Annotated in this window: 131 protein-coding genes, 1 tRNA gene and 1 riboswitch (1 of these 133 only partly in view); of the genes, 43 read left to right on the top strand and 89 right to left on the bottom strand. The window is 67.3% G+C overall.

Going from position 1 to position 107,789, the window contains the following annotated elements; translation table 11 throughout:
* The 12 genes from hemN to FGL25_RS16840 form a co-directional block, all read right to left on the bottom strand.
* On the bottom strand, window positions 1–75 hold the beginning of the coding sequence (gene hemN, locus FGL25_RS06570) for an oxygen-independent coproporphyrinogen III oxidase (protein ID WP_138141293.1). Its footprint begins 1,281 nt before the window's first position; only the first 75 of its 1,356 coding nucleotides appear in the window; its start codon is at window positions 73–75; the stop codon falls past the left edge of the window.
* Window positions 76–116: 41 nt separating this feature from the next.
* Window positions 117–800, bottom strand: coding sequence for an alternative oxidase (locus FGL25_RS06565; protein ID WP_138141292.1), 684 nt, complete (start codon window positions 798–800; stop codon window positions 117–119).
* On the bottom strand, window positions 797–1,483 hold the full coding sequence (locus tag FGL25_RS06560) for a helix-turn-helix domain-containing protein (protein WP_138141291.1): 687 nt from the start codon (window positions 1,481–1,483) through the stop codon (window positions 797–799). Before FGL25_RS06560 ends, FGL25_RS06565 begins: the two co-directional genes overlap by 4 nt.
* Before the next feature lie 96 nt (window positions 1,484–1,579).
* A complete protein-coding gene (locus FGL25_RS06555; RefSeq protein WP_252970063.1) occupies window positions 1,580–1,981 on the bottom strand; it encodes a pseudoazurin in 402 nt (133 codons plus the stop codon).
* A 57-nt stretch (window positions 1,982–2,038) separates the two neighbouring features.
* Window positions 2,039–2,668, bottom strand: coding sequence for an ATP-binding cassette domain-containing protein (locus FGL25_RS06550; protein WP_252970062.1), 630 nt, complete (start codon window positions 2,666–2,668; stop codon window positions 2,039–2,041).
* A 73-nt stretch (window positions 2,669–2,741) separates the two neighbouring features.
* Window positions 2,742–3,425: a molybdate ABC transporter permease subunit gene (gene modB / locus FGL25_RS06545; protein ID WP_252970061.1), complete on the bottom strand. Its 684-nt coding sequence runs from the start codon at window positions 3,423–3,425 to the stop codon at window positions 2,742–2,744.
* Window positions 3,422–4,228 carry a molybdate ABC transporter substrate-binding protein gene (gene modA / locus FGL25_RS06540; RefSeq protein ID WP_197733809.1) on the bottom strand — a complete coding sequence of 269 codons (807 nt, stop codon included), beginning with the start codon at window positions 4,226–4,228 and terminating at the stop codon, window positions 3,422–3,424. Before modA ends, modB begins: the two co-directional genes overlap by 4 nt.
* Window positions 4,225–4,728, bottom strand: a complete 504-nt coding sequence (locus tag FGL25_RS06535; RefSeq protein WP_138141288.1) for a molybdopterin-binding oxidoreductase — start codon at window positions 4,726–4,728, stop codon at window positions 4,225–4,227. The genes modA and FGL25_RS06535 overlap by 4 nt, the downstream gene beginning before the upstream one ends.
* 1 nt (window position 4,729) lies before the next feature.
* On the bottom strand, window positions 4,730–5,305 hold the full coding sequence (locus tag FGL25_RS06530; RefSeq protein ID WP_138141287.1) for a TOBE domain-containing protein: 576 nt from the start codon (window positions 5,303–5,305) through the stop codon (window positions 4,730–4,732).
* The gene (locus tag FGL25_RS06525) at window positions 5,298–5,531 is read right to left on the bottom strand and encodes a winged helix-turn-helix domain-containing protein (protein WP_138141286.1); all 234 of its coding nucleotides are present in this window, start codon (window positions 5,529–5,531) and stop codon (window positions 5,298–5,300) included. Before FGL25_RS06525 ends, FGL25_RS06530 begins: the two co-directional genes overlap by 8 nt.
* On the bottom strand, window positions 5,531–6,172 hold the full coding sequence (locus FGL25_RS06520) for a TonB-dependent receptor plug domain-containing protein (protein ID WP_167493309.1): 642 nt from the start codon (window positions 6,170–6,172) through the stop codon (window positions 5,531–5,533). Before FGL25_RS06520 ends, FGL25_RS06525 begins: the two co-directional genes overlap by 1 nt.
* The gene (locus FGL25_RS16840; RefSeq protein ID WP_167493308.1) at window positions 6,120–6,413 is read right to left on the bottom strand and encodes a hypothetical protein; all 294 of its coding nucleotides are present in this window, start codon (window positions 6,411–6,413) and stop codon (window positions 6,120–6,122) included. The genes FGL25_RS06520 and FGL25_RS16840 overlap by 53 nt, the downstream gene beginning before the upstream one ends.
* A gap of 232 nt (window positions 6,414–6,645) precedes the next feature.
* Here FGL25_RS16840 and FGL25_RS06515 point away from each other — a divergent pair, with 232 nt between their 5' ends.
* Genes FGL25_RS06515 through FGL25_RS17960 form a run of 3 tightly spaced genes read left to right on the top strand, consistent with a single transcriptional unit; the run spans window position 6,646 to window position 8,687 of the window.
* On the top strand, window positions 6,646–8,091 hold the full coding sequence (locus tag FGL25_RS06515) for a PAS domain-containing sensor histidine kinase (protein WP_197733808.1): 1,446 nt from the start codon (window positions 6,646–6,648) through the stop codon (window positions 8,089–8,091).
* On the top strand, window positions 8,075–8,572 hold the full coding sequence (locus tag FGL25_RS06510; RefSeq protein ID WP_354702797.1) for a response regulator: 498 nt from the start codon (window positions 8,075–8,077) through the stop codon (window positions 8,570–8,572). The genes FGL25_RS06515 and FGL25_RS06510 overlap by 17 nt, the downstream gene beginning before the upstream one ends.
* Window positions 8,547–8,687: a LuxR C-terminal-related transcriptional regulator gene (locus FGL25_RS17960; protein WP_354702796.1), complete on the top strand. Its 141-nt coding sequence runs from the start codon at window positions 8,547–8,549 to the stop codon at window positions 8,685–8,687. The genes FGL25_RS06510 and FGL25_RS17960 overlap by 26 nt, the downstream gene beginning before the upstream one ends.
* Window positions 8,688–8,725: 38 nt before the next feature.
* On the opposite strand, the gene FGL25_RS06505 is transcribed toward FGL25_RS17960, so the two are convergent.
* The 14 genes from FGL25_RS06505 to FGL25_RS16830 all read right to left on the bottom strand — a co-directional run bounded on the left by FGL25_RS06505 (window position 8,726) and on the right by FGL25_RS16830 (window position 21,574).
* Window positions 8,726–9,109 carry a hemerythrin domain-containing protein gene (locus tag FGL25_RS06505; protein WP_167493307.1) on the bottom strand — a complete coding sequence of 128 codons (384 nt, stop codon included), beginning with the start codon at window positions 9,107–9,109 and terminating at the stop codon, window positions 8,726–8,728.
* Between the two features lie 111 nt (window positions 9,110–9,220).
* Window positions 9,221–9,640: a molybdenum cofactor guanylyltransferase gene (mobA, locus tag FGL25_RS06500; RefSeq protein ID WP_167493306.1), complete on the bottom strand. Its 420-nt coding sequence runs from the start codon at window positions 9,638–9,640 to the stop codon at window positions 9,221–9,223.
* Window positions 9,641–9,647: 7 nt separating this feature from the next.
* Window positions 9,648–9,821: an NTP transferase domain-containing protein gene (locus FGL25_RS17955; RefSeq protein WP_138141283.1), complete on the bottom strand. Its 174-nt coding sequence runs from the start codon at window positions 9,819–9,821 to the stop codon at window positions 9,648–9,650.
* Entirely contained in the window at window positions 9,821–10,135 is a 315-nt protein-coding gene (locus tag FGL25_RS17950; protein ID WP_354702795.1) for a carbonic anhydrase, read from the bottom strand. Before FGL25_RS17950 ends, FGL25_RS17955 begins: the two co-directional genes overlap by 1 nt.
* Window positions 10,032–10,439 carry a carbonic anhydrase gene (locus tag FGL25_RS06490; protein ID WP_354702794.1) on the bottom strand — a complete coding sequence of 136 codons (408 nt, stop codon included), beginning with the start codon at window positions 10,437–10,439 and terminating at the stop codon, window positions 10,032–10,034. Before FGL25_RS06490 ends, FGL25_RS17950 begins: the two co-directional genes overlap by 104 nt.
* 15 nt (window positions 10,440–10,454) lie before the next feature.
* Window positions 10,455–11,012, bottom strand: coding sequence for a hemerythrin domain-containing protein (locus FGL25_RS06485; RefSeq protein ID WP_252970060.1), 558 nt, complete (start codon window positions 11,010–11,012; stop codon window positions 10,455–10,457).
* Window positions 11,013–11,025: 13 nt separating this feature from the next.
* Window positions 11,026–11,256 (bottom strand): hypothetical protein, encoded by a 231-nt coding sequence (locus FGL25_RS17395; protein ID WP_252970059.1) that lies wholly within the window; start codon window positions 11,254–11,256, stop codon window positions 11,026–11,028.
* Window positions 11,257–11,293: 37 nt separating this feature from the next.
* Window positions 11,294–12,139, bottom strand: coding sequence for a peptidylprolyl isomerase (locus FGL25_RS06480; RefSeq protein ID WP_252970058.1), 846 nt, complete (start codon window positions 12,137–12,139; stop codon window positions 11,294–11,296).
* Window positions 12,136–12,885, bottom strand: coding sequence for a respiratory nitrate reductase subunit gamma (gene narI / locus FGL25_RS06475; protein ID WP_088409830.1), 750 nt, complete (start codon window positions 12,883–12,885; stop codon window positions 12,136–12,138). Before narI ends, FGL25_RS06480 begins: the two co-directional genes overlap by 4 nt.
* Window positions 12,886–12,898: 13 nt before the next feature.
* Window positions 12,899–13,591 carry a nitrate reductase molybdenum cofactor assembly chaperone gene (gene narJ, locus FGL25_RS06470; protein WP_138141282.1) on the bottom strand — a complete coding sequence of 231 codons (693 nt, stop codon included), beginning with the start codon at window positions 13,589–13,591 and terminating at the stop codon, window positions 12,899–12,901.
* Window positions 13,591–15,114, bottom strand: coding sequence for a nitrate reductase subunit beta (gene narH / locus FGL25_RS06465; RefSeq protein WP_088409831.1), 1,524 nt, complete (start codon window positions 15,112–15,114; stop codon window positions 13,591–13,593). The genes narJ and narH overlap by 1 nt, the downstream gene beginning before the upstream one ends.
* The gene (locus FGL25_RS06460) at window positions 15,114–18,842 is read right to left on the bottom strand and encodes a nitrate reductase subunit alpha (RefSeq protein ID WP_088409832.1); all 3,729 of its coding nucleotides are present in this window, start codon (window positions 18,840–18,842) and stop codon (window positions 15,114–15,116) included. The genes narH and FGL25_RS06460 overlap by 1 nt, the downstream gene beginning before the upstream one ends.
* Before the next feature lie 2 nt (window positions 18,843–18,844).
* On the bottom strand, window positions 18,845–20,242 hold the full coding sequence (locus FGL25_RS16835) for an MFS transporter (protein WP_167493305.1): 1,398 nt from the start codon (window positions 20,240–20,242) through the stop codon (window positions 18,845–18,847).
* 12 nt (window positions 20,243–20,254) lie between these two features.
* A complete protein-coding gene (locus tag FGL25_RS16830; protein ID WP_167493304.1) occupies window positions 20,255–21,574 on the bottom strand; it encodes an MFS transporter in 1,320 nt (439 codons plus the stop codon).
* A gap of 207 nt (window positions 21,575–21,781) precedes the next feature.
* On the opposite strand from FGL25_RS16830, the gene ftrB reads away from it, so the two are divergent.
* The gene (gene ftrB / locus FGL25_RS06450; protein WP_252970057.1) at window positions 21,782–22,654 is read left to right on the top strand and encodes a transcriptional activator FtrB; all 873 of its coding nucleotides are present in this window, start codon (window positions 21,782–21,784) and stop codon (window positions 22,652–22,654) included.
* On the opposite strand, the gene moaA is transcribed toward ftrB, so the two are convergent.
* Together moaA and FGL25_RS06440 are read right to left on the bottom strand one after the other, a co-directional pair.
* A complete protein-coding gene (gene moaA, locus FGL25_RS06445) occupies window positions 22,606–23,598 on the bottom strand; it encodes a GTP 3',8-cyclase MoaA (protein ID WP_138141281.1) in 993 nt (330 codons plus the stop codon). The genes ftrB and moaA overlap by 49 nt on opposite strands.
* Window positions 23,591–23,725, bottom strand: a riboswitch (molybdenum cofactor riboswitch). Its footprint overlaps the gene before it by 8 nt.
* Window positions 23,726–23,773: 48 nt before the next feature.
* On the bottom strand, window positions 23,774–24,949 hold the full coding sequence (locus tag FGL25_RS06440) for an NnrS family protein (RefSeq protein WP_138141280.1): 1,176 nt from the start codon (window positions 24,947–24,949) through the stop codon (window positions 23,774–23,776).
* A 39-nt stretch (window positions 24,950–24,988) separates the two neighbouring features.
* Here FGL25_RS06440 and FGL25_RS06435 point away from each other — a divergent pair, with 39 nt between their 5' ends.
* Together FGL25_RS06435 and FGL25_RS06430 are read left to right on the top strand one after the other, a co-directional pair.
* Window positions 24,989–25,816: a HesA/MoeB/ThiF family protein gene (locus FGL25_RS06435; RefSeq protein WP_354702793.1), complete on the top strand. Its 828-nt coding sequence runs from the start codon at window positions 24,989–24,991 to the stop codon at window positions 25,814–25,816.
* Complete coding sequence (locus tag FGL25_RS06430) at window positions 25,813–26,316, top strand: hemerythrin domain-containing protein (protein ID WP_167493303.1); 504 nt, start codon at window positions 25,813–25,815, stop codon at window positions 26,314–26,316. Before FGL25_RS06435 ends, FGL25_RS06430 begins: the two co-directional genes overlap by 4 nt.
* Before the next feature lie 23 nt (window positions 26,317–26,339).
* Here FGL25_RS06430 and FGL25_RS06425 read toward each other — a convergent pair whose 3' ends face one another.
* From FGL25_RS06425 to FGL25_RS16825, 5 genes are read right to left on the bottom strand one after another with little or no spacing between them, the layout of a single operon-like run.
* Complete coding sequence (locus FGL25_RS06425) at window positions 26,340–27,506, bottom strand: molybdopterin molybdotransferase MoeA (protein WP_138141278.1); 1,167 nt, start codon at window positions 27,504–27,506, stop codon at window positions 26,340–26,342.
* Window positions 27,503–27,985, bottom strand: coding sequence for a cyclic pyranopterin monophosphate synthase MoaC (moaC, locus tag FGL25_RS06420; protein WP_138141277.1), 483 nt, complete (start codon window positions 27,983–27,985; stop codon window positions 27,503–27,505). Before moaC ends, FGL25_RS06425 begins: the two co-directional genes overlap by 4 nt.
* On the bottom strand, window positions 27,982–28,518 hold the full coding sequence (gene moaB / locus FGL25_RS06415) for a molybdenum cofactor biosynthesis protein B (protein WP_138141276.1): 537 nt from the start codon (window positions 28,516–28,518) through the stop codon (window positions 27,982–27,984). The genes moaC and moaB overlap by 4 nt, the downstream gene beginning before the upstream one ends.
* Window position 28,519: 1 nt before the next feature.
* On the bottom strand, window positions 28,520–28,978 hold the full coding sequence (locus tag FGL25_RS06410) for a molybdenum cofactor biosynthesis protein MoaE (protein ID WP_138141275.1): 459 nt from the start codon (window positions 28,976–28,978) through the stop codon (window positions 28,520–28,522).
* A 2-nt stretch (window positions 28,979–28,980) separates the two neighbouring features.
* A complete protein-coding gene (locus FGL25_RS16825) occupies window positions 28,981–29,142 on the bottom strand; it encodes a hypothetical protein (protein WP_167493302.1) in 162 nt (53 codons plus the stop codon).
* Window positions 29,143–29,769: 627 nt separating this feature from the next.
* On the opposite strand from FGL25_RS16825, the gene FGL25_RS06405 reads away from it, so the two are divergent.
* Together FGL25_RS06405 and FGL25_RS17945 are read left to right on the top strand one after the other, a co-directional pair.
* Window positions 29,770–30,801, top strand: a complete 1,032-nt coding sequence (locus FGL25_RS06405) for a lysylphosphatidylglycerol synthase domain-containing protein (RefSeq protein ID WP_138141274.1) — start codon at window positions 29,770–29,772, stop codon at window positions 30,799–30,801.
* The gene (locus FGL25_RS17945; protein WP_138142392.1) at window positions 30,798–31,046 is read left to right on the top strand and encodes a cation-transporting P-type ATPase; all 249 of its coding nucleotides are present in this window, start codon (window positions 30,798–30,800) and stop codon (window positions 31,044–31,046) included. Before FGL25_RS06405 ends, FGL25_RS17945 begins: the two co-directional genes overlap by 4 nt.
* Here the strand turns inward: FGL25_RS17945 and FGL25_RS06395 are convergent.
* Complete coding sequence (locus tag FGL25_RS06395; RefSeq protein WP_252970056.1) at window positions 31,025–31,363, bottom strand: DUF2834 domain-containing protein; 339 nt, start codon at window positions 31,361–31,363, stop codon at window positions 31,025–31,027. The genes FGL25_RS17945 and FGL25_RS06395 overlap by 22 nt on opposite strands.
* A 398-nt stretch (window positions 31,364–31,761) precedes the next feature.
* Between FGL25_RS06395 and FGL25_RS06390 the strand changes: the two genes are divergently transcribed.
* The 7 genes from FGL25_RS06390 (at window position 31,762) to FGL25_RS06360 (ending at window position 39,540) form a co-directional block, all read left to right on the top strand.
* Window positions 31,762–32,790, top strand: a complete 1,029-nt coding sequence (locus FGL25_RS06390; protein ID WP_138141273.1) for a UDP-glucuronic acid decarboxylase family protein — start codon at window positions 31,762–31,764, stop codon at window positions 32,788–32,790.
* 79 nt (window positions 32,791–32,869) lie between these two features.
* Complete coding sequence (locus FGL25_RS06385) at window positions 32,870–34,315, top strand: glycosyltransferase family 2 protein (RefSeq protein WP_252970055.1); 1,446 nt, start codon at window positions 32,870–32,872, stop codon at window positions 34,313–34,315.
* A 10-nt stretch (window positions 34,316–34,325) separates the two neighbouring features.
* The gene (locus FGL25_RS06380) at window positions 34,326–35,462 is read left to right on the top strand and encodes an NAD-dependent epimerase/dehydratase family protein (protein WP_138141271.1); all 1,137 of its coding nucleotides are present in this window, start codon (window positions 34,326–34,328) and stop codon (window positions 35,460–35,462) included.
* 92 nt (window positions 35,463–35,554) lie between these two features.
* Complete coding sequence (gene bcsS, locus FGL25_RS06375; RefSeq protein ID WP_081461886.1) at window positions 35,555–36,280, top strand: cellulose biosynthesis protein BcsS; 726 nt, start codon at window positions 35,555–35,557, stop codon at window positions 36,278–36,280.
* A gap of 158 nt (window positions 36,281–36,438) precedes the next feature.
* Window positions 36,439–37,566 carry an endo-1,4-beta-xylanase gene (locus FGL25_RS06370; protein WP_138141270.1) on the top strand — a complete coding sequence of 376 codons (1,128 nt, stop codon included), beginning with the start codon at window positions 36,439–36,441 and terminating at the stop codon, window positions 37,564–37,566.
* A gap of 94 nt (window positions 37,567–37,660) precedes the next feature.
* Window positions 37,661–39,166, top strand: a complete 1,506-nt coding sequence (locus tag FGL25_RS06365; RefSeq protein WP_252970054.1) for an HWE histidine kinase domain-containing protein — start codon at window positions 37,661–37,663, stop codon at window positions 39,164–39,166.
* Window positions 39,163–39,540, top strand: a complete 378-nt coding sequence (locus tag FGL25_RS06360; RefSeq protein ID WP_040345610.1) for a response regulator — start codon at window positions 39,163–39,165, stop codon at window positions 39,538–39,540. The genes FGL25_RS06365 and FGL25_RS06360 overlap by 4 nt, the downstream gene beginning before the upstream one ends.
* A gap of 21 nt (window positions 39,541–39,561) precedes the next feature.
* Here FGL25_RS06360 and FGL25_RS06355 read toward each other — a convergent pair whose 3' ends face one another.
* From FGL25_RS06355 to kdsA, 4 genes are read right to left on the bottom strand one after another with little or no spacing between them, the layout of a single operon-like run.
* Window positions 39,562–40,671, bottom strand: a complete 1,110-nt coding sequence (locus FGL25_RS06355; protein ID WP_138141268.1) for a DUF3089 domain-containing protein — start codon at window positions 40,669–40,671, stop codon at window positions 39,562–39,564.
* Window positions 40,671–41,672 (bottom strand): ADP-glyceromanno-heptose 6-epimerase, encoded by a 1,002-nt coding sequence (rfaD, locus tag FGL25_RS06350; protein WP_252970053.1) that lies wholly within the window; start codon window positions 41,670–41,672, stop codon window positions 40,671–40,673. The genes FGL25_RS06355 and rfaD overlap by 1 nt, the downstream gene beginning before the upstream one ends.
* A complete protein-coding gene (rfaE2, locus tag FGL25_RS06345; protein ID WP_138141267.1) occupies window positions 41,669–43,129 on the bottom strand; it encodes a D-glycero-beta-D-manno-heptose 1-phosphate adenylyltransferase in 1,461 nt (486 codons plus the stop codon). The genes rfaD and rfaE2 overlap by 4 nt, the downstream gene beginning before the upstream one ends.
* Before the next feature lie 18 nt (window positions 43,130–43,147).
* A complete protein-coding gene (gene kdsA, locus FGL25_RS06340; RefSeq protein WP_436835250.1) occupies window positions 43,148–44,050 on the bottom strand; it encodes a 3-deoxy-8-phosphooctulonate synthase in 903 nt (300 codons plus the stop codon).
* Window positions 44,051–44,174: 124 nt separating this feature from the next.
* Here kdsA and sseA point away from each other — a divergent pair, with 124 nt between their 5' ends.
* Entirely contained in the window at window positions 44,175–45,020 is an 846-nt protein-coding gene (sseA, locus tag FGL25_RS06335) for a 3-mercaptopyruvate sulfurtransferase (RefSeq protein ID WP_138141266.1), read from the top strand.
* On the opposite strand, the gene FGL25_RS06330 is transcribed toward sseA, so the two are convergent.
* Complete coding sequence (locus tag FGL25_RS06330; RefSeq protein WP_232464007.1) at window positions 45,021–45,965, bottom strand: DMT family transporter; 945 nt, start codon at window positions 45,963–45,965, stop codon at window positions 45,021–45,023.
* A 131-nt stretch (window positions 45,966–46,096) separates the two neighbouring features.
* On the opposite strand from FGL25_RS06330, the gene FGL25_RS06325 reads away from it, so the two are divergent.
* The 3 genes from FGL25_RS06325 to FGL25_RS06315 are packed head-to-tail and all read left to right on the top strand — an operon-like array spanning window position 46,097 to window position 47,475.
* A complete protein-coding gene (locus tag FGL25_RS06325; RefSeq protein WP_138141265.1) occupies window positions 46,097–46,507 on the top strand; it encodes a YbaY family lipoprotein in 411 nt (136 codons plus the stop codon).
* A gap of 3 nt (window positions 46,508–46,510) precedes the next feature.
* Window positions 46,511–46,750: a ribbon-helix-helix domain-containing protein gene (locus FGL25_RS06320; RefSeq protein WP_076222665.1), complete on the top strand. Its 240-nt coding sequence runs from the start codon at window positions 46,511–46,513 to the stop codon at window positions 46,748–46,750.
* A complete protein-coding gene (locus FGL25_RS06315) occupies window positions 46,747–47,475 on the top strand; it encodes an SIMPL domain-containing protein (protein ID WP_138141264.1) in 729 nt (242 codons plus the stop codon). The genes FGL25_RS06320 and FGL25_RS06315 overlap by 4 nt, the downstream gene beginning before the upstream one ends.
* A 24-nt stretch (window positions 47,476–47,499) precedes the next feature.
* On the opposite strand, the gene FGL25_RS06310 is transcribed toward FGL25_RS06315, so the two are convergent.
* The 3 genes from FGL25_RS06310 to FGL25_RS06300 are packed head-to-tail and all read right to left on the bottom strand — an operon-like array spanning window position 47,500 to window position 48,357.
* A complete protein-coding gene (locus FGL25_RS06310; RefSeq protein WP_003165314.1) occupies window positions 47,500–47,847 on the bottom strand; it encodes a DUF488 domain-containing protein in 348 nt (115 codons plus the stop codon).
* A gap of 4 nt (window positions 47,848–47,851) precedes the next feature.
* On the bottom strand, window positions 47,852–48,163 hold the full coding sequence (locus FGL25_RS16820; protein ID WP_164917947.1) for a hypothetical protein: 312 nt from the start codon (window positions 48,161–48,163) through the stop codon (window positions 47,852–47,854).
* Window positions 48,160–48,357 (bottom strand): hypothetical protein, encoded by a 198-nt coding sequence (locus FGL25_RS06300; protein WP_138141263.1) that lies wholly within the window; start codon window positions 48,355–48,357, stop codon window positions 48,160–48,162. Before FGL25_RS06300 ends, FGL25_RS16820 begins: the two co-directional genes overlap by 4 nt.
* A gap of 174 nt (window positions 48,358–48,531) precedes the next feature.
* Here FGL25_RS06300 and FGL25_RS06295 point away from each other — a divergent pair, with 174 nt between their 5' ends.
* The 3 genes from FGL25_RS06295 to FGL25_RS06285 all read left to right on the top strand — a co-directional run bounded on the left by FGL25_RS06295 (window position 48,532) and on the right by FGL25_RS06285 (window position 54,300).
* The gene (locus tag FGL25_RS06295; protein WP_138141262.1) at window positions 48,532–50,868 is read left to right on the top strand and encodes an ATP-dependent helicase; all 2,337 of its coding nucleotides are present in this window, start codon (window positions 48,532–48,534) and stop codon (window positions 50,866–50,868) included.
* Entirely contained in the window at window positions 50,865–52,112 is a 1,248-nt protein-coding gene (locus tag FGL25_RS06290) for an O-antigen ligase family protein (protein WP_046654157.1), read from the top strand. The genes FGL25_RS06295 and FGL25_RS06290 overlap by 4 nt, the downstream gene beginning before the upstream one ends.
* 88 nt (window positions 52,113–52,200) lie before the next feature.
* A complete protein-coding gene (locus tag FGL25_RS06285; RefSeq protein ID WP_197733806.1) occupies window positions 52,201–54,300 on the top strand; it encodes a DNA topoisomerase IV subunit B in 2,100 nt (699 codons plus the stop codon).
* A 47-nt stretch (window positions 54,301–54,347) separates the two neighbouring features.
* Here FGL25_RS06285 and FGL25_RS06280 read toward each other — a convergent pair whose 3' ends face one another.
* The 3 genes from FGL25_RS06280 to tig all read right to left on the bottom strand — a co-directional run bounded on the left by FGL25_RS06280 (window position 54,348) and on the right by tig (window position 57,147).
* A complete protein-coding gene (locus FGL25_RS06280; protein WP_138141261.1) occupies window positions 54,348–54,890 on the bottom strand; it encodes a cytochrome b in 543 nt (180 codons plus the stop codon).
* A gap of 104 nt (window positions 54,891–54,994) precedes the next feature.
* Window positions 54,995–55,636, bottom strand: a complete 642-nt coding sequence (locus FGL25_RS06275; protein ID WP_003165321.1) for an ATP-dependent Clp protease proteolytic subunit — start codon at window positions 55,634–55,636, stop codon at window positions 54,995–54,997.
* Between the two features lie 167 nt (window positions 55,637–55,803).
* On the bottom strand, window positions 55,804–57,147 hold the full coding sequence (tig, locus tag FGL25_RS06270) for a trigger factor (RefSeq protein ID WP_138141260.1): 1,344 nt from the start codon (window positions 57,145–57,147) through the stop codon (window positions 55,804–55,806).
* 172 nt (window positions 57,148–57,319) lie between these two features.
* Between tig and FGL25_RS06265 the strand changes: the two genes are divergently transcribed.
* Window positions 57,320–58,021, top strand: coding sequence for an MBL fold metallo-hydrolase (locus FGL25_RS06265; RefSeq protein WP_128720201.1), 702 nt, complete (start codon window positions 57,320–57,322; stop codon window positions 58,019–58,021).
* A gap of 1 nt (window position 58,022) precedes the next feature.
* Here the strand turns inward: FGL25_RS06265 and FGL25_RS06260 are convergent, their stop codons facing one another.
* Complete coding sequence (locus tag FGL25_RS06260) at window positions 58,023–58,319, bottom strand: hypothetical protein (RefSeq protein ID WP_138141259.1); 297 nt, start codon at window positions 58,317–58,319, stop codon at window positions 58,023–58,025.
* Between the two features lie 185 nt (window positions 58,320–58,504).
* Between FGL25_RS06260 and FGL25_RS06255 the strand changes: the two genes are divergently transcribed.
* Window positions 58,505–58,738 carry a general stress protein gene (locus tag FGL25_RS06255; RefSeq protein WP_003165326.1) on the top strand — a complete coding sequence of 78 codons (234 nt, stop codon included), beginning with the start codon at window positions 58,505–58,507 and terminating at the stop codon, window positions 58,736–58,738.
* 77 nt (window positions 58,739–58,815) lie between these two features.
* Here FGL25_RS06255 and egtB read toward each other — a convergent pair whose 3' ends face one another.
* Complete coding sequence (gene egtB / locus FGL25_RS06250) at window positions 58,816–60,978, bottom strand: ergothioneine biosynthesis protein EgtB (protein WP_138141258.1); 2,163 nt, start codon at window positions 60,976–60,978, stop codon at window positions 58,816–58,818.
* 196 nt (window positions 60,979–61,174) lie between these two features.
* On the opposite strand from egtB, the gene FGL25_RS06245 reads away from it, so the two are divergent.
* Together FGL25_RS06245 and FGL25_RS06240 are read left to right on the top strand one after the other, a co-directional pair.
* Window positions 61,175–61,786, top strand: a complete 612-nt coding sequence (locus FGL25_RS06245) for a sigma-70 family RNA polymerase sigma factor (RefSeq protein WP_232464008.1) — start codon at window positions 61,175–61,177, stop codon at window positions 61,784–61,786.
* A 59-nt stretch (window positions 61,787–61,845) separates the two neighbouring features.
* A complete protein-coding gene (locus tag FGL25_RS06240; protein WP_088491462.1) occupies window positions 61,846–62,046 on the top strand; it encodes a hypothetical protein in 201 nt (66 codons plus the stop codon).
* Between the two features lie 13 nt (window positions 62,047–62,059).
* On the opposite strand, the gene FGL25_RS06235 is transcribed toward FGL25_RS06240, so the two are convergent.
* On the bottom strand, window positions 62,060–63,262 hold the full coding sequence (locus FGL25_RS06235) for an acyl-CoA dehydrogenase family protein (RefSeq protein ID WP_138141257.1): 1,203 nt from the start codon (window positions 63,260–63,262) through the stop codon (window positions 62,060–62,062).
* A gap of 76 nt (window positions 63,263–63,338) precedes the next feature.
* Entirely contained in the window at window positions 63,339–63,644 is a 306-nt protein-coding gene (locus FGL25_RS06230) for an SCP2 sterol-binding domain-containing protein (RefSeq protein WP_024354161.1), read from the bottom strand.
* Between the two features lie 188 nt (window positions 63,645–63,832).
* Between FGL25_RS06230 and FGL25_RS06225 the strand changes: the two genes are divergently transcribed.
* Window positions 63,833–64,015: a hypothetical protein gene (locus FGL25_RS06225; RefSeq protein ID WP_128720204.1), complete on the top strand. Its 183-nt coding sequence runs from the start codon at window positions 63,833–63,835 to the stop codon at window positions 64,013–64,015.
* 23 nt (window positions 64,016–64,038) lie between these two features.
* Here the strand turns inward: FGL25_RS06225 and FGL25_RS06220 are convergent.
* Window positions 64,039–64,130 (bottom strand) — tRNA-Ser (locus FGL25_RS06220).
* 252 nt (window positions 64,131–64,382) lie between these two features.
* On the opposite strand from FGL25_RS06220, the gene FGL25_RS06215 reads away from it, so the two are divergent.
* From FGL25_RS06215 to FGL25_RS06200, 4 genes are read left to right on the top strand one after another with little or no spacing between them, the layout of a single operon-like run.
* Window positions 64,383–65,813 carry an exopolysaccharide biosynthesis polyprenyl glycosylphosphotransferase gene (locus tag FGL25_RS06215; RefSeq protein ID WP_233126675.1) on the top strand — a complete coding sequence of 477 codons (1,431 nt, stop codon included), beginning with the start codon at window positions 64,383–64,385 and terminating at the stop codon, window positions 65,811–65,813.
* Window positions 65,813–67,264: a lipopolysaccharide biosynthesis protein gene (locus FGL25_RS06210; RefSeq protein WP_138141255.1), complete on the top strand. Its 1,452-nt coding sequence runs from the start codon at window positions 65,813–65,815 to the stop codon at window positions 67,262–67,264. Before FGL25_RS06215 ends, FGL25_RS06210 begins: the two co-directional genes overlap by 1 nt.
* Window positions 67,261–68,196, top strand: coding sequence for a glycosyltransferase family 2 protein (locus FGL25_RS06205; RefSeq protein ID WP_138141254.1), 936 nt, complete (start codon window positions 67,261–67,263; stop codon window positions 68,194–68,196). Before FGL25_RS06210 ends, FGL25_RS06205 begins: the two co-directional genes overlap by 4 nt.
* Window positions 68,193–69,146, top strand: coding sequence for a glycosyltransferase family 2 protein (locus FGL25_RS06200; RefSeq protein WP_138141253.1), 954 nt, complete (start codon window positions 68,193–68,195; stop codon window positions 69,144–69,146). Before FGL25_RS06205 ends, FGL25_RS06200 begins: the two co-directional genes overlap by 4 nt.
* Window positions 69,147–69,152: 6 nt before the next feature.
* Here FGL25_RS06200 and FGL25_RS06195 read toward each other — a convergent pair whose 3' ends face one another.
* The 38 genes from FGL25_RS06195 to FGL25_RS16810 all read right to left on the bottom strand — a co-directional run bounded on the left by FGL25_RS06195 (window position 69,153) and on the right by FGL25_RS16810 (window position 101,549).
* Window positions 69,153–69,854 carry a hypothetical protein gene (locus FGL25_RS06195; protein WP_003165335.1) on the bottom strand — a complete coding sequence of 234 codons (702 nt, stop codon included), beginning with the start codon at window positions 69,852–69,854 and terminating at the stop codon, window positions 69,153–69,155.
* A gap of 47 nt (window positions 69,855–69,901) precedes the next feature.
* Window positions 69,902–71,344 (bottom strand): GumC family protein, encoded by a 1,443-nt coding sequence (locus FGL25_RS06190; RefSeq protein ID WP_128720210.1) that lies wholly within the window; start codon window positions 71,342–71,344, stop codon window positions 69,902–69,904.
* Window positions 71,345–71,630: 286 nt separating this feature from the next.
* Window positions 71,631–71,933, bottom strand: a complete 303-nt coding sequence (locus tag FGL25_RS06185) for a hypothetical protein (protein WP_138141252.1) — start codon at window positions 71,931–71,933, stop codon at window positions 71,631–71,633.
* A 52-nt stretch (window positions 71,934–71,985) separates the two neighbouring features.
* Window positions 71,986–72,339, bottom strand: coding sequence for a hypothetical protein (locus FGL25_RS06180; protein ID WP_138141251.1), 354 nt, complete (start codon window positions 72,337–72,339; stop codon window positions 71,986–71,988).
* Window positions 72,340–72,343: 4 nt separating this feature from the next.
* Window positions 72,344–72,559: a hypothetical protein gene (locus tag FGL25_RS06175; RefSeq protein ID WP_167493301.1), complete on the bottom strand. Its 216-nt coding sequence runs from the start codon at window positions 72,557–72,559 to the stop codon at window positions 72,344–72,346.
* Between the two features lie 31 nt (window positions 72,560–72,590).
* Window positions 72,591–73,070 carry a hypothetical protein gene (locus tag FGL25_RS06170; protein ID WP_138141249.1) on the bottom strand — a complete coding sequence of 160 codons (480 nt, stop codon included), beginning with the start codon at window positions 73,068–73,070 and terminating at the stop codon, window positions 72,591–72,593.
* Window positions 73,070–73,441 (bottom strand): Gp49 family protein, encoded by a 372-nt coding sequence (locus tag FGL25_RS06165; RefSeq protein WP_138141248.1) that lies wholly within the window; start codon window positions 73,439–73,441, stop codon window positions 73,070–73,072. The genes FGL25_RS06170 and FGL25_RS06165 overlap by 1 nt, the downstream gene beginning before the upstream one ends.
* A gap of 53 nt (window positions 73,442–73,494) precedes the next feature.
* Window positions 73,495–73,941 carry a D-Ala-D-Ala carboxypeptidase family metallohydrolase gene (locus tag FGL25_RS06160; RefSeq protein ID WP_138141247.1) on the bottom strand — a complete coding sequence of 149 codons (447 nt, stop codon included), beginning with the start codon at window positions 73,939–73,941 and terminating at the stop codon, window positions 73,495–73,497.
* Window positions 73,942–74,101: 160 nt separating this feature from the next.
* Window positions 74,102–74,449 (bottom strand): hypothetical protein, encoded by a 348-nt coding sequence (locus FGL25_RS06155; protein ID WP_138141246.1) that lies wholly within the window; start codon window positions 74,447–74,449, stop codon window positions 74,102–74,104.
* A gap of 165 nt (window positions 74,450–74,614) precedes the next feature.
* Entirely contained in the window at window positions 74,615–74,764 is a 150-nt protein-coding gene (locus FGL25_RS16815) for a hypothetical protein (protein WP_167493300.1), read from the bottom strand.
* 161 nt (window positions 74,765–74,925) lie between these two features.
* Window positions 74,926–76,227 (bottom strand): hypothetical protein, encoded by a 1,302-nt coding sequence (locus tag FGL25_RS06150; RefSeq protein WP_138141245.1) that lies wholly within the window; start codon window positions 76,225–76,227, stop codon window positions 74,926–74,928.
* Window positions 76,227–76,760, bottom strand: a complete 534-nt coding sequence (locus FGL25_RS06145; RefSeq protein ID WP_138141244.1) for a hypothetical protein — start codon at window positions 76,758–76,760, stop codon at window positions 76,227–76,229. The genes FGL25_RS06150 and FGL25_RS06145 overlap by 1 nt, the downstream gene beginning before the upstream one ends.
* Window positions 76,761–76,848: 88 nt before the next feature.
* On the bottom strand, window positions 76,849–79,530 hold the full coding sequence (locus FGL25_RS06140) for a hypothetical protein (RefSeq protein ID WP_138141243.1): 2,682 nt from the start codon (window positions 79,528–79,530) through the stop codon (window positions 76,849–76,851).
* Window position 79,531: 1 nt separating this feature from the next.
* Entirely contained in the window at window positions 79,532–80,755 is a 1,224-nt protein-coding gene (locus FGL25_RS06135) for a hypothetical protein (protein WP_138141242.1), read from the bottom strand.
* Window positions 80,700–81,119, bottom strand: a complete 420-nt coding sequence (locus FGL25_RS06130; RefSeq protein ID WP_138141241.1) for a hypothetical protein — start codon at window positions 81,117–81,119, stop codon at window positions 80,700–80,702. The genes FGL25_RS06135 and FGL25_RS06130 overlap by 56 nt, the downstream gene beginning before the upstream one ends.
* A 147-nt stretch (window positions 81,120–81,266) precedes the next feature.
* The gene (locus FGL25_RS06125; RefSeq protein WP_138141240.1) at window positions 81,267–81,866 is read right to left on the bottom strand and encodes a hypothetical protein; all 600 of its coding nucleotides are present in this window, start codon (window positions 81,864–81,866) and stop codon (window positions 81,267–81,269) included.
* Window positions 81,866–84,463, bottom strand: a complete 2,598-nt coding sequence (locus FGL25_RS06120; RefSeq protein ID WP_138141239.1) for a glycosyl hydrolase 108 family protein — start codon at window positions 84,461–84,463, stop codon at window positions 81,866–81,868. The genes FGL25_RS06125 and FGL25_RS06120 overlap by 1 nt, the downstream gene beginning before the upstream one ends.
* A gap of 2 nt (window positions 84,464–84,465) precedes the next feature.
* Window positions 84,466–85,005, bottom strand: a complete 540-nt coding sequence (locus tag FGL25_RS06115; protein WP_138141238.1) for a hypothetical protein — start codon at window positions 85,003–85,005, stop codon at window positions 84,466–84,468.
* Between the two features lie 48 nt (window positions 85,006–85,053).
* On the bottom strand, window positions 85,054–87,186 hold the full coding sequence (locus FGL25_RS06110) for a hypothetical protein (protein ID WP_138141237.1): 2,133 nt from the start codon (window positions 87,184–87,186) through the stop codon (window positions 85,054–85,056).
* Window positions 87,183–87,665: a hypothetical protein gene (locus FGL25_RS06105; protein ID WP_138141236.1), complete on the bottom strand. Its 483-nt coding sequence runs from the start codon at window positions 87,663–87,665 to the stop codon at window positions 87,183–87,185. Before FGL25_RS06105 ends, FGL25_RS06110 begins: the two co-directional genes overlap by 4 nt.
* Window positions 87,666–87,668: 3 nt before the next feature.
* On the bottom strand, window positions 87,669–88,346 hold the full coding sequence (locus tag FGL25_RS06100; protein WP_138141235.1) for a hypothetical protein: 678 nt from the start codon (window positions 88,344–88,346) through the stop codon (window positions 87,669–87,671).
* A 76-nt stretch (window positions 88,347–88,422) separates the two neighbouring features.
* Entirely contained in the window at window positions 88,423–89,313 is an 891-nt protein-coding gene (locus tag FGL25_RS06095; protein WP_138141234.1) for a phage capsid protein, read from the bottom strand.
* An 85-nt stretch (window positions 89,314–89,398) separates the two neighbouring features.
* On the bottom strand, window positions 89,399–90,130 hold the full coding sequence (locus tag FGL25_RS06090; RefSeq protein WP_138141233.1) for a hypothetical protein: 732 nt from the start codon (window positions 90,128–90,130) through the stop codon (window positions 89,399–89,401).
* Entirely contained in the window at window positions 90,057–90,536 is a 480-nt protein-coding gene (locus tag FGL25_RS06085) for a hypothetical protein (RefSeq protein WP_138141232.1), read from the bottom strand. The genes FGL25_RS06090 and FGL25_RS06085 overlap by 74 nt, the downstream gene beginning before the upstream one ends.
* Window positions 90,536–92,101, bottom strand: coding sequence for a portal protein (locus FGL25_RS06080; protein WP_138141231.1), 1,566 nt, complete (start codon window positions 92,099–92,101; stop codon window positions 90,536–90,538). The genes FGL25_RS06085 and FGL25_RS06080 overlap by 1 nt, the downstream gene beginning before the upstream one ends.
* Window positions 92,102–92,107: 6 nt before the next feature.
* A complete protein-coding gene (locus FGL25_RS06075) occupies window positions 92,108–92,323 on the bottom strand; it encodes a hypothetical protein (RefSeq protein WP_252970052.1) in 216 nt (71 codons plus the stop codon).
* 1 nt (window position 92,324) lies between these two features.
* Entirely contained in the window at window positions 92,325–92,789 is a 465-nt protein-coding gene (locus FGL25_RS06070) for a hypothetical protein (RefSeq protein WP_138141229.1), read from the bottom strand.
* On the bottom strand, window positions 92,783–94,396 hold the full coding sequence (locus tag FGL25_RS06065) for a hypothetical protein (RefSeq protein WP_138141228.1): 1,614 nt from the start codon (window positions 94,394–94,396) through the stop codon (window positions 92,783–92,785). Before FGL25_RS06065 ends, FGL25_RS06070 begins: the two co-directional genes overlap by 7 nt.
* Window positions 94,397–94,582: 186 nt before the next feature.
* The gene (locus FGL25_RS06060; protein WP_138141227.1) at window positions 94,583–95,164 is read right to left on the bottom strand and encodes a hypothetical protein; all 582 of its coding nucleotides are present in this window, start codon (window positions 95,162–95,164) and stop codon (window positions 94,583–94,585) included.
* A 707-nt stretch (window positions 95,165–95,871) separates the two neighbouring features.
* A complete protein-coding gene (locus FGL25_RS06055) occupies window positions 95,872–96,099 on the bottom strand; it encodes a hypothetical protein (protein ID WP_138141226.1) in 228 nt (75 codons plus the stop codon).
* 59 nt (window positions 96,100–96,158) lie between these two features.
* Entirely contained in the window at window positions 96,159–98,258 is a 2,100-nt protein-coding gene (locus tag FGL25_RS06050) for a hypothetical protein (RefSeq protein ID WP_138141225.1), read from the bottom strand.
* The gene (locus FGL25_RS06045) at window positions 98,255–98,524 is read right to left on the bottom strand and encodes a hypothetical protein (RefSeq protein WP_138141224.1); all 270 of its coding nucleotides are present in this window, start codon (window positions 98,522–98,524) and stop codon (window positions 98,255–98,257) included. Before FGL25_RS06045 ends, FGL25_RS06050 begins: the two co-directional genes overlap by 4 nt.
* Window positions 98,521–99,666: a DUF7146 domain-containing protein gene (locus FGL25_RS06040; RefSeq protein ID WP_138141223.1), complete on the bottom strand. Its 1,146-nt coding sequence runs from the start codon at window positions 99,664–99,666 to the stop codon at window positions 98,521–98,523. Before FGL25_RS06040 ends, FGL25_RS06045 begins: the two co-directional genes overlap by 4 nt.
* Complete coding sequence (locus tag FGL25_RS06035; RefSeq protein WP_167493298.1) at window positions 99,663–99,980, bottom strand: helix-turn-helix domain-containing protein; 318 nt, start codon at window positions 99,978–99,980, stop codon at window positions 99,663–99,665. Before FGL25_RS06035 ends, FGL25_RS06040 begins: the two co-directional genes overlap by 4 nt.
* Window positions 99,980–100,231, bottom strand: a complete 252-nt coding sequence (locus tag FGL25_RS06030) for a hypothetical protein (RefSeq protein ID WP_138141221.1) — start codon at window positions 100,229–100,231, stop codon at window positions 99,980–99,982. Before FGL25_RS06030 ends, FGL25_RS06035 begins: the two co-directional genes overlap by 1 nt.
* Window positions 100,231–100,935: a helix-turn-helix domain-containing protein gene (locus FGL25_RS06025; RefSeq protein ID WP_138141220.1), complete on the bottom strand. Its 705-nt coding sequence runs from the start codon at window positions 100,933–100,935 to the stop codon at window positions 100,231–100,233. Before FGL25_RS06025 ends, FGL25_RS06030 begins: the two co-directional genes overlap by 1 nt.
* A gap of 3 nt (window positions 100,936–100,938) precedes the next feature.
* Window positions 100,939–101,304: a hypothetical protein gene (locus tag FGL25_RS06020; protein WP_167493297.1), complete on the bottom strand. Its 366-nt coding sequence runs from the start codon at window positions 101,302–101,304 to the stop codon at window positions 100,939–100,941.
* Complete coding sequence (locus FGL25_RS16810; RefSeq protein ID WP_167493296.1) at window positions 101,301–101,549, bottom strand: hypothetical protein; 249 nt, start codon at window positions 101,547–101,549, stop codon at window positions 101,301–101,303. The genes FGL25_RS06020 and FGL25_RS16810 overlap by 4 nt, the downstream gene beginning before the upstream one ends.
* A gap of 99 nt (window positions 101,550–101,648) precedes the next feature.
* Here FGL25_RS16810 and FGL25_RS16805 point away from each other — a divergent pair, with 99 nt between their 5' ends.
* Window positions 101,649–102,269 carry a S24 family peptidase gene (locus FGL25_RS16805; protein ID WP_167493295.1) on the top strand — a complete coding sequence of 207 codons (621 nt, stop codon included), beginning with the start codon at window positions 101,649–101,651 and terminating at the stop codon, window positions 102,267–102,269.
* A 6-nt stretch (window positions 102,270–102,275) separates the two neighbouring features.
* Here FGL25_RS16805 and FGL25_RS06010 read toward each other — a convergent pair whose 3' ends face one another.
* Window positions 102,276–102,734, bottom strand: coding sequence for a hypothetical protein (locus tag FGL25_RS06010; protein ID WP_138141217.1), 459 nt, complete (start codon window positions 102,732–102,734; stop codon window positions 102,276–102,278).
* A gap of 132 nt (window positions 102,735–102,866) precedes the next feature.
* On the opposite strand from FGL25_RS06010, the gene FGL25_RS06005 reads away from it, so the two are divergent.
* The 11 genes from FGL25_RS06005 to FGL25_RS05955 all read left to right on the top strand — a co-directional run bounded on the left by FGL25_RS06005 (window position 102,867) and on the right by FGL25_RS05955 (window position 107,736).
* Window positions 102,867–103,067: a hypothetical protein gene (locus FGL25_RS06005; protein ID WP_138141216.1), complete on the top strand. Its 201-nt coding sequence runs from the start codon at window positions 102,867–102,869 to the stop codon at window positions 103,065–103,067.
* Window positions 103,064–103,270 carry a hypothetical protein gene (locus tag FGL25_RS06000; protein WP_138141215.1) on the top strand — a complete coding sequence of 69 codons (207 nt, stop codon included), beginning with the start codon at window positions 103,064–103,066 and terminating at the stop codon, window positions 103,268–103,270. Before FGL25_RS06005 ends, FGL25_RS06000 begins: the two co-directional genes overlap by 4 nt.
* Window positions 103,267–103,491, top strand: coding sequence for a hypothetical protein (locus FGL25_RS05995; protein WP_138141214.1), 225 nt, complete (start codon window positions 103,267–103,269; stop codon window positions 103,489–103,491). The genes FGL25_RS06000 and FGL25_RS05995 overlap by 4 nt, the downstream gene beginning before the upstream one ends.
* A complete protein-coding gene (locus FGL25_RS05990; protein WP_138141213.1) occupies window positions 103,488–103,796 on the top strand; it encodes a hypothetical protein in 309 nt (102 codons plus the stop codon). Before FGL25_RS05995 ends, FGL25_RS05990 begins: the two co-directional genes overlap by 4 nt.
* Window positions 103,793–104,617, top strand: a complete 825-nt coding sequence (locus tag FGL25_RS05985; RefSeq protein ID WP_138141212.1) for a hypothetical protein — start codon at window positions 103,793–103,795, stop codon at window positions 104,615–104,617. The genes FGL25_RS05990 and FGL25_RS05985 overlap by 4 nt, the downstream gene beginning before the upstream one ends.
* Window positions 104,607–104,795 carry a hypothetical protein gene (locus FGL25_RS05980; RefSeq protein ID WP_138141211.1) on the top strand — a complete coding sequence of 63 codons (189 nt, stop codon included), beginning with the start codon at window positions 104,607–104,609 and terminating at the stop codon, window positions 104,793–104,795. Before FGL25_RS05985 ends, FGL25_RS05980 begins: the two co-directional genes overlap by 11 nt.
* Window positions 104,795–105,097, top strand: coding sequence for a hypothetical protein (locus FGL25_RS05975; RefSeq protein ID WP_138141210.1), 303 nt, complete (start codon window positions 104,795–104,797; stop codon window positions 105,095–105,097). The genes FGL25_RS05980 and FGL25_RS05975 overlap by 1 nt, the downstream gene beginning before the upstream one ends.
* Window positions 105,098–105,181: 84 nt before the next feature.
* Window positions 105,182–105,457, top strand: coding sequence for a hypothetical protein (locus tag FGL25_RS05970; RefSeq protein ID WP_138141209.1), 276 nt, complete (start codon window positions 105,182–105,184; stop codon window positions 105,455–105,457).
* Entirely contained in the window at window positions 105,451–106,149 is a 699-nt protein-coding gene (locus tag FGL25_RS05965) for an SANT/Myb-like DNA-binding domain-containing protein (protein WP_167493294.1), read from the top strand. The genes FGL25_RS05970 and FGL25_RS05965 overlap by 7 nt, the downstream gene beginning before the upstream one ends.
* Complete coding sequence (locus tag FGL25_RS05960) at window positions 106,146–106,376, top strand: hypothetical protein (protein WP_138141207.1); 231 nt, start codon at window positions 106,146–106,148, stop codon at window positions 106,374–106,376. Before FGL25_RS05965 ends, FGL25_RS05960 begins: the two co-directional genes overlap by 4 nt.
* 10 nt (window positions 106,377–106,386) lie before the next feature.
* On the top strand, window positions 106,387–107,736 hold the full coding sequence (locus FGL25_RS05955; RefSeq protein WP_138141206.1) for a hypothetical protein: 1,350 nt from the start codon (window positions 106,387–106,389) through the stop codon (window positions 107,734–107,736).
* Window positions 107,737–107,789: the final 53 nt, after the last annotated feature.

The following is a 107,789-nucleotide window of genomic DNA, read 5'->3' as shown; positions in this document are numbered from 1 at the left end:
CGTGGGATAGCTGGTGTAACGGGGCAGCGATCTGGACGCGAAGGGAAGCCAGGCAGAAGGAAGCGGATCGATCATGAAACGGCTCGGGACATAGGGGACGAGCGCCGGACGCGCGATCAGGAAGCCGTCCAGTGTGGCTTGATCGGGACTGGCTTGCGCTCACGCGCCCGAGTCAATTCGTCTGCGATGGCGTGGTTGACGTCGCGATGCCCCATCTCGTCGGCCCGCACCATAAAGATCACGTCCCAGAGGGTCGCATCCTCCGGCAACCCCCAATAGTCGCGGGCCATCTGCGGCGCATCCGGGTTCGGGCTGCGTCCTTCGTCGATCTCGGCCAGATAATGGGTGTAGCTGGCCACCGCCTCATCCTCGAGATAGGCGGCCAACCGGTGCGCAGTGGGCGCGGAGCAGAGATACAATACGCAGAAGACCAGATAGGCCCCTCCTTGCGCCATCATGATCGCGAGGCGTTCGATCAGACCCGGACGATGAACCTCGACAAAGGTCATCAGATGCATCCGTTCGTTCTCTGCCTCATTCATCAGCATCCGCACCCGACCCCGATCATCCGTCGTGGTCCGCAGCGCACGGAGATGGGTCAGAGTCGCCGCGACCATGGCCGGCACGGCCGCGATGGTTTCCAACACTACAGCGCGATGCCCGTACCGTCTGGCGAAGACGCCGCCTGCGCAGGTGCGCAATCCCCTGACCGCACCCCGCGCCAACCGGTCGGAAAAGGTACGCGGAACATGACGGCCAGCCAGACCCCCCTGCACTCGTTTTTCTTCGAGGGGCGTCATGGGCACAGCGCCATCAGCCGGTCTCTGCGCATCAGTCGGACCTGACGGCTGGAACGCGCCGCGATCAGACCGTCCGCCTCCAGGTGAGTAAGCGTTCGCGAGACAGTGTGGATGGCGAGGCCGAGAAAATCCGCCATATCCTGACGGCTCATGGGCAAGGTCATGTCCCTGACTGCGCCGATGCGCCGTGCGTAGCTGAGAAGGAAGGCGGCCACGCGCTCCGTGGCGCTCTGTCGCGCCAGGATGGCGGCGTGATCCTGGCTGCGCTGATAGGCGCCCACCGTCGCCGACCACAGGTCACGGGTCAGACGGACATCGTCGGCAGCGAGCGTCGCCAGCCGACGCCGTCCCAGGGCGACCACCTTGGCCGGCGTTACGGCCTGGGCGGTAAGGGAATACTCCACCCCCGCCTCCAAGCCCAGGAACTCGCCCGGAAGGTGAAAGTCGACGACCTGGCGTCGGCCGTCGCCAAGCATGCGATAACTCATCAGCACGCCCTCCTCCACACGATAGACGAAATCGGCTTCCTCGCCCTCGAGGAAGACTTCCTCGCCTGCGCCGACCCGCGTCGCCGCCGTCTGGCTTTCAGCGAAAGCCTTGCAAAGGCGGCAACAGGCGTCGGACGCCGAGACAGCCGATCCAGCCGTTGCGGCCGCTGGCGGTAGGGTGAAGGCGGCGTTCATGACAACCTCATCATTCGATGCCGCGAAGCTAGTCGGGGTCTTCACCCGCAGGTATTCGGGTATCTCGCCTAGGGGAAACACCGGAGTTGCGTCCCGTCAGACCACCTGTTGCAGCATGGCCGTCATCCTGCGACGGGACAGGGTCGGCAGGCGCGCCGCGGCCGTCTGGAACGCTGCGACATCCGCCTTCACATTGCCGACGGCAATCAGGGCCACCATTCCCATTCCCAGGTGCGGCGCGCATTTCACGCCGTAGAGACCGGGGCGTCGGATCGGCAGATCAAGGGTTCGGTTCATCAACCCTCGGGCCAGAGGAACGCCGTCCGGCGTCATTCCGCGGATCAGTTCAGCGTTGTGACCAGGATCCGTAGGAAGAAAACGAACGACGTCGCCGACGAGGGCCCGTATCAGGCCGGGCTCGAAAACCATGGAGCCGGCCGCCCCGCGATTAAGCATACGAACCTCGTGGACGACCGGCTTGGCCGCTGCGCCCAGCATGACCAAGCCCGCCCCACCCATGGCCATGCGTCTGGTGATCATCTGCCTTCCTTCGGATCAGGACGTCGCGAAAAACGGCGACGGGAATGCCTCTACGACGCCCGGGGTCAGCCGGACTTGCGCTCGCGCAACGCCGAGATCGTTCACGCAGACCCCAAGATGCGTCCCGCCCAGCCGTCGCGCCTCAGTCGCCTGATGCGTCACATAGAGGACGCCCGTTCCGGTCCGGTCCCGTCGGCGTTCGATCAATTCCAGGGCCGCCTCGCGGCGAGCTAGGTCCAGTCCCGTCAAGGGCTCGTCCAGCAACAGAAGTCGAGCCGGACGCTGCAGTAGGGCTCGCGCCAGCGCCGTCCGCCGCTTTTCGCCGCCCGACAGGCTCGCCGGCTTGCGACGCAGCAGGCCGCGCAGCCCCAACGCATCCACGACCTGATCGAACTCCTCCATTCCGCGCTCGCGCCTGTGATCCGCGCGGCCGAACAGGAGATTGGCCCTTACGTCCATGTGGGGCAGCAGCCGATCGTCCTGAAAGACGCAGGCGATCGCCCGACGTTCGGGCGCCAGGTCCACCCCTGCGGCCGAGTCGAACAGCGTCGTCCCGTTCAGACGGATGATCCCCCTGTCCGGCCGCCGCAGACCAGCGATCATGTGCAGCAGCGTCGTCTTGCCCGCGCCGGAGGCGCCGGTCACGACGCATAGGGGCTCGTCGATCCGGAACCGAGCGGTCAGGGCGCCCTCCCCGTTTCTCAGGCTGACGTCTGCCTCAAGCCGCATGTCGCCGCCCCTTTCGGATCATGGCTTCGGACGCGACCAGGGCAGCGAGGGAGACGAGGATGGACAAAACCGCCAGGCGGGTCGCCGTTCCTTCTCCGCCCGGCGTCTGCAGGGCGCTGTAGATGGCCAACGAAAGGGTCCGGGTCTCGCCGGGAATATTGGAGACGAAGGCGATCGTGGCCCCGAACTCGCCCAGCGCGCGGGCGAAGCCCAGGACCAGGGCGGCGAGGACGCCAGGCGCGGCGAGCGGCGCGCTTACGCTCCAGAAGACGCGAACCGGACCGGCGCCCAGGCTTCGCGCCGCGTCCTCCAGCCGCCGGTCCACGCCGTCGAACGAAAGCCGCATGGACCGCACCATGAGCGGTAGGGCCATGACGCCTGCGGCCAGGGCCGCGCCGGTCCAGCGGAACATCAGCTCCAGCCCCAAGACCTCTTCCAACCATCGCCCGATCGGCGCGGCGGGCCCGAACAGGCTGAGCAGGAGCCAGCCGACCACCACGGGCGGCGTCACCAATGGCAGGTGAACCAGGCCGTCCAGCAACACCTTGCCCGGAAAGCGGACGCGCGACAGCAGCCAGGCCAGGGCGCACGCAGGGGGCAAGGCGCCCAGGACAGCGACCACGGCGACCTTGAGCGACAGGGCCACGATGCTCCAGTCGGCGGCCTGGATCATGATTCCGCTCCCGCCGCGAAGCCGCGCGCCCGGAAGATGGCGGCGGCCTCGTCCGAGAGCAGGAAGCGCCGGAAGGCCTCGGCCTCCCTGTTGTCGGACCTCGTCAACCGGGCGATGGGATAAACGATCGGCGGATGGGTCGTAGCGGGGAAGACCGCGACCACGGTCGCTCTTTCCGACGCACGGGCGTCGGTCGCATAGACCACGCCCAGAGGCGCAGCGCCGCGCTCGACCAGGGCCAGAGCGGCGCGCACGTTCTCTGCCGGAGCCAAGCGCCCCTCGACCCGCGGCCAGAGCTCCAAGGCCGTGAGGGCGGCCTTGCCGTAGCGTCCGGCCGGGACCGCCTCGGGATCGGCGATGGCCAGCCTTCCCTCGCCCAGGGCCGCATCGAAGGCCCCCTGATCGCGCAGGTCCAGCGGCGCCGCCGGCGCGGGCGCCACCAGCACCAGGCGATTCCGGGCCAGGACGGCGCGCGAGGCGACGACCACGCGCCCCTGATCCTGCAACGCGTCCATCCAGGCCTCGTCCGCCGAGATGAAAAGATCGGCGCGCGCCCCCGCGCCGATCTGGCGAGCCAGGGCCGAAGATCCTGCGAAGGAGACCACCGGAGCGCGATGACCACGTCGCACCCAGGCCTCCGACACGTCACCGATGGCCTCCTGCAAACTCGCCGCGGCGAAGACCACGGGCGCCGTTTCAGCCTCGCCAGTAGACGAACCGCAGCCCGCCAGCAGCGAGGCCGCCAGAAACAGGCCGACGAATCCGCGACGGCCGATCGCAAAGGGCCTATCCGCCCAGGTCAATGGTGCGATCCCGAGTGCGGCAAACCCTGACTCAGATTCAGGATCTCGATCCGCGTCACGCCATAGACCGACCGGGCAGGTCGAATCTCATCCTCGACGATCACCCGGAACCCGGCCGGACGGTCCGCATCGACCGTCGCCGACGGCGCGGCGATGATCGTCCGAGCCGCGCGCAGGCCGGGATCGGTCTCGCCAAGACTCAGAACGACCTGATAGCCGTCGGAGGCGGTGATCCGGACCGCTTGGGCCAGCGCGGCGCCGTGCATCTCCGCGCTCTCCGGCGCGCCTGCCAGACCCAGAAGCTCGAACAGGAGGGGACCGGCATAGGTCACGACGGCTCCGTGGCTGTTTAAGTCGACCGTCTCCTGGGGGAAGGCCAAAAGATCGGCCGCCTCAAGCGCGACCGTCTCGCCGCCGGCGCCCTGCAGGACCAGCGATTGCGCCAGGGCCGGGTCGGGCGCGAGGGCCAGCACGGCTGTCAGGATAAGGGCGATGCGCATCTCAAGTCTCCGTCGCGAGGATTACGTGGGGCGCCTTGACCAGGGCGGTCACGGCGGCGCCGGGGGTCAGGTCGAGCGCCCGCGCGCTCTCCAGAGTCACTGTGGCGACCAGGGTCTTCGCGCCGCCGATGTTCAGGCTGATTTCGCTGTTGACCGCGCCGTCCTCGCGGCCGCTCACGCGCCCCGGAAGCCGGTTGCGCGCCGAGGTTCGCAGCCCGTCGCCCTGAACGAGGACGATGTCGCCGGCCTGGATCAGGACGACGACGGCGGCGCCGGGCGTCAGGCCCAGTCCGTCGATATCGCGATGAGCCAGGATGGAGACGATTTGCGCCTCGTCGCTCAGCGCGACGACGACCTCGCCGTTCACCGCCCCGCGCGTGATTTCCGTCACCCGCCCCCGCAGGGCGTTGCGCACGCTGGTCTTCATGCCCAAACTCCAGAAAAGGTCCGCGGCGATGTCGCCGTCGAAGAGGTCGCCGACCCGGGCCACGGCCGCAGTCAGTTCCGCCCGCACCCGCTCCAGCACGTCAATCATGGCCCGACCGCGCGGCGTGAGGACCGCATTGCCCTTACCCAATCGGCCACGCTCCGCGACGATCAGGGGGCTTTCGAAACAGGTTGTTCAGCGCCTGCACCTGATCCCAGGCGCCCCGATAGCTGAGCCCCAGACGCCGTGCAGCGCCGCTGATCGATCCGGTCTCCTCGACCGCGCGCAGCAGCGCCGTCCGGTCCGTACTGACTGGAGAGCGGCCTTCTCTGAAAAGAGAGACGCTCGCCTCCAGTCCCGCCGCGACCTCGCGCATCAGAACCGCGCCTTCAGGTCGAGACGGACGCTTCGGCCCGCCTCCGGATAACCGTCCGTCAGCATGTAGGTCGCGTCGAAGAGATTTCTGGCGCCGAAGATCAGATCCACGGCGGGCGTGAGCGCGACCTCGGCCGTAATCAGATTGATGCGCCAGTCCACCGTATCCGAAAAATCGCGCCGCCCGCCGTCCTCCAGCGTCGTGGCCTCGAAGCCGCGCGGAAGGGACCAGTGGCCGCGCTCGGCGTAGACGCCGCTGATCTGGGCGTAGCCGCGCTGCGAGGCGCCTCCGACCCGGGCGGTCACGGCATGTCGGGCGGTCTGCAGGCGATTGTCGAATTCCACGCCGACGCCGACCTCTCCCTCGAAGGCCTGGGTCGGTCGGCGCGTCACCAGATTGATCGCCCCGCCCATCGCGCCCGGTCCGTCCAGCACCGAGACATAGCCCTTGGCGACCTGCACCTGCGACAGGTCCGCGGTCAGGAAACGGGCCAGGTCGACACGATTGTCGGCCGGCAGGAATACCCTGACCCCGTCGATCGAGAGGGTCGTCTGAAACCGATCAAAGCCCCGGATCGAGGCGTAGCGCTCATTGGCGTGATCCGCCCGTCGAAACGGCGCTGACCCCAGGCAGGAGGTCAAGCGCCTGATCCACGCTGGTCCGGCCGAAACGCTCGATGTCGTCGGCTCGGATCACGGCGCCGCCGGCCGGACGCCCCATCCGATCCCGAGCTGTGACGACCACTTCTCCCAGTCTATAGGCCTCGCCCAGATTTTCACCCGGACAACCGTCAAACTCCTCGCCTTGTGACTGGACCCGGGCGTGAGCCACGCCGCCGGATAGAAGGGCGACAGCAGTGGTGGCGAGCAGGAGACGTTTCATGAAGACGATCCGTTATGAAGTCCCGCTTCATATAATCGCCGCCCAAGGCTCCCTGTTTGACGCTGATCAAACGGCGCATTGATGATTGTCCGTTCCATCGCATGGTCTTGCGGTGCGGAATCCGCCAGACTGATCGTCCCTCGGCGCCGACGGCGCGACGGTCGACATGATGAAGCACCCCCTCGCACCCTCTGCCGCTCCGTCGTCAGGCAGAGCTTCGCGACGATACGTCATGGGCTTCCTCGTGTCCGTGGCGGGCGTCGCGGCGGCCTACGCCGCCCGAACGGCAATGGAACCGGAACTGGGCGATCGCATCGCCTTCCTGTTCTTCGTGCCTGTGGTGGCCGCCGCGGCGGCCGTCGGCGGGGTCGGTCCCGGCCTGCTGGCTACGCTTCTAGGCGTGGGCGGCGGTCTGCTTGTCACCTGGCAGGGAGGGGAACAGACCGAAGGCGACTTCCTGGCCGCCGTGGTCTTTCTTGTCCTGGGCGGGCTCATCAGTTTCGGCGGCGAGCTACTGCATCGCATGCGCGCGCAGGCTACGGCGGTGAACGCCCACCTGCGAGCGCGCGAGGCTCATCTGCAGTCCATTCTCGACACGGTCCCCGACGCTATGGTGGTCATTACCGAGAACGGGATCATAAGATCCTTCAGCCCCACAGCGGAACGCATGTTCGGTTGGTCTCTCGAGGAGGTCGTGGGCGAAAACGTCAAGCGACTCATGCCCGAACCCTACAAGGCGGCCCACGACAGCTATCTCGAACGCTACATGCGAACGGGCGAGAAGCGCATCATAGGCTTGGGCCGCGTCGTGGTGGGACAACGCAAGGACGGATCGACCTTTCCGATGGAGCTCGCAGTCGGCGAAATGCGTTCGGGAGATCAGCGCTTCTTCACAGGGTTCATCCGCGACTTGACGGAGCGCCAAGCAACAGAAGCGCGACTTCAAGATCTTCAGACCGAGCTGATACATATCGGGCGGCTCACCGCCATGGGGGAGATGGCCTCGGCCCTGGCCCACGAACTCAATCAGCCCTTGAGCGCCCTGACCAATTATCTGAACGGCTCAATCCGCCTGCTAGACAAGCCGGACCTGCCGCGCGACCGCTTGGATGATGCGCTCGGCAAGGCGCGAGATCAGGCGCTCCGCGCTGGAGAGATCATTCGCCGCCTACGTGATTTCGTGGCGCGCGGCGAGGTCGAGCGACAGGTCGAAAGTCTCCCCAAGCTGATCGAGGAGGCAGGAGCCCTCGCTCTCGTCGGCGCCAAGGAACACGGTGTCCACGTGGACTTCGTCTTCGATCCGGGGGTGGACCTCGTCCTGGCCGACCGCGTCCAGATCCAGCAGGTAATTCTCAACCTGATCCGGAACGCCATGGAGGCGATGGAGGACCAGCCGGTTCGGCATCTGACTATCTCGCTTCAAAGGGAGCAGGGAGAGGCGCGCGTGACGGTTTCGGACACCGGCTCAGGCCTGGATCCCTTCATGTCGGGAGTGCTGTTCCAGCCCTTCATGACGACCAAGCGTAGCGGAATGGGCATCGGCCTTTCGATCTGCCGCACCATCATCGAGGCGCACGGCGGGCGAATCTGGGCAGAACCCAACCTCCGCGGCGGCACCCGGTTCGCCTTTACCCTGAAAGCGGCCGACCAGGAGAGGTTGAATGACGACGACGCCTGACGCCATGGTGCATGTGGTCGATGACGACTCCGCACTGCGAGACTCTCTCGCGTTCATGCTGGAGACGAACGACATCGCCACCCGTCTCTACGCCGGCGGCGGAGATTTGCTGGACGCAGCGGCGAAGACGACGCTGGAGGGATGCGTACTGACCGATGTCCGCATGCCGGACATGAACGGTATAGAACTAGTCCGTCAGCTTCGTGCTCAGGGCGTGAACCTGCCGGTCGTGGTCATGACCGGGCACGCCGACGTGCCGCTCGCCATCGAGGCTATCCGCGCCGGCGTGCAGGATTTTATAGAGAAGCCCTTCACGGACGAATTGCTGCTGGACGCCCTGGGCCGAGCCCTCGACGGCTCCACGCCCGCCTCAGCGGCGGACCGGCTCGTTCTCGAAAGACTGGAGACCCTGTCAGCGCGTGAGAAACAGGTGCTGGACGGCCTGGTCGCCGGCCATGCGAAACAAGGTCATTGCGTATGATCTGGGCATCAGTCCGCGAACGGTCGAGGTCTATCGCGCTAATGTCATGACCAAGATGCAGGTCAGAAGCCTTTCAGAGCTCGTTCGCGTGACGGTCCTGAGCCACGGAATCTGAAACGACGCCTTTCGCCTCAGGCCCGGAAAGCAGTTTCTTCAGGCGTGCAGGCTTTCCAGGACTTCGTCTTCTTGCTGAATCCTGGTCAGAAGCGATTGGTGAAGACGACCGCATAGGGCATAGAGCCGTTCCCATTCCGCACAGGCTCCTTGCGGCGCGGTGAGACGTCGAGTCGCCTTCTGAACCGCCTGCAAGCCCTCGCCAAGCGCCTGATGATCCGCCGTCAGCACCGGCACGACACTCCCTTCCTGAGCGGCGAACCATCTCGCTTCACGGCCCATGTGATCCTCAAACAGGTCGAGAAGATCCGCCAGTATGTCGCCGAGGCCATGTGGCCAGGCTTCGTGGCAAGCCAGGCTAGGTTCGAGCCGGTCGGCTAGCCCCACCGCGTCGGTCAGCACACGTCGCATCTCGCCCGTCATCGCCTCTCGGCGGACGTGGATGCTTGGCTTCCCAAGGGTCGGCATGACGCTCTACCTCCTGCCCCGCAACCATGCGCTTCGGTCGGTGCGTCTCTTTTGCGCTCTGGCAAATCAGCAGGAAGAAATTTCCTTCAGCCGCGCCTGCGCCAGCAACAGGTCTTGCGGCGTATTGATATTGGCGAATGCGTCCGCCGCCTGAGCCGGCCATTCGACAATCGTGGCCGCTGCTCGCGCGGCGACGCCGCGAAGAGAACCCCTCCCCGCCGCAGCCTCGGACCGGACCGCGGCCAGGCTTTCCACACGCCAGAGGGCGCAGGCGGGATGCAGCCGCCCCGGAGTCGCGGCCAGGGCCGCGCCCGCATCCGGCCGCAGTTCTTCCTCCAGGCGTCGCGCCAGGTCGTTCGGCAGGAAAGGCGTGTCGCAGGCTGCGACCAGAACGCGATCCCGCCCCAGCGACAGGGCCCACTCCAGCGCCGCCGCCAATCCGGCCAACGGCCCCTCCAGGGCTGGGTCGTCTTGGATCAGGCGCACGTCCGGTTCAGGGTTCGGCCATTGGCCCTCGCTGCGCAAACGCGACGGCGACGGGATCGCCCCATTTCCGCGCCTGATCCACCGCGTGGGCGATCAAGGGACGTCCCGCCAGAAGCCGCTCCGGCTTTCGCCCGCCCATGCGTCGGCCCTCCCCTCCCGCCAGGATGACGACCGGCGTCATCACGGCGTTCGGCGGGGCGCGCGAGACGGCGCCGAGACGCTTACCTCAAGATCGCGCAGAAGCCCGTCCTGAATGGAATAAACCCAGCCGTGAACCGTCAGCGACTGGCCCTTGCGCCAGGCGTCGCGCACGAAAGGATTGGCCGCCACCGCCTCGACTTGGGCCACGACATTGCACTCGCAAAGACGGTTGGCCCTCATCTCCGGATCTTCAATCAGGCGCAACTCGCCCGCCCGTTCGTGGGCCAGCCGCCGCACAGGTTGAAGCCAATGGTCGATCAAGCCCTGGCGGCGCCGCGTCAGGGCCGCGCGCACCCCGCCACAGCCCGTAATGGCCGCAAACGATGATATGGCGAACCTTCAGCACTTCGACGGCGTACTGCAGCACCGACAGGAAGTTGATGTCCTGCGGCGAGGCCAGATTGGCGATGTTGCGATGCACGAACAGTTCGCCGGGATCCAGTCCCACAATCTCGTTCGCGGGCACACGGCTGTCCGAACAGCCGACCCAGAGATACTCAGGCTCCTGCAGGCGGGCCAGTCGACGGAAGTAGTCGGCGTCCATGCGGGTCTTCGTCGCCGCCCACCGTAGATTCGCGTCCAGAAGGTTGTCGATCATGAGGTTTTTTCCATTTCAGCCACGCCCGCGCCGCGCAGCCAGACGTCGCGACAGACCGGACAGGTCGCGCGGCGTCAGCCTCAGACGGGCGATCGGCAGCACGACCGCATTCTCTAGAGCGATGTGTCGCCTTTCCCTCTGGGTGAAGTTGCCCATGGACCGCACCAAATCAGGCGTCATCGGTCGGTCGCCGGACGCCCTGAGCACTTCCTCCAGACGATCGGCGAGTCGGGCCGCGCTCGCAGCTTCAGCATGGTGATCGCTGGAAAGCATGCCGAGGACTCCATGGATGTCATCCTCGGGCGGGCAACGTCGCCGCAATAGGGGAAAGAGGTCTTCCTCCTCGTCCAGCACATGCAAGGGCAGATCATGTCTGAGATAGTCAATGATCACAGCCAGCAGCCTCGACGGCCGTTCGGGCATAACGGCCGCCGCGTCGATCGTTCGGCAAAGCTGGCGCTGCCGATAGTGTTCGGCGAACAGCCAGTCGAGCGGCGAGGCGATCAGTTCCATCGGCATGGGCTCGATCGGCACGCCCTGCGTCATACCCGGCGAACTGGCTTTCGGCGTCATGACGCAGGCCGTCCTAGCGTCGCCGCTTCAGCAGGGTGAAGGTGCGGGCCGCCGGTTGCAGTTTTTGCCGCAGCACGGCGCGGGCGCAGGCGAGCGCGGAATCCTCGGCGTCCTTCGCCGCCGACAGCAACCGCGTCCACTCCTCGTCGTCGGCCGCCGAGAGGTGATCGCGCAGCAGGCTCTGGACCCAGGCTCCCGGATCCTCGCCCGAGGCCTCGCAGGCGGCGTAGGCGAGGTCGGCCAAGTCCGGGTCCGACGCCGCAAGCCAAGTGCGGAAACGTTCACTGTCCACGCCAAGCAAGACGCCAAGCGACAGCGGCCCTTCGCTCACCTGGCCTGTCGTCGTCAGGCTGATCGCTACCCCCTTCTTCCCGCGCCGCTTCCCCCAAGGCCGCCACATAGCGCGCAGCCCCGGCGCGCCAGGCTCTTTCCTGCAAGGCGCGTTCGATCCAAGGTCGCACATGTTCGAAAGGAAGACGCGCGCCTTCGACCCGGCGGTCAACCTTCAGCACATGCCAACCGAACCGCGACCTCACCGGCGCTTCGCTGATCTCGCCCGGCTCCAGCCTGTCGAGCGCCTGCTCCACCTCGGGCGCAAGATCGCCCTCGACCAACTGCCCCAGAGCGCCGCCCGATTTGCTGGACGGACAGTCCGAAACGCGACCGGACAGTTCAGCGAAGGCCTGGGGCCGCGCACGCGCCAGCGTCAGATGCGCCTCGGCGGTCAGACGCGCCGCTTCCCAGAGCGCCTCGTCCTCGCCTGTCACCGCCACAAGAATATGAGAGGCCTCGGTCATAGCGGAGGAGCGAAAGTCATCCGGCCGCGCATCATAAACCCTTCGGCATTCGGCCTCCGAGGGCGGATCCGCCCGCACCTCCTGCTCGAGAAGGACGCGAATCCTGGCCTCATCGACCGTCTCTTCACGTCCTTCGTCGTCAAAGAGGGGCGTCGCCTCTATCTCAAGCTCCGAGGCGCGGTTCAGCAACAGCGCCCGAATGGCCAGGGCGTGGGCCGCCAGCTTGCGAGCCTGTTCGATGCTGGGCGCCGGATGGTTCGAAATTTCCTGGGCGATCAGAGCCTCGGGCACCTCCACGCCGCCGACGACGATTGCGGCTTCGCGGCTCATCGTCCATCTCCCTTGCGACCGCGAATCGAAGCGGGCGCCGAAGCGATGCGGCTGACCGGCATCTGGCGACGACTACGGACCAGTTGCCAGCCCCGGCGATTGAGATACCACACCGGCGCAGACAACATGTGGACCAGGCGGGTGAAGGGGAAGACCAGGAAGATGGTCAATCCTAAGACGATATGCGCCTTGAACAACCAGTGAACGTCCGCGATGTAGTCGGCCGTCCCTGCCCGGAAGGTGAAGACGCCCTGGGCCCAGTTCATGAACTTCACCATCTCCTCGCCGTCCATGTGGCGGGCCGAGATGAAGATGGTCGACAGGCCCAGACACAGCTGGATCAGGAGGATGATCAGGATCGCCGTGTCGCCAAAGCTGGAGGTCCGGCGGATGCGCGGGTCGAACAGCCGTCGGTGAAGCAGCAGCAGACCCCCGATCAGCATCATGACGCCAGCGACGCCGCCCGCAACCATGGCGAGCAACTGCTTCGCGGAATGGGCCACGCCGAGGGCGTCCCAGACGGCCACCGGCGTCAGGAGGCCGACCAGGTGCCCGCCGAAGATCATCAGGACGCCGAGGTGGAACAGGATGGATCCCGCGACCAGTTGCCGGCGGCGCAGCAACTGCGAAGAGCCGGTGCGCCAGGTGTAGGGTTCGCGGTCAAAGCGAATGACCGACCCGATCGCAAGGACCGCGAGAGCGATATAGGGATAAACGCCGAAGAAAAACTGGTTCATCACATTCATGACGTGGCCTCCTTCAAGCCGCGCTGGGCCGTTGGGCGGATGGCGTGTTCATCGCCGCAACCAAGGCGTCGGCCTTGGGGCAGCCGACATCGTCCGGGCCGAAGGTGACAGGCGTGTCCTCCCAGGCCTCATCGAGAGCCGTGAGATCATCGGGATCGGGATCGGGCTCGCTGAGCAGGGCGGCGACGGCCGCCGCATCCGCCGCGCCGGCCAGGGCGGCCAGGGCGCCGAACACCGAGCGATAGGAGCTGCCGCGCCTGTGCAGCCTCTCGCCGATCGCCTCCAGCACATGGGCCGCTTCACCCAGGAGGGAAGCCGCGCGATCCGCAGGCAGAAGCGAGAGAAACTCCAGGAAGACCGGCAGGTGATCCGGCAGTTCCGACGTCGCCAGCTCCAGCCCTTCGCTGCGATAGAGCTCCAGCAATCCCGCCATCGCCTCGCCCCGGTCCCGGCTCTCGCCGTGAACATGCTCATAGAGGTTCAGGGACAGGGAGCGAGACCGATCGAACAGATCAACGTACTGCTCCTGCAGACTGTAGATGTCCCCGCCTTTCAGATCCTCGACGAGACGGTTCAGGGCCTTCTGGATGCGGACCGGAACCCGGCCATCGGCGCGGATCACGGCCGCCAGCTCCTCGGCGGACGCCTGCAGGTCCGCGTCGGGATAGGTCAGCAGCCGCCCCAGCGCGCTATAGGTCGCGGACATCATTCCACCTCCATCGGATTGCGGGGACGTGTTTTCTTGACCCGGCCGAACAGGCCGTATTCCGTCGTCCCGCCGGAACAGCCGTTGCCGAAGGTGAAGCCGCAGGAGCCGCGCAGGTCGAAAGCGTCCTCACCCGTCTCGCGGTGGTTGGTCGGGATGACGAAGCGATCCTCGTAATCGGCGATGGCCATGATGCGGTACATGTCGTCGATCTGGGCGGCGCTCAGCCCCACCCGTTCGGCCAGGGCGTGGTCGATCCGGCCGTCGACGGTCTTGCCGCGCATGAAGGCGCGCATCGCCAGCATGCGCTCCAAAGCGGTTACGACGGGTTCCTCGACGCCGGCGGTCAGCATGTTCGCCAAATACCGCACCGGAATCCTCAAGGATCTGACGTCAGGCATCTCCTGGTCGATTTCCAGCGCGCCGGCTGAGGCCGCTGACTGGATCGGGGACAGCGGCGGCACGTACCAGACCATGGGCAGCGTCCGGTATTCGGGGTGCAGCGGGAAGGCGACCTTCCAGTCCATCGCCATCTTCCAGACCGGACTGCGCTGCGCCGCCGCCAGCCAGGCGTCGGGAACGCCGTCGGCCCGTGCTTGGGCGATCACCGCCGGGTCGTTCGGGTCCAGGAAGACATCGAGCTGAGCCTGGTAGAGATCCTTCTCATCGACGCTGGCCGCCGCCTCGATACGGTCGGCGTCATACAGCATCACGCCCAGATATCGGATGCGCCCCACGCAGGTCTCGGAGCAGACCGTGGGCATGCCCGCCTCGATCCGGGGGTAGCAGAAGGTGCACTTCTCCGACTTTCCGGATTCCCAGTTGTAATAGATTTTCTTGTAGGGGCAGGCCGAGACGCACATGCGCCAGCCGCGGCACTTCTCCTGATCGATCAGGACGACCCCGTCCTCCTCACGCTTGTAGATGGCGCCCGAGGGACAGGCGGCCACGCAGGTGGGGTTCAGACAGTGCTCGCACAGCCGGGGCAGATACATCATGAAGGTGTTTTCGAAGGCTCCGTAGATCTCCTTCTCAACGCCCGCGAAGTTGTAGTCCTTGGACCGCTTGGAGAACTCGCCGCCCAGTATTTCTTCCCAGTTCGGTCCCCACTCGATCTTCTCCATCCGCTCGCCGGAAATCTTCGAACGCGGGCGCGCCGTGGGGAAGTGCTTCATCTCAGGAGCTTCCTGAAGATGGGCGTAGTCCATGTCGAACGGTTCGTAGTAGTCGTCGATCTCGGGCAGGTCTGGGTTGGCGAAGATGTTGGCCAGGATTCGCCACTTGGGGCCCATGCGGGGGCGGATGCGACCGTTGCGGGCGCGCTCCCATCCCCCGTTCCAGCGGCCCTGGTTCTCCCAGTCCTTAGGATAGCCGACGCCGGGCTTGGTCTCGACGTTATTGAACCAGGCGTATTCGACGCCGTCGCGGCTGGTCCAGACGTTCTTACAGGTCACCGAACAGGTGTGACACCCGATACATTTGTCGAGGTTCAGCACCATGCCGATCTGGGCGCGGACCTTCATCAGACGTTCTCCTTGTCCGAACGGGGCTCTTCGAGCCAGTCCACCGTTCTCATCTTGCGCAGGACGACGAACTCATCGCGGTTCGAACCGACCGTGCCGTAATAGTTGAAGCCATAGGCAAGCTGGGCGTAGCCGCCGATCATGTGCGTCGGCTTGGGCACGATCCGCGTCACAGAATTGTGGATGCCCCCGCGCCGGCCCGTGATCTCAGACCCCGGCGTGTTCACGATCTTTTCCTGAGCGTGATACATGAAGGTCGTGCCTTCACGGATGCGCTGAGACACCACCGCCCGCGCCGAGATGGCGCCGTTGGCGTTGAACAGCTCGACCCAGTCGTTGTCGACGATTCCCGCCTTTTGAGCGTCGACCTCCGAGATCCAGATCACCGGCCCGCCGCGGTTCAGCGTCAGCATCAGCAGGTTGTCGGAATAGGTCGAGTGGATGCCCCATTTCTGGTGCGGCGTAATGAAGTTCAGCACGACCTCATTCTCGCCGTTGGGCTTCATGCCCTTGACCCAGGTGGTCTTCAGGTCCAGCGGCGGACGATAGACGCACAGGGCCTCGCCAAAGGCGCGCATCCAGGGGTGGTCCTGATACAGCTGCTGACGCCCCGACAGGGTTCGCCACGGCACGCGCTCGTGCACATTGGTGTAGTTGGCGGTGTAGCAGACGTGCTCGGACTCCAGGCCCGACCAGATGGGCGAGGAGATGATCTTGCGCGGCTGGGCCACGATGTCGTGGAAGCGGATCTTCTCGTCTTCCTTGGGCAGAGCCAGGTGGGTGTGGTCGCGCCCCGTGAAGCGCGAGAGCGCCGCCCACGACTTCACCGCCACCTCGCCGTTGGTTTCGGGCGCCATCATCAGCACCGCCTCGGCCGCCTCGATAGCAGTCTCCATGCGGGCCAGGCCATGCGACACCCCCTCTTCCCGCACCTCGCCGTTCAGGGCCTTGAGCGCCGCCACCTCATGATCGGTGTTCCACTTCAGCCCCTTGCCGCCGTTGCCGACCGTATTCATCAGCGGCCCGACCGAGGTGAACTGCTTGTAGAGGTTGGGGTAATCCCGCTCGACCACGGTCATGACGGGCATGGTCCGGCCGGGCACGGGTTCACATTCGCCCTTCCACCAGTCCTTGACCTCGAAGGCCTGGGCCAGCTCGCCAGGGCTGTCGTGCTGGATCGGGGTGAGGACCAGATCCTTCTCGACGCCGAGCACCTCAGGGCAGACCTCGGAGAAGGTCTTGGCCAGGCCTCGGAAGATGTCCCAGTCGGACCGCGCCTCCCAGGCCGGGTCCACCGCCGCCGTCAGGGGGTGGATGAAGGGGTGCATGTCCGACGTGTTGAGATCGTGCTTCTCGTACCAGGTAGCGGTCGGCAGGACGATGTCGGAATAGACGGCGGTGGTGGACATGCGGAAGTCCAGCGTCACCAGCAGGTCCAGCTTGCCTTCCGTCGTGGCGTCGCGCCAGCGCACATCCTGCGGCTTGACCTTGCCGTCCTCGCCCAGATCCTTGCCTTGAACCCCGTGGTCGGCGCCCAGCAGGTGCTTGAGGAAGTACTCGTGGCCCTTGCCTGACGATCCCAGCAGGTTGGAGCGCCAGATGAACATGTTGCGCGGCCAGTTGGCCGGATCCTCGGGGTCCATGCAGGACATCTCAAGCGAGCGATCCTTGAGCGTCCGAACCGCATAGGCGACCGGATCGACGCCCTCGCTCTCGGCTGCGCGGACCACGTCCAGAGAATTGGTCTTCAAGGCCGGCGTCGAAGGCAGCCAGCCCATGCGCTCAGCGCGCACGTTGAAGTCGATCAACGAACCGGACCAGTCGCCGGCCGGCGCGGTGGGCGACAGGATCTCCTGCGGCGACACCGTCTCATAGCGGTACTGGCCGGTGTGGGCGTAGAAGAAGGAGGTCGCGTTCTGCTGGCGCGGCGGCCGGATCCAGTCGAGGGCGAAGGCGACCGGCGCCCAGCCGCTCTGCGGACGCAGCTTCTCCTGGCCGACGTAGTGGGCCCAGCCCCCGCCCGACTGACCGACGCAGCCGCACATCACCAGCATGTTGATGACGGCGCGATAGTTCATGTCCATGTGGAACCAGTGGTTCATGGCCGCGCCGATGATCACCATGGACTTGCCGTTGGTCTTTTCGGCGTTGCCGGCGAAGCCTCTCGCCACGGCCAGGATCTGGTCGCGCGGCACAGAGGTCATCTGTTCCGCCCAGGCTGGGGAATAGGGTTCCGGATCATCATGGTCGCGCGGCATGTGCTCGCCGCCGAAGCCCTGATCGACGCCGTAGTTGGCGAGGAACAGGTCATAGACGCTGGCCACCAGCGTCTCCCCCTCCTTCAGCGCCATCTTCCGCACCGGGACGTTGCGGGTCAGGACGTCGGGGTGATCGCTCGAGGCGAAGCCGTTGGAGGCGGTGTTGGCGAAATAAGGGAAGCGTACGCCCACCACCTCATCATGAACCCCTTTCAGCCCCAGGCGCAGGCGCGTCTCACGCCCCTCGGCCTCGCGCTCCTCCAGATTCCAGCGCCCATCCTCTCCCCAACGGAAGCCGATGGAGCCGTTCGGCGCGACCACGTCTCCGCTGATCTCGTCGAGAGCCACCGTCTTCCAGTCGGGGTTGTTGGCCTGGCCCAGATCGTCGACGAAGTCGGAGGCTCGCAGCATGCGCTCGGCCACATAGCCGCCGTCCTGCGGGACCAGGCGCACCAGCATGGGCAGGTCCGAATACTGACGGACATAATCCTTGAAGTAGGAGGTCTCGCGCTCGACGTAGAACTCCTTGAGGATGACATGGCCGAACGCCATGCCCAGAGCCGCGTCCGTCCCCTGCTTCACCGCCAGCCACAGGTCGGCGAATTTGGACGCCTCGGAATAATCGGGGCAGATGACCACCGACTTGGCGCCGCGATAGCGGGCCTCGGTGTAGAAGTGGGCGTCGGGCGTGCGGGTCTGCGGGACGTTGGAGCCCCACAGCAGCATGAAGCTGGAGTTGTACCAGTCCGCCGATTCCGGCACGTCAGTCTGCTCGCCCCAGGTCTGGGGCGAGGCTGGCGGCAGGTCGCAATACCAGTCGTAGAAGGAGCCGCAGACTCCGCCCAGAAGCTGCAGATAGCGCGCGCCGGCGGCGTAAGAGAGCATGGACATGGCCGGAATGGGCGAGAAGCCGAACACGCGGTCAGGGCCCCAGGCCTTGACGGTGTGGGCGTTGGCCGCCGCGATCAGCTCATTGACCTCGTCCCAGGTCGCGCGGACGAAGCCGCCGGCGCCGCGCATCTTCACATAGTCGGCGCGCTTGGCCGGATCGTTCTGGATCGAGGCCCAGGCGGCCACCGGCGCCAGGGTGCGGCGCGCCTCACGCCATTGGCGCAGCAGGCGACCACGGACCAGCGGATATTTCACGCGGTTGGCTGAATACAGATACCAGCTGTAGCTGGCGCCCCGCGCGCAGCCCCGCGGCTCATGGTTGGGCAGGCCGGCGCGGGTGCGGGGATAATCGGTTTGTTGAGTCTCCCATGTGACGATGCCGCTCTTGACGTGAATCTTCCACGAACAGGAGCCCGTACAGTTCACGCCATGGGTCGACCGCACGATCTTGTCGTGACGCCAGCGGTTCCGATAGGATTCCTCCCACTTGCGGTCGTCATCGGTCATGACGCCGTGCCGACCTGAGAAGAGCTCAGTCTTTCTCTTGAAGAAAGCGAGACGATCGAGGGTATGGCTCATGCTCAGGCCACCTTCTTTTCAAGATTGTTCAGGATCGACCTCGGCCTCGCATAGAAGGCCCAGTTCACGACCAGGCAGGTCGCGTAGAAGGTCATGAAGATATAGAGCGCCACCGTGGGCCCGCCGAAGACGCCCATGGAGGTGGCGAAACCCAGCGGAATGAAGAATCCGCCATAGGCGCCGATGGCCGAGGCGAAGCCGATGATGGCGGCGGATTCCAGCTCAGCGGCCTTCAAACGCTCACTGGCGGCGGCGGTCGGCATCAGACGCGCCATCTCAAGCCGCATGAGGCCTGGGATCATCTGGAAGGTCGAGGCGTTGCCCACCCCCGTCCAGAAGAAGAGCCACAGGAAGCTGGCGAAGAAGGCAGGGAAGCTGGGCGCGCCGCCCCAGGTTCCAAGGCTGTGCAGTAAGCCGATGACCCCCAAGATCAGCGACAGGAAAACCCACTGCGTCACGTGCTGGCCGCCCCAGCGATCCGAGATCCAGCCGGTCAGGGCGCGGGACGCGGCGCCGACCAGCGGCCCCAGGAAGGCGATCTGCAGGATGTTCACATCGGGAAACAGGGTCTTGCCCAGCAGAGGGAAGGCCGCCGAAAAGCCGATGAAGGAGCCGAAGGTGCCGATGTAGAGGTAGCACATCAACCAGTTGTGCTTGCGCTTGAACACCACCGACTGTTCGCGGAAGGAGGCGCGCGCAGAGGCCACGTCGTTCATGCCGAACCAGGCCAGGGCCGCGCCGATCACGATCAGGGGCGCCCACATCAGCGGAGCGTGCTGCAGCCAGATCCGGTGCTCCACGCCATTCTCGACGAAGACCTGGGGCGGGCCGCCGAGCGGACCGAAAAAGGCCACGCCGACCACGATAGGCGCCAGCAACTGCAGAGCGCTGACCCCGAGGTTTCCGAGCCCCGCGTTCAGCGCCAGGGCGTTGCCCTTTTCCGCCTTGGGGAAGAAGAAGGCGATGTTGGACATGGACGAGGCGAAAACCGCCCCACCCAGGCCGCACGACAACGACAGAGCCACGAAGACCCAATAAGGCGTTTCGACGTGCTGCACCGCCACGCCCATTCCCACCACGGGGACGAGCAAGCTCAAGGTCGTCAGAGTGGTCCACAGCCGCCCGCCGAAAATCGGCACCATGAAGCTGTAGAAGATGCGCAGGGTGGCTCCCGACAGGGCTGGCAAGGCGGTCAGCCAGAAACGTTGCTCGGTCGAGAACTCGAACCCGGCCTGGGGCAGCCTTGTCACGGCAGTGGACCAGAGCATCCAGACGGCGAAGCCGATCAGGAGGTTGGGAATCGAGATCCAGAGGTTGCGCCGGGCGATGCGCTTGCCCTTTTCGGCCCAGAAAGCCGGATCTTCCGGGCGCCAGTCGGTCAGAACATGTCGTCGGGACATGAGGGAATGCTCCTATCGCGCCGAGCGGCCATCGAGGCCGTCCAGCTCGGGGAAGGCCGGCAAGCCGGCCAGCTGAGGATTGTGGGCGTGTTCCATTCGCCGCACCGCCAGATGCATCCAGGCCAGGGCTACGGCGACGAGCAGGAAGAGCAGCATGAAGCAGCTTGAGCCGATGGCGGTCCAATCGTTCAGGGCGCCGAAGGCGATCGGCAGGACGAAGCCGCCCAGGCCGCCGATCATCCCCACCAGGCCGCCGACCGAACCGATGTGGTCCGGATAGTAGACGGGGATGTGCTTGTAGACCGCAGCCTTGCCGAGGCTCATGGCGAAGCCCAACAGGAAGACCAGGGCGATGAAGCCTGGAAGGCTCAGCGCCAGGCTGAAACGGATCGGCCCGTTCAGGCCCGCCACCTCATACTGGGTCGGCGGGTAGGACAGGATGAAGGTGCAGATCACGCTGATGACGAAGGTCAGATACATGACCTTGCGGGCGCCCACGCGATCCGACAGCCATCCGCCGAAGATTCGGAACAGCGATCCTGGGATCGAATAGGCCGCCGCGACCATGCCGGCGGTCTTGATGTCCAGACCGTAGGCGCCGGTCAGATAGCGCGGCAGCCACAAGGCCAGGGCGACGAAGCCGCCAAAGACGAAGAAGTAATAGAGTGAGAAGCGCCAAACTCTCGGGCTCTTGAGCGGCGAAAGCTGCAGCCAGGTCGCTGGCGCCTTCTCTCCCGAAGCGCGCCGGGCAACCGTAACAGGGTCGTCGCGAGTCAGAAGGAATACGATCAGGCTGATGATCAGCAGGGCAGCAGCCCAAATCTGGGCCACGGCCTGCCAACCGAAAGCCACCATGACGAAGGGCGCGGCGAACTTGGTGACGGCCGAGCCTACATTGCCCGCCCCGAACACGCCCAGGGCCATGCCCTGGCGCGACGGTCCGAAGAATTTCGAGACATAGGTCACGCCGACCGAGAAGGCGCCCCCCGCGAGGCCCAGCGCCAAGGCCGCAGCCAGGAACTGCGGATAGGTGCTCGCCTGAGCCAGGAGAAAGGTCGCCCCCGCCGCCAGGACGCCGACGATCAGATTGACCTTGCGCCCGCCGAACTGCTCGGCCCAAACTCCCAGCAGAACCCGGCTCAGGGATCCGGTCAGGATCGGCGCGCCGACCAGCAGGCCGAACTGGGTCTCGGACAGGCCCAGGTCCGCCTTTATCTGGATGCCGATGATCGAAAAGATCGTCCAGACGGCGAAACAGGTGGTGAAGCCCAGGGTGCTGAGCCACAGAGTGCGCCACGCTCCGGGCGCCTCGCCCCCGACCGACTTCGTCATTTGCACTGGTCGAACCATCACGCCCTCTGCGAAACCGGAGCAGGACTCCGTGCAGGTGATGTGCGCCAGGAGCGGCGGCCTCGACTTGCTTTTGATCAAGTCGGACCTAGACGCGTGTCGATTCAGCGCAAAAAACCACATCGGCGTCGCGGGTAATCGCGACTGACAATCATTACGCGCAATGCGCACGCCTAGGCGACGTCGCGTTTGATTCTGATCAATCCGACCCGGCGTGCGCCATGGTCTTCTTGCGCCATGCCTATCCGTCCGGCCGACCTAGACCGTATTCGCGCCCTGCCCCTGTTTATGGGAGCGTCGCCAGCCGTCTTTAGAGACGCCACGGCGGGCGCCTTTCTGCAGCGCTTCCCGGCCGGAACCACACTCCTCATGGAAGGCGACCCCGTCGACTTTCTCTATGTCCTGCTCAGCGGTTCAGTAGAACTGCAGGGCAGTTGGAAGGAGAAGGAATCAACCCTGGCCGTGCTGCGGCCCGTTTCGACCTTCATCCTCGCAGCCGTCATGCTTGAGGCTCAGGCCCTGATGTCGGCGCGGACTCTGGAACCTTCTCAAATCCTGATGCTGTCGGGAGAAGCTTTGAGGCGCACCGCGCGCCAAGACGCCGATTTCGGTTTCGCGGTCATTCAGGAACTTGCCGGCTGCTATCGCGGCGTGGTCCGCACGGTGAAGGCCCAGAAGCTGCGCGGCGGGGTTGAACGGCTCGCCAACTATCTTCTGGCTCAGTGCGCGCGCCAGCAGAATGAGGCGCGGATCATCCTTCCTCACGAAAAGCGCGTGCTCGCCTCTCTATTGGGGATGACGCCCGAAAATCTCTCACGCGCCTTCGCACAACTGTCCGACTACGGCGTGCACGTCCGGGGCGCCCAAATCTCCTTTGAACGTCCGCGGGCGCTGAAACGCCTTGCGCGCCCGTCAGCCCTTATCGACAATCATGCGCCTGCCGCCTTGCATCCTGCTGGCAAGGCGGCGTCCGAAACCTGGTCGACCGACACTGAAGAAGAAGGAGGCGGCGCTCAGCCGCCGAAGGCGGCCAGGTTCGGCGTATCGCCGAAATTTCCCTGATGCAGCGCGTGAGCGCGCGGTTTGGCGCCGAGGGCTGAAGCGACCCGCTCGACAAGCGCGTCCATTTCGACCTCCTCCGAAAGATAGGGCCGCAGATCCACCCCCCCCTCTCCGAAGAGACACAGACGCAGCTTTCCCCGGGCTGTCACCCGCAGTCGGTTGCATCCGTCGCAGAAGCCGGCGTCGTAGGGCGCGATCAGGCCGATCAAGCCGCGATGATCCGGACTGACGTATTCGGTGGCGGGACCGGCGTCGGCCTCCCGGATGCGCGGCGTCCATCCGTGCTGCGCCAGCCAGTCCCGCACCACCTGGCCGCCGATGTGATTGCGGGCGAAATAGTCGGCGTTGTCTCCCGTACGCATGAGTTCGATGAAACGCACTGAAAGGGCACGATCAGCGACGTGGTCCGCCCACCGCTCGAGCTCCTGCTCGATGGACCCCCGCAGCAGAACAGCATTTACCTTCACCGACTGGAACCGCGCCTCCATGGCCAGGTCCAGGCCCCGAAGCACGGCGGGGAGCCGGTCATGTCCGGTGATGCGCTGAAAGACATCCCGATCCAGCGAATCCACGCTGACATTCAGGTGAGTTAAGCCTGCGTCGCGCCAGTCCTGCACGCACTTCTCGAGATTCCAGCCGTTGGTCGTGACCGCAACCTTGCGGATTTCCTCCTGGGCGGCGATGGCGGCGACGATTTCGGTAAAATCCCGTCGCACCGTCGGCTCACCGCCCGTCAGGCGGATCTTGGTCAGGCCCAGACGCGCGAAGGCCTGGGTCAGCCGCCTCACCTCCATAAGTGTCAGGAAGGAAGCCCCGGGGGTTTTCCGATAACCGTTGGGCAGGCAGTAGTCGCACCGGAAGTTGCAGACCTCGGTGACCGACAGACGAAGATATCGGAAGCGGCGGCCGAAACCGTCGATAGCTTGAGGCCCGGAAGCGGCCATTGGAGAAGCTCCTTTCCAGAACATGGGAGGCGGGCGGGTTTCCCCGGCCGCCCTCGGCCCCTTTCGGAGCCCGGCCGCGCAACCATGGAAGGGCTTTAGGTCACGCGGCTCGGAGCGGTAGTCGGCAGGCTAAAAGCAAAACGCGCCGGCCGCCTTGATCAAAAGCAAGCGACGCTCAATTCCTGAGGCGGGGCTGCGAAAGCATGGGGCCGTATATAGCCACGAAACCGAGCAGTGCGGCCGCCCAGAGCCCGCTTGAGAGGATGAGAGCCAGCCCATAGATATCGGACCACAATCCGCCCGCGACACGCACGAGCGCCGCAGCGTTAATAAGAACATAGAGAAGCAGGGTTCCCGCGCCCGCCGACAATTCGTGTCCTGTATGGCCGCGAGCCGCGCGGGTCGTCACCGCCAGGATCATCACCCCCATGGCGCCGACCGTCAGCGCATGCAGACCGGCGGACGGGGCGAAGGGCGCCCCCATCACCGCAAGGCCCAGCAAGACAAGCCCCACGCCCAGCCACGCATAACCGAGATGAAGAATCCAAACCAACGGCTGGGTCGCGGTTCTCCATCCCGCCCATCGCGCCAGACGCAAGAGATTCAGCGCTCCGGCGGCCGCCAGGGCGAGGCCGACGCCTGCCAGATCAGGCTTCACGATCCACCCTGCGAGGGCGAGGATAGTGACGCCGATCACCAGTGCGTCGAATCTGGAGGCGGCGGCGGGCAGACGTCCTGGTTTTTGCCGGGCAAGCCAGTTGCGGGTGAAACTCGGCGTCACCCGTCCCCCGATGAGAACGAGCAGCAAAACAACAGCAGTGAAGCCCGTTCTGACGGCGACGTCCAGCCCTATTGCTTCCGGACGCAGGTGGAAGGCGATGTTGCTCGCAGCCAATCCGGTGATCGCAAGGGCGACCACTAGGTTCCGCCAGTTCCGGCCTGCGACGACCTCGCGCCAGATCACAGCCGAAAGCGCGAGGAGATAGGCGCCGTCGATGGCCGCAACCAGCAAGCGATCCAATCCAGGCAGCAGCATGGCCGCCCGTCCCGCCGCCCACAGCGCGAACAGTCCAGCAAGTCGGGCGCCGATCACCGGATAGCGCCCGGTCCAGTTCGGCACGGCCGTCAACAGGAAGCCGCCGACGATCGCCGCCACATAGCCGAACAGCATCTCGTGGATATGCCAATCCAGACCAATGCGGTCGGAGAGATCGCCGCCGTGGGCCAGCACATAGACCCAGAGAGGCGCGACCAGGGCGCCCCACAAAGACCCGAACAGGAAGAAGGGACGGAAACCGAAGCTGAAAAGGGCCGGACCCTTGTAGGCGCGCATGGCGCTGGCGGTGGACATAAGGCAATTCTCCTGAGCCTTCCCTATCCCGCCGCGCCCATGCGTCGTTTGTCTTCGATCAATCTCGCCGAACCGCTGCACGACTATGGTGCCGACATGGCGCCCTCATTCTCAGACCAGGAAGTCGAACGCTACGCCCGCCACCTCATGCTGCGTGACGTAGGAGGCGTCGGCCAACAGGCGCTCAAGAAGGCGCGTGTGCTGATCGTCGGTGTCGGCGGGGTCGGCGCGCCCGCCGCCCTCTATCTCGCTGCGGCCGGCGTCGGCCGTCTCGGCCTGCTGGACTTCGACCAGGTGAGCCTTTCCAACCTCCAACGGCAAGTCCTCTTCACGGAGGACGATATCGGACACGACAAGGCGCCAGCCGCCGCCGAACGGCTCGGCCGGCTGAACAGCAACATTGAGCTCATGCCGATCCATCGTCGTATCGACGAGAACAACGCCGCAGACATTCTCGGCGCCTGGGACATGGTGATCGACGGTTCCGACAATCTCGCCACGCGCCTGGCGGTTTCCGACGCATGCGTGACCCAGGACAAGAGCCTCGTATCGGCCGCCGTAGGCCCTTGGGTCTTACAGGTCGGACTTTTCAGGTCGCGCCCGTGCTGGAGATGCCTCAATCCTGAACCCGATCCCGAAGCCTTCGCCTGCGCCTCCCAAGGCGTGCTGGGCGCCCTGACCGGCGTGGCAGGCGCCCTGGCGGCGGCGGCGGCGGTCAAAGCCCTGACCGAAGCCGGCGAAGACCGAGCGGGATGTCTTCTTATGCTCGACCTCCTGTCCTGGCGGACCGTCCCTGTCACGGTGAGCGCCCGCCCCGACTGCCCTGCCTGCGGTCCTTCTCGAAAAGCAAAAGGAAACCCCTCGTGAGCGTTTCGCCCTTCGTCACTCATGATCCGTCAGACGAAAGCCTCCGGGTTCTGGAGAGCCCCCAATTGATCGAGCATATTCTCGAGCGCTTTCATCAGACCCATCGCCGTCAACTGCCAGTGCTCATCGCCCTGGCCGAAAGAGTGGAACGGACGCACGCAGGACAGAGAGATGCGCCGACCGGTCTATCCGAACTGCTCATGGTCATCGCCGAGGATCTGGAAACCCATCAACAGAAGGAAGAGCGCATTCTCTTTCCGATGATGCTGGCGGGAGGAGCACCGATGATCGGCGGCCCCATCACCCGTATGTTGGCGGAACATGCCGAGGTGGAAGAACAGTTGGCGTCGTTACGACTGCTGACGGGAGGGTTCACGCCTCCCGTCTCTGCCTGCGGAACCTGGCGTCGCCTGTATGAGGAAGCTCTGGTCTTTCATCAGGATCTCCTCGATCACATGCGCATCGAGAATGAGATCCTGTTTCCTCGTTTCCTGCCTTAGCCCTGATCGGCGCCCCTCTAAGGTTACAGCCGCAGGCTCCGGCAACCGTGCCGCGTCCCCTCGCGCGGCAGCCAGACCAGAACCTCCGACTGTCCCAGGGTCTTCTGCGCGCCCGAATCCTGGTTTCCCGCCAGCTGCAGCCGACCGTTACGCCGTGTAGCTCGCAGAAACAGATCCCGCGCGCCCCTTTCCGGCGTCTCGCCATCCAGCACCGCCGCCTGCCAGTCGAGCGCATACCGAGGATCACGCCCGGCCAGGCCCGTAATGAGGGGGGCCAGGAAGAGGCGAGCAGTGACCATGGCGGAGGTGGGATTGCCAGGCAGCCCCACCACAAGAGTGTTGCGAACTCGACCCAGCCACACCGGCTTGCCCGGCTTGATCGCCACCTTGGAGAAGAGGATTTCCATGCCGAGGTCATCAAACATCGACTTCGCGAAATCCCGCTCCCCGACCGAGGCCCCGCCGGTCACCACGATGACGTCGCTCGCCGCAGCGGCCTCCATGGCGGCCTGACGCAGGATGTCGGGGCGATCCGGAAGGCGCGATCGCATGCAGACATCGCCGCCGTAGCGCTGGACCAGCCCCATCACGCCATAGGTCACGCTGTCCGGCACCGATAAAGCGCCGCCCGGCGCGCCGGGCGGACGCAGTTCGTCTCCGGTTCCTAGAATGGCCACTCGAGGTCGACGGACCACCTCCACGCGATCATGATCCGCCGCTGCAGCCGCAACCATGGCTTGGGGGGTGAGCGCAGCGCCTCGAGCCAGCAAAATCTCTCCTGGCGTAAAGTCCGAGCCCGCTCGCCTGATATGATCGCCCCGCGGGCGGGCCAGCGGCATGGCTGCCCCTTCGGGGCGTTTTACGACCATCTCCTGAACCACCACGCGGTCAGCATTGGGAGGCACTGGCGCGCCCGTGAACACTCGCATGCACGTGCCGGCCGTTAACATCGGTGGGATCGACGACCCTGCGAAGCTCTCGCCCGCCACAGACAAGGTCGCCCCAAGATCTTGATCCAGAATGGCGTAACCATCCATGGCGGAGACAGAGGCGGCAGGAGAAGCTCGCAGAGCTTTCAGGTCGGACGCAAGGATTCGCTCGCAAGCCTCATCAAGCGGAACCCTTTCCGCTTCCAGCGGCTGGGCCTGGCTCAAGAGCAGTTTCAGCGCGGTCTCGAACTCCAGCATCATTCTTCATTCCTGATCCAGTCGCCGCTTGCACCGCCGGTCTTGGCCACAAGCCCCACCCCCTCGATCAGCATGGCGCGATCAACCGCCTTGAGCATGTCGTAGAGGGTCAGGGCTGAGACCGACACGGCGGTCAGGGCTTCCATCTCCACGCCTGTCTGACCGACCGTGACTGTTTCGGCCTCAATGCGGAAACCCGGCAGGGAGTCGTCGAGCGTGATGATCACGGCGACCCGAGCAAGCGAAAGGGGATGACAAAGAGGCAGGAGATCGGCGGTCCGCTTCGCCCCCATAACCCCCGCGATCTCCGCCGTGGACACCACCGCCCCCTTGGGCGCGCGTCCTTCGCGCACCAGGGTCAGCGTTTCGGGAGCGCATCTCAGAAGACCCGTGGCGACGGCCCTCCGGCGCGTCAGCGCCTTGTGGGACACATCGACCATGCGCGCGCGCCCTTCCGCATCAAGATGGGTCAGGAGGCTCATGGGCATATTCCCCGGTAGCGGGGTATCTGCCCTACCAGAGAACAAGGTCGGAACCGGCTGTCCAACTCCTCGGCGAGAACGAGATCCCAAGCATCCTTGCAGGCGCCGGTTGATCCGGGCACGCAGAAGACAAAGGTCTCGCCAGCCTGCCCCGCCAAGGCGCGCGACTGTAGGGTCGAGACCCCGACCGTGGTCTGACTGGCCTGGTGAAACACGACGGAAAACCCGTCCATCACGCGATCGAGCAGAGGCCGAACCGCTTCCGGCGTCACATCGCGAGGAGCGAACCCGGTTCCGCCCGTGCTGAGGATAACGTCGACGTCGGGATCGGCGATCCAAGCCCGCATCACCGCTTGGATGTCGGTCACCTCATCCCGGACGATCGCCCGTGCCGCCAGTCTATGCCCTGCTGACGTCAATCTCTGCACCAGAGTGCCGCCTGAGGTGTCGGTATCAAGCGTTCGCGTATCGGAAACCGTCAGCACGGCGATACTGAGCCCGTAGAAGGGAAGATTGTGATCTAGTCCGGCCATGTCAGCTCCAACGGACCAGATCGGCCCGGTCTGCGGCGGAAGGCTCGACCCAGGCCGCCCCCCCAGCCTTGTGTTCTCGTTTCCAGAAGGCCGCCTCGGTTTTAAGCCGGTCCATGAGGTAGTCCGCAGCGAGAAAGGCTTGCCGACGATGCGGCGAAGCGACCGCCACCAGGACGATGGGTTCCTCAGGCGACAGTTCGCCGCAACGATGGCGCACCAGGATATCGCTCACCTCAAAACGTTCCTGCGCCGCTTGGGCGATCACGAGCATCGATCTTTCAGTCATGCCTGGATACCAGTCCAACTGTAGTCGGGACACGGTATCGCCGTCCCTCCCCTGACCTCGCGCCAAACCGATGAAGGAGACCACGGCGCCGTCCGCTGGGCGATCTCTGACAAAGACCTCCAGAAGCTCGGCTGGACTGAAGGGAGCGAGCGCCAGTTCGACGTCGAGCGGCACCTTCAGCCTCCGGAAAAGATAGAAAAGAAGGCGGCCTCCTGACCCGGGCTCACCCAGGTGTCGTCATCGCATTCGACGCCGTCGACCGCGCCCCGGATTGCGGGGTCAAGCAGAATATCGCCTCCGTCCGCAGTTGTGGCGATGCGCCGACGAAGATCGCTCATCCTCAACCCGCCCTGGGGGCCGTCGATCATCCGCTCGCCGCCGAACCGATCCGCCGGCCGCCCGAAGAAGACGATTTTGATGGTAGCAGCCTGTGTCATGGGAAGATCCTCATGCCCCGGCCTTAGCCCGTCTTGGGATCAAGCCGTTTGATCGTAATCAATCGGCAGGATCCAACAGCAGGACAAAGCGAAGCCCATCAGAAGGGCGTCCTGGTCCCGACGCATGCAGAAACCAATCCAGTCGCGCGCGTTCCAGCGCAGAGCAGCGAGAGGCCGCGTGGACCATCCCCGGAACGCGCACCAAGCGTGGACGCCCCACGGTCGTCTCGCTTCGCCAGGAACTGTCGCGGCTATTCGGGAGGCCATCGCGCTGACAGGCGCAGGATACGCCGAGCCCTCGTTCCAGTCTTTCCTGCGCGTTGGGAACACGACCGTCCATTGACGCCTGCGGCCCTCACGCGCGCCCTCTGGCACGCTCGGATCGCGCTTTCGCTTCCCTCGCTCACTTCGCACGACCTCAGACGCATCCCCGCAGACAGGACGCCATCGAGCGGCAAGCGGCCTTGACCGTCGTCAATAGCGTCCGGCAGGGGATGTGCTGTCTGGAGAGGTTGACCAGAAGCCGCCTTGAGCCCAGTCCCCCCTCTACCGAAAGTCGACGCGCCCGCGTCGGCCACGCCGCGCCGTGACGGCGCAGCCGCCTCCCGATGGAAGAGGCTGACGTCGCTCACCCTCAGAAGCGGCTTCGCCCTCGCCGTCCTCGGCGTCGCCGTCTGGGCCATCTGGCGGGCGGTGCGCGACACCTCGCCGGCGCAGATCTTGACGGCCCTGGCCAGCATACCGGCATGGGGCCTGCTTTCGGCCCTGGCGCTTACGGCCGCCAGCTACGCCTGCCTGGCCTCGACCGAGGTCATTCTCGTCAGGGCCATGGGCCTTAAGGTGTCCGGACTTCGCTCGGCCCTGACCTCTGCGGCGTCCTTCGCCGCTTCCAACAGCCTGGGCTTCAGCCTCGCCTCCCAGGGCGCCGTGCGTCTGCGCGGCTATGGGCCTGCCGGCCTCACTCACGGACAGATCGCCCGACTGACCCTTGTCGTCAGCCTGGCTGTGACGCTGAGCGGGATCGTCACGGCAGGGCTGACGCTGGCGATCGCCCCCCTGGTCTTCGCCCACGCTCTCGGGCGTCCCGTCCTCATCATCGGCGCCCTCGCTCTGGCGCTCATGACGCCGGCCGCCCTCTGGTTCCTGGCTTTCCGCCGGAGTCGCCCGGCCTGGCTCGGCGGCGGGACCGCCGCGCCCCCTTCCGGCAAAACCCGAGCCATGGCCCTGGGCGTCGGCCTGGGCGACTGGCTGACGTCAGGCGCCGCACTGTTTGTGCTTGTGCCCCACCCCACGCTCTCGGGCCTGGCGGTCTTCCTCGTGGTCTTCGTGCTCGGCTCCCTGATCAGCGCGGCTTCGGGCGTGCCGGGAGGTATAGGCGTGTTCGAGGCGATCGTGATCAGTCTCACCCCACTGGTGGCGCAGACCCACGAGACCGCCGCCGCCCTTCTGGTCTATCGCCTGATCTACAGCCTGGGCCCCGCCGCCTTGGCGGTCGCCCTCTTCACCGCGCTCAAGACAGCCGCGCGACCGTCCACGTCGCCGCGGGGCGCGGCGCCCTGACTCTTCTGCTCCGCCAGTTCCGCAGCCCCCTCGTCCTCATCCTGGTCATAGCGGCGGCGGTCTCCGGCCTGGTGCAGCAATGGCTGGAAGGCGGGATCATCCTGGCCATCGTCCTAGGCGGCGCCCTTCTGGGCTTCGTCCAGGAATACCGCGCCTCCAACGCCGTCGCGGCCCTTCAGCGGCGATGGGCGCCTTGGCAGCCGATCCGTTCGCATGAACCCGTTCAAGGTCGCTCGCGCAGATAGAGATACAGCGGCAGGGAAAGCGAGAGCCCGACCAGGCAGCTCGCTGGGAGCACAAGCCACCAGCGGCTGACATGGTTTCTGGACGCATCCCGCCAGGACCACACCAGGAAGACCGCTATCGAGATCAGGACGTCCGCGGAAAAGCCGCCGGCGGCGCCGTTCGCGAACAGGGACTTCAAGAACAACGGAACATCCGGCCCGTTCTCGAAAAAGAACGAGCCGAAGAACAGCCAAGGGACGATGGCGCCGATCACAGCCATAGCCAGATAGAAGCGTCTGACGATCAAATCGCTCTCCCTTGCAATCAGAAGCGTCACCTTAGGCGTCAAACGGCCCTTCGGACCAGTCAGCATGTGCGGGAACACAATGCGGGAGGGGCCTAGTATTTCCGCCAAGATGACGCCGCGCCGCGTGAGATGATTACATGACGGCGCCTCAAGACGAGAGGGAAGCCCCAGGCCCGGCGATCCCAACCGCTGCACAGCGTTCGTCGGGCCTGCCACCCCCCCGCGCCACGACGTTTTTGGCGCGTGAACCGATAGATTCGGGCAGAAATTTGGCGCCTATGCAGTGCCGAAATGGAACCCAATTCTTAACAAACGGTTAACGCCAATGCCAACGGACTCGGGGATCATGAAATCTCCCCTGTCACGCGAATACAGTATGCAGGTAGCGTTGTTCAAGCAATTGTAAACAACCATCAAGGCTGAAGGCGATGACAGACGATCGCTTTTCTTATGCGCCGCAGAACGACGCCAAAATCACCAAGCGGATCGCCGTATCAGGCGGCGCCGGTTTTCTGGGATCGCATCTATGCGGGCGACTGGTTGACGCCGGCCATCATGTGACCTGCATTGATAATTTCCATACGGGTCGTCACGCGAACGTCGCTCATCTGATGAGTTCGGATCGCTTCCACCTGGTGGCGCAGGACATCAATGAGCCGCTGGACGACGCGCTGGGCCGCTTCGATCAGATCTACAATCTGGCCTGCCCCGCCTCCCCGGTTCACTACCAATATGATCGGGTGAAGACGGCCATGACCTGCTCGATCGGCACGCTGAACCTGCTGAAGCGTGCGGCGGCGGACGGCGCACGCTTCTTTCAGGCCTCGACTTCGGAAATCTATGGCGACCCGGAAATCCACCCGCAGGTGGAGAGCTATCGCGGCAACGTCAACACAGTGGGCCCTCGCTCCTGCTACGACGAAGGCAAGCGGTTCGCCGAGACCCTGGTGACGGACTTCGGCCAGCAGCACGGCCTGACCACGCGGATCGTGCGCATCTTCAACACCTATGGACCGCGAATGCACCCCGACGACGGGCGGGTGGTGTCGAACTTCATCGTCCAGGCTCTGGTCGGCAACGACATCACCATCTACGGCACGGGCGAGCAGACGCGCTCCTTCTGCTTCGTTGACGACCTGATCGAAGGGTTCGTCCGCCTGATGGACACGGACGAGGATATCGACGGGCCGGTCAACATCGGCAATCCGAGCGAGATCACGGTCAATGAACTGGCCCAGCAGGTCATCGCCCTGTCCGGCTCACGTTCGCGATTGGTCTATCACCCGCTGCCGATCGACGATCCGCGCCGTCGCAAGCCCGACATCTCCAGGGCGCTGACCCACCTGCACTGGTCGCCCCAGGTGCCGCTGCAGGACGGGCTAAAACAGACCATCGCCTATTTCACCGCCGAGCTTCAGGGCGAGAGAGTCGCCCAGCGCGGCGCCGCCGCGTCGTGAGACGGCGGACCGACGAGACACCACGGGACAGAGCAACCACCACCGACTTATTGGGCAAAATAACTGGGCGAGCGGCGTGATGAACACTCAAGATCCGAACTGGGCGACCCTGCTGGTCTGGTTGTTCGCTCTTTCCCAGATTCTCTATCTCGGAAGCTTCCTGCTGGAGATGTACTTCCGCTCGCTGCGCGTCGAGCGCGTGGATATGAGCGAGCCTTTGCCGGCCAGCGAGGCGGACTATCCCTTCATCGTCCTTCTGTATCCTGTGCTGCGGGAGCTGGAGAGCACCATGGAGACGACGTTCACGTCCCTGGCCAAGCTGGACTACCCCGCCGACCGCTATCGCGTCCTGGCCATCCCCAACAGCAACGACGCCGAAACCATCGCCAGCCTGCAGCGGCTGAGCCGGCCCTATCCCTTCGTCGAGATCCTGGCGGTGCCGCCGACCAGCGACGCCAGCTGGGACATGGTGTGGAACGCCTGGGACCGGAATCCGAAGGCCTATTGGTGGCACAGCGGCAAGCGCGCCGGGGTCAAGGATCTGCCGCCCAAGAAGACGCGCCAGCTGATCTACGCCACCTATCATGTGGCCGAGACCTATAAGGACAAGAGCGGGCTGACGATCGACTACATCGACGCCGACAGCTGCCCGCCGGCCGACCACTTCAAGGCGGCGGCCATCGGCCTGCGCCGGTTCGACGTGCTGCAGGCCCGCAATGTGGCGGGCAATCTGAACGCCAGCCTGGCCGCCGCCTTCCACGCCTTCGACCACATGACGTGGGATGGGGCCAAATACGGCCACCTGTCCGATCCGAAGCAACCCTATTGGGTGCTGGGCAAGGGCCTGTTCTTCAAGGTCGACGACCTGATCGAACTGGGCAGCTTCCACCCGTGGATCGCCATCGAAGACCCCGAGGTCGGCCAGCGGTTCTGGAAGAACGGCCGGACGCTGGGCATCATCGAAGGCTCGCTGATCGAAGAGGTGCCCGAGACCTTCCGCGAGGGCGTCACCCAGAGGAAACGCTGGGTCGCCGGCTTCTTCCAGAGCCTGACGACGCCGTTGAAGGAGATGGACTTCAGCTTCGGCGAGCGGGTCCGCGTGTGGATGAACTTCCTGCCCTGCATGTCCATGTGGGTGAACACCCTGGGCATTCCCCTGGGCGTCTGGGCCGCCTGGCGGTTCTTTCAGGGCGACGACTTCCTGCCGCTGTGGCTGGTGATCCTGTCGATCTTCAACATCGTCGCCTTCTCGATCCTGATGATCGGCCTCTACATCAAGACGTGGCGGCGGACCGACCTGGTGCTGGACGGCGCGGGCGCGCGCATCGGCTACATGCTGATGGTCAATCCGATCTTCATCATGGTCTGGTGGTGCGTCTGGATCATCCCGCTGACGCTAGGCTTCGTCATGTATGTGCGGGACAGCGGCCTGGCCTGGCAGCGAACCGAGAAGATCGACGCCAACAACACCCTCGTCCGCACCAAGCTGGATGAGTTCGGCGCCCTTCGTCATCACCAGCACTAAGCAGACGGTCATGGACAAGCACATTCTCATCACCGGCGGGGCGGGCTTCATCGGCTCGCACCTGGTCGACGCCATGCTGGCGCGCGGCTATCGCGTTACGGTCCTGGACAGTCTGTCGCCCCAGGTTCACGGCGACGCCGAAATGGATGCGGACGGGTGGCCCGTCTACCTCGACGCACGGGCGCGCCGCATCAAGGGCGACCTGTTGGAAGACGGGGTGTTCGAGGCGGCGCTGAACGGCGTGACCCACCTGGCCCACCTCGCCGCCTCGGTCGGCGTGGGTCAGAGCATGACCAACATCGTCGACTACACCCGCAACAACGTCATGGCGGCGGCCGTCATGCTGGAGACCCTGTCCCAGCGCCCGCACACGGTCAAGCGGATCGCCGTCGCCTCGTCCATGTCGATCTATGGCGAGGGGGACTACGTCCGCCCCTCGACCGGCGCCCATGTGACCACCGACATTCGCCCGCACGCCCAGCTGGAGGCGCGTCATTGGGATCTGATGGTCGACGGCGAACCGCTGGAGCCCTGCCCCACGCCGGAAGAGAAGCTGCTGCAGCCCAACTCCATCTATGCGGTGAACAAGCGCGACCATGAGGAGATGTTCCTGTCGGTCGGCCGGGCCCTGCGCATCCCCACCGTGGCCCTGCGGCTGTTCAACGCCTATGGCTCTCGCCAGGCCCTGAGCAATCCCTATACGGGCGTGGCGGCCATCTTCATCTCGCGGCTGATGAACGACCAGCCGCCGCTGGTGTTCGAGGACGGACGGCAAATGCGCGACTTCGTCCATGTGCAGGATGTGGCCGAGGCCTTCGCCACCGTGCTGGATGACGACCGCGAGATCTGGGACGTGTTCAACGTCGGCAGCGGCGCGCCTGTCTCCATCAACGAGATCGCAGGCGTCCTGGCCCGGCTGCTGGGCAAGAACATCGCACCGGAAGTGCTGAACCGTTATCGAGTCGGGGACATCCGTCACTGCTTCGGCGACATCTCCAAGATCGAGCGCACCTTCGGCTTCACGCCTCGGCGGTCGATGGACGAGGGCATGGAGGAGTTGATTTCCTGGGTGTCGCACACCCGCGCCCCCATTGACCGAAGCGCAGAAAGTCTGGAACAACTGTCAAGGGGAAGGTTGGTCGTCTGACAGAATTCCCGCCTGTTCTGTATGCGTTTTGTAGTGTCTCCGCCGGCGTCGCCAGCATCTGGCGCGTTCGATACTTCGCAAGGAACTGACCCATGCCTCACCGTCGACGCCCGATGACTTCCCTGGCCGCACCAGCGGCGGCGGCCCTCGTCTGCGCGGGCGTCGCCTGGGTCGGGCCGGCCTCGGCGCAAAGCGATGTGACCGTGTTCGCGGGCGGCCAGTTGGACGTCGCCGACAGCGCCTATGCCGGAGCGACGATCGGCCTGCCCGGCTCGGTCGATTCGAAGGGTTTTGCGGTGCGCGGCTCGGTCTACACCGGCAGCTACGACTACAACTCGGGTCCGAATGAGATCGCCGCCGACTTCACCGGCGCCCAGGCGGAGCTGATCTATCGTTTCGGCAACGGCCCGACCTGGGGCAGCGTCGGCATCGGCTATCGCTATGTCGATACCGACCTCAGCCCCGCCGATCCCGGCAATCGGCGCGACGGCGGCCAGGGCGGCGTCATCGTCTCCCTGGACGGCGGCCATGTCTCCGGCCCCTGGCGGGTCGACTGGTACGGCTCCTACGGTTTCGAACTGGACGATTACAACGCCCTGGCCAGCCTGACCCATCAGGTCGGCTCATCCGGTCGCGTGCGCCTGGGCATGGAGGTCGCGGCCGAAGGCGACACCAACTACAACGCCTATCACATCGGTCCCGTGGCCGGGTTCAAGCTGAACGACAAGTCAGAAATCCAAGTTTCTGTCGGCCTGAGCGACGGCGATCAACGCAGTTCGCAGGCCTATGTTCGGCTCGGTTTCTATCGAAGCTTCTAGAACGAAGAGCCGGAAGGGCGAACGATTACCGGCTCAGCTCATGGAAACACCGTTTTCGCGCCCAACTTCCCGTCCCTGACGCCTCTTAAGATTGCGCCTTAACGAGAAGTTAGGCGTAGTAAGGCAGCCTTCTCGCGTTCCTGAGGAGGTGCAGCCGAATGCTGCCGCGACCCACCAGACGAGCCTTCATCGGCGCCGCCGCGCTTGCGCCCGCCCTTGGACTGGCGGCGTGGCGTCCTGTGCGCGAAGGCCTTCCGCTGGATCCTCCGCCTGTGAAGACCGCCACCCTCGCCGACGCCGCCAGCGCGCAGGGCCGATATTTCGGCGCCGCCGTCCGAGCCGAACAACTGCGTCAGAACGCCGAACTGCGCGGCGCGGTCCTGCGCGACTGTCAGGTGCTGACGCCTGAAATCCATCTGAAGTGGAACTCCCTGGAATGGCGCAAGGGCGAGTTCAACTTCGCCCCGGTCGACGATCTGCTCGACTTCTCGCAAAGCCACGGCATGCAGGTGCGCGGCCACACCCTGCTGTGGGATCAGGGCACGCCCGACTGGGCCAGGCAGGAGATGCTGCGGCGTCGAGACTGGTCGCTGATGTCCGGGCACCTGGAGCGCGTGCTCAAGCGATACGGCGACCGCATCGCCGACTGGGACGTCATCAACGAACCGATCGACACCCAGGGCGGCGCGGGCGGCCTGAGACGCAACGTCTTCCACCGCGCCTTCGGCCCGACCTATATCGAGCGTGTGCTGGAAGAGGCGCGCGCGCTCGCGCCCAAGGCTCATCTGGTCGTCAACGACTACGGTTTTGAATACGACAATCCCGTGGATCAGGCCCGGCGCAAGGCCATCGTCGCCCTGGCGCGACGGCTGCGCGCCTCAGGCACGCCGCTGGACGGCATCGGCGTTCAGGCGCACCTGGACCTGTCCAAGGGACCGCTGGCGGCCGACGGCCTGCGCGACATGACGCAGCAGTTGGTCGATCTGGGGCTGGAGATCACGATCACCGAACTGGACGTGAAGGAATCCAGCTTCCACGGCACGGCGGCCGCGCGCGATCAGAAGGTCGCCGATGAGACGCGCCGCTATCTGGAGACCATGCTGGCCTTCACCCAGGTCCGCGGCGTCGTCACCTGGGGCCTGAGCGACCGCCACTCCTGGCTGTCCGAGCCCCCGCAACGTCAGTATGCGGACGCTCCGCCGAACCGCGGCCTGCCTTATGACGTCGATTACCAGCCCAAACCGATGTACCACGCCCTATCTGAGGCGTTGCGCCTGAGCGCCTAGCTCCCAACCTTTACTTTTGCTGCATTTTCAGGCCAGGAAACGGGCACCCTTTCCGCTTATCCCGCGTTAGGGACGCAGTGATAGGGGGTTGGATTTGCGGAAGCTCGCCAAAACAATCGATCTGGTGGCGGCGTTCGACTCCTCTCCCAACCCCTATATGCTGCTGGATCGCGACTTGCGTTTCGCCGGCATGAACCAGGCCTATCTGGACGTCACTCAACGCCGGCGCGACGACCTGATCGGCCATCACGTCATGGAAATGTTCGCGCCGGGCGACGCTCCCGACAGCGAAGAGGAAAGCCGCCGGCTGCGCGCCTCCTTCGACAAGGTGTTGGCCACGGGCGAACCGGATCATCTGGCGGTCCTGCACTATCCCGTTCTGACGCCCGGCCCCGACGGAGAGCCGGTCTTCGATGATCGGTTCTGGAGCTGCACCCATACGCCGATCAAAAATGAAGACGGTCAGGTCACGCACATCCTGCAGCACACCAGCGATGTGACCGAGCTTCTACGTCTGCGCCAAAAGACGGTCGACGGGGCGGGCCAGTCATCCGCTCTAGACGCCATGGTCGGCGATGAGGTGTTCCGACGGGCCGTGAAGATCGAAGCCAACAACCAGCGCCTCGAAGCCGAACGCAAGCAGCTCACCGACATGCTGATGAATGCGCCGGGCTTCGTGGCGGTGCTGAACGGCCCCGACCACATGATCCAGTTCTGCAATGAAGCCTGCTATCGACTGGTCAGCCATCGCGACATTCTGGGCCAGCCGGTGCGCGACGCCCTGCCCGAACTGAGCGACCAGGGCCATCTGGATTTTCTCAACGACGTCTATGAGACGGGCGAGCCTGTTTATGGCCGCCAGCGCGCCTTCGCCCTGCGGCATGCGCAGGACGGTCCGCTGGACCACCGCTACATCGACTTCGCCTATCAGCCCATTCGCGGCGGCGATGCAAAGATCGTCGGCATCTTCGTCCAGGGGCACGACGTGACCGATGTGGTGCTGGCCGCCGAGCGCCAGAAGCTGATGATCGACGAGTTGAACCACCGGGTGAAGAACACCCTGGCTACGGTCCAGTCCATCGCCATGCAGACCGCGCGCACGCACCAGGATCCCAGCTCCTTCGCCGCCGCCTTCCAGTCTCGCATCCTCGCCCTGTCGCACACCCACGACCTGCTGACCCGGAGCCATTGGGAAGGCGCCGACCTGCGCGCCGTGCTGGAGCACGAGACCCAGGCCCACGGCATCGGGCGACTGACCATGAACGGGCCGCACGTCGCCCTGTCGCCGGCGCGCGCGGTGTCGCTGGGCATGATCTTCCACGAGCTGGCCACCAACGCCGCCAAATACGGCGCCCTGGCCTGCGGCGACGGCCGCGTCATGGTCGACTGGGCCATCAACAACCAGAAGTCTCCGCGCCTGCACATCACCTGGCGCGAAGCCGGCGGCGACCCCATCCCCGAGCCGGAACGGCGCGGCTTCGGCACCCGCCTGATCGAGCGCAACGTGCGCCATGACCTGCATGGGACGGTGCAGCTCTCCTATCCGCCCGAAGGCTTCTGCGCCGAGATCAGCCTGCCCCTAGAAACGGAAACCCTATGACCGACGTGCTTTCAGGCCGCCGCGTGCTGATCGTCGAGGACGAGTCCCTGGTCGCCATGCTGCTGGAGACCATTCTCAGCGACATGGGATGCACCGTCATCGGCCCGGAATCGAATGTCGGCGACGGCCTGCGCGTCGTGACCGGCGAGACCGATCTCGACGCCGCCCTGCTGGACGTCAATGTGGCGGGCCAGGAGGTGTTTCCCATCGCCGAGGCGCTGAAGGCGCGGGGCGTCCCCTTCGTCTTCTCGACCGGCTATGGCGAAAGCGGACTGCCCGAGCACTGGCGCGGCAATCCCACGGTGCAGAAGCCCTTCACCGACGCCGCCATCCGCGACGCCCTGATGGCCGCTTTGAACATGAGCATGGCCTGACAGCGGCCGCCCAAAGCTCCTTCAGACGGCCGCGGCAGCGTGAGCGTCTTCCCAGGCCTTGAGGCGACGCAGCACGTCCGCCTCGATGTCGGCGTAGAACAGGTTGTAGGCCGGGATCCGACGCTGATCGGCCCAGGACACCGGCGTGCGGAAGGATTCCGAGCTCAGGCGCGAGCGCCACAGGATGCCCTCCCGGCATTCGGCCGCGACCAGGCGGCGCTGAAATGCGGGCCGCGCGCCCCATTCCAGATTGGTGGCGTTGGTGGCGCCTCGGCTCTCACGCGCCTCGGACACGGGCGCATCGACCGATCCTGTCACCGGGTTGACGCATGCGATGGGCGCGTCCGCGGCCTCGACCAGGGCGCCGCGATCGTTCCAGGTCAGGGCGCGGCGAATGACCCGCTTGGCCTCGCCCTCGCCGTTCTCCTCGACCGCGCGCCAGGACAAGGCGCAGCCGGTTTCATCGTCTGTGCGGCACAAGGGCGTGTGGGTGAAACGGCTGACCGGCGTCACACCCTCGACCAGATAGGCGGCGACCAGACGCGCCTTGAGCGAAGCGTCCCTGGCCACCCGATCATGCAGCAGACGGTCGACTAGATCAGCGCCCTGCTCCACCCCGACCAGAACGATCGGACCGTCCGGCCGCTGCGCCAGCCAGCGGTCGAAGGCGGCCTCGATGTCGCCATAGGCGAAAGCCCGCGCTTCGCGCGCGTCCTCGCGCAGCGTCAGGCGGCTGTAGAGGCTGGCCTGGCGATACAGGGGAGCGCTGACGTCGCCTGCCGAGGCGAACGGCCCGGCGTAGTTGGGTAGGACGACGGTCCGCAGTTTGGTCAGGGCGCGGCGGTCGTCGATGGCCCCGTTCCAGTCGCTGCCGCCGTCGTAGGTGGTGGAGTGGACGAAGAAGACATGGGCCGCCCCCGCGCCCGGCGCACGGGCGTTCAGCAGCGCCCAGGCGCTCTTGTCGTCATAGTCGGGCGCGGCCGGGGGCTCATAGGTCTGGAACGGAATCTGAGGGTCCAACCCCGCGCGCAAAATGTCGCCGCGCCACACGGCCACCGCCGCCGTCAGCAACAGGACGAGCGCGAAGCCCGTGTAGCCGACCCACTGTCGAAAGGTCAGCTTGGAGCGCATCAGCGGTACGGGTCCGGCTGGGCCAGGAAGTCCTGGACGTAACGGCGCACGCCTTCCTCCAGCGGCGTCGACTGGCCGCCGTAGCCGAGGGCGCGGATGCGATCCATGCTGGCCTCGGTGAAGTACTGATAGCGGTCGCGGATCGCCTCGGGCATGTCGATATAGGCGATGGACGGCTCCTTGCCCGCCGCCGCGAAGGTGGCGCGCGCCAGATCGGCGAAGGAACGCGCCTGACCCGATCCGGCGTTGAATACGCCCGAGACAGCCTCGTTCTCCAGCAGCCACAGGATGATGCCGACCACGTCGTCGACGAAGACGAAGTCGCGCAGCTGGCCGCCGTCGGGATAGTTCGGGTTGTGCGAACGGAACAGGCTGACCGTCTCGCCCGCTTGCACCTTGGGCCAGATCTGGGCGACGACCGACTTCATGCCGCCCTTGTGGCCCTCGTTCGGACCATAGACGTTGAAGAACTTCAGCCCGGCCCATTGGGGCGGCGCCTCATCGCGATCGGCCTGACGCACGGCGTATTGGTCGAACAGGTATTTCGAATATCCATAAGCGTTTAGCGGGCGAAGCGCATTCAGGCTCTCAGGATCGTCGCGATCCTCGAACCCGGTCTCGCCGTCGCCGTAGGTGGCGGCCGAAGAGGCGTAGATCATCCGCACGCCGCGCACCGCGCACCAATCCCAGATGTCGCGCGACAGGGTGAAGTTGGTGCGCAGGATCAGGTCGGCGTCCGGCTCGGTCGTCGAGGAGATGGCGCCCATGTGAATCACCGCCTCGATGCGCTCGGCGTGACGCTCCAGCTGGTCGAACAGCTCTTCGGGCGCCCACAGGTCGGCGATGGGGTGTTTGGCGATGTTCTTCCACTTGGCGAGGTCGGCCGTCTCCAGCCGGTCGCAGACGACCACGTCCCAAGCGCCGCTCTCACACAGGCGGGCGACGATGTTGGAGCCGATGAAGCCCGCGCCGCCCGTGACGACGATCATTCGCGGGGTCATGCTTGCTCTCCAGTCATCTTCTCGATGGTCTTCGTCGTGGAATAGCCGTCGGCGAAGTCGGCCAGACGGACTTCGCCGCCCCAGCTTTCGACCTCGGCGGCGCCGACGACCTTGTCCTTGGTGTAGTCCGAGCCCTTGATCAGCACATCGGGCTTCAGCCGCTCGATCAGGGCGATGGGGGTCGGGTCGTCGAAGGCGGTGACGCGATCGACGCTGGCCAGACCGCCGATGACGGCGGCGCGACTGTCCAGATCATTGACCGGGCGCCCCTCGCCCTTCAGGCGGCGCACCGAGGCGTCGGTGTTCAGCGCCACGACCAGCCGGTCGCACCAGCCGCGCGCCTGGCTCAGATAGGCGACGTGGCCGCGGTGCAGGATGTCGAAGCAGCCGTTGGTGAAGCCGACCTTCAGGCCCTGACGCTTCCACGCCTCGACCTGATCGGCCAGTTCGTCCAGCGGAGTGACCTTGGACTGGGCGAGAGCCGCGTGCTGGCTCATCTCGGCCTCGATCAGTTCGGCGGGCGTGACGACGGCGGTGCCGCTCTTGCCGACCACCACGCCCGACGCGAGGATCGCGAACTGCACCGCCTGCTCCAGCGTCGCGCCGGCGCCCAGCGCCAGCCCAAGGGCCGCGAGGCAGGTGTCGCCGGCGCCCGAGACGTCGAACACTTCACGCGCCCGGCCGGGGAAGTGGGTGACGCCGCCACCACGCCGCGCTAGCGTCATGCCCTTGCCCGCGCGGGTGACGATGACGGCCTTGGCCGTGGTAGCGGCCAGCAGGGCGGCCAGCGCCGCCTCGACCTGTTCGTCGGTCTCGGTCGGCAGGCCGGTGGCGCCCGCTAGTTCGCTGGCGTTCGGCTTGATGACGTCGACCGCGCCATAGCGGGCGAAGTCGCGGCCCTTGGGATCGACGATGACCGGCGCGCCGTATTCGGCCCCGGCCCACAGCGCCGCCTGGATGGCGCCGTCGTCCACCACGCCCTTGGCGTAATCGGACAGCAGGATGGCGCCCGCGCCCTGGAACACGCCTTTGTCGGCATAGCCGGAATGGAGCGCGGCCTCGTCGTCCAGACGCAGCAACTGCTGGCCGGCGGCGACGAAGCGCGTCTTGACGATGGTGGCGGCGCCCTCGGGCCGGATCAGAGCGTCCTCGATCCGGTCTTCAGCCGCGATCAGATCGGCCAGTTCGGCGCCCGCCGCGTCATCGCCCGCGACGGCGCCCAGGCGGGCCTGTCCGCCCAGGGCCGCGACGTTGCGGGCGACATTGCCCACCCCGCCAGGCATGGCCACGGTGCGTCGCGCGCGCAGGACGGGGATCGGCGCCTCGGGCGAGATGCGGCTGACCTCGCCATAGACATAGCGATCCAGCATCAGATCGCCGACGCAGGCGACCTTCAGGTCACGCACGCGCTCCAGCAGGGACTGCAGGGCGCCGAGATCAAGAGAACGTTCAGCCATGACGCCGAACTAGCGGATTCACGCCGTCTTCGCCATCGGCCCCTTGTGACCCAGCTTGATGGCCAGGTCGTCGAAAGCGATCAATTCGGCGGCCAGAGCCTCGAACTGGCTGAGCGGCACCATGTTGGGGCCGTCCGAGGGGGCGTTGTCCGGGTCTTCGTGCGTCTCCATGAAGACGGCGTCGACGCCGACCGAGACGGCGGCGCGGGCCAGCACCGGCACGAACTCGCGCTGACCGCCCGAGGAGGTGCCCTGCCCGCCCGGCTGCTGCACGCTGTGGGTCGCGTCGAACACGACCGGGCAGCCGATCTCGCGCAGGATCGGCAGGGCGCGCATGTCGCTGACAAGGGTGTTGTAGCCGAAGCTGGCGCCGCGCTCGCAGGCCATGACGTTCGGGTTGCCCGCGCCCGTCACCTTGGCGATGACGTTCTTCATGTCCCAGGGGGCCAGGAACTGCCCCTTCTTGATGTTGATCGCCTTGCCCGTGGCGGCGGCGGCCAGCAGCAGGTCGGTCTGGCGCGACAGGAAGGCCGGGATCTGCAGCACGTCCACGGCCTCGGCCACGCCCGCGCACTGGGCTTCAGAGTGAACGTCGGTCAGGGTCGGGAGGCCGGTGACTTCACGGATCTCGGCGAAGATCGGCAGGGCGTCCTTCAGGCCGATGCCGCGCGCGGCGCTGGCGCTGGTGCGGTTCGCCTTGTCGAAGCTGGTCTTGTAGATGATGCCGAGGTTCAGACGCTCGCCGATCTCTTTCAACTGATGAGCGGTCTCCAGCGCGTGCTGGCGGCTTTCCATCTGGCAGGGACCGGCGATGAAGACGATGCGGGCGCCGCCGCCGATGACGACGGGTTTCTTGAGGCCTTCGGACAGGGTGATGACGGCGTTCGGAGAGGTCACGGCGGCGCTTTCGACTGGTTTCAACGGCGGTTCGCGGGCCTATGCCGCGGCTTTCAGGCGGACAGGTGGCGTCGCGGATGCGTTTTCGCAACTTATCCGGCGACTCAGGCCCTGACCACCGGCCGCGCGATCATGATAGTCTGACGAAATGACCCACACCGACACGCCCCTGATCTCAACCGCAGCCCTGGCGTCGCGGCTGGGCGCGCCGGACCTGAGAATCATCGACGCCAGTTGGTGGCTGGACGGGCGCGATGCGCGGGCGGATTTCGAGCGCGAGCGGCTGTCGGGCGCCGTCTTCTTCGATCTGGACGCCGTGTCGGATCGGGAAAGCCCCTATCCGCACATGCTGCCGTCGCCGGACATCTTCGCCGAGACGATGGGCGCGCTGGGCGTCACGGAGAGCGACGACATCGTGGTCTATGACGCGCAAGGGCTGTTCTCGGCGGCGCGGGTCTGGTGGACGCTGCGGACGATGGGGGCCAAGCGGGTGCGCGTGCTGGACGGCGGCCTGCCCAAATGGAAAGCCGAGGGGCGGCCTCTGCAAGGCGGCGCGGCCGAGGCTCCCGTCCCCGCGAAGTTTGAGGCGCGGTTCGACGCCGACGCCGTGACGGACTTCGATCAGGTGCGCGCCGCGCTGGCGGACGGTCTTCAGGTGGTCGATGCACGTGGGGCGCCGCGTTTCCGGGGGGAAGCCGCCGAGCCGCGCCCCGGCGTGCGAGCCGGCCATATGCCGGGGGCGCTGAACCTGCCCTTCTCCAGCCTGCTGAATGCGGACGGGACGCTGAAGCAGGCTCAGGCGCTGGAGGACGCCTTCCGCGCGGCGGGCGTCGATCTGGAGCGGCCCGTCATCACCAGTTGCGGCTCCGGCGTGACGGCGGCCGTCCTGACGCTGGGGCTGGCCGTGCTGGGGCGTCCGTCGCGCCTCTATGACGGATCGTGGGCGGAATGGGGGGCGCGTCCCGACGCGCCGGTCGTAACGGGCGAGGCCTGATCAGGCCGCCGAGCGTTTGGGCGCGCGGATCAGAAACACCTGCCCGGCCAGAACCAGAGCCAGTCCGACGAAGGCCAGCACGCCGAAGCGCGCCCCTTCGAACATCACCGACACCAGCATGGCGATCGGCGGCGTCAGGGCCGAGATATAGCTGGCGGTGGCATACCCCCTCGCCCGCGCGATGGTGAAATAAAGACCGAAGGCGATGACCGAGCCGAACACCGCCAGATACAGCAGCGAGATCACATAGGCCGGGCTCCACGCCACCGACCAGGAGACGCCCGTGACCAGGGCGTAGAGCGCCAGCGTCCCCGTACCGTAGGCCATGGCCCAGGCGGTGGACGGCAGCACCTGCGAACCCGCCTGCTGCCCCTTCCAGGCGAACCAGTTGCCGAAGGCCGAGGCGACGACGGCGATCACGGCGAAGCTGACGCCCGCGACCGCGTGGACGCCCAGGCCTGCGCCCATCACCTCGCCCGCCGACAGGACGCCGACGCCGACCACGCCCAGCCCCGCGCCCAGCCAGGCGGCGGCGGCGGCCTTCTGGCCCGAGGCGACGCGGAACAGGATCAGGTTCAGGAAGGCCAGCGCCGCAAAGATCACCGCCACCACGGCCGAGGCGATCTTCTCCTCCGAGGCGTAGACGAAGGCGTAGCTGATGGCGAAGGAGAACAGCCCCTGCCCCAGCGCCGCCAGATGCTGGCCGCGCGTCAGAGCCAGCCGACCGCCCGTCGCCTTGACGATCAGGGCCAGCAAGGCCGAAGCGATGCCGAAGCGCAGCACCACCGAAATCACCGGATCGACGGCGCCCAGCTGGAAGGTGATGGCGTACCAGGTCGTGCCCCAGATCAGGGCGCAGACCCCGACGCCGCCGATGGCCAACACAGCGGGTGAAGACAGGCGCGACGACGCGGTTTCGGATTGGGGAGCTTCAGACTGTGACACGCCGGCGACTCGGTCGAAACGAAACGGGAACTTCCGATAGCACCGCTTTGTCCCCGCCGTCTCTCTACTGTTGCAGCCTTATGTGACGCTGGCGCGTTCTGCTAAGCTAGACGCGCACAAAGGAGACGCCGATGCGCTCATTCCTCGCCCCCCTCGCCCTGGCCCCGGTCCTTTTGGCCGCCGCCTGCTCCTCCATGCCCGAAGCCTCTATGACTGAAGTCCAGGTCACCGCCACCTATCGCGAACGCATCATGCTGCCGCCCGGCCATGTCCTGACGGTCAAGGTCGAGGACGTCAGCCTGATGGACGCGCCGTCCCGCACCATGGCCGAGGTGCGCCAGCCCCTGAACGGTCGCGCCCCGCCCTACGCCGTCACCCTTTCGGTGCCCAGCGACAAGATCGACGCCCGCCACCGCTATGCCGCACGTGCTGAAATCCGCGACGCCTCCGGCGCCCTGCGCTTCACCACCGACACCAACTACGCTGTGCTGACCAACGGCGCTTCGACCAGCGCCGACATCGTCATGGTGGGCGTGCGCTAAGCTTTGAGCGGCCTCGCCAAACGATCGGTGCTGCTGTCCGGCCACGCCACCTCGGTGGCGCTGGAGCCTGAGTTCTGGGCCGTGCTGGACGCCATCGCGGCCGAACTGACGTTAAGCCGGTCCGGCCTGCTGATCCGCATCGACGCCTGGCGGGGCCGCCGCCCCCTGGCCTCCGCCTGCCGCATCCTGGCCCTGCAATGGGTCGGCGGCGACCGCAGCTTCGCAGAAGAGAAGACCTCATGAGCGCTGACATCGACAGGAACCGCCTCATCCCCGCCGCCGTCTTCGGCGGACTGGTGGCCGTGGGCCTCATCGGCGGCGGCGCCCTGATCGGTCAGGGCGTGGTCAACGCCCGCGCGGGCGACCGCTCCGTCACCGTGCGCGGCCTGGCGGAAAAGGACGTGAAGGCCGATCTGGCCGTCCTGCCGATCCGTTTCACAACCTCAGGCGACGTACTGTCCGAGGTGCAGGCGCGCATCGACGGCGACCTGGCCATCGTGCGCCAGTTTCTGAAGGCGCAGGGCTATCCCGACGACGCCGTGGACCTGGGTCAGCTGGGCGTGGCCGACACCCGATCGCGCGAATACGCCAGCCAGACCGGCGGGCCGCGCTTCATCCTGACCCAGACCCTGATCGTGCGCACCACGGACGTCGACCGGGTGCAGACCACAACCCGCAACCTGAACGATCTGGTGCGGCAGGGCGTGGTGCTGCAGGACTTCAACGGCCCGTCCTATATCTTCACCAAGCTGAACGACGTGCGCCCGGCCATGATCGCCGAGGCCACGGCCGCCGCCCGCAGCGGCGCCGAGCAGTTCGCCAAGGATTCCGGCGCGCCGCTGGGGCCGATCAAGACGGCGGGACAGGGCTCGTTCGAGATCCTGTCGCGCGACGGCACGGGCGACGAAGCCAGCACGCCGAACAAGAAGGTCCGCGTCGTCACGACGATCAGCTATCGACTGAAATAGGCCCGCGCCAATCCGCCCGCCTGGTCAGGGGTCCGTCAGATAGGCCGCCAGCACGACGGCGTCGTTGTGCTCTTCGTCCCTGGCCCCATAGACCAGGGTCGCCGGGCCATCGGCCAGCGCGGCCTTCAGTTCGGATACGACATCGCCATTGGCTTCCAACTCCGCGCGATAGCGGTGCTGGAACTCCGTCCATTTCGCCGGATCATGGCCGAACCACTGCCGCAGTTCCGTCGTCGGCGCGATCTGCTTGAGCCATAGGTCCACGCGGGCCTTGTCCTTGCTGAGACCACGCGGCCAGAGGCGGTCGACCAGGATGCGCGTCCCATCCGCATCGGACGGCGGTTCATAGACGCGCTTCAAGGCGACCTTCACGGCCTCATCCGCCCTGTGGTTCGGGCGCGGCCACCTGGGGCGGTTCAGAGGGGCGCGGCAATTCGGGCGGAGCCGGGCGGTCTGGAACCTCAGGCAGGCGCGGCGTCGGCACATTGATGTCGACGTTCAATTCGGGCGTTGACGGCGCCGGCGCCCTTCCTCCGGCGAAGACGAACCAGGCGATCACCGCCACGGCGACGAGAAGGCCCCCGACGATGAAGGCCAAACCCGCCCCGCCGCCCTTTCGCGGCGCCGGGGCGTTGTTGACGGTAGTCTGATGGACGACGCGCTCAGGCGGGATATTGGGATCGGTCATGACGCGGCCTCAGGACCGCTCGGCGCATCCGGCGCCGAGACTTCAGGCAGCTTGACCTCGACATCGACATTCTTGGTGTCCGACGCCCCGCCTCGGCCCAGAAGGAACCAGGCCAGGACAGCCACAACAACGACCAAACCGCCGACGATGAAGGCGAGACCGGCGTTGCCGCCGCCGCTTGAGTTTTCCGCCATAAGGCATCCCTTCCCTTTGCTGACCCTGTCGTGTGCGAGAACGACGCTCTGACTGCGCGGTTCCGGAAGCGCCGTGTGCGAATAGGCCTGACTTTGGTCGCTGTGCTGCTTATGTTCTCCCATTCAGATTCCGGCGGCTCGCCCGCCTGTCCCGCCGCCTGAGTATCCGCCCCTGTGACTGACCTGCCCGCTCCCCGCATTTCCGACCTCGCCCGCGCCCAAGCTCCGCAAGGCGCGGCGGCCGACTATCTGTCGGGCCTGAACCCCGAGCAGCGCGAGGCGGTGGAGACGACCGAGGGGCCAGTGCTGGTGCTGGCGGGCGCCGGCACAGGCAAGACGCGCGTCCTGACCACGCGCCTGGCGCATATCCTGGCGACGGGCCGGGCCAAGCCGTGGGAGCTGCTGGTCGTCACCTTCACCAACAAGGCCGCGCGCGAGATGCTCGAGCGGATCGGCCATCTGATCGGCCCGTCGTCCGAGGGGTTGCGCTGGCTGGGCACCTTCCACTCGGTCGCGGCGCAGATCCTGCGTCGCCATGCGGAACTGGTCGGGCTGAAGTCCAGCTTCACCATCCTGGATACGGACGATCAGGAACGGCTGCTGAAGCAGCTTCTGGAAGCGGCCAACATCGACACCAAGCGATTCACGCCCAAGTCGCTGGCCCATATGATCGACCACTGGAAGAACCGCGGCTGGACGCCCGACAAGCTGCCGCCGGGCGAGGACTTCGCCAACGGCAAGGGCCCGGCGCTGTACGCCGCCTATCAGGCGCGGCTGGCGACGCTGAACGCCTGCGACTTCGGCGACCTGTTGCTGCACAACATCACCATCCTGTCGAAACATGCTGATCTGGCGGAGGAATATCGCCGCCGGTTCCGCTATATCCTGGTGGACGAATATCAGGACACCAACGTCGCCCAGTATCTGTGGCTGCGGCTGCTGACCTCCTCGACCGGCAATGTCTGCTGCGTCGGCGACGACGATCAGTCGATCTACGGCTGGCGCGGGGCCGAGGTGGACAACATCCTGCGCTTCGAGCGTGACTTCCCCGGCGCCAAGGTCATCCGGCTGGAGCGCAACTATCGCTCGACCAAGCACATTCTGGGGGCGGCCTCGGCCCTGATCGCGGCCAATCAGGACCGGCTGGGCAAGACCCTGTGGACCGAGGACGACAGCGGCGACAAGGTGCGGGTGCGCGGCGTCTGGGACGGCGAGGCCGAGGCCCGCCTGATCGCCGACGAAATCGAAACCGCGCGCAAGCAGGGCATGAATTACAAGGACATGGCTGTTCTTGTTCGCGCGTCATTTCAGATGCGGGCGTTTGAAGAACGCTTCCTGATGCTGGCCATTCCCTATGTCGTCATCGGCGGGCCGCGCTTCTTCGAGCGGGCGGAGATCCGCGACGCCCACGCCTATCTGCGGCTGATCCAGTCCGAGGACGACGACCTGGCGTTCGAGCGCATCGTCAACGTTCCCAAACGCGGCATCGGCGACACCAGCGTCCAGAAGATCCTGCACATCGCGCGCGAGAACGGCGTCTCGGCCATGCGGGCGGTGCGCCACCTGATTACGACGGACGAGCTTCAGGCGCGCACCCGCACGCCGCTGGCCAACTTCGTGCGCGATCTGGACCGCTGGCGCGACCTGATGGCCATGGGCACGCCCCACTGGCAGGTGACGGAGACCCTGCTGGACGAGAGCGGATACACCGCCATGCAGAAGGCCGACCGCACCAGCGGCCAGACGCGCTTGGACAACCTGAAGGAACTGACCCAGTCGATGCAGTCGTTCGAGACGCTGCAGGCCTATCTTGAGCACGTTTCGCTGGTCATGGATCTGGAGCGCCGCGACGAGAACGCCGACGGATCCGGCTCGGTGCAGATCATGACGCTGCACGGCGCCAAGGGGCTGGAATTCCCGCTGGTCTTCCTGCCGGGCTGGGAGGAAGGCGTCTTCCCCAGCCAGCGCAGCATCGACGAGAAGGGCGTGAAGGGCCTCGAGGAGGAACGCCGCCTGGCCTACGTCGGCGTCACCCGCGCCAAGCAGGATGCGCGCATCAGCTTCGCCGCCAACCGCATGGTCTACGGCCGCTGGACCTCTCAGCTGCCCAGCCGCTTCGTCGATGAACTGCCCATCGCCCACGTCGAGCCCCAGTCGGACACCGGCTATTACGGCGCCTCGACCGGGATGAAGGAGGCCAAGAGCCGCTGGGACGACGCCCCCTCCTTCGGCGGCAGCTATTCCAGCCCCGGCTGGAAGCGCGCCCAGACCTATACCGCCGCCCAGACTCCCAAGCCCGCCTATGCCCGCCGCGCCGTGATCGAAGGCGAAGGCCGCCTGATCGCCACCGCCGATCCCAAGGCGGCGTCCGGCTGGTCGCGCGGCGACCGCGTCTTCCACCAGAAGTTCGGCTATGGTCAGGTGCGCGCGGTGGAGGGCAACAAGCTGGTGGTCAGTTTCGACAAGGCGGGCGAGAAGAAGGTCATCGACACCTTCGTGGAGAAGGCGTGAGGGGGGCGATCGCTCCTTCACGTCATGATCCCGACGCTCCCACCCTGTGGGAACAGGCGGCCGCAGGCCTGATCCTGGCCCTGTTGTCCGGCGCCCTGCTCGGCCCGATCTTCGCGCCGAACCAGGAAGAGACCCCAGTGCTGCGGCTGGTCTGGCCGCCGATCTATCTGGTGATCCTAGGGCTGGTCGGGTTTCGCGCGCGGCGAATGGCGGCGGCCTGGCCCGCCTTCATCCCCCTATTGCTGATGGTCGTCTTGGCGCTGGCGTCCAGCCTGTGGTCCCAAGCGCCGGATGTGACCGAGCGGCGGGTGTTGGCCCTCGGGCTGACCGGGATCTTCGCCGTCTATCTGGGCGCGGCCTTTCGCGGGATCGCTCTGCCCCGGATGCTGACCGCGACGTTTCTGGCGTTGGGGCTATGCAGCCTGATCGCCGTCTTCGTCTTTCCAGGGTTCGGCGTCCACCATGCGGCCAACGCCGGCCTGTGGCGGGGCGTCTGGTACGAGAAGAACCAACTGGGCATGGTCATGACGCTCGGCCTGATCGCCGCTTCGGCCCTGCTGGCCGCGCAGACGGACCAGCGTGACCGCCGTCTGGCGCTGGCCGCCCTGGCGGTCTGCACCCTGGCCCTGCTGGGGTCGCAATCCAAGACCGCCCTGATCATGGCCATGCTGGGCGGCGGCCTTGTTCTGCTGTGTCGGCTGATCCGACGCATGGGGCCGGTGTTCGGCGTCGTCGCCGTATGGTGCATGGGCGCGGCCCTGGTCGGCGGCCTGTGGGCATGGAGCGAGTTCTCCGTCGAAATCCTGGCCCTGTTCGGCAAGGATCCCAGCCTGACCGGCCGCACCGAAATCTGGGACGCCATCGCCCGCATGACCGAGCGCAGGCCCTGGCTGGGCTATGGCTACAGCGCCTTCTGGCTGCCGGACTCGGAGCCGATGGAGTGGATCCGGCATGAGACAGGCTGGCGCGTGCCGTCGGCCCACCAAGGCTGGCTGGACCTGCGCGCTGAGTTGGGCTGGGCGGGCGTCGGCCTGGTCGGCGCCGTCGTCGCCGTGACCTCGGCGGCCGTTCTGATCCGCCTGACCGGCCTGGGACGGCGCGAGGGATACTGGAGCCTGGCCTGGCTGGCGGCCTTCCTGCTGCTGAGCCTGTCGGAAAGCGTGCTGATGAGGCACCAGGATTTGCCGTGGACCCTGTTCATGGCGCTGATGGCGCGTAATCTGATCCCGGACCGAGCGCCCTGATCCCTGATCCGCCGAACTGACGCGGGCCTTGCCCCCGCCGTCTTCGAAGCCTACCAGACCCTGCCCCGAATCGCCGCAAAATGCCCTGATGGACGACCTGTTTTCCAACCTCGACGACGCCGAACCGGCCAAGCCCGCTGCCCCCGCGCCCGCACCCGCTGCGGCGACGCCTCCGGTCGCGCCCCAGCCGGCGCCGGCCCCCGTGCATCAGCCCAAGGTCGAGCTGACGTCCCACGCCAGCGCCGCGACGGCGGCCGCCACCGGCTATTCCGCCTCCTCGATCGAGGTGCTGGAGGGACTTGAGCCCGTTCGCAAACGCCCCGGCATGTACATCGGCGGCACCGACGAGCGCGCCCTGCACCACCTGTTCGCCGAAGTGCTGGACAACGCGATGGACGAAGCCGTCGCCAAGCACGCCAAGCTGATCACCGTCGATCTGGACGCCGAGGGGTATCTGTCGGTACGCGACGACGGGCGCGGCATTCCGGTCGACCCCCACCCCAAGCACCCCGGCAAGTCGGCGCTGGAAGTCGTCATGACCGTGCTGCACTCGGGCGGCAAATTCTCGGGCAAGGCCTATGAGACCTCGGGCGGCCTGCACGGCGTCGGCGTCTCGGTCGTCAACGCCCTGTCGGAAAGCCTGGACGTCACCGTCTGGCGCGACGGCTTCGAGTGGCGCCAGTCCTTCAGCCGCGGCCATGTGCAGGCGCCGATCCAGCAGGTCGGCCCCTCGAAGAAGAAGGGCACCCTGATCCGGTTCAAGCCGGACGAGCAGATTTTCGGCGTTGGCGCGACCTTCAAGCCCGCGCGCCTGTTCCGCATGACGCGGGCCAAGGCCTATCTGTTCCGTGGCGTCGAGATCCGCTGGACCTGCGCGCCGGAGCGCATCACCGACCAGACGCCCGCCCAGGCGACGCTGCACTTCCCCGGCGGCCTGGCCGACGCCCTGGCCGAGCGCGTGGGCGAACTGGAGACCGTCACCCCCGTCTTCGCCGGACGTGTAGAGCGCAAGGGCGAAGCCGGCGCGCTGGAATGGGCCGTCACCTGGTCGCCGATCGGCTTCGGCGACGCCGACAGCTTCATCGCCTCCTACTGCAACACCGTCTCGACCCCCGACGGCGGCACGCATGAGGCGGGCTTCCGCGCCGCCCTGGTCAAGGGTCTGAAGGCCTATGGCGAGCTGATCAACGAGAAGCGCGCCGCCCAGATCACGGCCGAAGACGTCATCGCCAATGCGGGCGCCCTGATCTCGGTCTTCATTCGCAACCCGGAATTCCAGGGCCAGACCAAAGACCGCCTGTCCTCGCCCGAGGGACAGCGCCTGACGGAACAGTTGCTGCGCGACCCCTTCGACCACTGGCTGACCGAAAGTCCGAAACAGGCCAACGCCCTGCTCGGCTTCGTCATCGACCGCGCCGAGGACCGCCTGCGTCGCCGCAAGGACAAGGAAGTCCAGCGCGCCGCCGCCACCCGCAAGCTGCGTCTGCCCGGCAAGCTGTCGGACTGCAGCCGGCAAGCCGCCGAGGGCACCGAACTGTTCATCGTCGAGGGCGACTCGGCCGGCGGCTCGGCCAAACAGGCGCGCGACCGCACGACCCAGGCCATCCTGCCCCTGCGCGGCAAGATCCTGAACGTCGCCTCGGCCACGGCGGACAAGCTGCGCGCCAACGTCGAACTGACCGATCTGATGCTGGCGCTGGGCGTGCAGGCGGGCAGCCGCTTCAGCGTGGACGACCTGCGCTATGAGCGCGTGGTCATCATGACCGACGCCGACGTCGACGGCGCCCACATCGCGGCCCTGCTGATCACCTTCTTCTACCGCTCCATGCCGGACCTGATCCGTCAAGGGCGGCTCTACATGGCCCTGCCGCCGCTCTACCGGATTTCGGCGGGTCCGCTGTCGGAATACGCCCGCGACGACGCGCACCGCGACGAACTGCTGGCCACGACCTTCAAGGGCAAGAAGACCGAGATCGGCCGGTTCAAGGGGCTGGGCGAGATGATGGCCTCTCAGCTGAAAGAGACCACCATGGACCCGAAAAAGCGGACCCTGGCCCGCATCGCCCTGCCCGCCAGCGAGGAAGAGATCGAGGATCTGGTGGAGCGCCTGATGGGCCGCAAGGCTGAGGCTCGCTACAACTTCATCCAGGAAAACGCCCGCTTCGCCCAGGCCGACCTGGACGTCTGATGACGTCTTCCGCCGTCGCCCTCTCGGCGACGGCGGACTGAACCACCCTAGCCGACCATCCGACCGACAGTATCGTCCTTCCAGATGAAGCGGTGGACCAGCACCATCAGGATGTGCCCCGCGATGGCCGCCAGCAGCAGCCAGGCCAGCAGGCCGTGGGCGGCGTTGGCGGGCGCGGTCATCCACGGCACCTCGGCCCAGCCGCCCTCGATCAGGCGCACGCCGAACACGTCCAGCGGCTTGCCCGATCCATACTGCCGCAGCAGAGCCAACGCCGGAACGATCAGCATCAAGGCGTAGAGCGCCAGATGTCCGAGCTTGGCGGCCAGGCCCCAGAAGCCGCCGCCGGGCGCCGGGCGCGTCTTCATGTTGTACAGGCCCCACAGGGCGCGCACCACGATCAGGGTCAGCAGGATCACGCCGATCCCCTTGTGAGTCCCGACCCAGAAGGCGGTGATCGGCGCCTTGCCGACGATCTCCTTCACCGCCATGCCGGCGAACTGCCACGCCAGCAGCAGGGCCATGACCCAATGCAGCCCGCGCGTGACGGCGCCATACCGGAAGCCGTCGTCTCTCCACTGCGTCGCCATGAAGCGCCCCCCTTCGCTGGAAACGAATTTCAAACACGATTCGAGGCGGAATCCGTCGCCGAATCCCGCCTCGTAAATTGTCGCAGCCGAAGCGCGTTTAAAGCTTAGGGAGCCTTAACGCCGTCGTCGTCGGCCTGGGTGCGCTTGTCATAGACGTGGTCGACGATGCCCCAGGCCTTTGCTTCCTCGGCCGTCATGAAGTGGTCGCGGTCCAGGGTGCGCTCGACCTCTTCATAGGTACGGCCGGTGTGCTGGACGTAGATCTCGTTCAGGCGGCGCTTGGTGGCGATGATGTCCTCGGCGTGACGCTCGATGTCCGAGGCCGTGCCGCGGAAGCCGCCCGAGGGCTGGTGCACCATGACCCGCGCGTTCGGCAGGGCGATGCGCTGGCCCGCTTCACCGGCCGTCAGGATCAGCGACCCGGCCGAGGCGGCCATGCCCATGACCACGGTCGAGACCGGCGACTTGATGTATTGCATGGTGTCGTAGATCGCGAGCGCCGAAGTCACCTGACCGCCGGGGCTGTTGATGTACATGCTGATCTCCTTCTTCGGGTTCTCCGATTCCAGGAACAGCAGTTGGGCGCAGATCAGCGAGGCCATGCCGTCCTCGAACGGGCCGGTCAGGAAGATGATCCGCTCGCGCAGCAGGCGCGAAAAGATGTCGAACGACCGTTCGCCGCGGCTGGATTGCTCCACCACCATCGGCACCAGGTTGTTGGAGATGTAGTCGATCGGATCGCGCATGAAGGCCTTCTCGAATTCAGGGAGGTCACGCGACTCACACGGCGCGCGCCTGTCCCCTACGATATCGCGTTCATGAGGCCTCGGCGCAAGGCGGCGACGGAAAGCAAAATCCCCGCCCCGGAAATCCGGGACGGGGATCGCAAGGCTCATGGCTTGAAGAAGAGAGCTTAGCCCTCGTCTTCTTCCTTCAGCAGTTCTTCCTTCGAGATGGCTTCGTCCTTCACCTCGGCGACCGAGACGATCAGGTCGACGACCTTCTCTTCATAGATCGGCGCGCGCAGCTGGGCGGCGGCGTTCGGGTTCTGGCGGTAGAAGTCCAGCACCATCCGCTCCTGGCCCGGGTAGTTGCGGGCTTCGGCCATGATGGCGTTCGACAGTTCCTGATCCGAGACGCCGACGTTGTTGGCGCGGCCGATTTCAGCCAGCACCAGACCCAGACGTACGCGGCGCTCGGCGATCTTCTTGTACTCGGCCTTCAGTTCGTCTTCCGACTTCTTGGCGTCTTCTTCCGGCAGCTGGCCGGCGTCCTTGTCGGCCGAAACCTGGGCCCAGATGCCTTCAAACTCGGCGTCGACCATCTTCGGCGGCAGCGGGAAGTCGTGGCCTTCGTCCAGCACGTCCAGCAGGGCGCGCTTCAGCTTGAAGCGGGTGGCGCCGGCGTACTGCTGGTTCAGGTTGGACTTCAGCAATTCCTTCAGCTGGTCCAGCGACTCCAGGCCGATGCGCTTGGCGAACTCGTCGTCGATCTTCGATTCGACCTCAGCCTTGATGGCCTTGACGGTGACGTCGAAGGTCGCGGCCTTACCGGCCAGGTGCTTGGCCTGGTACTCTTCCGGGAAGGTCACTTCGATGGTCTTCTCTTCACCGACCTTGGCGCCCTTCAGCTGCTCTTCGAAGCCGGGGATGAAGCGGCCCGAGCCGATCACCAGGTCCGCGTCGGTGGCGGCGCCGCCGTCGAAGGCCTCGCCGTCGATCTTGCCCAGGAAGTCGATGGTCAGCTGGTCGCCGTCGGCGGCCTTGACCGTCTTGCCCTTCTTGTCCTCGTAGGACTTGGCTTGCGACGCCAGTTCCTTCAGCGCCTCGTCCAGGTCCTCTTCCGAGGCTTCATAGGTCGGGCGGGTCAGCTTCAGGGTCTTGGGGTCGACCGGGGTGAATTCCGGCATGACTTCCAGCGACATTTCGTAGGCCAGGTCTTCCTGACCGGCGATGACCTTATCCATGTCCGAGGTCAGTTTCATCTCGGCCGGCGCGGCCGGGCGGATTTTCAGCTCTTCCAGGGCGCCCTGGCTGGTTTCGTTCAGCGAGGCGTTGATGATTTCGCCCATGAAGTCACGGCCGAAGGTCTTCTTGACGTGCGAGGCCGGCACCTTGCCCGGACGGAAGCCCTTCAGCTTCATCTGGGGAGCCATTTCCTTGATGCGGGCTTCGAGCTTCTCATTCAGCTCGGCGGCGGGAATGGTCACCGCGATCACGCGGCTGAGGCCTTCGTTCGACTTTTCGACGACTTGCATGGTCGGGTATCTGACGCTCTGTGGCGACGCCACGAAGGCGCGCGGTGGATAAAGCAACAGGGCCGCCCCTTTCGGGAGCGGCGCCTCGGAGCCCGCCCTTATGTCGAGAAGGGGCCGAAACGTCAACGCAACGCGGTTCCTTTGTGGGCATCGGCCCGCTATCTGATGGCCCATGAGCCAGCCTTCAGCCCCCATCGGCGTCTTCGTCACGCCCGTTACGCCGCTTCAGCAGAACTGCACGACGGTCTGGTGCACGCAGACGAAGAAGGCCGCCGTCATCGATCCCGGCGGTTCGGTCGACGCCATTCTGGGCGAGGTCGCGCGGCGCGGTCTGACGCTGGACGCCATCTGGATCACGCACGGCCATCTGGACCATGCCGGCGCCGCCGCCGAGATGCAGGAAAAGACCGGCCTCGACATCGTGGGGCCGCACCCTGAGGACCAGTTCTGGATCGATCTGATTCCCACGCAGGGTCAGAAATACGGCCTGCCCGAGGCCCGCAGCTTCACCCCCACGCGTTGGCTGGACGACGGCGACGTGCTGACGCTGGGCGAGACGAGGTGGGAGGTCTTCCACTGTCCCGGCCACACGCCGGGCCATGTGATCTTCTTCAACCGCGAGGCCCGCTTCGCCCAGGTCGGCGACGTGCTGTTTCAAGGCTCGGTCGGGCGCACCGACTTCCCGCGCAGCGATCATCAGGCCCTGCTGACGGCGATCACCACCAAGCTGTGGCCGCTGGGCGATGACGTCACCTTCGTCCCGGGACACGGGCCGCACTCGACCTTCGGGGCCGAGCGAAGGACCAATCCGTTCGTCTCGGATCAGGCGATGAAGGCGGCGCCCATCGCGCGGCCCGCCTCCGGGCCAGCCTAGTTCAACGCGCAGCCAGAAGGCCGATCAGGACGCCGATCCCCAGGGCATAGAGCGTCATGCGGATCGGCTCGTCGCGAATCGCCTCGCAGGCTTCCGAGCCGTGACGGCGCGCCCAGTCGCGCACCTCGGCCGCATCCTCGCGCACCGCCTGACGCAGGGGGCGCGGCCGGGCGCCCGCCGCCAGAATCTCATCGGCGGCCCCTTCAAGGGTGTCGCTGCGCGTCGAGCGGCCCTCGGTGATGTCCTCAGGCGAAGGCGCGTTGTCGGCGCGGGCGATCGGGTCGTTGGAAACCGGCATGAGCTGAACTCCTGAATTCTGCACTCAGAGCCTCGATGAACCCGTCGGAATCGTCGCGGTTCCGCAGCCGGACGACGCACGCAGCCCCCATTTGTCGAACAGGGTTTTAATCCTTTCTCGGAACCTCCGCGCCGGCGCCGGGTTCTCTTGCGCAAGCGCCACCGTCTACGAAAGGAACATCTGAAATGGCCGAAGGTCAGCCCACCCGCGGCTCCGGTGTTTCCAAGCGAGGCTTCGCCTCGATGGACCCGGAACGTCAGCGCGAAATCGCCCGCAAGGGCGGCGCCAGCGTCCCCAGCGAGAAGCGCAGCTTCTCTCAGGATCGCTCCCTCGCGGCCCAGGCCGGACGCAAGGGCGGCGAAGCGTCCCACGGCGCACGGAACAAGTCCGGGCAGGATACGGCGCCGCCGAAACGCTGATCCTCGCGATCGACTTCAGAACTCTTCGACGGCGTGGGAAACCTCGCCGTTTTTCTTTTTCTGACAGAAGGTTGCGCTCAGCAGGCCAGAAGGGCCAAGGCCACGCGCGGAGCGTCGCTGACCTCGAAGGCTTCGACGCGCCAGCCGGCGGCCTCGGCCAGGGCGCGCACGCGAGCCTCGTCATATTTGCGCGAGTTCTCCGTGTGGATCGTCTCGCCCTGCGCCAAACGGAAGACCAGCTTGCCCAGCCGCACCGTCATGGGGCGAAGGGCCTCCAGATGCATCTCCATCCGCGCTTCAGCCTCATTCCAGACGGCGCGATGAGCAAAGGCGTCCAGGTCGAAGTCCGCGCCCAGGTCGCGATTGGCGCGCGTCAGAACATTCAGATTGAAACGGGCCGTCACCTCCTCGGCGTCGTCATAGGCGGCGATCAGGGTCGAGGGCTCCTTGATCAGATCGACGCCCAGAATGAACAGGGCGTCCGGCCCCAGCATGTCGCGCATGCCGCGCAACAGGGCCTCCGCCGTCTCCGGCGCCAGATTGCCGATGGTCGAGCCGGGGAAGAAGCCGACGCGCCGCCCCTGCCCTGCCTCGGACGGCAGCACGCCCAGATGCTCGAAGTCGCCGACGATCGGCAGCACCTTCAGAGCCGGATAGGCCTGCCTTAGGCGGACCGCCGCTTCTTCCAGCGCCGTGGGACTGATGTCGATGGGAACGTAGGCCGCCAGATCGGGAGCGGCGTCCAGTACGATGCGCGTCTTCTCGCTGGCGCCGGAGCCGAGCTCGACCAGCACGGCGTCGGCGCCGAAGCGTTCGACCCAGTACGGGGCGACCCGGCGCAACAGGGCCGCTTCCTGCCGGGTCGGATAGTATTCCGGCAGGCGGGTGATGGCCTCAAACAACTCGGACCCGCGCGCGTCATAGAACCATTTGGGCGGCAGACTCTTCGGCGATGACGCCAGGCCTGCGATCAGGTCGCGGCGGAAGGCCTCGTGTTCGTCGTCGGTCTCGTCGTACCTGGCGCACTCGCCAGCGTCGGCGAGACGGACGCCCGCAAAGGCCCATCGCTGGTCCGGGTAGAAGAAGTTGCGATAGGTCGGCCGCGCATGTCCCGGCGCCGTGGCGAAGGCGCCGCCGCGCAGCACCATCTGATTGGCCATGAACTTGCCGTTGTACTCGGCCGCCGCGCCCTCGGTCGGACGAAAGCCGGGGTAAGGGCCATAGGCGCTGGCGGTCCACTGCCACGCCTCATTGTCCAGGTTGGAGAAGGCGTCGGGACGGCTGCGGGCGGCGTGCTCCCATTCCGCCTCGGTGGGCAGGCGCCGGCCCGACCACCGTGCGAAGGCGTCGGCCTCGTAGAAGCTGACATGGCGCACCGGCGCGGCCGGGTCGACCGGCCGTCGCCCCGTCAGGGTCATGACCGTCCAGCCCTGCCGTTCCGCTCGACGCCAGTAGAGGGGCGCGGTCCACCCGCGCGACTGAACCGTGGCCCAGCCGTCGCTCAGCCACAGGTCAGGCCGCGCGTAGCCGCCGTCATCCATGAAGGCCAGCCAGTCGCCGTTGGTCGTCAGATCGGCGGCCAGGGCGAACGGCTCCAGCCAGACGCGATGCGCGGGCCGTTCATTGTCGAAGGCGAACCCTTCGGCCGAGACCCCCGTCTCGATCAGACCGCCCTCAAACGCCTGCCAGCCGCCGCGCGCTGGTTGCAAGGGCGCCGCGCGCGGCTCGACATCATAGGCCGCCGGGTCCAGCGGCGAGCGGGACATCAGATGCAGCAGGTCCATCAGGAACAGTTCCTGATGTTGCTGTTCGTGGTTGAGACCCAGCTCGAACAGATAGCGCTCCAACCCTTCCAGCGGAGCTGAGACGTCGGCCAGGCGCGCCTCCATCCGCCGGTCGACCTCGGCGCGATAGGCCATGACCTCGGCCAACGAGGGGCGCGTCATCAGACCTCGCTCATCGCGGCCGATGCGTTCGCCGAGCGCCTCATAATAGGAGTTGAAGACCTCCTTCAGCCGAGGATCGAATGGCGCATAGCCCGGCCTATCCAACAGCATGGTCTCGAAGAACCAGCTGACATGACCAAGATGCCACTTGCCTGGACTGGCGTGGGCCATCGACTGGGCCTGCAGGTCTTCGGCCGACAGCGGCGCGGCCAGAGCAGGCATCACCGCGCGCACGCGGCGATAGCGCTCCAGATCCCCGGCGACGCGCGCCGGTCTGCGCTGCGTTCCGGCCATGTTTCCGCCTGCCCCTGGGTGAGTGTTCGCTGTTGTCACCCCGTAGGAATGCGGCCTGAGACGAGGCGGTTCCGCATGGCCAGAACCCGTCTGTGCGCGCCTTCACAGTCCCGTTCCACAGGAACAGTCGCAGCCAGGCGGCGTTCTGATTCGGTCCAACCGCCGACACGGCGCAGGTTTTTCAGGATCCCGACGCATGCCCCAGCTCCGCATGCCCGAGGGGCCGAACGCCATCGAGCCCCCGCCATCATCGCCCCCGATCGATCGGGCGCCGGACCTGGCCGATCCGGCCAATTGGCGCGCCATGCTGGCCTGCCAGATACCGGCGCTGCGGGCCTTCGGCTTTTCACTGGCGCGCAACCGCGCGGACGCCGACGATCTGGTTCAGGAGACCCTGGTCAAGGCCTGGGCCCACCGGGCGCGGTTCGAGACGGGGACCAATCTGCGAGCCTGGCTGTTCACCATTCTGAGGAACAGCTGGTACACCGGCGCCGCTCGCCGTCGACGCGAAGTGGCCGACGAAGAAGGCCGCCACGCCGCCAGCCTGACCTCAGAAGCCAACCAGGAATGGACCGCCGAGTTGACGGCGCTGCAACAGGCGCTGAACACTCTGCCGCCTGAACACCGCGAGGCCATCATCATGGTCGGCGCGGCGGGGCTCTCCTATCAGGAGGCGGCCGACATCGCCGGCTGCGCCGTGGGCACGGTGAAGAGTCGGGTCAACCGGGCCCGCCGCCGCCTGGCCCTGCTTCTGGCGCACGAACTCCCGCTCGACGGCGCAGAAAATAATGAGGGCGACGACAGCTAGGCGGGTGGAACAGAGGAACCCGCAAAGGGGTTCAATTCCCGATCTCAGGAGAGTCCGTCATGATGACTCCGCGACGCCCCCCCGCCCCCGAAGCCACGCGCACAGACAAGCGCGGCCTCATGGATTGGCTGTTCGGCCGCACCCCGCCGCCGCCCAGCAAGGCCAGCTCCAACCTCTATCTGGGCGACATCGTAGACGGCGACTTCAGTTCGCCCTCGGTCCACCATCACCACAAGCGTCCGCCCAGCGACGAGTTATGAGCCTAGCGACAGCCTAGCGTCCTGCACGCGCGGCGTATTCCAGCCGGGCGATGGTGCGGTTGTGCACCTCGTCCGGGCCGTCGGCGATGCGCAGGGTCCGCACCATGGCGTAAAGCTCGGCCAGCGGCGTGTCGCCCGACACCCCCGCCCCGCCGAACGCCTGGATCGCGTCGTCGATCACCTTCAACGCCATGCGCGGCGCGGCGACCTTGATCTGGGCGATCTCGGACTTGGCGCCCTTGGCCCCGACCTCGTCCATCATCCAGGCGGCCTTCAGCACCAGCAGGCGGCACATCTCGATATTGGTGCGCGCCTCGGCCACCCGCTGCTCCCACACCGAATGCTCGGCGATGGTCTTGCGGAAGGCGGTGCGGCTGAGCAGACGGTCGACCATCAGCTCCAGCGCCTTTTCGGCCGCGCCGATGGTCCGCATGCAGTGGTGGATGCGGCCCGGCCCCAGGCGGCCCTGGGCGATCTCGAAGCCGCGCCCCTCGCCCGCGATCAGGTTGGAGGCGGGAACGCGGACGTTCTCCAGCACCACCTCGGCGTGGCCGATCGGCGCCTCGTCATAGCCGAAAACCGACAGCATCCGCTCGACGCGGAAGCCGGGCGTGTCGACCGGGACGATGATCTGGCTCTGCTGCTGATGAACGACGGCGTCGGGATCGGTCTTGCCCATGACGATGGTCACGGCGACGTTCGGGTGCGCCATATTGGTCGACCACCATTTGCGGCCGTTGATGACGTAATGGTCGCCGTCGCGCTCGATCCGGGTCTGGATGTTGGTGGCGTCGGACGAGGCGACCTCGGGCTCGGTCATCAGGAAGGCCGAACGGATTTCGCCGGCCATCAGGGGCTTGAGCCACCGCTCCTGCTGGGCGGCGTCGCCGTACATATGCAGGACTTCCATATTGCCCGTGTCGGGCGCGTTGCAGTTGAACGCCTCGGCCGACCACAGCGCCCGGCCCATCAGCTCGGCGATGGGGGCGTATTCCAGGTTCGAAAGCCCCGCCCCATGCTCGCCCGGCAGGAACATGTTCCACAGGCCCTCGGCCCTGGCCCTGGCCTTCAACGTCTCCATCACCGGCGGCTGGCGCTTGGGATCGGCGCGGACCTGGGCGCGATACTCCGCCTCGCGCGGCAGAACCTCCGCCTCCATGAAACGGCGCACCCGCTCGCGCCAGTGTTCGCCCCGCTCGCTCAGCCGGAAATCCATCTTACGCCTCTCCCGAAATGAAAACGGCGCGGCCCCGTCGGAGCCGCGCCGTCGAACATCAAGCCTCAGCCCGCCGTCAGCCCTTGAGCAGCGGCGCCAGCTTCTGGGCGATCATCATGTCGCCCGCGATCTTCAGCTTGCCCTGCATGAAGGCCATCATCGGGTCCAGACGGCCCTCGGCCAGGGCGACGAAGTCGTCCCACTTGATCGAGACGGTGGCGTCAGCCGGCTTGTCGTCGTTGCTGACGGTGTTCGGAGCCGAGGCGCCGTCGATGAAGATCTTGCCGTCATCGCCGAAGTCCAGCTTCACGGTCTTGCCCAGACCCGAGTTTTCGCCGACGGCGGCGCGGATCTTGTCGGTGGCGAGGGCCAGATCGGCCATGTGCGTCTCTCCCGTTGAGAAGTTGAACCACACGCCTAACCCGCGCGCCGGGCGGCGCCAAGATCACGCAAGGGAAGGCCATGCCAGGAAGTCCCCGATCACGCCGGTTCCCTCAGCTTACATGAGTTTGCGTTCGGCCGTGACGAGATGGCCTAAAAGTTGCGCGTTTGCGTAACAAGGACTCGCCAATGACCCGCCTGCTCACTCCGGAGGAAGTTCGCCTGGACCAGTTGTGGCGCGAGCACTTCGGCCAACCCCTGCCCATGATCGGCGCCCCCGAGGTCGCCCGGCGCATCTTGCGACAGCACGGCGTCGCCGTGCGCCGCCCCAGCGACGCCAAGGCCGCCGCCCCTGAGGAGGGCCGGCGCTGACTTCTGATTTTCGGAAAGAAATCTGGCGGAGACGGAGGGATTCGAACCCTCGGTACCCCTTACAGGGTACGACGATTTAGCAAACCGTTGCCTTCAGCCACTCGGCCACGTCTCCGGCAGGCCGCGTGGATAGCGAGTCGCGCGACGCTTCGCAATGCGGAACTGACGCCCTTTGTGTTAACCCGGCATAAGAGTGGCATGTGACACGGGGTTCGCACCCCATTTTGCTCGATATCGGGAAAAAGACTTGGCCATCACTCCTGCTGACACTCTGGGCTCTGCGACAGAAGGCGCACGCGCGAATCGCGCAGCGCTGGTCGAATCGCGCGCCCCGGCGGGGCGTGCGGGTCGGGCTCGACGCGGCCCCTTGCGGCCGGACGTCTGGCTGAACACCCGACAGCGCGCGGCCGCGCGGCGGCGCGTCTTCTACTTCCGCGGCGTCGACATCGTCGCGTCGAGCTTCCTGTGCCTTGTGGCGATCGGCCGCATGAACGCCGGCGGTCTGGCGCAGGTCACCCTGTTCGAAGCCGCGCCCATTCTGATCGGCGCGCTGATGACCCTGGGCCTGATGCGGTCGCTGGGCCTGTATCGTTTTGACAACAGCCGGGCGCCCGCGCGCCATCTGGCAGGGGTCGCCGCCGTGGCGGGCGTGGGCGGCGCGGTCGCCTGCCTGCTGGGTCTGGCCTTGCCCAATAACGAAACTCCGCTGGCGGAATACGGCTGGTGGGCGATCGCCTCCGCAGTGCTGCTGACCGGCCTGCACACGATCTGGCGGATGCTGGTGGCCCAATGGCGCAGCCGAGGCGATCTGACGCCCAACGTCGTCGTGGTCGGCGCCACCCGCCATGCCGAATCCCTGATCCGCGAGGCGCTGGACCGGCGCGACCTGAATATCCTTGGCGTGTTCGACGATCGGCTGGCCCGCACGCCCGACGCCCTGGCCGGGGTGCCGGTTCTGGGCGGGACGGACGCCCTGCTGGAGCATCGGCTGACGCCCTATATCGACCGCGTCATCCTGGCCATCGACCCCAAGGCCGAGGCGCGCGTCCGCGCCCTGACGCATCGGCTGGAAGTCCTGCCCATCCCCCTGACCCTGCTGGTCGACCCCAAGGGCGCGGCCCAGCGGAACGAGGCGCTGGAAAAGCTGGCCTCGGCGTCCCTGCCCCTGCTGGGCGGCGCGGTGGACGGAGAGCGCCGCGCCTTCAACAAGCGCATTCTCGACATCATCCTGTCCGCGCTGGCCTTGGTCGTGCTCAGCCCTGTGCTGTTCCTGATCGGCCTGGCCGTGCGGATGGACAGCAAGGGGCCGGCCCTGTTCCGCCAGCGCCGCCACGGCTTCAATCAGGAGGAGATCGTGGTGTGGAAATTCCGCACCATGCGTCAGGAAGCCTCTGACGCCACCGCCAGCCGTCAGGTGACCGCCGGCGACGACCGGGTGACGCGCCTGGGCAAATTCCTGCGCGCCACCAGCCTGGACGAACTGCCGCAGTTGGTGAATGTTCTGCGCGGCGAGATGTCGCTGGTCGGGCCGCGCCCGCACGCCATCGGCATGAAGACCGGCGACGCCGAGTCGGCGCGTCTGGTCGCTGAATACGCCCATCGCCACCGCATCAAGCCCGGCATGACCGGCTGGGCCGCCATCAAGGGTTCGCGCGGGCCGCTGCATACGGCGGATGAAGTGCGCGACCGGGTTCAGCTCGACATCGAATACATCGAGCGTCAGTCCTTCTGGCTGGATCTATGGATCATCGCGGTGACCGTTCCCGTGCTTCTGGGCGACCGGATGGCCGTGCGCTGATGTTCTGGAGGGGGGTGTTCGGCTACCTGCCGGCCAATATCGTGCAGGGCGTGGTCGGGTTTCTGACCATCATCATCTTTACGCGCCTGTTGTCGCCCGAGGATTTCGGCCGCTACGCGCTGGCCTATTCGGTGCTGACGCTGGCCCATGTGGCCACGTTCAGCTGGCTGGAAGCCTCCATGGCCCGCTTCTGGGCGGCCCAGTCCGACGAAACGCAGATGGCCGGGCATTTCGCCAGCCTGTATCGCGCCGCCTTCCTGATCACCGCCGTCTTCGTGCCTGTAGCCGGGTTGTTGGTGTGGCTGTGGCCCATGCCGGACAGCTTCCGCCTGCCGCTGGCCGTGGCGCTGGCGGGGATTCCCGTGCGCTGCTTCCTGAAGCTGGCGCAGGAACGGTTCCGCGCAGCGGGCGAGGTCGGTCCCGCCGCCGCCATCGACATCTGGAGCGCGGTCGCAGGCCTGGCCTTTGGCGTCGGCTTGGCCCTGCTGGGGATGGGGGCCGAGGCGCCGCTGGCGGGGATGTTGCTGGCGCCGTTGGCCGCCCTGCCCTTCGTCCTGCCCGCCGAACTGCGCGAGGCGAAGCGGGGACGGCTGGATCGCCAGCGACTGAAGGCCTACGCCGTCTACGGCTATCCGATCGCCGTCGGTCTGGGGCTGACCGTGGTGCTGGCCTCGACCGACCGCTTCCTGCTGGCCCTGTTCATGAACGAGGCGGCGGTCGGCGCCTATCACGCGGCCTACAGCATCGCCAACCGAACGCTGGACGTCATGTTCGTCTGGCTGGGGGCGGCCGGGGCGCCGGCGCTGGTCATGGCGCTGGAGCGCGGCGGACGCGAGGATCTTCAAGTGGCTGCGCGCGAACAGGCCTCGACCCTGGTGCTGATCGGCCTGCCCGCCGCCGTGGGCGTGGCCCTGGTCGCGCGGCCGCTGGCGGAGTTCATGATCGGCGAAGACCTGCGCACGGTCGCCGCCTCGGTCACGCCGTGGGTGGCGCTGGGCGCCTTCCTGTCGGGCATGACCACCTATTATTTCGGACAGGCCTTCACCCTGGGCCGTCGCACCGGCTGGCTGCTGCTGGCCATGAGCATTCCGGCGGGCAGCAACATCATCCTGAACGTCCTGCTGATCCCGCGCTTCGGCGTCATGGGGGCGGCGTGGGCGACGGCGATCAGCTTTGCGCTGGGTCTGGCCGCCTCCATGACCATCGGGCGACGCATCCTGCCCCTGCCCGTGCCGTGGAACGCCCTGGTGCGCTGCGGTCTGGCCGCCGCCGCCATGGCGGGCGTCGTGATAATGCTGCCGCCGATTGGAGGCTTCCTTGAGCTGATGCTGGACGCAGGCGTCGGCATGATCGTCTACGGCGTCGTCGCCTACGCCCTGAACGCGGCCGGGGTGCGCGACCTGAGCGTGCGGCTGAAAGCCTTCCTGCGCGCACGGAGGCAGACAGCATGAGTCTCGCGATTCATCACGACAGCTCAGCGTGGGCCGAGGCGCGACCGATCCTGTCGGTGCTGATTCCCTTCCTGCGCGACGATCCGACCGACCTGTTGCAGCGTCTGGACGCCGAGGCGCCGGCGCTGGCCGGACAGGCCGAACTGATCGTTCTGGACGACGGCACCAAGGACGCCGAACTGACCGCGCGTCTGAGCGCCCTGATCGACGGCATGGCCCTGCCCGTGCGCCTGATCTCGCTCGACGCCAATCAGGGCCGTTCGGAAGGCCGCAACCGCCTGGCCCAGGCCGCGCGCGGTCAGACCTTCCTGTTCCTCGACAGCGACATGAGGCCCGACCATCCGGGCTTCCTGAAGACGTGGGTCGATCTGGCCCGCGACGCGCGCCCGGCGGTGGCCTTCGGCGGCTTCTCCCTGTTGCAGGCGCCGCAGGACGCACGCTTCGCCGTCCATCGCCACATGGCGGCGCGGTCCGACTGCATCCCCGCGGCCCAGCGCGCCGAACAGCCCGAAAAATACGTCTTCACCTCAAACCTGCTGGTCCGCCGCGACGTCTTCGATACGGAGACCTTCGACTCCGGTTTCAGCGGCTGGGGCTGGGAAGACGTCGAGTGGGCCATGCGCGTCTCGCGCAGGTTCGAGGTCGTCCATCTGGACAATCCCGCCACCCACATGGGTCTGGACACGGTCGAGGCCCTGGCCGCCAAATACGAACAGTCGGCGCCGAACTTCGCCCGCGTCGCAGCGCGCCACCCCGACTTCGTGTCGGCCTACCCCAGCTATCGCGTCGCCAAGGCGTTGAAGGCCGTGCCGGGACTGAAGGCGCTGCGCCCCCTGATCAAGGGCGCCGCCCGCGCGCCTGTCCTGCCGACCGGCCTGCGGGCCTTCGCCCTGCGCCTGTATCGCGCGGCCCTCTATGCGGAGGCGATATGAGCGCGCCCGACGTCGCCGTCGTCATCCCCACCATGCGCCGCCTGGACAGCCTGACGCGCGCCCTGCGCTCGGTGTTTGCTCAGAAAGACGTGGCAGGTCGGCTGCGTGAGATCGTCGTCGTCGACAACGACCCCGAGGCCAGTTCGCGCGAAACGGTCGAGGCCCTGCGGCCTGAATCGCCCGTCCCGCTCATATGGACCCATGCGCCGCGCCCCGGCGTCGCCACCGCGCGCAACACGGGACTGGCCGCCACCTCAGCGCCCCTGATCGCCTTCCTCGATGATGACGAGGCCGCCTCGACCGACTGGCTGGCCGCCCTGTTGAGCGCCCAAGCGGCGACCGGCGCCGACGCCGTCTTCGGTCCCATCCGCGGACGCGTGCCCGAGGGCACAGGCTGGACCACGCCCTATCTGGAGCGTTTCTTCGGCCGTCACGGACCGGACCGGGACCGCGTGCTGGATCACGCCCACGGTTGCGGCAACTCCCTGCTGGTTCGGGCCACGGCCCTGCCCGGCGACCAGCCTTTCCATGTCGGGTCGGATCAGATCGGCGGCGAGGACGACGTCCTGTTCGCCGCCCTGCAGGCGCGCGGAGGACGTTTCGCCTGGGCCTCCGACGCCTGGGTGGATGAGTTCGCCCCGCCCCATCGCGCCACCCTGCGTTACGCCCTGACGCGCGCCTTCGCCTATGGCCAGGGGCCCAGCCAGACCGCCGCAGAGGCGAAGAACTGGCCTGGCGTCGCACGCTGGATGGCGGTGGGCGCGGCCCAGACGGCGGTCTGGGGCGCGGCGACGCTAGCGCTCAGCCTGACCCGTCACGCCAGGCGCGCCGACATGGCCGACCGTACGGCGCGTGGACTGGGCAAGATTCTCTGGATGAAGGGCTTCGAGCCGCAGTTCTACGGCCAACGCGAGTTAGACCGACTGAAACGCGCAGCCGAGCAGGGCTAGTTCGGCTTAGCCGATGAACCGCTTGAGCAAGGCGGGCGGCTTCCACCTGGCCCGATTCATCACCACCCCGGCGATGCGTCCGCCCTGGGCGTCGATCTCGTCACGTAGGGCGACGGGCCCGGCCGCGTCGGTCGTCTCGGCCGCGACCACCAGGACGGTGGCGTCGGCCAGCGGCGCCAGGGTCAGGATCATGTCGCTGCGATCCGCCGCAGGGGCGTCGATGACCACGGTGTCGGCGTGTGCGCGCAAGCGGGTCCAGTAGCGGGCGTCGTTGATCGCCTCGGCGCGTTGACCGGCGCGCAGGATTTCGTTGTGGAACCGCGTGACGTAAAGGCGCCCGCCCAAGCAGGTCTTGGCCGTCATCAGCCGCCCCGGCGCCACAGGCCGTCCTTCGCGATCCCGCATCGGCGGCGTCACCGCATAGAAGGCCGATCCGTCCGGCGAGGCCTGAACCGCCGGCCCCAACCGCCCGAAGCGGTCCGGCTGCGCCGCCACCTGCTCCATCTGCGCCTGCTGCGTCAGATCGCCGTCGACCAGCCACGCCGGGCGACGGCCCCGCACGGCGGCCATGCGGGCGAACTCGCGCGCCACGGTCGAAACGCCCTCGCCCGTCTGGGCGGCGGCGAACAGGATCACGCGGCCGCGATGCGCCGGCGCTGGTCCCAGCGCCGCCCACAGTCCCGCCATTTCCGTCGTCAGATCGACCATGCGAATCGCTACGTGCGCCCTTTGACTCAGCCTAGCACGCGCATGGCTCAGGCGCTCTTGGCGGGGGCCACGGCCAGGACCGGAGCCTGAAGCGTGCGGCTGAGGGTCGCCGGCATGACGAAGCCGCGCTGCAGGAAGACCCGCAGCAGGCCGACGCACAGGGCCGTGAACCCGGCGAAGGCCAGGACGGCGATCATAAGCGGGAAGCGCAGGCTCTTGCCCTTCGACGGCGGTTGGGCGCGTTCGATGACGGTGACGTTGTCGGCGCCCGCCTTGACCAGTTCGTTGTCGGCGCGGCTCTGCGTCTCGCGCTGCTGGAACTCACGGATCGAGGCCGTCAGCACTTCACGGTTGCCGGCCAGCGTCGAGTTGCGCGACTCCAGCTCGGTCAGACGCGCCTGACGCGCGCGCAGGTCGCCCAGTTGGCGATCCAGCACCGCCAGGCGGGCGCCCAGGGCGTCCCGTTCGGCCTGGGCGTTGATGCGGGTGGTCTCCAGCTCGACCCAGACGGGGTTCGGCCCCGTGCGGACTTCCTTGGCGCCGACGGCCGTGCCCGAGCCGACATAGGCCTGAAGCTGGGCGATCTTGGAATCGATCTCGCGCACCGGCTGGGCGTCAGGCTGGTAGCGAGCCAGCAGGCTCTCACGCTCGGTGCGCAGTTGCAGGATCAGGTCTTGAGCCGAGACGTTCAGATCCTGATACAGGGCCACCTCGGCCGGGGTGCGCGCCAGTTGCGCCACCAGGGTCGCCAGCCGCTGCGAGGCCTGCTGCAACTGGGCCTGGACGCCCATCCGCTCGGTGAAGACGGACTGATAGCTGTTGGCGACCGTGGACTTGGCCGTGGTGAAGTCGCCGATGGCGTTGGTGCGCAGGAACTCCTCATAGGCGCGATCGGCGTCGGCCAACTCCTGCTCGAAGGTCTGACGCTGGGTGCGGATGGCCGAGGTCGCGCGGTCCTGGAAGACCTCGCGGCGATAGGTCAGATACTGGTCGATCACCGTGTTCAGCACGCGCGCCGACAGAGCCGGATCGCCGCTCTTGTAGCTCAGACCCACGACGGGGCTGAGCGGCGTGACCTCTACGCCCAGACCCGACGCCACCGAACGGATCGCCGCAGCTTCCTGACGCGCCGGGCTTTCGGTCGAAGGCACGCCGCCCTGGAAGCTCTCGACGCCCAGGGCGCGCACCACGCGGCGCTTGACCTCTAGGCTGTTCAGGATGGCGGCCTCGGACTGAGCCACCTCGCTGGCCGATGGCGGCATGGCGCGTTCGCCCATGCCCACGCGCGGCTGATAGACGTATTCCTGACCCACGCCGACAAACAGGCTGGCGCCCGCCGTGTAGGTCTTCTTCATGGTCATGACGACGGCCGCGCCGATGGCGGCGATCACCAGAAAGATCACGATCATCAGCACCAACTCGCGGAACAGCAGGGCCACGACGTCGACGACGCCGTAACGGGGACGAGCTGCTGCGAGGGAGGAACGCATGAAGATCGATTTTCTCGGTCAATGACTATTGTGCGCCACACTGAGGGCCACGCGTTAACCACGCGTTACGAAGCCCCCAGCGTGAAACCCCGCATTTCAAAGGCTTCTAGGGTTAAGGCCGTCCGACTTTATGTTTAACGGTCGGCCCAAGTCGGACGTGATGGGCGATCGCGCGGCCGGATCAATCCAGCCCATCGGAAAGGAAGAACGCCCCGACGGCGGCGGCCGTCGGGGCGCTCTCACAGCGAAAGGGCGGGCGGCGCTCCGCCCTCGCGCCGCAACCGGGTCAGCTGAAGGCGGCGGCCGAGGTCGTGACGTTGCCAGACTTCGGCGCGGCGGTGACGGTCAGGACGCGGAAGGCGGCGCCGTTGGCGGCCACCACGTCGATGCGGTCGCCGACCTTCAGATAGCCGCGCACGTCGTTGAAGTATCCGGCGGCGGTAACGGCGGCCACGGCGTCGGCCCCGGCTTCATAGTGCCACATCTGCTTGCTGCCGGACGCGCCGGCGACGCTGTTCAGGTTCGCGACCTTCGACAGCTGGGTCTTGTTGAGGGCCATGGGGGCGATCTCCATCTGAAGGACCGCCACCACGGCGATCATGACGAGAGACTAAAGGCTGGAGCCAGCCGGCAACGCCCCATCAAACCCACCCCGGCGCGCTGTAGGGGACCGGCCGGGTCATCGCATAGGGATTGTTCATCATCGCCTGGCTGGTCAAGTCGCCTTCATAGAACAGCTCCTGGCCGTTCGGCAGCATCTGGCCGACGGTCGCGGTCGGGTTGGTCCCGTCGTCGCGATAGCGCACGGCGGCCGTGCCGTTGTTCTGCACGATCGCATACTGCGCCCCGGCCGGAACGGTCAGCGCCTTCGCGCCGGCGAGGGCGGCCGACAGGATCTGCTCATAGCCCTTGGGGGCCAGGGACACCGCCTTGACCGGCGTCGGGCCGCCGGCGTTTGTCATGGTCACCGCTACGGGCGGATAGGGTCGGCCCATCGTGTCAATCTCCGTGGGTCGGGCAGGCGCTGCCCGTATGGAACTGGATCAGGCGGACCAACTGGTCCGCGACTTCGGTGCGGCTCTTGGCCAGGCGGATGATCGCCGCGCGCCAGGCGGGCGGGATCTCGGCTTCGCCCTGGGCGGGCAGGCCGGCCGGGGCGACGGGACAGCGCAGCAGCTCGGCGGCCGGCGTTTCCTTCACCGTGCGCACGACCACCAGCGGCTCGGCCGGGGGCGGATCGCCCCGCCTAGCAGCCAGAGGAGCGCAGGCCCCCAAGATCATTGACAGCGCAAGCCCAGCCAGCGCCCACCTTGTTGTCGGTCTCAACAGCCGCATCGGCCGCCTCCATCCTGGCCAGCATGTCGGCCGTGCGTTTCGACATGGCGGCCGCCAGGGCGGCGTCCGCTGCTTCCTTGCCCTCGCGCCGCTCCAGGGCGGCGATCAGGTCGGCGGCCGTGGCCGAGTTCAGGTCCTTTTCGACCTTGGCCAGGCGCCGCACTTCGATCAGGCAGGCCGCGCCCCAAGCGCGCTTCTTCGCCCCATCCGGGCGGAAGGCCGCGCCCGCCGCCTCGCAGGTCTGGTCGCCCCAGCGGACCAGCCCGTCGCGGTCCGCCTGGGCCTGCGTCCACAGCACATAGAAGACCGCCGCCACCCCGCCGACGATCAGCAGGATGGCGAACTTGCGCCCCTCCCAGGCCAGACGCAGCAGTGTGGCGACGGCGCTCATCAGGCCTGCCCCGCCAAGCGGTCGCGCAGGGCGTAGCCTTCCAGCGGCCACAGCTGCTTGATGGCGTCCTCATAGGCGAACAGACGCCCCTTCTCGGCGTCGAAGTTCTCGGGGCTCGCGCGCGCCGACTTGCCGATGACGGTGAAGCCGTTCTGCATGACCAGGATACAGATCGTCAGCAGGCCCAACTCTCGCGCGTGCATACAGCCTTGCGCTTCAGGCCCGCCTCGATAATGACCGTCAACGCCATCAAGGGCGCTGAAGTAATACTGGCCCGCAATCTTAGCCTTCATGTCGTCAAGCGACACGCGAGGGTGGGTCGCTTTCGACGCGCTATAGGCTTCGGTGGCTTTCAGGCTTTCACTGTCCATGTCAGGTCTCCAGTGTCGACTGGCGGGAAAGGGCCCGCCGCCCATCTCTGGCGTCAGGCTTTGATCCCCGGCGAATAGGCCGTCCGGCCGTTCACCTTGCGCGCCGTCAGCTTCTGGCCGCGTCGGCCGGGACCGAAGCCCACATGCACCCACTCGCCGAACTCTTCGATCAGCTGATCGAAGCCGGTCAGGTGCTTGGCCAGATGCGCCGCCACCTGGGCGGGCGGGCCGAACCGGGGGCAGATGAAATCCACCGCGTGGCCCGTCATGTGCGCCGACGACTTCGACCCGCCGACGGCCGCATTCACCGCCGGGCTGCGATAGCCCGACAGGACGATGATCGGCTTGTCGCCCAGCAGGGCGCGCACCTTCTCCATGCGGTCGGCCGTCAGGATCAGGGTGTCGATCACCAGCGGCGGCGGGACGTTGCTGATCCCCCGGCGCGCAGCGGTCGCCGAGACGGTCAGCTCGGCCAGTGAGAAATGGTCGGACAGGCGCATCAGCCTTGCTCCTTTTCACGATGCTCGCCGCACCAGTCCGGCGCGGCGGTCTGAGGCAGGTTCTGGCTTGCGTTCCCGTGCGGCGTGGGCGGGAAGCGTTTGCAAGTCCCGAAGTCGCCGAAGTCACGGAGCCAGTGCCGGCAGGTCGCACACTGGGGCATCAGCCGTTCCCTCCGGGTCGTTTCAGCCAGGTCCGCGCCGCTTCAGGCAGGGCGGCGAACACGCCCTCGATCATCAGCAGCACGGATTTCTCGATCACGGGCGCGGCCTTGATGGCCAGGAAGCCGCCCCAGAAGGCGATCCCGCTGGCCACGGCCACGTGCAGGTTGATCAGCACCGCCAGCGCCCAGGCCGTGTATCCGGCCATCATCGTGCCCAGCAGGGCGCGGAACAGGCGCTGGGGCCACGTCAGCCCCTTCTCCCACAGGGCCACCAGACTGGCGCCAAGCAGGGCGTGGACGAAAAGGTTGTCGCTCAGCAACTTCCACAGGGCGGCCAGCGAGGTCATCAGATGGCCCTGCCCAGCGCGGCCATACGCCTCTTGACGCTCTGACACCTCAGCGCCCGCTGCGCCGCGGACAGAGCGAACGGCCAGGCGGCGACAAAGGCGGCCAGAGGCGCGCCCGAAAAGTCAGCATTCTTGACGATGGTTGTGGTCACAGTCTTGGCTCCGTTAGAAAGCAGCCACGGCGAAGGCCGCATTTCTGATGCGCGCGACGACGCCGGCGGCTTTCAGCAGCGGGAAGTCTGCCGGGAAATCCGTCTGTCCAGCCGTGGCCACGAAAGGCCCGGCCAAGCGATCATTGTCAGGTAAAGCCGCCATGACTGCATCATCGGCCGCGGCCGAACGGCGCAACGCGGCCCAGCGATCAGTCTTTGCGCCCACCCATCAGGGCCAGATCGGGCGCGCGCCCTCTCGTGCAGCGCAACCTTCGCGACTCATGCGGCGTTCAGTTGGCCAGTGCGCTATGCGCCCCAGTCGCATTAGGAACCGATAAGCCCATGCGCCCTCAGGCGCGCCAGGATGGCGTTGATCGTGGTGACCTCCGTCCCCGTCGCGGCGTCTGCAATGGACGCTCCCTGGGGGCCCACAACCTTGGTTCCGCCGATCAGGACTTGACCCGAGGCGTCAGGAATATCGAGGTAGTTTGATCCGACCTTAAGCGCAGATTGACCGCCGATCACCAGCCCAAACTCGTTCATGCTGTGGCTGTACGATAGGTAATCATTGGTCGCGAACTCCATCACGCTTACACGAGAGCCCGACGCCCCAAGAAGCGTCAGGCCAAGGGCGCGTTCGCCGCTGACGTACCACTCAAACGTGTTGGAGGAGTTCACGAAGCGGGTGAAGTCGCCCTCATCATAGCTGATGAGGTTCCGGCCATAGTTTTCGAGAGAGTCGGTTCGCCCGAAGGAAATTGCCGCGTCCGCGATCGTGGCGTCCAGCAAGTCCAGTCCACGAGAAAAATCACTTAGCGGATCAGGGCCTGTATTTCCAAGGGCCGAGGCGGTAGGGGCCTGGCTCGATATAACTTTATAGGCGGCGGTGGCTCTATATCCGACGTTAGTAATCAAACACCCAAAAGACTGATTGTTACCTCCAAGAGATTTATTCTCGTTTCCCCAATATCCGTAAACGATACCTTGGACAGCAGCCATTGAGGCGGCTTGTGCACTACCGCCTCCAGCCGCGCTGGGATTGTTTACCGCGAACTCGTTGGACGCGACGGCGAACCCTCGTTGGATCGCCATCGTGGTGATCCCGGACGCGCCGCGGTCGGGCCACGCGCATTGCGCGTCAGCAACGAAGAGCGCTCCGACGTAGTCCTTGTAACCGGCCCTCCATTCGCTTGATCCATTGTTGGGGCCAATGACATAGGTGCGCTGGCCGTGATTGACGACTTGGCGGCCGAGCGTTTGATAATTAGTGGTATCGGCGTCGAAATACTTGATGTTGAACGCGTCGCGGAAGGACGAGACGGGGATGTTAGTCTCAGCAGCGTTCAAGGTCAGGTTGAGCGAAGATTTACCGATATACTCGGCAAAGAAGCCGCCCGGAACGCCCGCGCCCAACTCAGGCGTCGTCTCGACCGAAGTTTGGTCGGACTGCATATCGGTCGCGGCAGCGAGAACCTCAGACAGCTTGGCCTGAGGCACGCCGCCGGGGGTGACGCCATCGCCGATCACCAGCCGCTTAGAACTGGCGTCAACCGCGATCTCACAATCGTAGAGGACCGCTTTAGAAAGGGTCGCCTGCGAGGCGTAGGGGAGCCTGCGTCGAGCCATTAGGCGAACGCTCCATCGTCATAGGTGAGAGGGTCGGACCCGGTGCCCCAGGCGCCGTCGTCCACAAAGGTCACGCCGATTTCGTTCAGCACCCGCACAACCGGCATGACAATCAGGTCGCCATTGCCGTCGAACACTGGGACCGTCTCGCGGCGTCTGTCCGACAAAGGCAACTCAACCGGCCGCTCGCCGATCGGAAACAGCAGGGCGCGGTTTAGGTCGCGCTGCACCTCCTGATGCTGCGCCTGGGCTTCTACGGCATCATCCTCAAGCGTCATCGTCCGCACCACGCCGTGCGGCGTATGGCGGCGATCTCGCAGACGCGGCAGTTCGGAATAGATCCAGATGCGGTCCCCGGCACTCGCCGGTTCGGCCAGACGACAGGTGAACCCGGTCTCGGACGGGTTCACCGCCGTCACGGAGGAGCCGCGCAGATCGAGCGCTTCACCGTCGCGCTCGATGCGCGCGACGACGCCGGCGGCTTTCAGCAGCGGGAAGTCTGCCGGGAAATCCGTCTGTCCAGCCGTGGCCACGAAAGGCCCGGCCAAGCGATCATTGTCAGGTAAAGCCGCCATAACTGCATCATCAGCCGCGCCAGAACGGCGCAACGCGGCCGGGCGGTCAGTCTTCGCGACCGCCCATCAGGGCCAGATCCGGCGCGCGGCCGGGCGCCGCTTCGCCCTGCTCCCACCACTGCCCCTGGCCGGTTTCCCGCTCCATCCGGCGACGGCGCCGCTCGAACGCGGCCTCCGCCTCGGGATCCAGCGCCCGCTGCACATTGTCCGCCACCAGCCGGTTATAGGCCGCGCGGCTCCACCACAGGCTCGACAGCGGATTATAGTTGCGCAGGATCCCCGTCAGGTCGCGCCCGACGTTGGCGCCCTCGACCGCCTCGCCCAGGCTGTCGCCGTCCGACAGAGCCTCGCCGATCTCCTGCAGATTGCCGCCGGTCAGGTTCCACGCATCGCTGGCCAGCTGCCCCACGGGACCGAACGCCGCGACCGGGGCCGACTTGCCGTTCCGCGCCTGCGCCGCATAGAGGAAGTCGCCGAAGATCCCGAGCCCGCCGCCCTGCGCCAGGGCTGCGCCCCAGAACTTGGCGTCGTCCATGGGGCGCGGATCGTTACCCTTGGCCATCTCGCGCAGTTGGATGTTCACCGCCCCGCCCAGGGTCAGGAAGATCACCGCCTGGGCCGCCATCGACCCGCCCGACAGCCAGGCGTTCCCGCCAGCCGCCCGCGCCTGCAGCGCGATCTCATGGCTGTAGAGCGACCACAGGGTGGCGGTGAACCCCTTGAACATTCCGGTCGAACGCTGCAGCTCGCCCCAGAAGGATCCTGCCCGCTGCGTCGTCCACCACGACCGGCTCTCCAACGTGCTTTCCGGCGTGGCGAACCGCGTCTCCATCTCGATCGCCTCGGCCAGGCGCAGACCCAGCTCAGGATGCGCCACGTCGCGCGGCAAAAGGAAGTCCGCCCCGGCGCGCGGCGAATAGGTCGGCGCCGCCCGGATGATCGCCCAGTCCTTTTCGCCGAAGCCCCGCGCGTCCAGCCAGCGCGCCAACGCCTGGTCGCGGGCGTCGCCACCCTTCAGGTCGGCCAGGGTGCGCCCCTTCACGTCGTGCAGCGCCCCCATCAGCTCGAACCGCAGCGCCCGCTTGCGCGCCGCCACCATACCGGTCAGCCCCTGCAGGCGCATCACCGCCGCCGGCAGGCGGCGGGCGAAGGCGTTCATCCCGCCTTCGGCCTTGGCCCCGACGGTCATCAGCCGCAGGTTGTCATGACTGGCGCGCACGAAGCCGTCTGTGGCGCTCTCGATGATGAAGCCTGTGCGGCGCGCCATGGCCCGCTCGGCCGGATCCGACAGCAGCTTGACCAGCTCGCCCATGTCGCCGTTGCGCGACAGGCCGACGAACCCCCGCGCCATCCGCCCCAGGATGAAGCCAGACCCGACCTCGCCCAGGATGGCGCTGCCCAGCATCGTCCCGGTCAGCACCCCGCGCACCGTCCCGCCCGCTGTCGACAGCCCCGTGTTCAGCGGACTGTTCAGGTCGCCCGTAAAATGCCCCATCATCCGGTCGGCCAGGTCGATCTGCCCCTTGGCGCGATCGACCGCCCCCTTGACGCCGTTCAGTTCTTCCAGCGCCGCCTCGCGCTGGGCGAAGTTTTTCAGCCACTCGAACTGATGCGCCGGGTTCGGCCCCAGGATCTGCATCTGGGCGATGTCGTGGGCCATGTCGTCCAGGTGGCCCATCATGGTCTGGAAGGCGTCGCCTTCCCCCCACTCCGCCTGATAGGCCATCCAGTCGTCAGCCGACTTGAAGGCCAGGAACCGCGCCTCGCTGCGCTGCTTGGCCAGGGCGCCCTTGCCCATGCCCGCGCCGGGCTGGCGGGCGCTGGCGCCGCCGCTGCCGATCGTCTCCCAAATCTCGCCCAGCACGGCCTTCAGGCGGCGCTCGGTGAAGGGCTGGCCCGTCACCTTGTCCAACATCTTGGCCCGGTCCAGACGCGGCAGGATCGACGCCACCCAGGCCTCCCGTCCGGCCTCGCGCACCCGCGCGCCGTCATGGGCCTGCGGCAGGCCCCAGCCGTCCACCTTGCCGATCGACCCGCCGGCGGCGTTGAACATATGCCGCGCCCGTTCAGCCGTTTCGCTCCAGGCGCCGGCCAGCGCCTTGGCCGCCGCGTCGCCGGTGTCCTGGCCGAAGGCCTCGCGCACGATGTTGTCCAGCGTGGCGCGCTTCGCCCCGCCCTTGCCCGGCTGATCCAGCCCCGTGCGCGTCTCGAACTGCTCGATCAGGTCGGCCATGCTGGCGTCGAACGATCCGCGCACCGCCCGATACCGCCCCTCGACCGACGGCCCCGGCGCGCCGCCCAGCCCGGGCCGGTTCTCCACGATCCGCTTCAGGGCCATGGCCGCCATCGCGCCGCGACTGCCCGGCCCCTCTGGCGGCGGCGTGCCGCCCTGAACCCAGCCGTCCTTCGGCGGCCTGCCCGATCCGTCGCCGCCGCCCATGGCCTTTACGCCCTCATAACCGCGGCGCGACTTCAGCCCGGCGATGGTCTCCAGCGCCGCGCGGCGCGTCCGCACCGCCAGCTGGCGTCGTCTCTGCGCCTCGATCGCCTCCGCCTTCAGCCGCGCCATCACCGCGTCCGCCGCAGCCCGATCGGCGTCCACCGGCCCCAGCGTCTCCGAGGCGCTGGCGAAAGCGTCGTCATAGGCGTCTTGCGCGAGCTGCGCCGTCTCGGCGTCGATCTCGCCCTTGGCGGCGTGGTCCACGATGCAGGATCGAAAATCGGCCATCTCAGCCCCTTCCGGGCGCGCAGGCCCTCAACACGTTCAGCGCCCGCTCCTCGGGCATGTCGGTCGGCAGATCGTCGAACAGGCCGGGCGACAAGCCGGCTTCCAGCTCGACGTCTTCAGGCTTGGGCGGGATCTGATCGGCCTGCCCGCGCCCGCCCGGCTGGTCGAACGCCTCGGCCGCCTTCACCGCCTGGGGCGACGGCGCGTCCGGGTCGATCACCGCCTTGCGCTCCAGCTCCAGCAGGTCGCCCGCCTTCACAGCGTTTCGGATGCGCTGGGTCAGCCCCTTGGCCGCGCCCCCCGGCGTCGCCTCCCCCTTGGTCACGGCGGCCGCCGCTTCGGCGAAGGCTTCGCCGATCTCGCCGGATCGCAGCGACAGCCGCGACACCAGCTCCTGCGCCGCCCGGTCCAGCGCCAGCCGCGCCTCGTTGTCGGACCGGGCCAGCACATTGCCGCCCGCCTCGACCGCATCGGCGTTCTTCACCAGGGCCGCGAACGTCCGTTCATCCTTGCGCAGCGACCGCATCACCGCCTCGCGGATCCGGCCGCGCGCGATGACCGTGCTTTCGCGCGGCAGGCCGCCGAACAGATCCATCTGCACGCCTTCGCTGGCGATGAAGTCATCCAGCATGGCCTCATGCACCAGCGCCCGCGCGCCGTCCGCCGAGCCGGGTTCCCCCCGCCGGATCAGATCGACCAGATCGCCGTGCAGCTCGGGCCGGTCGCCCGCCACCTCGCCCAGCACCGCCCCGTATCGTTCGGGGATGACGCCGTTGGCCACGGCCCGGAACGCCGCGTCCGACAGGCTGGCCAGCTGGCGCGCCTGCTGGATGAACTCGCCCGTCACCGGCAGGCTGCGGTCCCTCAGCGCGGCGGGCGCTTCGCGGAACAGCTTGGCCGCGTCCATGATGGCGCCGGACCCTTCGCGGATGTTCTTCAGGGCGGCGACCACGCGCACCTCGCGCGCGCTCCACCCGTCCGAGGCCCGGAACAGATAACCGTCCAGCCGGGCGTCGTCCCAACCCTGTTCGGCCAGCCGCCGCGCCAGCCCGCGCCGCTGGTGGCCGTCCGCCACGAAGGTCCGCCCGTCCGTGTCCTCGAACAGGATGGCCTTGCCGCTGGCCGTGGCGTCCCAGCGCTCGACCCCGCGCAGGCGTCCGGTCACGCCTTCAACGTCGCCGTCCCCCTTGTATTGGAACCGCGCCGCGTCCGCCTCGACCGTCATCGGGTCGAACCGCCCGCTCCAGATCGTTGCGCCCCATGTAGTCGGCGGATTGGAGCGCGCCCGGCGCGGCCGTCGCGGTTTCAGGTTGCGAACCCGCAACACTGCGCAACACCGGCCCGTCCGGCTGATTTGCGAACAGGCTGTCCAGATCGCGTTCCGGCTCCACGACGGGCCGCGCCTCGCCGTTGGCCAGGGCCGCCCGCGCGCCGTCGAAGTCGTCGGCCTGGGCCAAAGCCGTCTCATCGGCCAGCAGGCGTTCAATCTGATCGGCCAGGCCGCGCTCGGCCGGATCGTCCGACCGCGCCAGACGCGACGCCGTGGCGCGCCACGCCGCCTTGCCGCCAGCGGCTGCGCCCTCGAACACCGCGCCGGCGGCCCCGGCGAAGGTCAGATCCAGCGCCGCCTCGCCCGCCGTGTATTCCGGGCCGCCATAGCGGCGTATCGGCGATCCGTCCGCCGATCTCCAGAGCTTCGGCGCCCGCGCCCGCCGCCGCCTGCGCCGCCATCCGCGTCAGCAGCGGGCGCCCGACGCCTGCGCCGCCGTCACCACGGCCACCCCGACCTGGCCGGGATCGCTCAGGAACATCCCTGCCGTCTGGCCGACAAACGCCGCCGTGGCGCCGCTGAAGCCCTGCGACGCCTCGTCGGCGCGGCGACGGATCCCGCGCAGATCTGCGTCGAGGTCCGCCAGGATCTCGTCGCGCGTGCGGATCCGGGCGAAGGCTTCAGGGTTCTGCGCCCTCAGCTGCTCAAGGCGCGCCTCATAGTCGTCGTCGGTCAGCGAGCCGGGACGGCCCAGAATGGCGGCGTTGATCCGGTCGGCCGGGATCACCCGGTCCATGAGGCGCTTCAGCCCGTCGCGCTGATCCGTCGGCTCGCCGTTCAGGGTGTCCGACAGCGGCAGCTTCTGCCCCGACAGCCGCTCCGCCTCCCGGTGCCGCGCCCACATCCGCGCGAAATAGGCCTCTTCGCGCGCGCCGGCCCTCCGCGTCTGGCCGGCGTCGATCATGTTGCGGTTCACCGTATCCCAGAAGGGCACGGGAGCCGTGGGGGCCTTCAGCGGCGCGGACGCCTCGTAATCTCGCTGGTGAGTCCAGGACTGGGGCGGCATCAGCGGCTCCCCAGCACGGCGCCGGGCAAGCGGCGGCGCAGCACGTCGCGGAAGCTGTCGGCCTCGATATTGAACTCGAACGCCTGGCCGCTGCGGGCAGGCAACTCCTCGCCTGCCGTATTGACCAGACGATAGGTTCCGCGCGGCGTCGCCTTCAGCCGATAGCCCCGTAGCACCCGCGCCGGGATCGGCTGCCCGTTGGAATAGACTGGCCCCACGTCCTGCGCCTCCCACAGGTTTGCGGCGATCTCCAGCGCGTCGTCCATGTAGTCAGCCCGCAGCCAGGTCGGGGCGACGGTGGCGGCCCCGTTCACCCGCGCCAGGCCGCCGTAAAGCTTCCCGCCCGCCCGCGTGGCGCCCAGGGCGCTGTTCACATAGGCTTCGGCGCTCTGCAGCTGGCCGCGCGCCTGATCGGCGATGGCCATGTCGCGCGCCGTCGCCTGCGCCACGGCGAACAGATCCGGCTGCATGGCGAAGGCGGGGGCGAACCGCAGCGCCGCCTGGGCGATCGTCTCCTCGCCCCGTCCGAACTCCGCGTCCTTGGCGCCGTCGGCCCGCAAGGCGCGGCCCTGGACCACCTTCGCCGCGATGTTGCGGGTGTGATCGTCGGTCGCCAGCCAGCCCAGGTGCAGGTCCGCCGCCGCCGTGCCCGCCATGCCCAGCTGGCCCAGGATGACACGCACCCCGTCCGACCCCACGCCCGGCGTCTTCACCGCCGTCTGCACCAGGCCGACCACGGCCAGCGGGTCGGCCTCGATCCGATCCTTGATGGTGGCCAGCTCCGCCTTATCGAACACCGCCACCGGCACGCCGCTGCGCGCGTTCAGCTGGCGCCCCACGGCCAGGCGGTCGCGCAGGAAGCCGCCGGCCGACGGGTCGCCGCCGAAGATCCGATTGATGTCGAACTCGGGCAGCTCGACCATGGCGTTGCGCTTGCTGTTGCCGCGCGCGAAGCCGATCGGGTCCGAGGCGTATCCCTCCGCCGCACGCTCGCTGGCCGTGACGCGCCGCGACTGCGCCCGCGACAGGCCGTCGCGACGGCGCCAGCCGTTCAGGGAGGCCCCGTATTTGGCCGGATTGTCCGCCGCCAGCTTCTCGAAATGGGCCAGCTGCAGATCATGAAAGCGCTCGACATCGCCGCCGCTGGCCTGCAGCCAGCGCCGCGCATTACCGGCCCCCGCCACCACGGCGGCCGAGGCGGCGGCGTGCGCCAGGGCGGGCGGCAGGCCGTCGCCGCCCACGTCCGCCCAATATTGCCGATAGATGGCGCGCGCTTCGTTCCGATCGATCTTGCCGTCCGCCCACGCCTCGGGGTGGCTGCGCTCCGTGATGCCCCATTGGGCCCGCCCTGCGCCGTTGTCGTTGCCGACGAAGCCCTCCCCTTCAAGGTCGTCCAACAGGAAGTCCACCCAGCCGTCGAACCCGCCGCCGACAGGCCCGCCGCCGCTGCGCAGCGACGACGGCGTCACGCCGAAACCGTGCCGCTCCCCGAACTCCACCATGGCGACAAGGCCCGGGTCGCCCGAGGCCTGCGCCAGGGCGCGCATCTGGCCGACGTCATAGTCCCCGCCGTACTCGGCCGCCGTCATCAGATCGCGCAACTGCTGCCCCGCCGCCCGCTGGGCCGCCCCTTCGCCGTTGGCCTTGCGATTGACGATCGCCTCATTGCGCGCCTCCACCTGGGCGAAGTCCGCTGCCGACAGGCCGACGAACGCCGGATTGCCCGCCGCCCACTGCTCTTCGATCTGGCCCGCCATGGCCTGCGCGCTGGCGGCGTCCGGCGTCTGATCGACCGCCGTGGTCAGCCAGGTGATGCGCGTGCGCGCCTGCACCTGATCCAGATGCCGCGCCAGCTCCTCGACTGACATGGCGGCCGAGCGGTTCGGATCCGCCGCAAACTCGACGCCGCCGATGCTGAACGCTTCGCGCGGACCGAACCGCGCCATCTTGGCCGTGTATTCCGTCAGGTTCGCCGCGATCAGCGTCGCCCCGGCGTCATCGAAACCAGCGGCCGCCACGGCCTGCCCGATCAGGGTTTCCCCGACCGAGGCCGCCTCCGTCATCGCCCCGCGCGCCATGCTGACGCGCGCCTTTTCCTGCCCGACGCGCACGCGCCGCAGGGCGGCCTGATCGACCAGCGTCGCCTGCCGCTCGAACTCGGCGTCGATCAGCGGATCGCCGGTCGCCTTGTCGCGAAACGCCTGCCGCACCGCCCCGCGCGCTTCGGTGAACCCCGGCTCGCTTTCAGGGCTGGCCAGCTCGGCCTTGTCGATTTCCTCGGCATAGGCGCTGATGCGCCGCGTGGACAGATGCTCGCGGGCGATGGCGTTGAAGGCCTGATCATCCACGCCGAAGCCTTGGCGCAGCTGCACCTCCTGGCCAAACTGACCGGCGGCCGTGATGGCGCGCGCCGCATCCCGCTCGCCCTCGCGCTTCAGGCTGCGGTCGGCCATGGCGCCCAGCTGGCGCGCCACGCCCTTGGCGGCCTCCGCCACGCCCGCCGCCGCGCCGGCGGCGGGGGCGCCGATGTCCATGCCGATCGGCGCATCGCTGACGCGACGCCCGAAGTCGCCGCTTGGGAACGGATTGCGCGCCATGCTCAACGCCCCCCGAAGATGGCCTGGCCGACTTCCATCCCCAGCTTCAGCGTGGCGCCGAACCGGGCGTTCTTGGCCGCCTCGCGCAGGTTCAGGGACCGGGCATAGCGCAGCCGGGCGTTGGTTTCAGCCGAGTTGCGGATGATGTTGCGCTCGCGGTCCGCCTCGGTCTGAGCCGCCTCGCGCGCCGCGATCACGCTGCCGGACCCGGCGTCGATCCCCATGGACGAAGCCGCCACCAATTGCTGGCCCACCAGGGCGTTATATTCGCTGTCGATGGCGCTGACCTTCTCGGACGCCTGGATGTATTCGCCGCGCGCCGCCATGGCCTCGTCGCGCGCGCTCTGGTCCATCGACGCCGCCTGCTGGCGCGCCCCGGCGTATTCCATCAGCGACCCGACCGCCGAAACGCCCCGGCTCATTCCGCCCAGCTGCTTGCCGCTCGGCCCTTCGCCGTCGCCGCCGCCCTTGCTCGCCAGGGCGGCCTTGCCCTTGCTGAACGCCGCCGAGGCGAAGCTCGCCGCCTTGCTGGAAAAGGCCATCACCGCCTTCATGCCGAACCTCCATCAGGCCCCGTTCGCCGGGCGCCGTCAGGACTGGACGGTGACAACCACCTCGCGGATCTCCAGCGGCCCAGGACGCGGCTGCTCCCAGTCGATCTGGGCGTCGTCCTGAAAGCCTGGGATCGGATAAACCCGCGTCCAGCCCTCGAACGCATCCTCGCCCGGCCCGTAGTCCAGCAACGCCGCCTGCGCGCCGACGCCGCCCCGCCGCTTCAGCTTGACCGGCCACAGTTTCTTGCCGGTCATGCCCAGCCTCAGGTTCGCTGTCGGCCCCAACCGCAAGGCCGCCTCGCCGACGCGCGCCTTCATCGACGCCCCGCCACGCGGATCCTGCTCCAGCACCATGGGCAACAGCCGGCCGCGCGGCACGAAGAGCAGACCCGCCTCGGCCGAACGCTCGGCAGGATAAGGCAAAGCCACCCGGCCGCCCTCAACCACGGCGTCGCCTTCATCCGCGCCATCAACGAACAGCGCCACCGTCCGCCCTTCCAGATGATCCAGACCGGAGATTTCGGTCGCAGGGCCGTCAATCCGAACGGAGGCGTCGAGCATATGGCTGTCGGCCAACACCTCCAGCCTGTGCCGCTCCACCCCGTCCGACGCACGGCGCACCCCGACATAGAGTTCTCCGGCCAGTTCGCCGCCCGCCTCCACAAAAGCGCCGTCTGTCGTCCAGGGCGCGAAGCCCAGCACATCCTGCGACAGGATCGCGGTCATGGCGGCCGCCGTGCCGTCTGCGCGGATCCACAAGGCCAGGTTAGGTTCGGAGGTGGAACGGTGACGCCGGAAGCCGCCCGCGACGATGCCCTTGGTCAGGTGCGGCGCATAGCTCGACAGGGGCGTGACGACATAGCTCTGAGCCCCATCGTCATAAGCGTAGTGGGACACCGTGTCGCCGCCGGCCTGGATGAACAGCGTGCCGCCCTCCATCTCCAGCAACGGCGTCGCCGGGGCTAGGCCCACGCTCGACGTGCGCGGAAAGGCGGGGGGCGGGGTGATCGGCTGGCTGGCGCAGAAGAACTCGGCGGATTGGCTGAACACCTGCAGATGGCGCCCTGCGAACAGGCTCAGGATCCGTGTCGATTGATCGGTAGCCAGATCGACGCTGATCGCCTTGTCGGCTTCGGCCCCTTTGATGTTCAGGTCGAAGAAGAAGCCGCTGCGGCTGGCCATGATGGTCTGCGGCCGCGAACGCGGCGCCGCTAACCACAACCGGCTGTCGAAGAAGACCCCGGCCGAGGGCCATCCGCGCGTGTCGCTGATGACCGGCTCGCCGCCCTCCTTGCCCTGCGTCACCGTCGCCGTGCGCACGATGCCCTTCTCGGAGATCAGCACCTGGGCGACGATCTCACCCACATCCTCATTCCGATTGCGCCCCTGATAGGCGATGCGCAGAACCTTGTCCGACGGGCTGGACACGCTGACGCCGTTCGCGCCCACGTTGTCCAGGGCGTTCATCGCCGACGCGACCGAGGCGGCCAGGACAGACATGGATGTGTTATAGGCGATGGCGTTGGTCGTCTGCCCCTCCAGCGTCAGATTGAAGGTCTCTCCGGCCGTGAAGTCAGCGAACGATAGCTGCTGAACCTCGCTGACGCCCCCCATCCGAGTGCCGTCGTAGTCGAACCTGGGAATGTTCTCGAACGCCTGCGGTCGGCTGTCCCATTCGCTGTGCGAGCCCTGGCGGGCGAAGCGATAGGGCGGCACGTCGGGATGAAAGGTCAGCAGGGTGTCCAGCATCTGCGCCCGCTTCACATCCGGCACGCGATCGGCGGTGTAGGGCGAGGCGATCGAAGCGACGCGCACGCCGCGCTGATAGACCTCGACATTGCCGTCAGTGGCGACAAGGCCATAGCGCTGCTCGCCGGTGTCGAAATCAAACGCCCAACGCCGGAACGGCGACAGCTCCGCCGTCTCGCGTCGGACCTCCAATCGCGTCAGGCGCATCACGGCCGCCCCGAGATCGACAGGCGCGGCCGGGTCGGCGTGCAGCCGCACGATCCGCCATCGGCGGGCCGCGACCTGCCGCCCGGGCGGCAGGGCCAGACGCCGGGTTCGCAACACCGAGCCCGCGTCACAACGGGCCGCCGTGACCCACTGCCCGGCTCCGTCCTGATACTGCAGCGCCATTTCCTTGGGCAGGGTGACAGGGACGCTCATTGTTCGATGATCTGCTGATGATATGGCGGATCCCACGGATATTGAGGCGGGATCGGGTCCGGCAGCGGGTCCAACTCGCCCCCGCCGCCGCCGCTCGGGGCCTTGATGAGAAAGTCGATCAGATCGACCATGCCGACCTCGACCGGCGCGCCGAAGTCGATCTCCACCACGACATAACCGCCGTTCGCGCCCAGCCCCGCCGTCGTCTCCATGCCGCCGCCGGTCAGCGCCTGGGCGGCCTCGCCGCCATTGGGCGCGCTCAGCATCTCAGGCGTCACCGCCACCGTCTCCAGCCGGTTGCGGATCAGATCGACGTGCTTCAGGCCCGGCCGACGACGGATGGGCCCCTCGGCCATCGGCAGCATGTTCAAGCAAAGCGCGAGCGACGAAGCATAGGCTTTCAGGTCGCGTCGCCCCACGGCCTGCGGCGACAGTTCGCCGCCGTTGAAGTTGGATTGTCTCAGGATCTCCTGCGGCATGGCTTAGCCCTGAACCTCCCAGCCGCGCCCGGCGAAGGGCGACCCGCCCGCCCAGCGCGCCTGAACCAGCGGCCCGGCGTCCACGCCCGCGATCAGCTGGCGCTGCGGCGCCAGCCGCGCGTCCTCGTTTCGGGCGCTGGCGTATAGCCCGCCCTCGCCGTTCTCGCCCGGCGTGCCCCATGCCTCGCTGCGCAGATCCCGCGCCTTGGTGGACAGTTGGCAGAAGTCGGCCAGGTCGGCCGCGAAAGCCGTCACCACCAACTGACGGAACCAGGCCGGCCATGTGTCTTCGCGGCGCATGGCGGTGTATTCGACGTAAAGCGGCGCCGTGTCGCTCCAGAAGAAGCCGCCGCTCTCCATCACATAAGGCCGCCCACGCGACGCCGCCGGATCGGCCGACACTCGCCAGTCATGCACGGCCCCGACCAGATCGCCCGGCTTGGCGAACTTGTGCTCGCACGGACGCGGCTCGTTCGGATCCGCCGCCGGATCGATGCGCGACAACAGCGCCACGGCGTTGGCGAAGGTCCAGCGATATTTCGACAGGATGAAATCGCGCTTGTGGGGATAGTTGACGAAGCAGAAGCCGCCCAGGGGGCTCTCCTCGTTCAGGGCGTCGATGCGATCCCCCGGCACCCGGTCGATGGCCAGATTGCAGATATCCAGATCGGTGAATGGCATGGCGGCCCCGCTAGAAAAAGAACGGCCCGCGCCCGGTCAGGAGCGCGGGCCAAGTCGGCTCAGGAGGAGCGGGGGATCAGGGAGCCGCGACCAAGCCGACGACCGGCGAGGGTGCGCGATACAGGCTGAAGTTCTTCTTCGAACGGATGCGCACGATGCCATTGGCCGAGCGCGCCGCCGCGCCGACCTGCAGCCAGTAACCGTTGATGTCGGTCAGCGACCCGCCGTCGCGTTCATCGATCTTGGTCAACTGGTCGTTGTAGGCCGACACCAGGGCCGAGCGGGCATAGACGAAGATATCCACGCCTTGGCCGTCAGCCGTCTGGGTCAGGCGCTCCGAGCGCCGCCAGTTCAGATCGTTCCACGGCATGTTGGCCTTGACGTCGTTCGACGCCATGAAGGGATCCAGGGCGAACTGGACCTTCTGGCGGAACGGGGTGACGATGGTCACGTCCTCGCCCTCGAACGCCTCATTGCCGCCCAGGATGGCGATCGCCTCGGCCACATCGTCCAGGGTCGCCACGTCGGCATAGGAGCCGATGGTGGTGATGTTTTCCATGGCGGACGAGCCGATCTGCTTCACGCCGTTGGCGGCGGCGCCGGCCAGGGCGCCGATGATGCAGTCGTCCTCGGCGCGGCGGATCGCCCCGGCGGCCGCCTTGCCGTATTCCACCGCCGTGGCGATCGAATACTTGTGCTTGTGCGGATCCCACAGGCCGAAGGCGATGAACTTCGGGTTCGCCTGGACTTCAATGAAGTCCTGGGCGGCGTTGGCCAGCACCAGGCGGGCGAAGTCGGGGCTGTCGTAGGCCTCGACCGCGCCCAAGCGCGGGAAATAAGCCTTGTCGCCGGTGAAGGTGGCGCCGCCCGAGACGGTATCGCCGAGGCGGGACTGCATCTGCTGATAGGCGTGATGCACCTCGGTCTCGAAGCGCGGGACGAACCATTCCTTGATGTTCGCGGTCATCGCGGGTCATTCCTTTGAAAGAGCCGGCGAGCCGCCGGGGTTAGAACATCAGGACGCTAGGGCCGCCCCGGACGGCGCAACGCGGTCAGCGTGCGCCCGGGTAGGCCTGCGCCCAGGCGGCGTTGGCCTCGGCGGTGAACTGGCGGTCGCGGCCGTATTTCGGGTCCTTCGCCATCTCCAGCGCCTTGGCTTTCAGCGCGTCCGCGCCATTGGGTTCCGCGCCGCTCGGCGTCGGGATCATTCCGTTCTGGCCCATGAGGCTCCTCATCTTCTCAATCAGTTTCACGCCGTTCGCCGTGGGCGACAGGCTCATCAGTTCGCCGAACATGCCGTCGTCGATCTCGCCGCGGCTTTTCAGGCTCTCGGCGAACAGCTCGACCTCGCGACGGCGACCCTCGGCGTTCTCCCCCAGCGAGGCCGCCTCGGCGGCCGGGTCGAACCCGCCGTCGAACAGCCCCGCCTCGGCCAGGGCGGCCGCGCCCTCCATCACGTCGTCCAGCCAGCCCTGGGGCTTGCCTTGGGCGTGGGCGAACTTCGACAGCTCGGCTACCAGCGGGTCGCCGTCGGTCAGGCCCAGCCGCTCGCGCGCGTCATCCGACAGGTTGACCGCATAGCCGTCAGCCGCCTCCGGCACCGCCGCCCGCGCGGCCGCCGCCGCCTCTTCCGGCGTGGGCTCCGGCGGCGTCTCGGGCGGCGTCTCAGGCGCGCCCTCTGCCGGCGGCGCGTTCGGATCGGCCGGCGGCTCACCGCCCGGCGACGAGGCCGCCGGGGTCCCAGGCGCCGGGCTGGGCGTAGGGTTCGGAGCTTGCTCGCTCATTCTCTTCGTTCCTCTTCTGAGCCTTGTGGATGTCCAGGTAGCGGACGACGCCCGCGAAGATGCTGTCCTGCCCCTGGCGCAGCTGGGCGTAGGCGTCGCGGGATCCGACCGGCAGGGTCACGTCCACCGGCGGCCGCAGCACCGTCATCCGCGCCAGGATCATCAGCCGCTTCTCGCCGTCCGAACCGCTGAAGGCCTCGGCGATCAGCCGCGCGTCCTCGGCCGCCAGCGTCATCGCCGCCAGCGTCTGCTCGTCCACGCGCGACCCGCCGCGCACCCAGTCGCACACCTCGTCCAGTAGACGCCGATCGGCCTGCACTGGCGCGATGGGCGGGTGCGACGCGCGCGGCTCCAGTACCTGATCCAGCAGGAACTCGGTCAGCCATTTCGGTTTCCACCAGCGCATCACGCCACCAGCTGCAGCGAAGGCTGACCGGCCGGGTCGCCCTCGGGCATGGGCGCGCCCGAGGCGGCCGCCTCGCCCAGCGCCTGCAGCATCTTCTCGCGATCGGCGGCGGGGCGGTTGATCCAGTTCGGCGCGCCCAACAGGCTCTGCAGCCGGTGCAGCTCTTCGACATTGGCGACGGCCATCATGCCCTCGCGGCCGAGGAACGCGTTCAGGATCTCCAGATAGTGGGCCACGCTCTCGACATCGGCCAGCGACTGCGACCGGGCCAGCGGGCCGGTGATCTTCACCTGCAGCACCAGCTGGTCGATCTTCAGCTCCTCGAAATCCATGCCGGGGATCTTCTTGCGGTCGGCGATGTCCAGCACCCGCGCCACCACATTGGGCACGAACTCATAGTTCAGGCTGCCGAACGCCGAGCCGGTGTCGAAGGCGAAGTCCCGCATCCGCTCCACGATCTCGGTCGGGCTGCGCACGCTGGCGCTCTCGGGCGGCAGCTGGCGGCTCAGGGTGTGCTGGGCGATCGACTGGCGCACGTCCGTCAGAGCCAGCTGGGCCAGATCCACGCGGCCGTTCATCTCCAGAGGCATGATCGACGATCCCATGGGGCCGCCGGTGCGCGCCACCCGGATCAGGCTGTGCGGCGCCACCCGCAGGGTGTCGGGGTTCACCACCCCGTCGTGCGCCACCATCAACGGCGGCGCTAGGGCGTAGGCCGCCGCCTTCAGGATCATCTCCACTGCCTTGTTCGCGGTCATGATGTCCGGCAGCGTCAGCATCAGCGGCCCGACGCCCCACGGGCTGTCCGGCGTCGTCCACCAGCGGAAGACGTTCCACGGATTGGTGCGGTTGATGAACTCGGCGACGATCTCGCCCGACCCGCCGCTTTCGCAGCACACCACGGCGTAGCGCCAGGCGGCGATCTCCACGTCGTAATAGCTGGCCTGCAGCATCATCACCGGATCGCGGCTCTCCTCGCGCACCTTGCGCGCGATCGCCTCGGGCCAACGGGCTTCCTTCCACAGACGCGGCAGCTGCCAGGCCGGATACGTCCGCTTCCAGTAGACGTTGTCGATCCGGCCGGACGGGCCTTCCTCGATCCCCAGCTGCCACGGCGGTACGGCGTGCCAGCGCATGATCTCGTTGTCGTCGCCTTCCAGCGCCAGCAGGGCGCCGGTGCCGATGCCCAGATCCGCGTAGCTTTCCTTGGACGCCTTGTGGAAGCCCGAGGCGTCCAGGATCCGGTGCGACACCGTGGTCGCCAGATCCAGCTGGCGGTTGACGCGCTCGCGATGCTCCTCGCCGACCAGAGGCCCGGCCTCCAGCTGATACCAGCGCTGCGACGGCGGGGTGACGTCCATCTGGACGCGGCCGGGGAACTTGTGGGCGCCCGTCAGGCCCGAGCTATCGAACAGCCCCTCGAAAATGGCGCCGCTCTTGGCGCGCGGATGACGCCACGGCATGGCGTACTGCAGCGCCCGCTCGATATAGGGCTGCATCGCCTTGCGCGCCTGAAAGGCGGCCTCGGCCCGTTCGTTGATTGTCTTGGCGTTCCAGGCGGCCACGGTCGATCAGCCCCCCAGCGTCGGGGCCAGACCGGCCTCATTGCCCTGCCAGCTCAGCTGTCGCCGTCCCGCGCCGCGCATCAGGCGGCCGGACGCCGCCCGTTCGGCGCGCACGCGCTGGCTCTCTTCCTCGGCGGCCCGGCGCTGCTCGGCCTGAGCCTTCTCGGCGTTGATCTGCGCCCACTTCTGGTCGCGCGTCCGGCCGCCGAAAAACGATTTCACCCTATTGGCCATGGGGCGGGCCTCCGAAGTTGCGGCGATAGACCTCGACCGGACCCAAGGGCGTCGCCTCCTCCCCTGACCGGATGAAGCCCGACCATGTGGCCAGCCGCGCCCCCGCAACGCGCTTCGCGCACGTCCCTTGGGCGACATACAGGCGGACCTCTTCGGTCCCCGATCCTTCCGCCACCCCCGTCAGCAGCGCCCCCAGTTGCGCCATCGCCCTGCGCAGGTTGGCGCGGAAAGCCGGCCCCACCGCCAGCCAGGCCTCGGCATGGTCCGCCTCGGGCCACAGCCCGGCCACGGCGATCAATCGCCCCTCGCCGTCGCGCAGGGTGAAGGCGGCGCCCTCGGACACCTGACGCGCCATCTCGCCGAACCTCTGGCGCGTGAACCGCCCGACCCGCCCGGCGTCGGTCAGCGTCTCCAGCATGTCGAACGCCGAGGCCTCGGCCACCGTCATCACCATGGCGACCAATCCGAGCTGTAGGACCCGCCGTTGCCGCCCTGCGGCCGCCCGGCCCCGCCCGGTGTCCACACCCCGCCCGGCGACTGGCTCCAGCCGTCGCCCTGCTGCGCCATCGCTTTGGGTCGGTGCGCATCATAGGCCTGGCCGGCCACGATCCCGGCGCGCCCTTGATCGCCCAGCAGGGCGTATTGCGCCGCCTCCATGGCGTGGGACGAGTTGGACTTCTGGACCCTCAGCCGCTTGGCCGGCTGTTTCGGGTCGCGGGCCTCCCAGCGGTAATCGCCGCCGAACCCGCGCCGCAGCCAGCGACAGGACGGGTTGATGGTCAGGTCCGGCCGCTGATCGTATTGATTGATCCGCAGCATGGGGATCCGCACCGCCTCATGCCGCAGCCCCAGCTCATTGGACGGCGCAGGCTGGATCGGGATATTCAGCTGGTTGCAGGCGATCTCGATGTCGGCGAACTCGCCCATCTCCCGGTCGGCGCCATAGAAGGCCGCCGGGTCGCCCCAGCCGATGCTGATCCGGCACCGGCGGAACCGGGGATGCAGCACGTCGCCCAGCGCCTGGGCGAACCGCTTCGGCCCGACCCCGTGCAGGATGCGCCGTCCGCGCGGGTCCAGCGGATCGGTCAGCACCACCTCGGCGTAGATGATCCGCCGCCCCATCCGGTCGCGGCCGCAGATGACCGCCGCCGGCGTCCCGCCGCCGTCGATCCCCAGGAACAGCTCGGAGCCCGGCTCCGGCTCCAGCTCGACCGGCGAGAACAGCCGCTCCAGGTCCACCTCGCCGAACACGGGCTCGCCCGCGACCGACGCGCCCCACTGGTTGCGGATCATCCGCCGCACATACCAGTCCGGCTGGCCTCGGGCCGAAACCTCGTAATAATCGGCGTCCAGGTTGGCCAGGTTCTCGGCCAGCGGATTGGTCACATAGGGCGGACCGCCCGGCAGGATCGCCGAGGGCTGGTCGAAAAACTCCGTGCCGTTCTCACGATGGCTGGGCGCCTGATCGACGCACAGATCGAACAGCGGATGGTCCGTGTCGGGCTTGTTGAACGTCACCCAGACGCCGCGCGACACGCGGGTTTCCTTGCGCCCGCCGCGCTTCACCCGCCCGGCGAGGAAGCTGATCGCCTCGAACGGCGTCGTATCCGCCTCGTCGACATAGGCGCCGTGCAGTTCCCAGCCGCGACAGGTCGCCTCGACCGTATGCGTCCCCAGCGCCCGCCACTCGACCCTCAGCCGGCACAGGCCGCCGCCCGGCGTCCCGTCCACGAACGGTGCCGGGAACTCCAGCTCATGCACCGCCGGGCGATCGTCCGAGCCGGTGTAGTGGCCGAAATCCTTCGGCACCCAGTCCAGCCACGTCTTCATCGTCGTGGCGTAGAGGTTGCGATAGTTGTCGCGCAGCACCCCGACCACGGCGGTCCTGACGCCGTTGCTGTCGGGCTTCTGCGTCATGGCCGTGAAGAACGGCTCGGCGACGCCCGCACCCACGGTCTTGCCAGATCCGATCGGGCCTGCCATCAAGCGGATGAAAGCGTTGCTCTCGTGGAACGCCTGCAGCTTCGCTCCGCCGGGAATGTATGTCCTGGCGTCGAACACGCCCTCTCTCCGAACCCGCACCCCGACCCTTGAGGCAGGTTGCAGGTTCGGCGACCCTCCAAATCGGCAACGCCGAATAGTGCGGGAACGCACCCACATAAGGGGTTGCCGCGCCGGGTTTGGGGGGAGGCCTCCTCTGGAGGGGGCGCTCCGCTAACGTCACGTTACCGGCAAACCTGTTTGAAATCAGTCGGCTAGATCGGCGTCCGACTTTTCCCGTCCGACTTGACCCAGCCGAACGGCCATCCCAGCGCCCACGGAAATCTCCGGAGCCTCCCCGCGCGCGGGACTTGAGACCCCTCCAGCACCCAGGTGGACGCCGCCGAAGTTCAGCGTCAGCGCCGCGCCGCCCTCGACCTGCACCGCCTGGGGAAGTTTCTGGGCGACGTAAGGCGCGACGGCCTCGGCCATGCGCAGCTGCAGCTTCACGATGTCCATCAGGGTGTCAGCATCGGGACTGGTGATCCCGATCGACTTGGCGAAGGCGGCCGGGGCCATGGAGTAGGCCTCCATCATGACCGCGAGCGGGTGGCGGTGCTGCTGGAGCAGCCAAGCCGTCACGGCCTCGGTCCGCCTGTTCTTCGATCCCTTAGGCCGTCCGGGCCTGCGCCCAGCCGAGGGCAGAGCGGCCGACAGAGGCGACGGCGCGTCCAGGGCGCCGGTCTCGCACGGCTCCAGCTCCTCGAACAGACCGGCCTGGACGATCTCGCCCATGTCGGCTTCGCCTTCCACCGCCTGGTCTAGAGCCGCCCGAACGCCGCCTGACATATCACCCTCATTGTTTATTCAGGCGCAGCATCGGCCAGGGCGGAGAGGCGCAACGCCGCCGCTGTTCCGGCTGTTCCGCCGCCTCTGCGCATGGCCGGAACAGGCTCAAACCCAAACGCCGCGCCTCTTTTAAAGGTCTGTTCCACCTGTTCCGGATGTTCCATCAAAATCATCATCGCGCGCGCGCGCACGCGAGGGCGTCACGCGAATAAGCGCGCGCATATGGAAACCGCCCGGAACAGCCGGAACAGCCGGAACAGCAAGCTAAGTTGTTGGAATATGGTGCTTTTCTTGTTCCGTCACGGACCGGAACAACCGGAACAGCCGGAACAGGCGAAGCGCAATCGCCTGAGCCGCGACCTTCCCCCCGCACCCCGTGGCAAGTCAAGCCCGCGCCTCGGGATTAAGCTTTGCGAGTTATTCTTAACGCTACGCCTGCCGCCCCGCCTTCTCTCTACCAAAGGGTCGGGGTGTGGGTGGGTGGGATGGATAAGGCCGCATCCCGCGCCACTGGCGGCCGCCGTCCTGTTCGATGCAAGGGTCAGGGGTTCGGGGTCGAGCGCGCACCGCGCGCCTGCGGCGCGCTGCGCTCGACAGCTTACGGAAGGTCAAAGGGTGTGCGGCCTGGTCGGCCGCACGGGTCGAGGCCCGCCAGCTGATCGCTGGCGGGCCCCTCCTTTATCTTCCTATGAAGGCCGAACGGCGGGTTAGCCTTGGTCGGGAACCGGCTTCGAGGTCCGCGTCCAGCGATAGCGGTTACTGGCCGCGTCTGCGCTGATGTGTGTCTGCTCGCTCGTCAGCAAGCCCAGTTGCGCCAAGAAATGGACATCAGCGCGGTCGCCGCTGGCTTCCAAATCTCCGATACTGAACTCGAACGGCGCGCGGTCGAGAATTGCCAACTGCTTCTCAGTCAGCGGGTCGTGTGTAGCGGCCATTATGGCCTCCCTATATGGTGAAGGCTGTTAGGTAGGGATACTTCGCACCGACCGCCACCCTAAGCCGCCCTCGCCACCTGGGTCTGGGCCTCGCCGTCCCCGGCCACGTCGATCACCTTGTCCAGCGCCAGCAGCGAACACTGCACCGACCGCCCGTCAACGCGCTGTTTGCGGTGATCCACCACGTCCTCGGGCGCGAACTTCAGCGCCGTCGCCCAGCCGCCCTGCACGGCGCCCACGCCCATGGCCCACAGCGACCGCTCGAACAGCTTGGCGACCTCGACGTGATTTGACGGCACGGCCAGGCACAGCCTGCCCTGCAGCGGCCCGCCCGTAGGCGTGCACAGCCCCAGCCCGGCCATCGCCAGCCGGTCGCGCGCCGCCATCGGCGTCGTCTCCATCACGTCGTCCTTGGGCCGATCGTCCAGCACGGCCGTCAGATATTCCCCGACCGAGCGATATTTGTTCTGGCGCCAGGCGTCCGGCTGGGCCTGCAACAGCCGGTCGATGCATTTCTCCCAGTTGGCCCGGTCGTCCTGGGTTTCATTCATGGTCGCGCGCGGCAGGTGTTTGGCCAGCGGGTCGATCTGCGCCGCCAGCGGCACCCCATCGTCCAGCACCAGGTGCGACGCCGCCAGCAGGGTGCCGAAGGTGTCGGCCGCCCGGCTATCATGGCCATGGCTCAACAACACGCCCCGCCACGCCGTCAGCACGTCCGGCCACTCATGCCAGCGATCGACGATCCGCCTCAGCATATGGCGGCCCAGTTCGTCGCCCAGCGCGGCCGACAGCTCGGGCGCCCTCGCGCTGGCGTCCGTCAGCTGCGACAGCATGGGCATGGCGATGCGGCTCAGCTCGGCGGGCTTCATGGGCGGCGGGTTGATGCCGGTGAACCCGAACGTCCCACGCGCCTGATAGTTGGTCGGCACGCCCTCGGCCCCTCCGCGCACCACGTTCTTGCCGTCCGAGGCGTATCGCGCCAGGCGCATCACCGCCGCCGCCCGCGCGTCGGCCGCGCTCTCGCCCTCCTGCTCGAACTCGTCGGCCCAGACGCCGATGGCCGCCAGCCCCAGCGACTGATAGATGCCCGGCCCCGACGGGTCGGCCAGATCCATCAGCCGATCGCCCAGCACCGCCTTGACCAGCGCCAGCAGCGACGACTTCCCCGACGCCTTGTCCCCGATCGGATAGATGGCCGGACGCCACCTCAGCGCCGCGCCCAGGAAGACGCAGACGACGTATCCCAGCACCAGGCGCGGATCCAGCTCGGGCCGCTTCCAGTTCCACGTCTTCATGGCCTTCAGCATCCATCGGCCGGGCGCCTTGGACCGATCATCGCCGTCCAACAGCCCCGCCTCAAAGAACAGGCTGGCCAGCTCGTCCGACATGGCGGCCGACGCCGGCGGCGACAGATCCACGTCCCGCGCATAGACGTGGCCTTCGACCTCGCCCAGATCCTGTTCGACGCCGCCGATCCACAGCCGCGATCCCAGATGCAGCACCAGCACGCCCCCGTCCGTCCGCCACGCCCCGCGCCCGCGCACCTTGCGCATCGGGTCGAACAGCCCCGTGCGCGCCACCAGCCGCCCGCACGCCCCGGTCAGGTGGCGCCGCACGTCCTCGTATTTGATGCGCAGCTCGCCGTTGGACGACTGCTTCCCATAGAAGGACCACAGATAGCCGATGGCGGGACCGAACAGATTGTCGATCTCGCCCTGCTGGTTCAGCTTTCCGGCCGACAGCTCCACGAACTCGTCGTTCGGGTCGAGGAAATACATATGCGACTTGCGCTTGCCCAGCGGCCGCACCGGCATGTGCGGCGGCAGGCCCAGGTCATCCGCCGCCCAGCTGAACCCCTGCACCAGACGCGCGGCGGCCTCGGCCCGCTTGGCCTTCTCCGACCGGTCCGTGGGCGTGGACACGTCCAGCAGGGCCGCCCGCGCCTCCATGAACGCCTCTTCGGACGTGACGGGTGCGATGGATCCATGCGCGAACGCCTCCTCGGCCGCCTCGGGATCCACCTCCGCATCGGGTTCGGGATCCAGCGGCTCAGGCTTCTGCGGCTCCACCCCGTCCAGCCGATCCAGGGCGCGCTTGCGCTTGCGTTCGGCCTCGGCCTGGGCGGCCTTGCGCGCCGCCTTTCTTTGATCGGGCGTCATGCCTGTTTACTCAGATAGGGGTGGTCAGGCCCATAGGCCTCAAGAATGTCGCGTCGCGTGACGCCGGCGGCCACGCCGCGCTCGATGGCGCAGACCTCGGCCACGGTCCGTCCGCTTCGCAGGTTGCTCAGGGCGCGCCGCGATCCCAGATTGGTCGGCGCATACATCAGCACCCGCCGCACCGGCGGCGGCAGCGCGTCATATTCCGCCCAGTAGAAAGGGTTTCGCCCCCTGAACTGATTGGAGCCGGGGATCAGGCGGCTCATGACCGCACCCCGCGCAGCATGTCGTTGAAGTCCTTGAACCCGCGGGCGGGCCAGCTCTCGAAAAACGGCAGATCCCGCGCCTCGGCCTTGGCCCTCAGTTCATCGACCTTGCGCGTCACCCCGTCGCGCACCCTGCGGCTGGGATCCCTGTCGCGGATTGCGATCACCGCCCGTGCGCTGTCGGCCGGGTCCACATGGGCGAAGTTGGCGCTGGCGCCCACGGCCGACACCCGCCATTCCGGCGTCAACAGCGCCACGGTGAAGGCGTCTTCGACCCCCTCGGCATAGGCGCATTCGTCTGTCAGCCCCTTTTTCACCGCCTCGCGCGGCGACAGCTTCGTCGCCCCCCGGCTGATCGGGATGAAGGCGCCGTGCCATCCGCGCGGCCAGATCTTCTTGACCGCCACATGCGGGTCCGCCTTCAGCTTCGACCGCCCGTCCGGCTCCAGAAAGATCCGATGCACCCCGCCGAACGACCCGTCGGGGAACAACAGCGCCGAAATCAGGCACGGCACCGTCCGGTCCGTCTCAACATGGCGCATGGCGTGGTGCGACCGCACCGCCCACGGCAACCGCTCCAGCCGGGTCAGGTCGATCCCCCGTTCCTCGGTCAGATAGGTCCACCCCGGCAGGCCCGGCGCCAGCGGCTTGGCTTCCAGGAACATCGCCTGCGCCCGCCGCCGATCCTTGGCCATGTTGTTCAGGGCCAGCGCCTGCGCCCGTTCGGTGTTGCGCTCCATCTCCTCGCGCGCGGCGCGCAGCTTGGCCGAATGCGCCGGATCCATATGGCTGGCGTCGCCGACGCCCAGGAACCGCTTGGCCCAGGTCAAGGCCTCGCGCTTGGACGCCCGGTCCACCCGGCCGAACTGGATATAGGCCACCAGATCCAGTGCATCGCCCCAGTCGCCGGTGGCGTATTCGTCCCATCGCCCCTGACGCTGCCCCGACAGCTGGATCACGAAAGATCCGGGATTGCGGTCGTTTCGCGTCGGGTTGCGCGGCAACAGCGCGCCCTGAACGATGGCGCCGGTCAGGCCCAGCGCCCGGCACACGCTGTCGATGCGATCCGCCAACATGGCCGAGATCTCGCGCACCGTGATCTCCAGCGGCCGTCCGACGTTCGGCCGGTTATCCCCGCTCATGCCGCCTTCTCCACCGCCTGGCGGATCGGGCCGGGATCGACGCCCAGCTGATAGCCCAGGCCCCACACGCACTGAACCGCGCCGGTCATGCCGACATCCTCCAGCGCCTGGCGCAGGCGGCACAGACGCACCTTCAGCCCCTCGCGGCTCGGCTCCACCCGCGAATGGCGATAGTCGTCACGCAGCAGCTCGTCATAGGTGACGATGGCGCCCTCGGCCTCGACCAACAGGCGCAGCAGCCGACCATGGCCCCGATGCAGCTCTAGCCACTGACCGGCCGCCACATCGAACCCCAACCTCTCCAGACGGCTCATCAATACCCCGCCCTCCCGTTGATCAGGCGCAGCAGCCACCGCACCTTCTGGCGCGTCATGTTCACGGCGCTGTCGCCGCATTTCGGCGTGCAGCTCAGGGTGATGCGATGCACCCCGCCGTCGCGGGCGAAGACCCGCACCGACAGGTGCTTGCCGCCCATCTCCACGGCCGTCGTCAGGCCCCAGGGCGTCAGCTCCTCGCGCACGATCTGCACCTGACGGCGCTCCACCTTGGTCAGGGACAGGGCCATCACCCGTCCTCCCCGGCCAGCTGCGCGGCGAACCGGCGCTGCGCGTCCCACAGGCTGTCGTCGGCTCCCTTGGCCCGGCGCAGGCGGCCGCGCTCGATCACCCGGCCGTCCACCACATCCTCGTCGCCGTCGCGGGCGCGCAGGTATCGCTCGGCCGCATTGTCCACGGCCTGCCGCGTCACGCCCAAAATCTGCGCCGTCGTCTCGGACGACACCCGGCCGACCGCGACGGCCAGCCCCATGGCCAGCGACCGCGCCGACTGTTCCGGGGTTGGGGCGCCGCCCGCCCCGCCGCGCGGCGCGGTCATCACCGCCGCCGGCGTCAGCCCGCGCTCGCCCGCCGCGAACCGCACGGCCGCGACCACCAGCCCCAGGTCCAGCAGGTCCATCACCGCGGCCTCGCCGCTCCTGCGGCTGACCTTGGCCGACGCGCCCTCCAGCCCGCTGCTGATCGCGAAGCGCGCCCGCGCCCGCTCCATCCAGCCGCGTCGCCGCTCGGCCTCGATCCAGTCGGCCAGATCCGGCCGCACCGTCTCGGGCTCGACCCCGGCGGCCCGCGCCAGCGCGAACAGGCTGTCGCGCGGCGCCCGCCGCATGCGCGAAATGCTGCTGGCGTGAACCCCCAGCCTGCGCGCCAGCGGTCGCACCCCGCCCGCCGCGTCGATGGCCGCCTGCATCCCGGCCTCACGCTCAAACGCCCCCATTGTTCAGCCCCCGATGTCTGCGCGCCGCGCCCACGCCGGGTCGAACAGGTCGCCCTCGCCTATTGCGGCGGCCGCCATGGCCACCGGATCAGGCTCGGGCGGCGTCAGTTCGCGCTCGACCTGCTCGGCGATCGTCAACAGGGTCGGGGCCAGCCCCGCCCTGTGGCTCGCATCGGCATGGACGAACCACAGACAGGCCCAGCGAAAGGTGTTGCACGCCGCCCGACCTGCGCCGATGGCGGGCGATGGGGCCTCGCGCATGGCCGTCGCCCGCTTCTCCAGCGACCGCACGTCGCCGCTCTCCACGGCCATGTGCGCCTCGGCGATCAGGCGGAACCAGCGCTGCAGGTTCAGATCGACGGGCGTCATGCCGCCGCTCCAAGCACGCGCACCCCGTCCGGCCACAGCAAGGACAGATCAATCTCCTCGCCGTCCGCCCGCGCGCCCTCAACCACAGCGGGAAGATGCTCGGGCGGGATCGGCGCAGACGCCGGGCGGCGCGTCAGCCATTTGTAGACCGCGCTCTCGCTGCGGCCGGTCCAATAGGCGATTTTGGTGGTGCCGATGCGCAGCACCTCCCGCTGAGCGGGGCTGTATTTGCCCTCGGGCGACATTTGACATATTCTCCAGACACAATGTCTGGACTGACAGCTCAGGTGATTTGCGATTCGCGTCAAGGACGCCGTTTGGACATTTCGTCCAAACTTGTGCGCATGTCCGACACACGCCGCCGCGCCGAGCCCGCCACCGCCGAACTCCGCACGCTGTTTGAGCGCATCTATGGAGCCGGCAAGACGAACGCCGACCTTGGCCGCCTGCTCGGCCTGGACGGCTCGCAAGTGACGCGCATCATCAAGGGACAGCGCCAGATCCAGCGCCACGAGTGGAACAGGATCGAGGAATGGCTGGGCGGCGAGATCCCGGAAAGCCATGAGGCGGGAGAGGTCGCCATCATGCCCGGCCTGGTGCCCCTATACGGCTGGGCGGGCGCGGCCAGCGCCGAGCGCCTCACCTTCGCGGAACAGAGCATGCTGGGCGCCGTCCCGCGCCATCCGAACCAGTTGAACGTCCGCGGCGCCTTCGCTCTTCGCGTGTCCGACGAGAGCATGTCGCCGCGCTATGAACCGGGTGAGACCGTCTATGTGGCGCCCAACCAGTGGCCCGCCCGCGAGCAGGACTGCATCCTCGTCACCAACGAGGGGTTCGGATACCTCAAACGGTTCGTTCGCCGCGCCGAAGGGATCGTCACCGTCCGCCAACTCAACCCGGACGAGGAGCTGACCTTCGCCGTCGGCGAGATCTCGGCCATGCACGCCGTCGTGGGGCGGGGCTGACGCGGATCAAGCCGCGAGGGCCGCAAACGCGCTTGTCGAGAACGCGGCGACATAGGCCACGGCGAGCGCCCCTGCCTCGATGAGCGCCCGCGTCACAAGGGGACCAAGCCCGTCATCGAGAACGTCGCCCCCCGCGTCTTCGTAAAGCGCCCGCTGGGCGCGCGCTAAACTAAAGCCCCAGAGGCCCAGAGCCGCAACAACGCCAGCCGCTAAGCCGCCCCAGCCCAGAACGAGCCAGAAGAGGGCCAGCTCGGCCGGAAGCAGCAACCGGCGAAGCGCCAGCGCGCCCCGCTGCCAATCGGCCAGGGCGGACACGGCGGCGCGGGCCTCCAGCGGCGCAACCCTGGCCGCGCAGCGCATCATCGCCATGTCCCGACGGCCGAGCCAGAGGGCTGCGCCGCCCAGGGCAAGCGCCAGGACTAGGTGCACCCCGCCCAACCCAAGCAACAAATCCGCCCGCCCCATCGCTCCCTCCGTCGAACATTATTAGGCGATCCGACCTATCCCACAGGCGCCAGTCGTCACGTATAGACACCTTGTCTTGACATAACGTCCGAACAGGATCTTGATGCCCTCCTCAGCTAACGGGAGGGCCTCATGGCCGATAGGACTTCTGACCCCGGCCGGACGGCCACCATCAGCTGCGCCGCAGGCGTCATCTGGATCTCTGCCGTCGACTGCGGCGTGCGCGCCGCCGGTCACGCTTACGACGGCGCCATGCTGGCGACCTTCGCCTACGCCCTGATGGCTGTGGCTCTGGGCTATCTCGGCGCCCTGACGTGGGGGGCGCGCCGTTGACCGCCCCCTTCTTCACCTACGCGCCCGACCCGGAAGCCACGCCGCCGGTCGAGTATCACCGCCTGGGCGAACCGGCCCTGCCGGTCGTGGTGTGGATGCGGCCGCGCCGCCGCCACGGCCGCGCCCTGCTGCTGACGCGCGCGGCCATCGCCGCCGTCGTCGTGGCCTTCGCCGTTGTCCAGGTCATGGGCGCCGCGTCGTGAGCGACGATCAGCACACCGCCGCCGTGCGCGACGCCGGGCTGACCGGCTGGAAAGCCGCCGTCCGCGCCCACCCCGAAGTCAACGGACGCAAGGTCTGCGTCCTGACCAGCCCCGACTTCAACCCCGTGACGGGCAAGGGGCGCAGCGTCGTCCGCCACGGCACCGACGAGGCCGACGCCTTCGCGCGCGCCCTCAAAGCCGCGAAAGGAAGCCTGCATTGAGCAACACAGCCGAAAAACTGCTGGCTCACACCAAGGCGCGGACGACCAAGCGCCACCTGGTCGAGGTCATTGAGCCCGACGCCAAAAACCCCGGCCGTTTCACCGTCGATTTCGCACTCAAGGCAGGCGTCTACGAGGCCGAAATCGCCGCCATCGAACTGCTGGCGATCGTTCAGGAGAACGCCGCACCCGGCGCCGCCTGCTGTGACGCCTGCGCCAAGCGGCTGAACCGGGTCAGCCAAGCCCTCTCCATCCTCACGGCCGCGCCCGGCGTCGCCCTCATCACTCAGGAGCAGGTTCATTGACCAGCAAACCCAACCGCACCCGCCCCCTGGACCGCGACGGCGACGGCCGCGACGGCGGCTCCCTGCCGGGCAACAAGACCGCGCCCATGGCGACGGCCGAGGGCGATCCCAACCGCCCGGACGACGGCCCGCCGAACGCGCAGCAGACGCCGCCGCCACCGCCGGACGCTACCGACGACCTAGCCGACGCCCGCACCATGCCCGGCGACAGCCCCGAGAAGCTGGAAGCCATCGAGCGCGAGACGGACGAAGCCAACGCCGCCGCCCGTGCCGCTGGAGGCGACGCCCTTGCCGCGATCGCTGAGGCCGAGCCGGATCTCGTCGCCCAGGTGATCGAGGACCACGCCGACGACGCCGACACCTTCACGGCCGAGGAAATGGAAGCCGCTGACCCTCACGCGCCCTGCAGCAACTGCGGAGACGCCAACCCTGTCGGCGTTCTTGAGGACGGCCTGTGCCCCCTGTGCGTGGAAGACGACGATGACCACGGCGACAGCCTGGCCCAGATGACCAACGACGCCAACGCCGAGGCGGCCCAGATCGCCGTCCGCGCGCGCGAGCTGCGCCTGCTGGTCGAGAGCCGCCGCCTCTACAAATCGGCCGAGGGTTACAGCGCCACCTACGGCGCCCCCTATGTCGACCAGGCGACGGTGGACGGCTGGATCGCCGCCGGTCTGGCCGAAAACGTGCCCACGGCCGGGATCTGCGGCGGGATCAAGCCCACCCACGAAGCCCGCCGCCACCTGGGCCAGCTGACGCTGAACCACTACGCGCCCGGCACGGTCGGCGCGGCGGGCGGGGAGACGTCTGATGCCGTATGAGCACAAGACAGAGTATCACCTGATCCCGCCCGGCTCGCACAGCGCCGAAGACTGGTTCGATGATCGCGACGAAGCCATCGCAGCGGCGGTCACGAACGGCGAGGGCTGGAAGGTCGAGCGCGTCATTTCCTACCTCGACGACAAGACTATGATCTGGCCGCACGACGAGGACGCCTGATGCTGCCCGCTGACGTTCTCGACCTGCGCGGCGTCGCCGACCGTCTGGGCGTCGGCTACCACTGGCTCCAGTCCAACTGGCGCACCCTCGACGGCTTCCCTCCGCCCTTTCTGGGCGGGGGGAAGGGCCAGCGCCCGCGCTGGGCCCTGCGCGCCGTCACCGACTTCATCAACGGCCGCCGCTGGGCCGCGCATGAGACGGCGCCCGTCGCCCCCTCGGCCGCCCGCCCAGTGGCGAACGACGCCGTTCCGGCCCCCCTGGCCGACCCCGCCGCCGCGCTCCTCGCGGCCGCCGGCGGCTGACGGCCGGGCCGCCCCGATGGCCGGCCGCCTCCTCCACCTGGCGCACCGCGCCTTCCTGTTCATCTGCCGCAAGGAGCGCATCCTGTGAAACCGCGCCTCGAACACAAGCTTAAGGATGGCCAAATCATTCGTGCGGAACTCAACGCCCGCCCTGGCCTGGCGCGCATCTTGTTGCCTGCCCGCGCAGATCAACTGGCTCGCCAAGAGCTACACGGCGACGCCGCCATGGGCATAGCAACAGAAACCGGGTCGCCCTTCTCGGGCTGGTGCCCCTACGCTGAAGCGCTGACATGGGCTCAAGAGCTTGTGGAGCAATGGCGGCGGCCGGTGCGTATCGTCGTGGCCGGGGATGCGTGGTGAAACGCGCCTTTGGAGCATCTTTCGATTACCCCAAGGCTGATCTGTCGACAGGAGAGTGGGTGCATCTTCCAAAATGGGAGGTTTACGTGCGCCCAGATGGCAGCCTCGCGAGCGCCAAGACCTTGCGCATCTTGGTGCCCTGCGCGGCCCACAGCGGTCGCATGCACGTCGCCATCGACAACGGCGTGAGGCGCACGACCGTCACGGTTGATCGCGCGCTAAGGGCCGCATTTGGGAATGAAGCCGCTCCAAAGCGACACCACGGCCGACTATGGACGCCCGAAGAGGAAAAGGCCTTAATGGACGCCAAGACCTGGGCTGATGCTTGCGCGGCGCTGCCTGATCGAACTCGCACACAGGTTCGCGACAAGGGCAAGCGCATGAATCTCTACAAACCCCGCGCCTGGCCGAAAAAGACGGTAGCGAAAAGCACCGGAGCCATGATGCGAGAGGCCATGGCGGCGGTGCCGCGCGGCGTCCCGCCCGATGAAAGGGCCGATCTGATTGCTGATCTGGTCACAATGCGTCTGGGCGGCCGACGCGAGCCTTTCTCCGCGCTGCTCAAGGAAGCCCGGCGCGAGCGCAACCGCATCATGGGCACATGGTCTGAACGATCACTTGACGCTCAGATCGGCGATCATGACGGCTTCACCCTCATGGACCGCCTCGATAGCAATGGAAGGGTTTGGTGATGGCCTCCCGCTTCACCATCCTCGACATCACGGTCGCCATCCAGAAGGACGACCGGGTCGAACACACCCAGCTGGCCGCCAGCTTCGACGTGATCACCACCCAGGACGCCGCCCGCCTCGTCGGTCGCCAGATCGGCGCAGGCCTCGGCGAGGCGCTGGCGTTACAACTTCAGCACGGCCAGTCGCTCGCGGCCTCACGGCTGGCGCCCCCGCCTAACGCCGGTTAACACTTCGCCCATGTCCAGAAAGCCCGCCCCTCCGACCGGCCTTCGCAACGGCCTGAAATGGCGCGACGGCCGCCCGCGCTGGGAGCCGTCGCCCGCCAACCGCGCCTGCGGCTTTGCCGGGGTGGACCTGCGCGACCATGCCGGGGCCTGGATGGACCGGGGCGCGGCGACCACGGCGGCCGACGCGCGCACCCTGTGGGCGCGCTTCGTGCGCGACGCCATGCGCGACGACGATCAGGGCGGCAAGGCGCGCACCATGCTGCGCGCCGCCATCGACCGCCTGCCGCCGATGCCCAGCGAACCCGTGGCCCGGCGCCAGCGCGAACTGGTGGCGGATCTGATCGAACGCGCCCGCGCCGTGCTTGAGGATCGCGAGCCCGGCGTGGCCGGCGCCCTGACGCGCGCGCCCCGCACCGGTCAGGCCATGGTCGAGGCCTACTTCGCCGACGCCGACGCCATGGCGCGGATCTCGGCCGAGACCCAGCGCGTCTACAGGACCCAGGCCAAGAAGTTCGCCGCGCGCTTCGGCGCCAGTCGGGTGGACGAAATCACCCTGCCCCAGATGCGGGCCTGGTATCTCGATCTGCAGAAACAGGTGTCGATCGCCACGGCCAACGTCGCCATCGGGGCCGCCGGGGCGATGTTCCAGTGGGCCATGTGGCAGGATCCGCAATGGCTGTCCGTCAGCCCGACGCTGGGCATAGGCCGCGATCAGGCGCTGGGCCGCCGCGTCTTCTGGACCGCCCAGGAGGAACTGGCCTTCATCCCCTGGTGCGACGCCAACGGCTATGCCGACGTGGCCGATGCGGTGACGGTCTGCCTGTGGACCGGCGCGCGTCAGATCGACGTAGCCAAGGCCTCGATCGCGGATCTCAGCCAGCCCACCTGGCGCTTCATCCCGCAGAAGACCCAGCGCAAGGGCCAGGAGGCCCTGCCGGGCTTGCTGGAGCCGATCAAGCGCCGCGTCGAACGGCGGGCGCAGGAGCTGGCCTATTCGTCCCTGCGCCACCTGGGCGATGCGCCCTTCCTGTGGGAGCCGTCCAAGAACCGCGCCCACACCTCGCCCAGCATCGGCGCCCGCTACAGGGAGGCCCGCGCGGCGGCCGTGGCGGCCAAGGCGATGGAGCCGGAGTTCGCCGGCAAGCGCCTGCAGGACACCCGCGACACCTGCGTCACCCGCCTGGCCGCCGCCGACGTGTCGCTGGAGCGCATCGCCAGCTGGGGCGGCTGGTCGGTCGAAACCGCCAAGGACATCCTGCGCGAACACTACCTGTCGCTGCTGGATGAGAGCGCCCTGGAAACGGCCGACAAGCTGCGCGCCTGGGCCATCAAACACGGCCTCGACCTCGCCGCCGCCTAGCACATCCCATGAACGAAAGTCGGACGTCCGACTTTCGTTCAAGTCGGAAACCG

The sequence above is a fragment of the Brevundimonas vancanneytii genome, assembly GCF_901421975.1.
In the GTDB taxonomy this organism is placed as follows: Bacteria; Pseudomonadota; Alphaproteobacteria; order Caulobacterales; family Caulobacteraceae; genus Brevundimonas; species Brevundimonas diminuta.
Note: the sequence above shows the minus strand (reverse complement) of the source record. Positions and strands in the feature narration are given on the sequence as shown.

Bases quoted from the DNA above. Each gene is read 5' to 3' on its own strand.
- FGL25_RS16805 (WP_167493295.1), top strand. From the start codon at position 101,649: ATGTCCGACACACGCCGCCGCGCCGAGCCCGCCACCGCCGAACTCCGC.
- FGL25_RS06110 (WP_138141237.1), bottom strand. From the start codon at position 87,186: ATGAGCGTCCCTGTCACCCTGCCCAAGGAAATGGCGCTGCAGTATCAG.
- moaA (WP_138141281.1), bottom strand. From the start codon at position 23,598: ATGGCCGCTTCCGGGCCTCAAGCTATCGACGGTTTCGGCCGCCGCTTC.
- FGL25_RS06425 (WP_138141278.1), bottom strand. From the start codon at position 27,506: ATGATGCTGGAGTTCGAGACCGCGCTGAAACTGCTCTTGAGCCAGGCC.
- narH (WP_088409831.1), bottom strand. From the start codon at position 15,114: ATGAAGGTCCGCGCCCAGATCGGCATGGTGCTGAACCTCGACAAATGT.
- FGL25_RS06300 (WP_138141263.1), bottom strand. From the start codon at position 48,357: ATGGCGGAAAACTCAAGCGGCGGCGGCAACGCCGGTCTCGCCTTCATC.
- sseA (WP_138141266.1), top strand. From the start codon at position 44,175: ATGACCCACACCGACACGCCCCTGATCTCAACCGCAGCCCTGGCGTCG.
- moaB (WP_138141276.1), bottom strand. From the start codon at position 28,518: ATGGCCGGACTAGATCACAATCTTCCCTTCTACGGGCTCAGTATCGCC.
- rfaE2 (WP_138141267.1), bottom strand. From the start codon at position 43,129: ATGGCTGAACGTTCTCTTGATCTCGGCGCCCTGCAGTCCCTGCTGGAG.
- narJ (WP_138141282.1), bottom strand. From the start codon at position 13,591: ATGTCCGCGACCTATAGCGCGCTGGGGCGGCTGCTGACCTATCCCGAC.
- FGL25_RS06385 (WP_252970055.1), top strand. From the start codon at position 32,870: ATGAACACTCAAGATCCGAACTGGGCGACCCTGCTGGTCTGGTTGTTC.
- FGL25_RS06485 (WP_252970060.1), bottom strand. From the start codon at position 11,012: ATGACGCCGAAAGCCAGTTCGCCGGGTATGACGCAGGGCGTGCCGATC.
- FGL25_RS06115 (WP_138141238.1), bottom strand. From the start codon at position 85,005: ATGGCCTTTTCCAGCAAGGCGGCGAGCTTCGCCTCGGCGGCGTTCAGC.
- FGL25_RS06260 (WP_138141259.1), bottom strand. From the start codon at position 58,319: ATGCCGGTTTCCAACGACCCGATCGCCCGCGCCGACAACGCGCCTTCG.
- FGL25_RS06100 (WP_138141235.1), bottom strand. From the start codon at position 88,346: ATGCCATTCACCGATCTGGATATCTGCAATCTGGCCATCGACCGGGTG.
- egtB (WP_138141258.1), bottom strand. From the start codon at position 60,978: ATGGCCGGAACGCAGCGCAGACCGGCGCGCGTCGCCGGGGATCTGGAG.
- moaC (WP_138141277.1), bottom strand. From the start codon at position 27,985: ATGAGCCTCCTGACCCATCTTGATGCGGAAGGGCGCGCGCGCATGGTC.
- FGL25_RS06440 (WP_138141280.1), bottom strand. From the start codon at position 24,949: ATGTCCACCGCCAGCGCCATGCGCGCCTACAAGGGTCCGGCCCTTTTC.
- FGL25_RS06040 (WP_138141223.1), bottom strand. From the start codon at position 99,666: ATGAGCGGGGATAACCGGCCGAACGTCGGACGGCCGCTGGAGATCACG.
- FGL25_RS06240 (WP_088491462.1), top strand. From the start codon at position 61,846: ATGATGACTCCGCGACGCCCCCCCGCCCCCGAAGCCACGCGCACAGAC.
- FGL25_RS06020 (WP_167493297.1), bottom strand. From the start codon at position 101,304: ATGACGCCCGTCGATCTGAACCTGCAGCGCTGGTTCCGCCTGATCGCC.
- FGL25_RS06190 (WP_128720210.1), bottom strand. From the start codon at position 71,344: ATGCGTTCCTCCCTCGCAGCAGCTCGTCCCCGTTACGGCGTCGTCGAC.
- FGL25_RS16835 (WP_167493305.1), bottom strand. From the start codon at position 20,242: ATGTCCCGACGACATGTTCTGACCGACTGGCGCCCGGAAGATCCGGCT.
- FGL25_RS06560 (WP_138141291.1), bottom strand. From the start codon at position 1,483: ATGAACGCCGCCTTCACCCTACCGCCAGCGGCCGCAACGGCTGGATCG.
- FGL25_RS06505 (WP_167493307.1), bottom strand. From the start codon at position 9,109: ATGACGGGCGAGATGCGACGTGTGCTGACCGACGCGGTGGGGCTAGCC.
- FGL25_RS06005 (WP_138141216.1), top strand. From the start codon at position 102,867: ATGGCCGATAGGACTTCTGACCCCGGCCGGACGGCCACCATCAGCTGC.
- FGL25_RS06555 (WP_252970063.1), bottom strand. From the start codon at position 1,981: ATGCTGGGCGCAGCGGCCAAGCCGGTCGTCCACGAGGTTCGTATGCTT.
- FGL25_RS05980 (WP_138141211.1), top strand. From the start codon at position 104,607: ATGCCGTATGAGCACAAGACAGAGTATCACCTGATCCCGCCCGGCTCG.
- FGL25_RS06360 (WP_040345610.1), top strand. From the start codon at position 39,163: ATGACCGACGTGCTTTCAGGCCGCCGCGTGCTGATCGTCGAGGACGAG.
- FGL25_RS05955 (WP_138141206.1), top strand. From the start codon at position 106,387: ATGTCCAGAAAGCCCGCCCCTCCGACCGGCCTTCGCAACGGCCTGAAA.
- FGL25_RS06225 (WP_128720204.1), top strand. From the start codon at position 63,833: ATGACCCGCCTGCTCACTCCGGAGGAAGTTCGCCTGGACCAGTTGTGG.
- FGL25_RS06095 (WP_138141234.1), bottom strand. From the start codon at position 89,313: ATGACCGCGAACATCAAGGAATGGTTCGTCCCGCGCTTCGAGACCGAG.
- FGL25_RS06355 (WP_138141268.1), bottom strand. From the start codon at position 40,671: ATGCGCTCCAAGCTGACCTTTCGACAGTGGGTCGGCTACACGGGCTTC.
- FGL25_RS06525 (WP_138141286.1), bottom strand. From the start codon at position 5,531: ATGCGCGAGGTCGCGGCGGGACTGGAGGCGAGCGTCTCTCTTTTCAGA.
- FGL25_RS06155 (WP_138141246.1), bottom strand. From the start codon at position 74,449: ATGACCTCGCTGGCCGCCCTGTGGAAGTTGCTGAGCGACAACCTTTTC.
- FGL25_RS06435 (WP_354702793.1), top strand. From the start codon at position 24,989: ATGCGTCGTTTGTCTTCGATCAATCTCGCCGAACCGCTGCACGACTAT.
- FGL25_RS06205 (WP_138141254.1), top strand. From the start codon at position 67,261: ATGAGTCTCGCGATTCATCACGACAGCTCAGCGTGGGCCGAGGCGCGA.
- FGL25_RS06490 (WP_354702794.1), bottom strand. From the start codon at position 10,439: ATGATCGACAACCTTCTGGACGCGAATCTACGGTGGGCGGCGACGAAG.
- FGL25_RS06200 (WP_138141253.1), top strand. From the start codon at position 68,193: ATGAGCGCGCCCGACGTCGCCGTCGTCATCCCCACCATGCGCCGCCTG.
- FGL25_RS17955 (WP_138141283.1), bottom strand. From the start codon at position 9,821: ATGACGCCGGTCGTCATCCTGGCGGGAGGGGAGGGCCGACGCATGGGC.
- FGL25_RS06565 (WP_138141292.1), bottom strand. From the start codon at position 800: ATGACGCCCCTCGAAGAAAAACGAGTGCAGGGGGGTCTGGCTGGCCGT.
- FGL25_RS06125 (WP_138141240.1), bottom strand. From the start codon at position 81,866: ATGCCGCCCCAGTCCTGGACTCACCAGCGAGATTACGAGGCGTCCGCG.
- FGL25_RS06460 (WP_088409832.1), bottom strand. From the start codon at position 18,842: ATGAGCCATACCCTCGATCGTCTCGCTTTCTTCAAGAGAAAGACTGAG.
- FGL25_RS06195 (WP_003165335.1), bottom strand. From the start codon at position 69,854: ATGGTCGATCTGACGACGGAAATGGCGGGACTGTGGGCGGCGCTGGGA.
- FGL25_RS06150 (WP_138141245.1), bottom strand. From the start codon at position 76,227: ATGGCTCGACGCAGGCTCCCCTACGCCTCGCAGGCGACCCTTTCTAAA.
- FGL25_RS17960 (WP_354702796.1), top strand. From the start codon at position 8,547: ATGCGAAACAAGGTCATTGCGTATGATCTGGGCATCAGTCCGCGAACG.
- FGL25_RS06050 (WP_138141225.1), bottom strand. From the start codon at position 98,258: ATGACGCCCGATCAAAGAAAGGCGGCGCGCAAGGCCGCCCAGGCCGAG.
- FGL25_RS16820 (WP_164917947.1), bottom strand. From the start codon at position 48,163: ATGACCGATCCCAATATCCCGCCTGAGCGCGTCGTCCATCAGACTACC.
- FGL25_RS06390 (WP_138141273.1), top strand. From the start codon at position 31,762: ATGACAGACGATCGCTTTTCTTATGCGCCGCAGAACGACGCCAAAATC.
- narI (WP_088409830.1), bottom strand. From the start codon at position 12,885: ATGAATGTGATGAACCAGTTTTTCTTCGGCGTTTATCCCTATATCGCT.
- modB (WP_252970061.1), bottom strand. From the start codon at position 3,425: ATGATCCAGGCCGCCGACTGGAGCATCGTGGCCCTGTCGCTCAAGGTC.
- FGL25_RS06025 (WP_138141220.1), bottom strand. From the start codon at position 100,935: ATGGGGGCGTTTGAGCGTGAGGCCGGGATGCAGGCGGCCATCGACGCG.
- FGL25_RS06210 (WP_138141255.1), top strand. From the start codon at position 65,813: ATGTTCTGGAGGGGGGTGTTCGGCTACCTGCCGGCCAATATCGTGCAG.
- FGL25_RS06085 (WP_138141232.1), bottom strand. From the start codon at position 90,536: ATGCGCTGGTGGAAACCGAAATGGCTGACCGAGTTCCTGCTGGATCAG.
- FGL25_RS06265 (WP_128720201.1), top strand. From the start codon at position 57,320: ATGAGCCAGCCTTCAGCCCCCATCGGCGTCTTCGTCACGCCCGTTACG.
- FGL25_RS06055 (WP_138141226.1), bottom strand. From the start codon at position 96,099: ATGGCCGCTACACACGACCCGCTGACTGAGAAGCAGTTGGCAATTCTC.
- FGL25_RS06010 (WP_138141217.1), bottom strand. From the start codon at position 102,734: ATGGGGCGGGCGGATTTGTTGCTTGGGTTGGGCGGGGTGCACCTAGTC.
- FGL25_RS16825 (WP_167493302.1), bottom strand. From the start codon at position 29,142: ATGAGCGATCTTCGTCGGCGCATCGCCACAACTGCGGACGGAGGCGAT.
- FGL25_RS06170 (WP_138141249.1), bottom strand. From the start codon at position 73,070: ATGAGCGCCGTCGCCACACTGCTGCGTCTGGCCTGGGAGGGGCGCAAG.
- FGL25_RS06120 (WP_138141239.1), bottom strand. From the start codon at position 84,463: ATGGCGCGCAATCCGTTCCCAAGCGGCGACTTCGGGCGTCGCGTCAGC.
- FGL25_RS06060 (WP_138141227.1), bottom strand. From the start codon at position 95,164: ATGTCAGGCGGCGTTCGGGCGGCTCTAGACCAGGCGGTGGAAGGCGAA.
- FGL25_RS06285 (WP_197733806.1), top strand. From the start codon at position 52,201: ATGGACGACCTGTTTTCCAACCTCGACGACGCCGAACCGGCCAAGCCC.
- bcsS (WP_081461886.1), top strand. From the start codon at position 35,555: ATGCCTCACCGTCGACGCCCGATGACTTCCCTGGCCGCACCAGCGGCG.
- FGL25_RS16840 (WP_167493308.1), bottom strand. From the start codon at position 6,413: ATGAAACGTCTCCTGCTCGCCACCACTGCTGTCGCCCTTCTATCCGGC.
- FGL25_RS06245 (WP_232464008.1), top strand. From the start codon at position 61,175: ATGCCCCAGCTCCGCATGCCCGAGGGGCCGAACGCCATCGAGCCCCCG.
- FGL25_RS06160 (WP_138141247.1), bottom strand. From the start codon at position 73,941: ATGCGCCTGTCCGACCATTTCTCACTGGCCGAGCTGACCGTCTCGGCG.
- FGL25_RS06230 (WP_024354161.1), bottom strand. From the start codon at position 63,644: ATGGCCGATCTGGCCCTCGCCACCGACAAGATCCGCGCCGCCGTCGGC.
- tig (WP_138141260.1), bottom strand. From the start codon at position 57,147: ATGCAAGTCGTCGAAAAGTCGAACGAAGGCCTCAGCCGCGTGATCGCG.
- FGL25_RS06165 (WP_138141248.1), bottom strand. From the start codon at position 73,441: ATGGACAGTGAAAGCCTGAAAGCCACCGAAGCCTATAGCGCGTCGAAA.
- FGL25_RS06380 (WP_138141271.1), top strand. From the start codon at position 34,326: ATGGACAAGCACATTCTCATCACCGGCGGGGCGGGCTTCATCGGCTCG.
- FGL25_RS06255 (WP_003165326.1), top strand. From the start codon at position 58,505: ATGGCCGAAGGTCAGCCCACCCGCGGCTCCGGTGTTTCCAAGCGAGGC.
- FGL25_RS06090 (WP_138141233.1), bottom strand. From the start codon at position 90,130: ATGAGCGAGCAAGCTCCGAACCCTACGCCCAGCCCGGCGCCTGGGACC.
- FGL25_RS16810 (WP_167493296.1), bottom strand. From the start codon at position 101,549: ATGTCGCCCGAGGGCAAATACAGCCCCGCTCAGCGGGAGGTGCTGCGC.
- FGL25_RS06030 (WP_138141221.1), bottom strand. From the start codon at position 100,231: ATGGCCCTGTCCCTGACCAAGGTGGAGCGCCGTCAGGTGCAGATCGTG.
- FGL25_RS06140 (WP_138141243.1), bottom strand. From the start codon at position 79,530: ATGGCCGATTTTCGATCCTGCATCGTGGACCACGCCGCCAAGGGCGAG.
- FGL25_RS06070 (WP_138141229.1), bottom strand. From the start codon at position 92,789: ATGGTGATGACGGTGGCCGAGGCCTCGGCGTTCGACATGCTGGAGACG.
- FGL25_RS06280 (WP_138141261.1), bottom strand. From the start codon at position 54,890: ATGGCGACGCAGTGGAGAGACGACGGCTTCCGGTATGGCGCCGTCACG.
- FGL25_RS06135 (WP_138141242.1), bottom strand. From the start codon at position 80,755: ATGACGGTCGAGGCGGACGCGGCGCGGTTCCAATACAAGGGGGACGGC.
- FGL25_RS06315 (WP_138141264.1), top strand. From the start codon at position 46,747: ATGAGCGCTGACATCGACAGGAACCGCCTCATCCCCGCCGCCGTCTTC.
- FGL25_RS06515 (WP_197733808.1), top strand. From the start codon at position 6,646: ATGGGCTTCCTCGTGTCCGTGGCGGGCGTCGCGGCGGCCTACGCCGCC.
- FGL25_RS05975 (WP_138141210.1), top strand. From the start codon at position 104,795: ATGCTGCCCGCTGACGTTCTCGACCTGCGCGGCGTCGCCGACCGTCTG.
- FGL25_RS06480 (WP_252970058.1), bottom strand. From the start codon at position 12,139: ATGAGCCGCGAAGCCGCAATCGTCGTCGGCGGCGTGGAGGTGCCCGAG.
- FGL25_RS06035 (WP_167493298.1), bottom strand. From the start codon at position 99,980: ATGAGCCGTCTGGAGAGGTTGGGGTTCGATGTGGCGGCCGGTCAGTGG.
- FGL25_RS16830 (WP_167493304.1), bottom strand. From the start codon at position 21,574: ATGACGAAGTCGGTCGGGGGCGAGGCGCCCGGAGCGTGGCGCACTCTG.
- FGL25_RS06535 (WP_138141288.1), bottom strand. From the start codon at position 4,728: ATGCGCATCGCCCTTATCCTGACAGCCGTGCTGGCCCTCGCGCCCGAC.
- rfaD (WP_252970053.1), bottom strand. From the start codon at position 41,672: ATGACCCCGCGAATGATCGTCGTCACGGGCGGCGCGGGCTTCATCGGC.
- FGL25_RS06180 (WP_138141251.1), bottom strand. From the start codon at position 72,339: ATGGGCCGACCCTATCCGCCCGTAGCGGTGACCATGACAAACGCCGGC.
- FGL25_RS06370 (WP_138141270.1), top strand. From the start codon at position 36,439: ATGCTGCCGCGACCCACCAGACGAGCCTTCATCGGCGCCGCCGCGCTT.
- FGL25_RS06275 (WP_003165321.1), bottom strand. From the start codon at position 55,636: ATGCGCGATCCGATCGACTACATCTCCAACAACCTGGTGCCGATGGTG.
- FGL25_RS06105 (WP_138141236.1), bottom strand. From the start codon at position 87,665: ATGCCGCAGGAGATCCTGAGACAATCCAACTTCAACGGCGGCGAACTG.
- FGL25_RS06510 (WP_354702797.1), top strand. From the start codon at position 8,075: ATGACGACGACGCCTGACGCCATGGTGCATGTGGTCGATGACGACTCC.
- FGL25_RS16815 (WP_167493300.1), bottom strand. From the start codon at position 74,764: ATGGCGGCTTTACCTGACAATGATCGCTTGGCCGGGCCTTTCGTGGCC.
- FGL25_RS06045 (WP_138141224.1), bottom strand. From the start codon at position 98,524: ATGAGCCGCCTGATCCCCGGCTCCAATCAGTTCAGGGGGCGAAACCCT.
- FGL25_RS06235 (WP_138141257.1), bottom strand. From the start codon at position 63,262: ATGGATTTCCGGCTGAGCGAGCGGGGCGAACACTGGCGCGAGCGGGTG.
- FGL25_RS06325 (WP_138141265.1), top strand. From the start codon at position 46,097: ATGCGCTCATTCCTCGCCCCCCTCGCCCTGGCCCCGGTCCTTTTGGCC.